This is a genomic window from Lacrimispora sinapis, assembly GCF_043633585.1.
Taxonomy (GTDB): domain Bacteria; phylum Bacillota; class Clostridia; order Lachnospirales; family Lachnospiraceae; genus Lacrimispora; species Lacrimispora sinapis.
Genome location: NZ_CP141832.1, coordinates 2,533,744 through 2,649,086 on the forward strand (window position 1 = coordinate 2,533,744; position 115,343 = coordinate 2,649,086).

The 115,343-nt window shown below is 41.5% G+C and carries 114 protein-coding genes, 1 tRNA gene and 7 pseudogenes (2 of these 122 only partly in view); 28 read left to right on the forward strand and 94 right to left on the reverse strand.

What is annotated here, in order from left to right; all coding sequences use genetic code 11:
- Together VIG27_RS11820 and VIG27_RS11825 are read left to right on the forward strand one after the other, a co-directional pair.
- A protein-coding gene (locus tag VIG27_RS11820) for a hypothetical protein (RefSeq protein WP_394522722.1) crosses the window boundary here: on the forward strand, positions 1 to 334 show its 3' portion. 332 nt of this gene lie to the left of the window's left edge; 334 of the gene's 666 nt are visible here — the last part of the coding sequence; its start codon lies beyond the left edge, outside the window; the stop codon is at positions 332 to 334.
- Positions 335 to 840: 506 nt separating this feature from the next.
- Positions 841 to 1,038, forward strand: a pseudogene (locus tag VIG27_RS11825) (transposase); the annotation flags it as partial.
- Positions 1,039 to 1,083: 45 nt separating this feature from the next.
- Here VIG27_RS11825 and VIG27_RS11830 read toward each other — a convergent pair.
- A complete protein-coding gene (locus VIG27_RS11830; RefSeq protein ID WP_394527551.1) occupies positions 1,084 to 1,638 on the reverse strand; it encodes an IS3 family transposase in 555 nt (184 codons plus the stop codon).
- A 71-nt stretch (positions 1,639 to 1,709) separates the two neighbouring features.
- On the opposite strand from VIG27_RS11830, the pseudogene VIG27_RS11835 reads away from it, so the two are divergent.
- The 4 genes and pseudogenes from VIG27_RS11835 (at position 1,710) to VIG27_RS11850 (ending at position 4,803) form a co-directional block, all read left to right on the forward strand.
- Positions 1,710 to 2,869, forward strand: a pseudogene (locus VIG27_RS11835) (IS3 family transposase).
- 157 nt (positions 2,870 to 3,026) lie between these two features.
- Positions 3,027 to 3,485, forward strand: coding sequence for a cupin domain-containing protein (locus VIG27_RS11840; protein WP_394522723.1), 459 nt, complete (start codon positions 3,027 to 3,029; stop codon positions 3,483 to 3,485).
- Between the two features lie 357 nt (positions 3,486 to 3,842).
- Positions 3,843 to 4,097: a hypothetical protein gene (locus VIG27_RS11845; protein ID WP_394522724.1), complete on the forward strand. Its 255-nt coding sequence runs from the start codon at positions 3,843 to 3,845 to the stop codon at positions 4,095 to 4,097.
- A 559-nt stretch (positions 4,098 to 4,656) separates the two neighbouring features.
- Positions 4,657 to 4,803, forward strand: coding sequence for a hypothetical protein (locus VIG27_RS11850; RefSeq protein WP_394522725.1), 147 nt, complete (start codon positions 4,657 to 4,659; stop codon positions 4,801 to 4,803).
- Between the two features lie 156 nt (positions 4,804 to 4,959).
- On the opposite strand, the gene VIG27_RS11855 is transcribed toward VIG27_RS11850, so the two are convergent.
- From VIG27_RS11855 to VIG27_RS11915, 13 genes and pseudogenes are all read right to left on the reverse strand, one after another.
- Complete coding sequence (locus VIG27_RS11855; RefSeq protein WP_394522726.1) at positions 4,960 to 5,844, reverse strand: ROK family protein; 885 nt, start codon at positions 5,842 to 5,844, stop codon at positions 4,960 to 4,962.
- Between the two features lie 15 nt (positions 5,845 to 5,859).
- On the reverse strand, positions 5,860 to 6,792 hold the full coding sequence (locus VIG27_RS11860) for a type I phosphomannose isomerase catalytic subunit (RefSeq protein ID WP_394522727.1): 933 nt from the start codon (positions 6,790 to 6,792) through the stop codon (positions 5,860 to 5,862).
- A gap of 73 nt (positions 6,793 to 6,865) precedes the next feature.
- Positions 6,866 to 7,660, reverse strand: coding sequence for a carbohydrate-binding protein (locus VIG27_RS11865; RefSeq protein ID WP_394522728.1), 795 nt, complete (start codon positions 7,658 to 7,660; stop codon positions 6,866 to 6,868).
- Entirely contained in the window at positions 7,642 to 8,364 is a 723-nt protein-coding gene (locus VIG27_RS11870; protein WP_394522729.1) for a GntR family transcriptional regulator, read from the reverse strand. Before VIG27_RS11870 ends, VIG27_RS11865 begins: the two co-directional genes overlap by 19 nt.
- Before the next feature lie 135 nt (positions 8,365 to 8,499).
- A complete protein-coding gene (locus tag VIG27_RS11875; protein ID WP_394522730.1) occupies positions 8,500 to 9,312 on the reverse strand; it encodes a gluconate 5-dehydrogenase in 813 nt (270 codons plus the stop codon).
- A gap of 290 nt (positions 9,313 to 9,602) precedes the next feature.
- Entirely contained in the window at positions 9,603 to 9,806 is a 204-nt protein-coding gene (locus tag VIG27_RS11880) for a hypothetical protein (protein ID WP_394522731.1), read from the reverse strand.
- A 215-nt stretch (positions 9,807 to 10,021) separates the two neighbouring features.
- Entirely contained in the window at positions 10,022 to 12,031 is a 2,010-nt protein-coding gene (pilM, locus tag VIG27_RS11885) for a pilus assembly protein PilM (RefSeq protein ID WP_394522732.1), read from the reverse strand.
- 153 nt (positions 12,032 to 12,184) lie between these two features.
- Positions 12,185 to 12,601, reverse strand: a pseudogene (locus VIG27_RS11890) (manganese catalase family protein); the annotation flags it as partial.
- A 590-nt stretch (positions 12,602 to 13,191) separates the two neighbouring features.
- Entirely contained in the window at positions 13,192 to 13,653 is a 462-nt protein-coding gene (locus VIG27_RS11895) for a GNAT family N-acetyltransferase (RefSeq protein ID WP_394522733.1), read from the reverse strand.
- A gap of 794 nt (positions 13,654 to 14,447) precedes the next feature.
- The gene (locus VIG27_RS11900) at positions 14,448 to 14,663 is read right to left on the reverse strand and encodes a hypothetical protein (protein WP_394522734.1); all 216 of its coding nucleotides are present in this window, start codon (positions 14,661 to 14,663) and stop codon (positions 14,448 to 14,450) included.
- 370 nt (positions 14,664 to 15,033) lie between these two features.
- The gene (locus VIG27_RS11905; RefSeq protein ID WP_394522735.1) at positions 15,034 to 16,806 is read right to left on the reverse strand and encodes a GGDEF domain-containing protein; all 1,773 of its coding nucleotides are present in this window, start codon (positions 16,804 to 16,806) and stop codon (positions 15,034 to 15,036) included.
- Positions 16,807 to 17,101: 295 nt separating this feature from the next.
- Positions 17,102 to 17,461, reverse strand: coding sequence for a cupin domain-containing protein (locus VIG27_RS11910; protein ID WP_394522736.1), 360 nt, complete (start codon positions 17,459 to 17,461; stop codon positions 17,102 to 17,104).
- Positions 17,462 to 17,506: 45 nt separating this feature from the next.
- A complete protein-coding gene (locus VIG27_RS11915; protein WP_394522737.1) occupies positions 17,507 to 18,439 on the reverse strand; it encodes a DMT family transporter in 933 nt (310 codons plus the stop codon).
- Between the two features lie 169 nt (positions 18,440 to 18,608).
- Between VIG27_RS11915 and VIG27_RS11920 the strand changes: the two genes are divergently transcribed.
- The 3 genes from VIG27_RS11920 (at position 18,609) to VIG27_RS11930 (ending at position 21,592) form a co-directional block, all read left to right on the forward strand.
- Entirely contained in the window at positions 18,609 to 19,169 is a 561-nt protein-coding gene (locus VIG27_RS11920) for a helix-turn-helix domain-containing protein (protein WP_394522738.1), read from the forward strand.
- Positions 19,170 to 19,425: 256 nt separating this feature from the next.
- The gene (locus VIG27_RS11925) at positions 19,426 to 19,764 is read left to right on the forward strand and encodes a four-helix bundle copper-binding protein (RefSeq protein ID WP_394522739.1); all 339 of its coding nucleotides are present in this window, start codon (positions 19,426 to 19,428) and stop codon (positions 19,762 to 19,764) included.
- Between the two features lie 235 nt (positions 19,765 to 19,999).
- Positions 20,000 to 21,592 carry a recombinase family protein gene (locus VIG27_RS11930; RefSeq protein ID WP_394522740.1) on the forward strand — a complete coding sequence of 531 codons (1,593 nt, stop codon included), beginning with the start codon at positions 20,000 to 20,002 and terminating at the stop codon, positions 21,590 to 21,592.
- A gap of 30 nt (positions 21,593 to 21,622) precedes the next feature.
- Here the strand turns inward: VIG27_RS11930 and VIG27_RS11935 are convergent.
- Both VIG27_RS11935 and VIG27_RS11940 read right to left on the reverse strand, forming a co-directional pair.
- Positions 21,623 to 21,745: pseudogene (locus VIG27_RS11935) on the reverse strand (manganese catalase family protein); the annotation flags it as partial.
- A 42-nt stretch (positions 21,746 to 21,787) separates the two neighbouring features.
- Positions 21,788 to 21,964: a hypothetical protein gene (locus VIG27_RS11940; RefSeq protein ID WP_394522741.1), complete on the reverse strand. Its 177-nt coding sequence runs from the start codon at positions 21,962 to 21,964 to the stop codon at positions 21,788 to 21,790.
- A 138-nt stretch (positions 21,965 to 22,102) separates the two neighbouring features.
- Here VIG27_RS11940 and VIG27_RS11945 point away from each other — a divergent pair, with 138 nt between their 5' ends.
- On the forward strand, positions 22,103 to 22,762 hold the full coding sequence (locus VIG27_RS11945; RefSeq protein WP_394522744.1) for a DUF3298 and DUF4163 domain-containing protein: 660 nt from the start codon (positions 22,103 to 22,105) through the stop codon (positions 22,760 to 22,762).
- 39 nt (positions 22,763 to 22,801) lie between these two features.
- Here VIG27_RS11945 and VIG27_RS11950 read toward each other — a convergent pair whose 3' ends face one another.
- A complete protein-coding gene (locus tag VIG27_RS11950; RefSeq protein WP_394522745.1) occupies positions 22,802 to 23,209 on the reverse strand; it encodes a hypothetical protein in 408 nt (135 codons plus the stop codon).
- Between the two features lie 172 nt (positions 23,210 to 23,381).
- Positions 23,382 to 23,570, reverse strand: a complete 189-nt coding sequence (locus VIG27_RS11955; RefSeq protein WP_394522747.1) for a hypothetical protein — start codon at positions 23,568 to 23,570, stop codon at positions 23,382 to 23,384.
- 92 nt (positions 23,571 to 23,662) lie between these two features.
- On the opposite strand from VIG27_RS11955, the gene VIG27_RS11960 reads away from it, so the two are divergent.
- On the forward strand, positions 23,663 to 25,120 hold the full coding sequence (locus tag VIG27_RS11960; RefSeq protein WP_394522748.1) for a recombinase family protein: 1,458 nt from the start codon (positions 23,663 to 23,665) through the stop codon (positions 25,118 to 25,120).
- Between the two features lie 92 nt (positions 25,121 to 25,212).
- Here VIG27_RS11960 and VIG27_RS11965 read toward each other — a convergent pair.
- The 9 genes and pseudogenes from VIG27_RS11965 to ileS form a co-directional block, all read right to left on the reverse strand.
- Positions 25,213 to 25,308 (reverse strand): annotated as a pseudogene (locus VIG27_RS11965) (manganese catalase family protein); the annotation flags it as partial.
- A complete protein-coding gene (locus VIG27_RS11970; RefSeq protein ID WP_394522749.1) occupies positions 25,308 to 25,577 on the reverse strand; it encodes a spore coat protein CotJB in 270 nt (89 codons plus the stop codon). The pseudogene VIG27_RS11965 and the gene VIG27_RS11970, both read right to left, overlap by 1 nt.
- Positions 25,574 to 26,569 carry a spore coat associated protein CotJA gene (locus VIG27_RS17755; RefSeq protein WP_415926615.1) on the reverse strand — a complete coding sequence of 332 codons (996 nt, stop codon included), beginning with the start codon at positions 26,567 to 26,569 and terminating at the stop codon, positions 25,574 to 25,576. The genes VIG27_RS11970 and VIG27_RS17755 overlap by 4 nt, the downstream gene beginning before the upstream one ends.
- 40 nt (positions 26,570 to 26,609) lie before the next feature.
- On the reverse strand, positions 26,610 to 27,944 hold the full coding sequence (locus VIG27_RS11990) for an FAD-dependent oxidoreductase (protein WP_394522753.1): 1,335 nt from the start codon (positions 27,942 to 27,944) through the stop codon (positions 26,610 to 26,612).
- A gap of 152 nt (positions 27,945 to 28,096) precedes the next feature.
- On the reverse strand, positions 28,097 to 28,546 hold the full coding sequence (locus tag VIG27_RS11995; RefSeq protein WP_394522754.1) for a CBS domain-containing protein: 450 nt from the start codon (positions 28,544 to 28,546) through the stop codon (positions 28,097 to 28,099).
- A 108-nt stretch (positions 28,547 to 28,654) separates the two neighbouring features.
- Positions 28,655 to 29,416, reverse strand: coding sequence for a peptidoglycan DD-metalloendopeptidase family protein (locus VIG27_RS12000; protein WP_394522755.1), 762 nt, complete (start codon positions 29,414 to 29,416; stop codon positions 28,655 to 28,657).
- 40 nt (positions 29,417 to 29,456) lie between these two features.
- Complete coding sequence (locus VIG27_RS12005; protein ID WP_394522756.1) at positions 29,457 to 30,377, reverse strand: SpoIID/LytB domain-containing protein; 921 nt, start codon at positions 30,375 to 30,377, stop codon at positions 29,457 to 29,459.
- Positions 30,378 to 30,504: 127 nt separating this feature from the next.
- Complete coding sequence (locus VIG27_RS12010; protein WP_394522757.1) at positions 30,505 to 32,967, reverse strand: glycogen/starch/alpha-glucan phosphorylase; 2,463 nt, start codon at positions 32,965 to 32,967, stop codon at positions 30,505 to 30,507.
- Positions 32,968 to 32,988: 21 nt separating this feature from the next.
- Complete coding sequence (gene ileS, locus VIG27_RS12015) at positions 32,989 to 36,102, reverse strand: isoleucine--tRNA ligase (protein ID WP_394522758.1); 3,114 nt, start codon at positions 36,100 to 36,102, stop codon at positions 32,989 to 32,991.
- A 1,539-nt stretch (positions 36,103 to 37,641) separates the two neighbouring features.
- Here ileS and VIG27_RS12020 point away from each other — a divergent pair.
- Positions 37,642 to 39,105 (forward strand): nicotinate phosphoribosyltransferase, encoded by a 1,464-nt coding sequence (locus VIG27_RS12020; protein ID WP_394522759.1) that lies wholly within the window; start codon positions 37,642 to 37,644, stop codon positions 39,103 to 39,105.
- Between the two features lie 68 nt (positions 39,106 to 39,173).
- On the opposite strand, the gene VIG27_RS12025 is transcribed toward VIG27_RS12020, so the two are convergent.
- The 4 genes from VIG27_RS12025 to VIG27_RS12040 all read right to left on the reverse strand — a co-directional run bounded on the left by VIG27_RS12025 (position 39,174) and on the right by VIG27_RS12040 (position 42,537).
- Positions 39,174 to 40,088, reverse strand: coding sequence for an ROK family protein (locus tag VIG27_RS12025; RefSeq protein WP_394522760.1), 915 nt, complete (start codon positions 40,086 to 40,088; stop codon positions 39,174 to 39,176).
- A 61-nt stretch (positions 40,089 to 40,149) separates the two neighbouring features.
- Positions 40,150 to 40,950, reverse strand: a complete 801-nt coding sequence (locus VIG27_RS12030; protein ID WP_394522761.1) for a sirohydrochlorin cobaltochelatase — start codon at positions 40,948 to 40,950, stop codon at positions 40,150 to 40,152.
- Between the two features lie 332 nt (positions 40,951 to 41,282).
- Positions 41,283 to 41,465 carry a DUF6472 family protein gene (locus VIG27_RS12035; RefSeq protein ID WP_394522762.1) on the reverse strand — a complete coding sequence of 61 codons (183 nt, stop codon included), beginning with the start codon at positions 41,463 to 41,465 and terminating at the stop codon, positions 41,283 to 41,285.
- Positions 41,443 to 42,537, reverse strand: coding sequence for an acyltransferase (locus VIG27_RS12040; RefSeq protein WP_394522763.1), 1,095 nt, complete (start codon positions 42,535 to 42,537; stop codon positions 41,443 to 41,445). The genes VIG27_RS12035 and VIG27_RS12040 overlap by 23 nt, the downstream gene beginning before the upstream one ends.
- A gap of 145 nt (positions 42,538 to 42,682) precedes the next feature.
- Here VIG27_RS12040 and VIG27_RS12045 point away from each other — a divergent pair.
- Positions 42,683 to 42,754: transfer RNA gene (locus VIG27_RS12045), tRNA-Glu, on the forward strand.
- Between the two features lie 746 nt (positions 42,755 to 43,500).
- Here VIG27_RS12045 and VIG27_RS12050 read toward each other — a convergent pair.
- From VIG27_RS12050 to VIG27_RS12125, 16 genes are all read right to left on the reverse strand, one after another.
- Positions 43,501 to 43,923: a flavodoxin gene (locus tag VIG27_RS12050; protein WP_394522764.1), complete on the reverse strand. Its 423-nt coding sequence runs from the start codon at positions 43,921 to 43,923 to the stop codon at positions 43,501 to 43,503.
- Between the two features lie 32 nt (positions 43,924 to 43,955).
- Positions 43,956 to 44,510, reverse strand: a complete 555-nt coding sequence (locus tag VIG27_RS12055) for a DUF3793 family protein (protein WP_394522765.1) — start codon at positions 44,508 to 44,510, stop codon at positions 43,956 to 43,958.
- Between the two features lie 601 nt (positions 44,511 to 45,111).
- A complete protein-coding gene (locus tag VIG27_RS12060; protein WP_394522766.1) occupies positions 45,112 to 46,266 on the reverse strand; it encodes a M20/M25/M40 family metallo-hydrolase in 1,155 nt (384 codons plus the stop codon).
- Between the two features lie 17 nt (positions 46,267 to 46,283).
- Positions 46,284 to 47,309: a glutathione S-transferase C-terminal domain-containing protein gene (locus VIG27_RS12065; RefSeq protein ID WP_394522767.1), complete on the reverse strand. Its 1,026-nt coding sequence runs from the start codon at positions 47,307 to 47,309 to the stop codon at positions 46,284 to 46,286.
- A 183-nt stretch (positions 47,310 to 47,492) separates the two neighbouring features.
- Positions 47,493 to 48,449 (reverse strand): glutathione S-transferase family protein, encoded by a 957-nt coding sequence (locus VIG27_RS12070; protein WP_394522768.1) that lies wholly within the window; start codon positions 48,447 to 48,449, stop codon positions 47,493 to 47,495.
- 31 nt (positions 48,450 to 48,480) lie between these two features.
- The gene (locus tag VIG27_RS12075; RefSeq protein WP_394522769.1) at positions 48,481 to 48,969 is read right to left on the reverse strand and encodes a GNAT family N-acetyltransferase; all 489 of its coding nucleotides are present in this window, start codon (positions 48,967 to 48,969) and stop codon (positions 48,481 to 48,483) included.
- Positions 48,970 to 49,125: 156 nt separating this feature from the next.
- Entirely contained in the window at positions 49,126 to 49,497 is a 372-nt protein-coding gene (locus VIG27_RS12080; protein ID WP_394522770.1) for a hypothetical protein, read from the reverse strand.
- A gap of 8 nt (positions 49,498 to 49,505) precedes the next feature.
- Entirely contained in the window at positions 49,506 to 50,270 is a 765-nt protein-coding gene (locus VIG27_RS12085; protein ID WP_394522771.1) for an amino acid ABC transporter ATP-binding protein, read from the reverse strand.
- Positions 50,257 to 51,000, reverse strand: a complete 744-nt coding sequence (locus VIG27_RS12090) for an amino acid ABC transporter permease (RefSeq protein WP_394522772.1) — start codon at positions 50,998 to 51,000, stop codon at positions 50,257 to 50,259. Before VIG27_RS12090 ends, VIG27_RS12085 begins: the two co-directional genes overlap by 14 nt.
- A gap of 20 nt (positions 51,001 to 51,020) precedes the next feature.
- The gene (locus VIG27_RS12095; protein ID WP_394522773.1) at positions 51,021 to 51,896 is read right to left on the reverse strand and encodes a transporter substrate-binding domain-containing protein; all 876 of its coding nucleotides are present in this window, start codon (positions 51,894 to 51,896) and stop codon (positions 51,021 to 51,023) included.
- 24 nt (positions 51,897 to 51,920) lie between these two features.
- Entirely contained in the window at positions 51,921 to 52,910 is a 990-nt protein-coding gene (locus tag VIG27_RS12100; RefSeq protein WP_394522774.1) for a glutathione S-transferase family protein, read from the reverse strand.
- 230 nt (positions 52,911 to 53,140) lie between these two features.
- On the reverse strand, positions 53,141 to 54,073 hold the full coding sequence (gene cysK / locus VIG27_RS12105; protein WP_394527554.1) for a cysteine synthase A: 933 nt from the start codon (positions 54,071 to 54,073) through the stop codon (positions 53,141 to 53,143).
- Between the two features lie 315 nt (positions 54,074 to 54,388).
- The gene (locus VIG27_RS12110; protein ID WP_394522775.1) at positions 54,389 to 55,582 is read right to left on the reverse strand and encodes a MalY/PatB family protein; all 1,194 of its coding nucleotides are present in this window, start codon (positions 55,580 to 55,582) and stop codon (positions 54,389 to 54,391) included.
- The gene (locus tag VIG27_RS12115) at positions 55,575 to 56,729 is read right to left on the reverse strand and encodes a trans-sulfuration enzyme family protein (RefSeq protein WP_394527556.1); all 1,155 of its coding nucleotides are present in this window, start codon (positions 56,727 to 56,729) and stop codon (positions 55,575 to 55,577) included. Before VIG27_RS12115 ends, VIG27_RS12110 begins: the two co-directional genes overlap by 8 nt.
- Positions 56,730 to 56,851: 122 nt before the next feature.
- Positions 56,852 to 57,760 carry a LysR family transcriptional regulator gene (locus VIG27_RS12120; RefSeq protein ID WP_394522776.1) on the reverse strand — a complete coding sequence of 303 codons (909 nt, stop codon included), beginning with the start codon at positions 57,758 to 57,760 and terminating at the stop codon, positions 56,852 to 56,854.
- A 72-nt stretch (positions 57,761 to 57,832) separates the two neighbouring features.
- Positions 57,833 to 59,140, reverse strand: a complete 1,308-nt coding sequence (locus VIG27_RS12125) for an O-acetylhomoserine aminocarboxypropyltransferase/cysteine synthase family protein (protein ID WP_394522777.1) — start codon at positions 59,138 to 59,140, stop codon at positions 57,833 to 57,835.
- A gap of 281 nt (positions 59,141 to 59,421) precedes the next feature.
- On the opposite strand from VIG27_RS12125, the gene VIG27_RS12130 reads away from it, so the two are divergent.
- The 4 genes from VIG27_RS12130 to VIG27_RS12145 all read left to right on the forward strand — a co-directional run bounded on the left by VIG27_RS12130 (position 59,422) and on the right by VIG27_RS12145 (position 62,209).
- The gene (locus tag VIG27_RS12130; protein ID WP_394522779.1) at positions 59,422 to 60,363 is read left to right on the forward strand and encodes a superoxide dismutase; all 942 of its coding nucleotides are present in this window, start codon (positions 59,422 to 59,424) and stop codon (positions 60,361 to 60,363) included.
- 378 nt (positions 60,364 to 60,741) lie between these two features.
- Entirely contained in the window at positions 60,742 to 60,903 is a 162-nt protein-coding gene (locus VIG27_RS12135) for a hypothetical protein (protein WP_394522780.1), read from the forward strand.
- Between the two features lie 255 nt (positions 60,904 to 61,158).
- A complete protein-coding gene (locus VIG27_RS12140; protein ID WP_394522781.1) occupies positions 61,159 to 61,359 on the forward strand; it encodes a cold-shock protein in 201 nt (66 codons plus the stop codon).
- A 349-nt stretch (positions 61,360 to 61,708) separates the two neighbouring features.
- Positions 61,709 to 62,209: a CarD family transcriptional regulator gene (locus VIG27_RS12145; RefSeq protein ID WP_394522782.1), complete on the forward strand. Its 501-nt coding sequence runs from the start codon at positions 61,709 to 61,711 to the stop codon at positions 62,207 to 62,209.
- 452 nt (positions 62,210 to 62,661) lie between these two features.
- Here VIG27_RS12145 and VIG27_RS12150 read toward each other — a convergent pair whose 3' ends face one another.
- The 27 genes from VIG27_RS12150 to VIG27_RS12280 all read right to left on the reverse strand — a co-directional run bounded on the left by VIG27_RS12150 (position 62,662) and on the right by VIG27_RS12280 (position 85,163).
- Complete coding sequence (locus VIG27_RS12150) at positions 62,662 to 63,672, reverse strand: GGGtGRT protein (protein ID WP_394522783.1); 1,011 nt, start codon at positions 63,670 to 63,672, stop codon at positions 62,662 to 62,664.
- Positions 63,673 to 63,746: 74 nt separating this feature from the next.
- The gene (locus VIG27_RS12155; protein ID WP_394522784.1) at positions 63,747 to 64,439 is read right to left on the reverse strand and encodes an iron-sulfur cluster assembly scaffold protein; all 693 of its coding nucleotides are present in this window, start codon (positions 64,437 to 64,439) and stop codon (positions 63,747 to 63,749) included.
- Between the two features lie 180 nt (positions 64,440 to 64,619).
- Positions 64,620 to 65,795, reverse strand: coding sequence for an NlpC/P60 family protein (locus tag VIG27_RS12160; RefSeq protein ID WP_394522785.1), 1,176 nt, complete (start codon positions 65,793 to 65,795; stop codon positions 64,620 to 64,622).
- Positions 65,796 to 66,139: 344 nt separating this feature from the next.
- Positions 66,140 to 66,634 carry a DUF4368 domain-containing protein gene (locus VIG27_RS12165; protein WP_394522786.1) on the reverse strand — a complete coding sequence of 165 codons (495 nt, stop codon included), beginning with the start codon at positions 66,632 to 66,634 and terminating at the stop codon, positions 66,140 to 66,142.
- Between the two features lie 117 nt (positions 66,635 to 66,751).
- Positions 66,752 to 67,189 carry a recombinase family protein gene (locus VIG27_RS12170; protein ID WP_394527559.1) on the reverse strand — a complete coding sequence of 146 codons (438 nt, stop codon included), beginning with the start codon at positions 67,187 to 67,189 and terminating at the stop codon, positions 66,752 to 66,754.
- Positions 67,150 to 67,446 (reverse strand): hypothetical protein, encoded by a 297-nt coding sequence (locus VIG27_RS12175; protein WP_394522788.1) that lies wholly within the window; start codon positions 67,444 to 67,446, stop codon positions 67,150 to 67,152. The genes VIG27_RS12170 and VIG27_RS12175 overlap by 40 nt, the downstream gene beginning before the upstream one ends.
- A gap of 156 nt (positions 67,447 to 67,602) precedes the next feature.
- Positions 67,603 to 67,836 (reverse strand): transposon-encoded TnpW family protein, encoded by a 234-nt coding sequence (locus VIG27_RS12180; RefSeq protein WP_394522789.1) that lies wholly within the window; start codon positions 67,834 to 67,836, stop codon positions 67,603 to 67,605.
- Positions 67,837 to 67,941: 105 nt separating this feature from the next.
- Positions 67,942 to 68,679: a relaxase/mobilization nuclease domain-containing protein gene (locus VIG27_RS12185; RefSeq protein ID WP_394522790.1), complete on the reverse strand. Its 738-nt coding sequence runs from the start codon at positions 68,677 to 68,679 to the stop codon at positions 67,942 to 67,944.
- Positions 68,657 to 68,986, reverse strand: coding sequence for a plasmid mobilization protein (locus VIG27_RS12190; protein WP_394522791.1), 330 nt, complete (start codon positions 68,984 to 68,986; stop codon positions 68,657 to 68,659). The genes VIG27_RS12185 and VIG27_RS12190 overlap by 23 nt, the downstream gene beginning before the upstream one ends.
- A 349-nt stretch (positions 68,987 to 69,335) precedes the next feature.
- A complete protein-coding gene (locus VIG27_RS12195; protein WP_394522793.1) occupies positions 69,336 to 69,509 on the reverse strand; it encodes a hypothetical protein in 174 nt (57 codons plus the stop codon).
- A gap of 429 nt (positions 69,510 to 69,938) precedes the next feature.
- Positions 69,939 to 70,196 carry a hypothetical protein gene (locus tag VIG27_RS12200; protein WP_394522794.1) on the reverse strand — a complete coding sequence of 86 codons (258 nt, stop codon included), beginning with the start codon at positions 70,194 to 70,196 and terminating at the stop codon, positions 69,939 to 69,941.
- 54 nt (positions 70,197 to 70,250) lie between these two features.
- The gene (locus tag VIG27_RS12205) at positions 70,251 to 70,550 is read right to left on the reverse strand and encodes a DUF6442 family protein (protein WP_394522795.1); all 300 of its coding nucleotides are present in this window, start codon (positions 70,548 to 70,550) and stop codon (positions 70,251 to 70,253) included.
- Positions 70,543 to 70,968, reverse strand: coding sequence for a hypothetical protein (locus VIG27_RS12210; RefSeq protein WP_394522796.1), 426 nt, complete (start codon positions 70,966 to 70,968; stop codon positions 70,543 to 70,545). Before VIG27_RS12210 ends, VIG27_RS12205 begins: the two co-directional genes overlap by 8 nt.
- Before the next feature lie 13 nt (positions 70,969 to 70,981).
- Entirely contained in the window at positions 70,982 to 71,398 is a 417-nt protein-coding gene (locus VIG27_RS12215) for a DUF2178 domain-containing protein (protein ID WP_394522797.1), read from the reverse strand.
- On the reverse strand, positions 71,385 to 71,615 hold the full coding sequence (locus tag VIG27_RS12220; protein WP_394522798.1) for a helix-turn-helix transcriptional regulator: 231 nt from the start codon (positions 71,613 to 71,615) through the stop codon (positions 71,385 to 71,387). The genes VIG27_RS12215 and VIG27_RS12220 overlap by 14 nt, the downstream gene beginning before the upstream one ends.
- A gap of 338 nt (positions 71,616 to 71,953) precedes the next feature.
- Complete coding sequence (locus tag VIG27_RS12225; RefSeq protein WP_394522799.1) at positions 71,954 to 72,259, reverse strand: hypothetical protein; 306 nt, start codon at positions 72,257 to 72,259, stop codon at positions 71,954 to 71,956.
- 4 nt (positions 72,260 to 72,263) lie between these two features.
- Positions 72,264 to 72,614: a TnpV protein gene (locus tag VIG27_RS12230; protein WP_394522800.1), complete on the reverse strand. Its 351-nt coding sequence runs from the start codon at positions 72,612 to 72,614 to the stop codon at positions 72,264 to 72,266.
- Positions 72,615 to 72,747: 133 nt separating this feature from the next.
- Positions 72,748 to 74,136 carry an NADPH-dependent glutamate synthase gene (gene gltA, locus VIG27_RS12235; protein ID WP_394522801.1) on the reverse strand — a complete coding sequence of 463 codons (1,389 nt, stop codon included), beginning with the start codon at positions 74,134 to 74,136 and terminating at the stop codon, positions 72,748 to 72,750.
- Entirely contained in the window at positions 74,136 to 75,026 is an 891-nt protein-coding gene (locus VIG27_RS12240; RefSeq protein WP_394522802.1) for a sulfide/dihydroorotate dehydrogenase-like FAD/NAD-binding protein, read from the reverse strand. The genes gltA and VIG27_RS12240 overlap by 1 nt, the downstream gene beginning before the upstream one ends.
- Positions 75,027 to 75,187: 161 nt before the next feature.
- Positions 75,188 to 75,685: a dihydrofolate reductase gene (locus tag VIG27_RS12245; RefSeq protein ID WP_394527563.1), complete on the reverse strand. Its 498-nt coding sequence runs from the start codon at positions 75,683 to 75,685 to the stop codon at positions 75,188 to 75,190.
- Positions 75,686 to 75,707: 22 nt separating this feature from the next.
- The gene (locus tag VIG27_RS12250) at positions 75,708 to 76,328 is read right to left on the reverse strand and encodes a hypothetical protein (RefSeq protein WP_394522803.1); all 621 of its coding nucleotides are present in this window, start codon (positions 76,326 to 76,328) and stop codon (positions 75,708 to 75,710) included.
- Positions 76,329 to 76,423: 95 nt separating this feature from the next.
- Positions 76,424 to 79,582: an AAA family ATPase gene (locus tag VIG27_RS12255; RefSeq protein WP_394522804.1), complete on the reverse strand. Its 3,159-nt coding sequence runs from the start codon at positions 79,580 to 79,582 to the stop codon at positions 76,424 to 76,426.
- The gene (locus tag VIG27_RS12260; protein ID WP_394522805.1) at positions 79,579 to 80,748 is read right to left on the reverse strand and encodes an exonuclease SbcCD subunit D; all 1,170 of its coding nucleotides are present in this window, start codon (positions 80,746 to 80,748) and stop codon (positions 79,579 to 79,581) included. Before VIG27_RS12260 ends, VIG27_RS12255 begins: the two co-directional genes overlap by 4 nt.
- 116 nt (positions 80,749 to 80,864) lie before the next feature.
- On the reverse strand, positions 80,865 to 81,971 hold the full coding sequence (locus VIG27_RS12265) for a TRAP transporter substrate-binding protein (protein ID WP_394522806.1): 1,107 nt from the start codon (positions 81,969 to 81,971) through the stop codon (positions 80,865 to 80,867).
- A gap of 73 nt (positions 81,972 to 82,044) precedes the next feature.
- On the reverse strand, positions 82,045 to 83,880 hold the full coding sequence (gene recQ / locus VIG27_RS12270) for a DNA helicase RecQ (protein ID WP_394527566.1): 1,836 nt from the start codon (positions 83,878 to 83,880) through the stop codon (positions 82,045 to 82,047).
- 286 nt (positions 83,881 to 84,166) lie between these two features.
- A complete protein-coding gene (locus VIG27_RS12275; protein WP_394522807.1) occupies positions 84,167 to 84,955 on the reverse strand; it encodes a DUF3169 family protein in 789 nt (262 codons plus the stop codon).
- Positions 84,948 to 85,163: a helix-turn-helix transcriptional regulator gene (locus VIG27_RS12280; protein WP_394522808.1), complete on the reverse strand. Its 216-nt coding sequence runs from the start codon at positions 85,161 to 85,163 to the stop codon at positions 84,948 to 84,950. Before VIG27_RS12280 ends, VIG27_RS12275 begins: the two co-directional genes overlap by 8 nt.
- A 118-nt stretch (positions 85,164 to 85,281) precedes the next feature.
- Between VIG27_RS12280 and VIG27_RS12285 the strand changes: the two genes are divergently transcribed.
- Entirely contained in the window at positions 85,282 to 85,671 is a 390-nt protein-coding gene (locus VIG27_RS12285; protein ID WP_394522809.1) for a hypothetical protein, read from the forward strand.
- 132 nt (positions 85,672 to 85,803) lie between these two features.
- Here the strand turns inward: VIG27_RS12285 and VIG27_RS12290 are convergent, their stop codons facing one another.
- Positions 85,804 to 86,091, reverse strand: a complete 288-nt coding sequence (locus VIG27_RS12290) for a hypothetical protein (protein WP_394522810.1) — start codon at positions 86,089 to 86,091, stop codon at positions 85,804 to 85,806.
- Between the two features lie 386 nt (positions 86,092 to 86,477).
- On the opposite strand from VIG27_RS12290, the gene VIG27_RS12295 reads away from it, so the two are divergent.
- Together VIG27_RS12295 and VIG27_RS12300 are read left to right on the forward strand one after the other, a co-directional pair.
- A complete protein-coding gene (locus tag VIG27_RS12295) occupies positions 86,478 to 86,711 on the forward strand; it encodes an IS110 family transposase (protein ID WP_394522811.1) in 234 nt (77 codons plus the stop codon).
- A 56-nt stretch (positions 86,712 to 86,767) separates the two neighbouring features.
- Positions 86,768 to 87,911: pseudogene (locus tag VIG27_RS12300) on the forward strand (IS3 family transposase).
- Positions 87,912 to 88,068: 157 nt separating this feature from the next.
- On the opposite strand, the gene VIG27_RS12305 reads toward VIG27_RS12300, so the two are convergent.
- The 4 genes from VIG27_RS12305 to VIG27_RS12330 form a co-directional block, all read right to left on the reverse strand.
- The gene (locus VIG27_RS12305; protein ID WP_394522812.1) at positions 88,069 to 88,485 is read right to left on the reverse strand and encodes an SMI1/KNR4 family protein; all 417 of its coding nucleotides are present in this window, start codon (positions 88,483 to 88,485) and stop codon (positions 88,069 to 88,071) included.
- A 2-nt stretch (positions 88,486 to 88,487) separates the two neighbouring features.
- On the reverse strand, positions 88,488 to 88,733 hold the full coding sequence (locus VIG27_RS12310; protein ID WP_394522813.1) for a hypothetical protein: 246 nt from the start codon (positions 88,731 to 88,733) through the stop codon (positions 88,488 to 88,490).
- An 80-nt stretch (positions 88,734 to 88,813) separates the two neighbouring features.
- A complete protein-coding gene (locus tag VIG27_RS12315) occupies positions 88,814 to 89,494 on the reverse strand; it encodes an RHS repeat-associated core domain-containing protein (RefSeq protein WP_415926616.1) in 681 nt (226 codons plus the stop codon).
- A gap of 271 nt (positions 89,495 to 89,765) precedes the next feature.
- A complete protein-coding gene (locus VIG27_RS12330; RefSeq protein WP_394522815.1) occupies positions 89,766 to 89,924 on the reverse strand; it encodes a hypothetical protein in 159 nt (52 codons plus the stop codon).
- A 173-nt stretch (positions 89,925 to 90,097) separates the two neighbouring features.
- Between VIG27_RS12330 and VIG27_RS12335 the strand changes: the two genes are divergently transcribed.
- From VIG27_RS12335 to tnpC, 5 genes are all read left to right on the forward strand, one after another.
- Positions 90,098 to 90,469: a helix-turn-helix domain-containing protein gene (locus tag VIG27_RS12335; protein ID WP_394522816.1), complete on the forward strand. Its 372-nt coding sequence runs from the start codon at positions 90,098 to 90,100 to the stop codon at positions 90,467 to 90,469.
- Positions 90,470 to 90,584: 115 nt separating this feature from the next.
- Positions 90,585 to 90,836 (forward strand): hypothetical protein, encoded by a 252-nt coding sequence (locus tag VIG27_RS12340; protein ID WP_394522817.1) that lies wholly within the window; start codon positions 90,585 to 90,587, stop codon positions 90,834 to 90,836.
- A gap of 242 nt (positions 90,837 to 91,078) precedes the next feature.
- Entirely contained in the window at positions 91,079 to 91,444 is a 366-nt protein-coding gene (gene tnpA / locus VIG27_RS12345) for an IS66 family insertion sequence element accessory protein TnpA (protein ID WP_394522819.1), read from the forward strand.
- Positions 91,445 to 91,458: 14 nt separating this feature from the next.
- Positions 91,459 to 91,917: an IS66 family insertion sequence element accessory protein TnpB gene (gene tnpB, locus VIG27_RS12350; RefSeq protein WP_394522820.1), complete on the forward strand. Its 459-nt coding sequence runs from the start codon at positions 91,459 to 91,461 to the stop codon at positions 91,915 to 91,917.
- Entirely contained in the window at positions 91,886 to 93,478 is a 1,593-nt protein-coding gene (tnpC, locus tag VIG27_RS12355) for an IS66 family transposase (RefSeq protein WP_394522821.1), read from the forward strand. The genes tnpB and tnpC overlap by 32 nt, the downstream gene beginning before the upstream one ends.
- Before the next feature lie 819 nt (positions 93,479 to 94,297).
- Here tnpC and VIG27_RS12360 read toward each other — a convergent pair.
- The 4 genes from VIG27_RS12360 to VIG27_RS12380 form a co-directional block, all read right to left on the reverse strand.
- Positions 94,298 to 94,768 (reverse strand): SUKH-3 domain-containing protein, encoded by a 471-nt coding sequence (locus tag VIG27_RS12360; protein ID WP_394522822.1) that lies wholly within the window; start codon positions 94,766 to 94,768, stop codon positions 94,298 to 94,300.
- A gap of 3 nt (positions 94,769 to 94,771) precedes the next feature.
- Positions 94,772 to 97,681, reverse strand: coding sequence for an RHS repeat domain-containing protein (locus VIG27_RS12365; RefSeq protein WP_394527572.1), 2,910 nt, complete (start codon positions 97,679 to 97,681; stop codon positions 94,772 to 94,774).
- A 393-nt stretch (positions 97,682 to 98,074) separates the two neighbouring features.
- Positions 98,075 to 98,269, reverse strand: coding sequence for a hypothetical protein (locus VIG27_RS12375; RefSeq protein WP_394522824.1), 195 nt, complete (start codon positions 98,267 to 98,269; stop codon positions 98,075 to 98,077).
- Between the two features lie 243 nt (positions 98,270 to 98,512).
- Complete coding sequence (locus tag VIG27_RS12380) at positions 98,513 to 98,716, reverse strand: hypothetical protein (protein ID WP_394522825.1); 204 nt, start codon at positions 98,714 to 98,716, stop codon at positions 98,513 to 98,515.
- 734 nt (positions 98,717 to 99,450) lie between these two features.
- Between VIG27_RS12380 and VIG27_RS12385 the strand changes: the two genes are divergently transcribed.
- Positions 99,451 to 99,726 carry a hypothetical protein gene (locus tag VIG27_RS12385; RefSeq protein ID WP_394522826.1) on the forward strand — a complete coding sequence of 92 codons (276 nt, stop codon included), beginning with the start codon at positions 99,451 to 99,453 and terminating at the stop codon, positions 99,724 to 99,726.
- Between the two features lie 81 nt (positions 99,727 to 99,807).
- Here VIG27_RS12385 and VIG27_RS12390 read toward each other — a convergent pair whose 3' ends face one another.
- The gene (locus tag VIG27_RS12390) at positions 99,808 to 100,311 is read right to left on the reverse strand and encodes a DUF2247 family protein (protein ID WP_394522827.1); all 504 of its coding nucleotides are present in this window, start codon (positions 100,309 to 100,311) and stop codon (positions 99,808 to 99,810) included.
- 177 nt (positions 100,312 to 100,488) lie between these two features.
- On the opposite strand from VIG27_RS12390, the gene VIG27_RS12395 reads away from it, so the two are divergent.
- The gene (locus tag VIG27_RS12395) at positions 100,489 to 101,949 is read left to right on the forward strand and encodes an IS66 family transposase (RefSeq protein ID WP_394522828.1); all 1,461 of its coding nucleotides are present in this window, start codon (positions 100,489 to 100,491) and stop codon (positions 101,947 to 101,949) included.
- A 252-nt stretch (positions 101,950 to 102,201) separates the two neighbouring features.
- Here the strand turns inward: VIG27_RS12395 and VIG27_RS12400 are convergent, their stop codons facing one another.
- From VIG27_RS12400 to VIG27_RS12415, 4 genes are all read right to left on the reverse strand, one after another.
- The gene (locus VIG27_RS12400) at positions 102,202 to 103,356 is read right to left on the reverse strand and encodes an RHS repeat-associated core domain-containing protein (RefSeq protein WP_394522829.1); all 1,155 of its coding nucleotides are present in this window, start codon (positions 103,354 to 103,356) and stop codon (positions 102,202 to 102,204) included.
- A gap of 607 nt (positions 103,357 to 103,963) precedes the next feature.
- A complete protein-coding gene (locus VIG27_RS12405) occupies positions 103,964 to 104,380 on the reverse strand; it encodes a hypothetical protein (RefSeq protein ID WP_394522830.1) in 417 nt (138 codons plus the stop codon).
- A gap of 4 nt (positions 104,381 to 104,384) precedes the next feature.
- Entirely contained in the window at positions 104,385 to 104,585 is a 201-nt protein-coding gene (locus tag VIG27_RS12410; protein ID WP_394522831.1) for a hypothetical protein, read from the reverse strand.
- A 193-nt stretch (positions 104,586 to 104,778) separates the two neighbouring features.
- Positions 104,779 to 106,605, reverse strand: a complete 1,827-nt coding sequence (locus VIG27_RS12415) for an RHS repeat domain-containing protein (protein WP_394522832.1) — start codon at positions 106,603 to 106,605, stop codon at positions 104,779 to 104,781.
- Between the two features lie 326 nt (positions 106,606 to 106,931).
- Here VIG27_RS12415 and VIG27_RS12420 point away from each other — a divergent pair.
- Positions 106,932 to 108,084: pseudogene (locus VIG27_RS12420) on the forward strand (IS3 family transposase).
- Positions 108,085 to 108,313: 229 nt separating this feature from the next.
- Here the strand turns inward: VIG27_RS12420 and VIG27_RS12425 are convergent.
- From VIG27_RS12425 to VIG27_RS12450, 6 genes are all read right to left on the reverse strand, one after another.
- Entirely contained in the window at positions 108,314 to 108,781 is a 468-nt protein-coding gene (locus VIG27_RS12425) for a hypothetical protein (protein ID WP_394522833.1), read from the reverse strand.
- 18 nt (positions 108,782 to 108,799) lie between these two features.
- Positions 108,800 to 109,072 (reverse strand): hypothetical protein, encoded by a 273-nt coding sequence (locus VIG27_RS12430; RefSeq protein WP_394522834.1) that lies wholly within the window; start codon positions 109,070 to 109,072, stop codon positions 108,800 to 108,802.
- A 43-nt stretch (positions 109,073 to 109,115) separates the two neighbouring features.
- The gene (locus tag VIG27_RS12435; protein ID WP_394522835.1) at positions 109,116 to 109,427 is read right to left on the reverse strand and encodes a hypothetical protein; all 312 of its coding nucleotides are present in this window, start codon (positions 109,425 to 109,427) and stop codon (positions 109,116 to 109,118) included.
- Between the two features lie 8 nt (positions 109,428 to 109,435).
- Positions 109,436 to 110,590 carry an RHS repeat-associated core domain-containing protein gene (locus tag VIG27_RS12440; protein WP_394527575.1) on the reverse strand — a complete coding sequence of 385 codons (1,155 nt, stop codon included), beginning with the start codon at positions 110,588 to 110,590 and terminating at the stop codon, positions 109,436 to 109,438.
- A gap of 936 nt (positions 110,591 to 111,526) precedes the next feature.
- The gene (locus VIG27_RS12445) at positions 111,527 to 111,976 is read right to left on the reverse strand and encodes a hypothetical protein (protein WP_394522836.1); all 450 of its coding nucleotides are present in this window, start codon (positions 111,974 to 111,976) and stop codon (positions 111,527 to 111,529) included.
- Between the two features lie 8 nt (positions 111,977 to 111,984).
- Positions 111,985 to 115,343, reverse strand: partial view of a polymorphic toxin type 47 domain-containing protein gene (locus VIG27_RS12450; protein ID WP_394522837.1) — the 3' end only. It continues 3,835 nt past the right edge of the window; the window shows 3,359 of its 7,194 coding nt (coding positions 3,836-7,194); the start codon falls outside the window, past its right edge; the stop codon is at positions 111,985 to 111,987.

Genomic DNA, 115,343 nt, shown 5'->3' on the forward strand with positions numbered 1-115,343 from the left:
TCAAGGCAACAAAGGCGGCATTACTTTAAAATCAGAAACATCTTATAGTACTGAATATATCTCTTATGCAGATATTAGAGATACCATAGGTACAACGGCCACTGTAGCGGGAGTTGTTGGGTTAATACTGACAAAAGTTCCTGGAGCACAAATTGCTGGTGGCGTAACTGGCACAATCAGCACAATTGTAGGAGGCGGTACTTTACTAATCCCTAATGATTCTAGTCATGGATTAAAATTATCCATAAAAACCGTAAAATACTACAGAACCAGAACTGGCAGACGACAAGTGTATAAAATTACACATCAGGTAACATCTGTTAAAACATATTAGTATGAATAAAATTATTAAAACAATCTCCATGATTGTATTTACGGTTTTTACAATTATTATGTGGAGTGCAAATCATTATAAATTGTATAACAGTCTTTTGCAAATGCTGGCTGTATACATTGTTATCATATCGAGTCTGATTTGTTTCTTATGGATGCTTAGTATAAAAAAGAATTATAAATATGTATTTTCTATATTACTCATTATTTCAGCTTTTATAGTTGTATTCTTTGGCAAATTGCCATAGGCGTAATGAAAAAATAAACCTAACTAGCCGGTAACAGTCCCATTGTTATCGGCTGGTTTTTATTTTTTGGCTCTATGTCAATAGTTGGGGTGGGATTCGTATGAATCCCGCTCCATTCGTTGCTTAGAGCCATTTTTATGGTTTGTTGATGACGTATAATTAATTTCGCAAATTTAGTTACATAAAAATAGACATGCTTTATAGCCGTTTGGTAAAATAAAGTCACCACAACCAAATCTCACAAAGGAGGCTATAGAACATGTCTGATAACATTATACAGTTAAATCAGGAACTCATCCATAACGAATTGAAAGATTTAGTACGTAGCAGCGTTGAGGAAACCCTTAATGCCTTGCTGGATCATGAAGCAGAAGAACTCGTTAATGCTGAAAAATACGAACGTTCCGATGATCGCAAAGGATATTGGACCTATGTCAACACTTTGGACACAAAAAGTTGAATTTCCCCCTCTACGCTTAGAATAATACGGGAAGATAGATTATTATGCTACAAGAGCCTCATCTTCAACCTGCTGTGGAGTTTTATAATCTAGTGCACTGTGTCTCCTTCTGCGGTTATACCAAGACTCAATATATTCAAAGAGAGCTAATTGAGCTTCTTCAAATGTTCGATAGGTATTTCGATATACTTCTTCCTTCTTTAATACAGAATGGAAAGACTCTATACAAGCGTTATCATACGGATTTCCCTTTCTGCTGAAGGAATGCTTCATATTTTTTTCGGTGAGCATTTCTTCAAATTTAGCACTTGTATACTGACTGCCTAAATCGCTGTGAAGAATAATATCCGTGGTGTCTTTTACATTGATACATGCATTTTCTACTGCCTTCTTCGCTAATTCGGTGGTCATATTTTTACCATAGGAATAGCCAATGATTTTTCTATCATATAGATCCATAACGGATGCCAGATAAGTCCAGCCTTCTTCGAGAACATATATATACGTTATGTCAGTGACCCACTTTTGATTTATGGTTGACGCATTAAAATTACGATTGAGTATGTTTTCCTTATCGGCAGGAATCTTACCTTGGATCGGCTACAATTAACTAGACAGAAATTTTAAGGGCATATATGATAGTATTAATAAGGAAAGGATGATGCCCTATGTCTCAAAACAAAAAACCAAGACCACGCCGTACATTTACTCCTGAATTAAAACAACAAATCGTTGATCTCTATCGAGGTGGAAAAAGAAAATGCGATATTATCAGAGAATACGATATTGCGAACTCACTCCTTGATAAATGGATCGCCCAGGCTAATAACAGTGGTTCCTTTAAAGAAAAAGATAACCGTTCTACAGAAGATGCCGAGTTGCTTAGACTTCGCAAGGAAAATCAGCAGCTTAAGATGGAGAACGATATTTTACACCAAGGGTGGGCAGCGCCAAGCAAGCAGCGCTGATCTTAGGACGAAAGTAAATGTGATCAAGGCAAATGCCCACAAATACTCTGTGTCAGCAATGTGTAGAGTCCTACAAATTCCAAGAAGCACCTATTACTACGAAGCAAAAGCAAAGAAAGATGAATCTGAATTGACAGCAAATATAATTGATATCTTTAAGGCGAGCCGTAACAATTACGGAACGTGGAAAATAAAATCCGATTTAAAGGATAGAAATCTGATTGCCTCCCGTCGCCGCATCGGAAGGATTATGAAGCAGGAAGGGCTTGTTTCAAATTATACGACTGCCCAGTTCCGTCCGCAGAAAGATACCTGCAACGAGTCAAAAATTGAAAACGTGGTTGACCGCCAATTCAATCAACAACCATATAGAAATATTGTTGTAAGTGACCTAACATATGTCCGGGTCGGCATGAGCTGGAACTACATATGTGTCCTTGTTGACCTCTTTAATAGAGAAATAATCGGTTACAGTGCCGGACGCAACAAAACAGCAGACCTTGTAAAACAGGCATTTCAGTCCGTAAAGGGAAATCTGAAAGATATCCAGATATTTCATACTTCATACGGATCGTGGAAACGAATTCAAGAATCAGACGATTGATGAAACTCTGAAAGCATTTGAAATTCAACGCTCTCTCAGCCATAAAGGCTGTCCTTATGATAATGCAGTTGCAGAAGCAACATTTAAAATAATCAAAACAGAGTTCGTCAGAAACCAGATCTTTAGCAGCTTATACCATCTTCAAATTGAATTGGCTGATTATGTAAACTGGTTCAACAACCACAGAATTCATTCTTCACTGGGATATCTATCACCGGTGAAGTATAGAATGATTACCCTTAAAAAAGTTGTCTAGAAAACTGTTGACAATCCAGTCCTTCAAAACTCTCCATTGTGGATCGGTGCCCGCCTAAATTTTATGGTCTAAACTCTACAATATCGCTTAACTCTAACAACAGCCTTTGTCACAGCACATATATTATTATAAAATAATATAAAAGGCGGTTAATCCCATGCCCAGTACCGACGACTTTGATATTCCAGAAAATACGATGTCCTTTCCATCCGATTATGGACCAAATCCTTTTATGATTGATCTCCAAAAAGCAGCACAGCAAAATGATAATTTCCGTTCTACCCTATGGACTGGAACCCAGCTGCAGGTCACACTAATGAGCATTCCCGTTCATGAACTTGTAGGTATGGAGGTGCATTCTGATCTGGACCAACTCATACGTATCGAGGAGGGAGTTGGATTGATCCAGCTGGGTGAGGACAAATTTTCGTTTTATGATCAATTTCTTGCTTTCCCCAATTACACCATGTTTGTACCGGCCGGCACATGGCATAACATTGTAAATATCGGCAGCCAGCCACTAAAGCTTTCCTCCATCTATGCTCCTCCCAATTATCCATGGGGCACGACTCAGGAAACAAAAACGTCTGAACCAATCATAGGGGAGGATTTTTAAGCTTCTTCATACCCAGCACTATAAAAAACGCAAATTACAGGAATTTGCGTTTTTTTGTTTGTATTGCACTTTCCCTAAGCAAGGCAGATTTTCAAAAAAATAATCCGGTGAACCGCTGTTACAATTTTGAAAAACAGTAGACTTCCAGCATTGTTTTTGGTATATTATGGGAAGAAAGATATGTATTTTAAAAGAGGAATGGTTTTTACCACAAGAACGGTCATCTCTATCCCTTTTTGCATGTTATCAGAGGAAGAGACGGATTATCCAGCCCTTTTCCTGTTATCATTATAAAACTATTAATTATGCATTTCACCTGCCTTTTAGGGCTGGTTTTTAGAAAAGGAGTGGATCTGTATGCCGAAACTTAACGACTTAACCAAGGATATAACCACAAAGGTTATCAATCAGAACATGGATTATGTGATAGAAAAAGTGAGTTCTGTGGTATCCAAAAGTTCTTATAAACATATGGAAATCAACCCGGATACTGCGGCATTGATCGGTTGTGTTACAGCCGCCTCCGTCAGTGTTTCCGTTGAACTGGCTGCCAAGGCAACCATCTCTCTCCTTTCCGAACTGGGTCTTTTGGAGGTTGACGAAACAGAATAGGTGGCTTGCCGGCTTTTCAAAGCATTTTCTCTGTCATAACAGACAAGAACCAGCTTGTTCACACATAACAGTATTTTACATATACTATTATTACAAAACAACTTATCAAACAAAGAAGAATGATATGATAACCGCGCAATACCGCTGCATCACTGCCATACCAGAGATAAACAACTCATTCTATGCGCGTTTCCATGTACCACTCCTTCTGATAAGAAGTTTTGTATACTGCCCGATCATAATTATGAATGATTAGTGGGTGGAGGCCAACGCATCCTGGCTTCCACCCATGTTGATTAGTCGGACCTTCTCTTGGTGTTGGGTCCCATACCTTCCCTGCGGGAATTGTGGGTTTGATTCTGATTCTCTGTGTCACCTTTTTCTTTTATGCTTCTGTGCGTTTCATGTTCGTTTTTCTCATATTGATTTTCCAATCGGTTTTTTTCCATTTTTATCACCTCAGCCATAGTATACCTGTCATAGAAAGTTTTTATGTGAAAATGGTTTTATAACGTATAATCCATTTCCGGATGTGCACTATAAAAATGAGGTGATAACCATGTCCTATATAGCTCCTGCCGTTCAGGCAAAATTTGAAACTCTCTCCATTGATTTAAAAAATCAGATCCTGGAGAGAAATGTTCAGATCAATTCCATTTACGATTTGATCCAGGTCCTTGAACAGATCGTAAACGAAGGAAAATGATTTTTCCAGAAAACAGGCCGAACGATCACCGTTCGGCCTGTTAAATTTCGTGATACGATTTATCTCCAGAGTCTGGAAAAAGAATTGCACTGGCTGAAATTAATGCCCTGCAACGGTGAGTGCAGTTGCTGCCGCTCCTTAGGAGAAAAATGGAAATTACCCTATCTTTTCCAGTTGGTATTCGTCAAGTCCAAGCTTTAAAGCTCCCATGATTCCCTGATTGTCATTCAGGCTTGGAAGAACGATGTATTGTTCTATGTGATCAAGCTCTGTGGTCTCAATGTATCCGGCCAGCTGACGTTTTACTTCCTCTCTTACAAGAGGCAGCAAATGCTCCTGATGCATGACACCGCCGCCCAGAACGATCCTCTGGGGGGACAAGACCATAATATAATCCACCAGGGCCTGAGCAATGTAGTAAGCTTCTAATTCCCACACCTCGCTCCGGTCTGCTAGTTCAAACCCCTTCTTTCCCCAGCGGGCTTCTATGGCAGGTCCTGCTGCAAGCCCTTCCAGACAGTTCTTATGATATGGGCACGTCCCCTCAAACGTATCTTTCGGATGTTTTGCCAGCAGCAGATGGCCCCCTTCCGGATGAAGCATTCCGTGAAGAACCTTTCCGTTTGCTATAATTCCCGCTCCCACACCCGTTCCAACGGTAATATACATACTGTTTTCAAGCCCTTTGGTAATCCCCCAGGTGGCCTCTCCAAGTGCGGAGCCATTGACATCTGTATCAAATCCCACCGGAATATGTAATGCCTCTTTAAATGTGCCTGCCATGTTATAATTTTTCCATGCAAGCTTTGGAGTAGTGGTAATGCAGCCGTAAGTTTTTGAATTCCTGTTTAAATCAATGGGCCCAAAACAACCGATTCCAAGCGCTTCGATCTCTTTCTCTGCAAAATAAGAAATCAGCTTTGGTACGGTGATTTCCGGTGTCTCTGTTGGTATGGAGATTCGGTCAACGATCTCTCCATGCTCATTGCCGACGGCACAAACCATTTTGGTTCCGCCCGCTTCTAATGCCCCAAGTCTCATATCTTTCCTCCTGCCTTATTCCGGATTGGAACAGATGATCGTCATGGTTCCTTCAAATCTGCACTCTCCGCTCTCTGCCGGAACGATGAAATGCTGCCCTGCCTTCAGGGGGATTCCATTGACGGAACCCGTTCCGTTTATGACGCTTACATTGGTAAAATACTTCTTAAACCCGATAGAAAAAACACCTTCAATATCATATTTGTCCACTGTGTAAAACTTACAGGTTATAAAATGAGTATGCACCGCACCCGGAATGCTCACCGTAACCGGCCGGCTCTCATTGGGTTCAAAAGGTGCCTTAATGGTGTCAATGCTCTGTTCTACATGAAGCTGCCTCGGCTTTCCATCGGATAATCGGTCATAATCATATACACGGTAAGTAATATCACTGCTCTGCTGGGTCTCCAGAATCATGGTTCCTCCCTTAATGGCGTGGACACAACCCGGATCAATCTGAAAAAAATCACCCTTTTTAATGGGGACGGTGCGGATAAATTCATCCCATCTGCATTCCCGTATCATGGATTCCATCTCTTCCTTATCCTTTGCGTGATGACCAATCACGATTTCTGTATCCGGTTCACAATCCAGGATATACCAGCATTCCGTCTTTCCAAGGGAACCATTTTCATGGATTCCGGCATAGGTGTCATCCGGATGCACCTGGATGCTTAAATCCTTTTTTGCATCAATGATCTTTATCAGAAGGGGAAACTGATCCCCCGGATAATGACCAAACAGCTCCGGCTTCTCCTTCCACAGACTGCCAAGCAGTTTTCCGTCATATTTTCCCCCTAAAATGCGGCATTCTCCGTTCTTATGCGCGCTGATTGCCCAGCACTCTCCCGTTGTATCCCCTGGGATTTCATAACCAAATACCTCCCGAAGTCTGGTGCCGCCCCAGATGGCCTCTTTAAACACAGGCTCTAAAAACAACAATTCCATCTGCTCCTCCTTATGTGGTAATATATTTGGAATATTTTACCACCTGGCTATTTTTAACGGTTTCCCCCGTACATTATTCAGAATCTTTTCCATATACCTCAATCTGAGTCAAGGCAGGAAACGGAGAGGGATCGTCTGCTTTTATCAAATTACTTAATTTAATCCAGGTAATATTCCTGCGTTTTATAGCAAATACATGAGGTTTTACGCTTTTTGTCATCTCAACCTCCTCAGAGGTGTGATCTGAAAATGTAAAGGTTGCCTTTACCCACCAGTTGTCATGGGGAAAATCAGAACGGGTATAAAGAACCACCTGGTCAAAATCCACAGGACGACCAAATTCCAGCGTCAGTTCTGCATCATCCTGACGGTTGATTCCCCAGGATTCATAAGGCCAGCTCCCATGTGACCGGCTTGCCAGAATACCGTCAATGGCATTGCGTGCCGCAAACACAGCTTCTCCTCTTGTTTCAACGTTGGCATACGCATGGGGGAAGCAGCCGGTATCTCCATGCTGGTCCATGACATTTTTCGCAAGATTCCGATATACAGCCGGTTCGTGTTGAGAAGCAATGCGAATCGTCAGGTAATGCTTCTCGCCGGTAAATGCTTTTGGATTATAAGATACCTTCTTCTCTCCAAATGGAATGCGATACGTCACCTCCTGTCTGGTCAAATACACCAGGGATTCGTCCATGCAGTCATCAATCCGTACCACATAATGGGTGTGCGTCCGGTCAGTTCCGACAACGATCACATCTCCCTCTTCATACTCGCCTTCAAATACAAGGATCGCCTGATCCTCTCCCAATGCAATGGCTTTCTCCCTTCCATCTTTTCCTTTTACAGCTATTGATACCTCAGCCATTCGATATCCTCCTGCTCTTCCTGTTCAAAATAGTCTTTGTATTCCACTTCAATCTGATATTTCATCCTCTTCATGCTATAATACAGATGCTCTCTGAGAGAACGTTCCAATCCTGCGATGTCCTTTTTCTCCAGAAGCTCAAACAGCTCTGTGTGTTCTCTTATGATTCTCGTGAAATCCGTTTCAGTTACAAAGTCAAGCATCCGGAACCTCGTGTAATGCAGCTGTTGGGCCTGTAACATATCCCAAAGCTTCTTTTTGCCGGTAGCTCGAAACCAAATGGCATGGAGATCCGCATCAATATGGTAAAACTGTTCCGGTTCAAATCCTTTTTCCTGAATCAGAGCCTGCTGCTTGCGTATCATATAACGCACTTCCTCGATCCACATTGGGGTTGCGATATCCATGAAGTCTCTCATAACCATGGTCTCAACAGCAACCCGCATATAGATCATCTGCTTGATATTATCCAGATTGAGAAGAGTCACCTGGGTACCGGAATATGGCACAGATATGACAAACCCCTGTTCCTGCAGACTTCTTAGTGCATCCCTGACCGGAGTTCGGGATACACCGAAACGTTCACATATCTCATTTTCGCTTATCATCTGTCCAGGCTTTAATTCCAGGTCCAAAATCTCCTGTTTCAGAGTCTCAAACACCAGCTCGCCACGATTCTTGTAGGTTTTGGTTTTTCCTTCCATGGAACACTCTCCGTCTTCTATATTATAAACATTAAAAAATATGCCATGAAGTCTGCAAGGCGGCAGACATCATGGCCATATTTATCTCATGAAACCACACGATGAACGTCTGATCTCACGTTAAAATCTGACTAATTACTGGGGCTGTTTGCCAATGTAAGCTAAGATGCCGCCATCAACATACAGAATGTGTCCGTTTACAAAATTTGATGCATCGGAAGAAAGGAATACTGCCGGGCCTCCCAGATCTTCCGCCTCTCCCCAGCGTCCTGCAGGAGTTTTAGCGATGATGAACTGATCAAATGGATGTTTGGAACCGTCTGCCTGAATCTCACGAAGCGGTGCGGTCTGAGGAGTCGCAATGTAGCCAGGTCCGATGCCGTTACACTGAATGTTATACTCGCCGTACTCAGAAGCAATATTCTTGGTCAGCATCTTAAGTCCGCCCTTTGCTGCTGCATAAGCAGCTACTGTCTCACGGCCAAGTTCAGACATCATGGAACAGATGTTGATGATCTTTCCGTGACCCTTTTTAATCATTGACGGAATAACTGCCTTTGCTACGATAAATGGTGCATTTAAATCAACATCAATTACTTGCCTGAAATCTGCAGCTGACATCTCGCACATGGGAACACGTTTGATGATACCGGCGTTATTTACCAGAATGTCAATCACACCAACTTCTTTTTCAATCTGAGCTACCATAGCATTTACGCCGTCTTCATTGGTAACGTCACATACATATCCATAAGCGGTAATTCCTTCTTCTTTATAAGAAGCGATCCCCTTATCTACTAATTCCTGTTTGATATCATTAAAAACGATGGTAGCACCAACTGCTGCAAGAGATTTCGCAATGGCAAATCCAATACCATAGGAAGCGCCTGTCACTAAGGCAACCTTTCCTTCAAGGGAAAACTGGCTTGTTAGGTAATCCTTATTCATGATTCAATTCTCCTTTACTCGTGTTTTTTTGGTCAGTTATCTCGTCATCACTATGTTTTTTGAATTGTATTCAAACGTAAATATTTGTATACAAACTTAATGACTTGTATATATGCTAACACACCATATATACTTTTTCAATATACATTTTTACCAAACAATGGTGTTTTTATTTAGCTATAATTTTTTTCTTAAACGAATGATGGTTCTCCCTCTACTTTGTCCCCATTCAGGACAAAAAAATTCTGGTCTCCATAAAAGAAACCAGAATTTCATATTTGTATGGAACATTACCTGCAGCCACAGTCAGATTCAGAATCCCCCATGACTGAACCGTTATAGCTTCTTCCGCATCCGGTAGCAGACCAGAATCCATCACGGAACCCCGTCTCATAGCCATCCTTGAAACCAGCGGCATAACCCTGACGATAACACATACTCATGTTTCCGTTTCCTGTGGTTGCATCGCTGACTTCACTCTTGCATTTATTCATATTGCTGCTTCTTGTACAGCTGACGTTACAGTTATTATTGTCATTATTATTATTGCAGCATCCGCAATTATTCCAACTATTACAACTCATTTATATATGCTCCTCAATTATCAAGCTTGTAGTATATCTTATGCTTCTATACCTGATATGTGAGCTTTAGAACTACTTTTTATCTCTTTTATCCATCAATCTTCGATTGTTTCAATGCTTTTCATCTAAACCTGATAAATCCTTATATTGTCTCTGTTATGTAATTCCTGCTGAAAATATCCGTTTTCCCCGTTGACCTCAAGCATGACCTGTCTTGTGAGATTTTTGAAATCCAGACCGGAATATTCCAGCATATCCATTAGATAATATGGCTGGTTGTTTGGCTTTGGCGGAAGAACCAGGGGGGTGTCATTGAGAATAACCGTAATCTCTCCTCTGACTTTCTGCTCCTTTTTTATTTCCTCTTTAAGTGCTCCGGAGATTATATTCATGGAGCTCATTTCTGCGGGTGCCAAACGGATTCCTGAAACAGGAGGATGCCCATGCTCCTGACGGACAGCCACACCGCTCTCTTCTTCCCGTTCTGCTGCAAAAAGTACCTCCTGCTCCTCAACAGGATCTGATTCTTTAACAAGCTCTTCTATTTCTATTTTATCACCGGATTTTAAGACAACATCTTCTTTTACAAGCTGCCCGTTTACCACCACCCTCTTGTCCGGGCCAAGCGGTGTCACATCGGACAGTTTAGCTGCGGCACTCTTCCCGTGTTTGGCAGGAATGAATACGATCCAGTCTTCGGCATTTACCGGGTCCGACAGCTGGGCTTCTTCTCCATTGAGTTTTAAAACCGAAGGCTCTGCTTTTTCCCCGTAGAAAATGGTTCTCTTGCCATTGACGCTTACCACCAGATTCTGTCCGGAACGTCCGATCATATCCTGATAATTATAGCCGTTCATCATCAGCACATCCATTACCGTAAAGCTTCCATTGCGGAAGATCTTAGCCGGCCGGTCATTTAAGGTAATCCGGTAGCTGTCATTGACGATGTTAAAGCCTGCGGAAATGACGATTCCCAAGGGAGTTGCGTATTCCGGATTCTCAAGGTCGTATTCCTCTGAATAGGCATTGATCTTAAAATTATTGCCTGCAATGGCCACTCGTTTGGGATCAATCTTTAAATGCTCCACGATCCCCTCTTTTAAACCGGCCAGTCTGCTTCCGCCTCCTGCTAAAAATACCGCAGACGGCATTCCTCCGTTGATCTCTATGATCTTTGCAGATATTTCTTCACAAAGCCGAAAAGAGGCTTCCTTAATGCTTTCAAAGATAGATTCTCTGGTTATGGTCTGTTCAAATCCCAGAATATCAGTAAAATGCAGTTCTTCCATTTCATCTATCTCTGACTTAATCTTCTCCGCCGTATCAAAGTCCACCAGGTACTCTTTCATAATCGACTCGGTAATCTCATCTCCTGCCAGGATAGCCATGGTGTATCCAGTTACACTTCCATCCCGGCATACAGCAATATCTGAGGTTCCGGCACCGATATCCACCATAGCCAGGTTCAGTAACCGGATGTTTTGAGGGATTGCAGCATTGATCGCAGCAATAGGCTCCAGAGTCAGGCTTGCCACCTCAAGATTGATCTTGTGCATGGCGGAATAAAGACTTTCTACTACTTCTGTGGGAAGGAAGGTCGCTATAATGTCCGCTTTTAATACTCGTCCATGATGATCCACCAGATTGGATATCATATAATTATCCAGGTAATACCGGCTGACCGTATAGCCTACCAGATAAAACTGCCGGTCAGAATCCTTGCCTTCCCTGCTCATAAATATCTTTTCGGCTTCACTGATTGCACCGGCTTCCAGTCTGCTGACAGCTTCTGCATCAATCTTCTGTGCCCTGGAAAGTTCCATCTCAAAGGTAACGCTTTCCGTCCGCAGTGCTCTTCCTGCTGCTGCCACGCACACCTTATGAAGCCTGCATCCCAGTTTCTTTTCAAGCCTTTCCTTAACCTGACCGGCAATCTTGGCCACCTGGTCAATATCCTCGATCTGGCCGTCAATCATCGCTCGTTTTGTATGCTCGGCCTTCTCTATGGCAACGATATGAATTCTCTCCCCATCCGGCATTCCCACCATACCGATAATGCTGCGGGTTCCGATATCCAGTGCGAAAATAGCCTGATCCGGAAGTGTGTCTGTCAAAATGCTATTTCTGTTATCCATAAATAATGCCCCATTCTCTTATCTATTTGCCTTTTATTTTACTAGTATAAACAGCCTCCGTCAATCGAATAAAGGAAACTTTTGCTGAAAAAGCGGGGAATTTAGCTAATAAAAACAGGCTGCAGCATAAAATTGCACTGCAGCCTGTTTTTATTAACATGGTTTTCTGATATCAAAACTGGGATTGAAGGCATAGAAATTCTTGCTGTCCAGATTATCCTGGGTGATCCGTAATGCTTCTCCGAATCTCTGGAAATGAACAATTTCGCGTTCTCTCAAATAACGGATCGGATCACAAATCTCCGGGTCGGTTATCACACGCAAAATGTTGTCATAAGTACTCCGCGCTTTCTGTTCGGCTGCCATATCTTCGACTAAATCAGTAATTGGATCTCCTTTTGACTGGAACTCACAGGCATTGAACGGTACCCCTCCGGCTGACTGGGGCCAGATTCCAGTCGTATGGTCAATGTAATATGGACCAAAGCCTGATTCTACTACCTGTTCCGGGGTCAGGTTTCTGGTTAATTGGTGAACGATAGCGGCCACAATTTCCAGATGGGCTAATTCGTTGGGACTTCGCCGGTATCGGTAATCTGTGAAAAGAGCCTAAGTACCGGATATCCGCCATATTATCCATTCAATGCGTCACAATCAAATGCTGTGTTGCTATGCACTTTTCATTCGCAGTAAAGAAGCTAACCGTGATCGAAACCAGCTTATAATTTCATGGCTTCGGTTTCTTTCCCGGTGATTTTCTTAGCCCTCCAGGCTATTTTCTCCCTTTTATTTCCTATTGCAGCGCAGAACATATGTTTGTTATCCTGATTATTGAGGTGATATTTATGGCATACATTAATCTATCTGCTAGAATAAACGTTCCGGTGATTGCAAGTTTTAATACGAAAGGGGATTGTATACCTCTTTATTTTCGATATATTTTCCCCGATGATTCTTACACGGACTTCTCTATTGACCGTATTATTGAAACGAAAAGGGGATCCCGTAAAACTATTTATATCTGTGAGGTTACTGTGTATGATATACGGCACACGATAAAACTCGTGCACTTTTTGGACCAGGAACTTTGGGCTATTAACGCCTATTAAAATATTAGTTTTATTAACTTGGTATTATACTTATACACAGAAAATTAAGGTTTATTTTCCAATTGCATTTTGCTGTATACTTTCATCAAACAGTTGTTTTGAAAATTTATAATGAAAATTCTGCATACCTTCTCTCATATAAAAGCGATGCGTATTTTTACGTAATTGGTTGCAAGCTACCTCTATTTGTGAACAGCCGTTGTTTTTTGCGATCTGACAGCTTTGAAAAAACATTTCTTTTCCAATGCCTTTGTTTCTGCATGTATTGGCAACTGCAAATTCAAGAATTTCTGCGATTTGCTCCGCATGATGTAATTGTGCTTCAAAACGCATGTTTAAAACGCCAAACACTGTACCGTCCTCTTCACAGACCAAGCAATAATAATGGCAATCACTTACCTGATCCCGATAGATTGCGAAAAATCTGTCGTAGGAAAGTTCCTTGTTTTCCATATCACAAACCAAAGAATAAATTGCTTTACAGTCATCTAAATTACCTTTTCTATATTTCATTCAAATAACCTCCCCATATTTTTATTTTATCTGGAATGCTGCATTATGTAAATATTCTTTATTAATACACAACACTAATTACGAACGATCAATATTAAGTTTATTGTACATTGATACGGGAAATCCTAATTATCTACCAATTATTTTACTTTTATTGGCATAATATTTTCATAGCTTATGCTCATAATAATACTGTGTTCAAGAAACACAACAAAACCAGAGGGGAAAAGCATGGATGACAATGCGGAAATAACAATAGGTTGTTAATGAAGTATTTGTTGACTGCTAAAACCTCAGTCAGAAAAATGTCCTCAAATTAATCTTGAGGGCATTTTTCCTTTTCCTATCATCTTTATATTCCTGTTATTCCATTTTTTTATTCTTATAGTTTCTCAAGTTCATTAAAATTGATGTGGTTATAAATTTTTATGACTTCTTCACACAATATTTTGCTAAACAATAATTGATAACATTGATACCCGGGGAAAGAATTACAAACAGCGTTGCATAAAAGATTTTGTATGCAATACAAACAGATCTGCTCTTATGAAGTACTTGATGGATTTCAAAAGAAGGATTAACTCCATAAATGGGAGGAGCCGGCAAGATGGGGGAATCCTGCCGGCTATATGAAAAAAAGTATATTAAAAAGGTTATTGGCCTCTTTGTGATTATTAATATACCTGCAAATTGTGACGGGAGTTTGATGGATCTGTGAAGAGTTTGTGAAAGAACGTGGTACACTTAGAATTTCATACCGCTAATAACCCTCCGCTTGTCCAACAGCTCCGGTATCAACCGGATTTCTCTTTTCGTTCTTTCTCCTGATAAATCCCACTGGCGATACGGCTGATATTATCAAGAATCTGCTGACGCTCTTCTTCTGTTTTTACAAAGCAATCATCATGAGCACGTATAATTGTATTGCCGATCTTTTTCTCAAGAACAACCATATGCAGCACCTTCCTTTCTCTTAACCTTATGCGGTACCGGTTGTACTTGTTGCTCACTTAGAATCATCCTCTTGTGACTTTTCCTTTATTATTTTGTTGTTATAAATAACTTTTTAAGTTTTACATTGATTTAAGTTATTAAATATGACAACATATTCATCAAGAGAGGGGATAATATGTTTGGAAGTCGGCTTAGAGAAGCAAGACGTAACAAAGGATACACTCTTGAAAAACTGTATTGGAGATATCCAGCGGAAATGAAAAGGCTCATGTTTCATTAAGATACGTGTTAATAAGAAAAAAAGCCCGGTGCAGATAACACCCGACGGCTTCAGACAGAATTCCGGTTCTGGTTTTATATCCAGATATCCCTCTTGTTTGTAAATTTCGTTTTGCGGCACCCTTTTAAGCGTTTATATACTCATGGCTAAATAATCTCAATATAATTTCCCAGCATCATTTTGCACCTCTTTTTTAATTGGGAGATGTCGTCTGAAAAATCACTGAGCCTGCGGTAGGCATTGGTCCGGTTGGAGATTCCTGCGATGGAAAGACTTGCAATGGGGAAATTTTCCGTAACGCCGTGTCTGTTTTTGGAAACAATATAGCCTCTTTTAGCATCCTGTTCCCGATAGAGGGAGAGAACGGCCGCAGCGAACTTGTCCACCACCTTATTGCAGTATTTTTCCCCTTCGTGGTAATCACAGATCACAATGAAATCGTCACCGCCGATATGCCCGATAAATTCATTATGGCTGGCACAGTCCCGCAGGATATCAGCTAACAGCACCAACATTTTATCACCGTTATTAAACCCATAGGCGTCATTGTAAGCTTTAAAATTATCAATATCATAGTAGGTGATGCAATAGGGGTCATCTCCCACAATGCGGCTTAAAATTTCTTTTTCAATCAGCAAATTACCCGGCAAGCCTGTCAGGGGATTGGAATGCATGGCACGGTCAATTTCTACCTGTGTACATGCATTCAACAGATCTTTGATGGTTACGACACCTAAATATTTGTTGTCTTTTTCCACTACGATGGGATTATAGAGTTGATCCAGAGTCCTCTGCATGGCAAGTCTTGAAACCTGATCCGTCGTCATTTTATAATTTACTTTCATAAAGTCCGTTTTAATCAATTCTTTAATGGCTTTTTTGGAATAGAGACTATGCCCGTACCTGCCGCCGAACATTTCGTAAATATCCGCCCGCACCATAAAGCCTTCGGTGATATCATTGTGTATAACAGCAAATTCTGTTATGGACGGATTTTGTCTCAGTGTCTCATAAATGTTTCCCGCTTTTTCTTCGGGAGAGAAGGTATAACCAGGCTTTGCCAGGTGTCCAATGATGGGGTAAAATGAGCTTTTGGCATTTTCAGCGTATTGCTTGTTATGATATTTTTTAATGAGCTCCACGTTATCAGGCGTGATATTTTTCAACATCTCCTGAGGAATCCCTAAAAAATAGCCCTGTCCATAATCGACCTTCAGCTTTATCAGTGTTTTTAATTCCTCGTCGGTTTCGATTCCCTCAGCAATCAATTGGATGCCTGCGCTTCTTCCGAAATTTACCATTGTTTTACACAGCAGCTGTTTGATTTCATCTTTGTCGATGTCCCTTACAAGGTTCATATCCAGTTTGATAAGATTGGGTCTGACGCTGGCAACGATATTGAGCCCGGAATATCCGGCTCCAAAGTCGTCGATGGCTATGCCGTAATTTTGATTTTTGTAATGGCTGATAGAGCCTGAAAACGCATTGCTGTCCGATATGGCAACCCGCTCAGTGATTTCAAATATGATTTTGCCGGCATCAAGCCTGTATTTTTCCAGACGTTTTTTGGTAAACCCTTTTTTGAATGCTTCATCATGGATAATATTGGAGTTCACATTGAGAAACAGATTTTTATCTAATCCTTGGGCAGATGCACTTTCCAGAGCTTTTGTCCTGCAAAGAGCTTCTAATTCCCACGACTTGTTCTCCCGGTCCGCAAGCCGGAACATTTGCTCTATATTCATTTGAAGCTCTTCGTTGGATATGCGGCTGAGGGCCTCATATCCGTAAACCGTACCGTCTGTTAAGGAAACGATAGGCTGATAGACAGGTTTAATATATTCTCCCTTTAAGATCTGATTAAGAATATATGTTTTGGTTTGATCTGAATTATCTTTCGTCTCAGTTGGGGCGCACATGATTTCACCTCTATCAATTTATTTTATCAGAAATAGTTTATCAATACTAAATAACGAATACAAGCAATCTGTTGTAAGGCTGATGTAAAAGTTTGCGGCGGCCTCCATCAGCGAATACATTGCTTTTAGCAAAAAAAAGGCCCTCCAACCGCATACTGCCATTGGAAGGCCCCTAAAAGTGCATTTATTAACCTGCCAATAGTTATAATCTGGCGGTTAAATTGAATTGTATCGGCCGATACAATCCCTGATTATAATACATAATTTTTTCGCTGTGAACAGCTTTATTGTTTGATCATATTCTTTCAAGTTTTTCAACGGTCTTATCGTTTACGACATTTCCGGTATTCAGTGTGCTTTTGGGTTCAATTAAAAGCACATGAACCTCTTCGGGAGCGACAGGCATATGCTCCGTTCCTTTCGGAACAATGAGCATTTCCCCCTCCTGCAAACATACGTCTTTATCTCTGAATTTCACTGTTAGTACCCCTTTTACGACAAGAAACATTTCATCTTCATTTTCATGAACATGCCAAGTGAATTCATCCTTAAACTTAGCAATTTTCACATAAGCGTTATTCAGTTCTCCAATAATTTTAGGACTCCAGTAATCATTGAAAAGCTGAAATTTTTCCTCAAAGTTAATCTTATCCATTTTCTTTTCCTCCTGGTATATAATAAATTTAGATATTGTTGCTGCTTACGGGTACTTCTGCGTTTGAAATTTTACAGTATTAAGTGCCTGCTTGTTCTTTCCCATTGATTTTGTAGGTAAAAAAAATATTAATAGACCAACCAGAATGATAAAAATTCCTACACCTTGTTGGAAATTAATTCCTTCATTTAAAATAAAGTACGCTAAAATGCAGGTTCCAATAGGCTCCCCCAGGATGCTCATTGATATAGTGGAAGCTGATACCCACTTTAATAAAAGATTAAAGATGAATTGGCCACAAATTGTTGAAATTAGAGCTAATCCCAAGAAAGCTTTCCACGTTGATACCGGGTAATGAGTAAAAGAATTATGCTCAATGAAAGCATATAGTCCCAAATATACAACACTACTCATATAGCCAGTAATGGAATAAGGAATTAAAGGAGTATTTCTTCGGCTAATCTGCCCGATAAAAAAATAAAGACTAATAATTGCCGCAGCCAAAAAAGCTAACAAGTCCCCTAATAACGCCCGATAACTCGTTTGAAAATCTCCCCAACCTATGATGAAACAACCCGCTATAGAAATAAGACAACCAAGCAAGGTTAGTTTCCCTAAACGCTCTTTAAGAAATAAATAACCCAACACTATGGAAAAAAGCGGCTGTAATGTTACTATGGCAGTCGAACTGGCAACAGATGTGTAGTTCAATGATTCAAACCATAACATATAATGAACGGCTAAAAGCAGGCCTGAAGAAAAGCCCAACCCCAATTGCTTTTTTGATAAGCCAAGAAATGCAGTTCTATTTTTTTTGCTAAGCAGCAAAAAAGGTAAAAGTATTAACACAGTAAAAAGTAAACGATAAAAAGCTGTAATAGCAGAAGAAGCGTTTGCTGCTCTCACAAAAATAGCAGAAGTAGACAATGAAAATACGCCAATGAATAATGAAAAGAAAATACCAGCTTTAGCTATCAAATTATTTATCTCCTTATTCTTCTTTGTACTATATAAAACATGTGATACAATATAATTTACAAGATAATTATAATACGGATTCTAATGAAAGAACAGCTTTAATATGTGTTTCCGTTATGTTAGCACAAATCGTTAAAAAACCGTATTATACCGGAAAGGGGAAGTGTTCATGAACCATTACCGTTTAGGTCAAACGGTATTAAGCTACAGAAAGAAAAAGGAAATGACGATAAGAGAGTTTTCCAGGTATTCTGGAATTAGTACATCGTTAATCAGCCAAATTGAACGGGGAGAGGCCAATCCATCGCTAAATGTGTTAGAGTTGCTGGCGGCTGCATTAAACGTTCCTCTTTATACTCTATTTATAAACGATATAGATACTAAATCGCTTATTTCAAGAAAAAAGGATCGTAAACAGATCTATAGGGAAAATAGCGACCACACTGTATATGACGTACTAACACCTGATTTTATGAAAGCACACATTGAACTTCTGATAATGGATTTAAATGCACACTCCAGTACCACAGAAAGCTATTACTCACATTCCAATAAAGAAGAGATTGCTGTTGTTATGAAAGGGCAGGTATTTGTGGAATTAGAGAAGGTTGAGTATTTTTTAGAGGAAGGAGATGTCGTTCGCATTCCTCCAAATGTGAGGCATCGTTTTATGAATAAAACTGACCAATCGACCCATGTTTTATTCGTACTCACGCCGTCACTTATATAAGATTTTCTCGCGTGGCACCTTCCGTTTTCGTAAGTTCCCTGTCGGCAAGGTTTTTCAGATGTTTCAGAATTGAGAGGCGGCAGCTCTTGCCATGTTCAGCCCCAGCTTTGCGTATTTGCCAAAACAGGTGCCAATTGCGTCGCCTGCCCGTCTTTCAATATCTTACTGCATGAATTTCCTCATGTATTTTTAAAATGAATATTTTCGGCTGGTTAAGCAGACAATACTAAAAATAGTGAAAAGGAGTTTTGAATCAATGAGTATTGTAGGAAAACCATTAAACAACTACCAGTCGTGCATTGATGCGTGTCTGCGCTGTTTTCAGGCATGCCATGAATGTGCTGTATTATGTTTACAAGAGCCAGATGTTGCCCAGAGAACCACTCATATTTCTATGATGATGGAGTGTGCAAGTGTTTGTAAAGAAGCGGCTTGCCTGATGACCATGAATGGAAAGCACGCCAGGGAATTTTGTAAGCTATGTGCTTCCATCTGTGAAGAATGTGCTGCCGGGTGCACACAATTTAAAGATGAACATTGTCAGCAATGTGCGGATGAATGCAAAAAATGTGCCTCCGAATGCAAAGCAATGTAAGATACCCGTGGGGGCCGTTGCAAAATAAGTGAGCTATCACTTATGGAGCAATGGCTCCTTTTTCGTGTAAAAAAGGAAAAAATACACCACTAATAATTATAGCAAACCAAGCCAATCTTTTTAGAAATAAAACTCATTAAGGTATGCTAAAAATCAGGGTAGGAATCCGCACAAAAGGGTTTTTACCCTCATTTTTGTACCCTAAATCAAGTAAACTATACAAGGAGATGATATCATGCTTGACCCAACAGGAATTTATTACATGTACCTTCGTAAATCCAGAGAAGACCGGGAGGCAGAATCCCATGGTGAGGGAGAAACCCTGGCAAGGCATGAAAACCGGCTGAAAGAACTGGCAGAACAACTAAAAATAACGATTTCTAAAGTATACCGGGAAGTGGTATCCGGTGAAACCATTGCCGCCCGGCCAGAGATGATGCGTATGCTCTCAGATATCGAAAGGGAACAGCCGGAGGGTGTTCTTGTGGTAGAACTGGAACGTCTAGCCCGTGGGGATACCAGGGACCAGGGGCTAATCATGGAAACCTTTAAATACGGAAACACAAAAATCATCACCCCAATAAAAACCTACGACCCCAACGATGAGTTTGACGAAGAATATGCGGAATTCGGTCTCTTCATGAGCCGCAGGGAATACAAGATCATCAACCGCCGGTTGCAAAACGGCCGCCGTGCCTCCTCCAAAGAAGGAAAATGGATCGGCAATGTAGCTCCCTATGGATATGAGCGGATAAAACTTCCAAGGGAAAAAGGCTATACCTTAAAACCGCTTCCAGATGAAGCAACGATTGTCCAGTTTATTTTCCAGCTTTTCACAGAAGGAACTCCCGAATCAGACAACCTGCCTATGGGAGCAGCCCAGATCGCCCACCTGCTTGATGATATGAATGTCCTCCCCCGTAAATCGGATCATTGGGAAACAGGTGTAATAAAGGGGATTTTAAAAAATTATGCATACATAGGCAAATTGGAAGTGGGCAAGCGCAAGCAGATAAAAACCATAGAAAACGGCGTAGTGAAGCTCTCCCGTCCCGTCAATGCAAATCCGGAAATCTTTGACGCGATACATCCGCCTATTATTAAAGAAAACCTATTTTATGCTGCCAAACGAAAAATGGAAGCCAGCTTCCGTCCCACCAATTGTTCCACCATCAAATCCCCTTTGGCAGGGCTGATCTATTGCAGCGAATGTCAAAGGATCCTATACCGCCGTCCTGCAGGGAAAAAAAACGCCACGGATACGTTTCTTTGCAAAACCCACGGCTGCCCTACCGTAGGCTCTTTTTACTACCTGGTGGAAGAACGTCTGATTCAATTTTTAAAAGATACCTTAAAACAATACAAAATAAAAATTCAAGGGGAGAATTTCAACAATTGGAACGAAGTTCTGGAGCGAAAAATGACAATGCGATCCAACCTCACCAATGAGGAGAACAAACTCCAACACCAATTGGATACTGTTTATGATTACTTTGAACAGAAGTTATACTCTTTGGAGCTATTCCGGAAACGGTCTGGAGATCTGACAAAAAAGATTGAGGAAAACAAAAAATCCCTAGAACAAATAGATAGAGAAATTTCAGATATACAGCAGCGCATTGTCCGCAAAGAACAGTGTATCCCCCACTTTGAGAACATTTTAAAATCCTATACACAAACAGAAGATCCGCTCCAAAAGAATGCGTTATTAAAACAGGTTGTGGATCATGTATTTTATGCCAAAACAAAAAAAGGCACACGCCTTGGGTATGGAGTGGATTGCTTCACTCTTGACGTGTACTTGAAATTACCATTTCAGGACATTTGACGCCCTTGACCGATATCCATGAAGGACCGATTCTTCTGTTCCGATATCTGTCAAAAGTCCTTTGCACTCCTTATAAGGCATCGCATACCTTTGGGAAAGATAACGCATGGAGGCACCCATTTCTCCATCCGGCCCACCTGATTGTAAAAACAGATATTCACAGGAGGAAGCCCTTGACCAGCTTCCTCCTGCCTTTTAGAAATCGTTTTTCTTGGAATCCTCTTCTTCGTACACTCTTCTGTTCTCTTCATATCTCAAAGTATTAGGTCCCAAAAACGTTCCGGTTTGCCAGTGATCCTGAAAGGTTTCCGGTTTCTTATCTGACTCCTGTTGTTTTTTTGGAGTTTGCTCATTCTTCTTGTCTTTTTCCATTGTTATCACCTCAAATTTAGTCTGTCCCAATGCGGGGGAAATATGTAAAAGCCATGGGTTCCGTTTGCTCTTTATAAACTTACATAAATGCAAAAGCTGATCCATATATTATAAAAACGATCCTTTTATGAGGCTCTTATGCAGAATATCATTGATAGAATACTTACGGATACCATGCTTCATCAGGGTGTGCCCGTTCTGACCTATACCATTCATTATCCCAACTTTACCACCACCTGCAGCCAGGCATCCGCAACGTATGTAAATAACTACTACAACTATCAGGCCAAACAAAAAGAAGACTATTGCCGGAACGTATTGTATCAGCAAGCCGTAGAACAGGCAATGTATGCATCGGATCACCAGTTCCCCTTTAACAGCTATGAATTCCTATCCGTTTATACAATTACATACAACGAGAATTGTGTAACCAGTCTCTTTACAGACCAATACACTTATCTGGGCGGAGCTCATGGAGATACGGTGAGGGATTCTCAGACATGGGATTTTGAGACCGGCAATCAATTAAAACTTTCAGATTATTTTCCCAACTCAAAAACATTTACAGAATTTATTATTTCGGAAATCAATAAGCAGATAACGGGAAGGGAAAATGCAAATCCCTCTACTTATTTTGAAGACTTTCCTTCCCTTGTTCGGGGCAATTTTAGCATAGAAAGTTTTTACGTTACCCCTGACGGCATTGTTATTTATTACCAGCAGTATGACATTGCTCCGTTTTCGACCGGAATTCCAGAGTTTTTCTTTCCATTTAAAAACTGTTCTCCCATAGAATAAACACCAAATGCCCTGGCTTTTCTCGACCGGGGCATTGCTTTACCTCTTATTCCAGGGTCGAAAGGATCGGATCTGGCTCAATAAAGAAGACGTGTCTCCGCGAAAGCAGATGGCGCGGTCATCAATATAACAGATTGCGGGAAGCTTTTTCCAGGTGATGTCGTCCACACGAATTCCGTATCTGTCCAAATACTTCCGGATTGCAGCTTTTCCTTCTTCACTTGCCGCTCTGGAGGATACTACTGCCACTTCATATCCTGCCTTTCGGATTTCATCAATTGCCTCTTTGATTCCGTCAACCGGTTCGTCCGGAATGATTTCAGCACTTGTAAAACGGCTCACATAACTATGAATCACTCCGTCAAAATCAAAAACTACTGTTCTTTTCAATGCTTTCTCCTTTTGTTCCGTAATGTTTTTGTTTCTCTCCATTACATTTTGACCCATTCCTCCTTCTCCTATTCTCAAAATCACAGTGTCTTGACTTGCAGGTTTTCCTTTCACAATTTTTTCACACTTTCAACAAAATATAGACACATCCCTCTGGTATATTAAAACTCATAAAAGGTGATAACCTTTTTCATAAAAACTTTTTCATACTCAGCCGGCAGGATGTTCCTCATCCCGCCGGCTTCCTCCCTTTTATAGGCTTTCTGTATGCATAAATCCGTTTTAATCCTGCGGATTCCATGATTTTTTCTTCAAGCATCCCTGCAAGCTCTTTTCGTCTCTCTTCTGGCAGAGAATCTATGGGAATTTCTTCACCGTTTAATTCTATGTAATTTTCAATTTCCGGGTTTTTTAACATATTTTTCTCCCCTTCCTGGTAAAATGTATGTGACACGGATTGTACTTGTTTCCTTGTTTTCATAAGCCATAACCGGAAAGAAGTGATAATGTTTGAAAGAAAAAGAAATGCCTGGAATCGGTGCCGCCTATGTTCGGGTAAGTACAAACGATCAGACGGAACTATCTCCCGCAGCCCAGCTGAGGGAGATAAAAAAAGCAGCAAAAGCCGACGGAATCCTCATACCGGAAAAATATATATTTATAGAAGAAAAAGGAGTCAGCGGCCGGCGCGCCGACAACCGGAAACAATTCCAGAAAATGATTTCCATCGCCAAGTCCCAGCCCTCCCCCTTTCAGTATCTTTACCTCTGGAAGTTCTCCCGTTTTGCAAGAAACCAGGAGGAAAGCACCTTTTATAAAAGTGTACTTAGGAAAAAATGCGGAGTAACAATAAAAAGCGTTTCGGAACCCATTATGGATGGTATGTTTGGCCGGTTAATCGAAAGCATCATTGAATGGTTTGACGAATACTATTCCTTTAATCTCTCCGGCGAGGTTACCAGAGGAATGACGGAAAAAGCATTGCGAGAAGGATATCAGACCTCGCCCTGCCTTGGTTATCAGGCGGCCGGAGGCGGAAAACCATTTCTCATTAATGAAGAGGAGTATCAAATCGTGGAATTCATCCATCAGGCCTATCATGACGGAATGGATTTATCAGCCATTGCGAGAGCTGCAAACCAAAGGGGCTATCTGACCAAGAGAGGCAATCCGTTTGACCGGCGTTCCGTTGAGCGAATCTTAAAAAATAATTTTTACAATGGCATCGTTACATGGAAAGACATCTCTTTTCAGGGTTCCCACGAAGTAAGAAGCTCCATAACCTCAGTTTTTAAGGAAAACCAAATACGTCTGAAACAGGAATACCGTCCCAAAAGCAGGCGGGAAGCATCAGACTGCAAGCACTGGGCATCCGGCCTTTTAAGGTGCGGCTATTGCGGTGCAAGTCTGGGATTTAATAAAGCCTCCAAAAACGGCTCTGGCGGCGGCTGTTTCCAGTGCTGGCGGTATTCCAAAGGCCTTCATAAGGAATCCTGCAGCATCACCGCACAAAAAGCGGAGGCCCTGATTCTGGAATCACTGAGAAAAGCTCTGATAACTACTGGAAACCGGTACGAATATGTACGGTCTTCCGGCTCCTATAAAACCAGTGAAATGGAACTGATAAAAGCAGCACTATCAAAAATTCCATTAAAAATGCTCCGAATCAGAGATGCATATGAAAAAGGGGTTGATTCTCTGGACGAATATAAAAATCACAAAGAACGCCTGGAAAAGGAAAAATATGATTTGAAAATAAGGCTTGAAGAGTTAAAAAGCATACAGGCCATGGAAAAAACAGCCAAAGAATTACAGCTTGCCTCCAGGCTGCAGAATGCCTATGATCTTCTTTCCGATCCAGCTGCAGATAATGCAACAAAAGGAAAGGCATTGCGAAGTGTAATTAAAAAAATTGTTTACGACAAAGAAGAAAATAAACTTAAATTCTTCTACTATATCGCTTCTTAAAATGAATTCATAACAATTTGATTATAATCAGGGGGATACATAGAAACGAAAGAGCATATCCCCCCTTCGTATGTTTATCTGTTATTGCAAAACGGTCCACCGTACTGACTCATAATAAATGTAGCAATCTTAGGGTTCGGAGTGGTAATATTTACGGGGTACTGTAATCTTTTTTCATATCTCCACATCAGCCGCACACTCCTTCCCAGGGCCAAGGATCCTGAATCCAGGTCCAATAGTTGTCATCCTTGACGCCTTCCGCTAACAGAGGACCGCATTGTTCCTCATACGCCTGCAGTGCCTGCTCTCTTAAATCTGTTACATAATGATAATAATTTAAAGCATCTTTGTCATCCGGATGGGTATCAAGATATAAAACCACATCATCCATTGCAAAGCTGGCATTATAAACCTGCGTTAGCAACATATTACAATCAACATTACAATTACAACTCATGACCGGCACCCTCCCATCGTAAATGGCTTAAATAAATCCGGGAAAATGGTTCCCATGCTTAATGCCACATCAACGGAGTAAACCTCCTGCCAGCACTGCCATGGCACATAAGCCATTGCAATGGGATACTTGTCGATGCATTCACCTGCTGTTTTTGCCGGAACCGGAGATACGCCGGGAGCTTTAGTGCAAGGCATTTCCGGACATTTCACAGGCTTTGTACAGGACGGCTTTTCATATGCCGGCTTCTCACATGCCGGTTTTTCCCATGCCGGTTTCTCACACGCCGGTTTTTCCCATTCTGGTTTTTTACATGACCGCTTTTCCCACGCTGGTTTCTCACACGCTGGTTTTTCCCATGCCGGTTTCTCGCAAGCTGGTTTTTCCCATGCCGGTTTCTCGCAAGCTGGTTTTTCCCATGCTGGTTTCTCGCAAGCTGGTTTTTCCCATGCCGGTTTCTCGCAAGCTGGTTTTTCCCACGCCGGTTTCTCACACGATGGTTTTTCATACGCTGGTTTTTCCGGACATTTCATCGGCATTACATAAGACGGCATCTTCGGGCTTTTCATTGGTCTTTCACAGGACGGTTTTTCCGGACATTTCACCGGCTTTACACAGGACGGTTTTTCCGGGCATTTCACCGGCTTTACACAGGACGGTTTTTCCGGGCATTTCACCGGCTTTACACAGGACGGTTTTTCCGGACATTTCATCGGCATTGGTGGAACATCCGAGGCACTGTCGGTCTCCGGACACACAGGTCTTTTGACCGGATACCAGGGACATGGGCCTGCTGGCATTTCCTGGCGGCTCATTGGGATAGAAGAAGGTACTGGCTCGGCAGATTTAGCCGGACCCGAACCAAGCGGCATGTCAGGACGAATGACCGTTCCCGGGCTCATTGACATATCAAGCCCCATGACAGGCTCCCATGGGGATGTACCGGTGCGGTGATACCCACCGGGATACCCTTGTTTCGCATAACGATCCATAGGATGTATGACTCCTTTCACTACTGAAAAGTTTCTAATATCAATCTATGAAGGGAATACTCTGTTGTGCAGGGCCAGCACATATTTTTCCATTAATTTCAAAGCCGGAACCATGACAGGGGCACTCCCACCGCTTGTCATACCGGTTCCAAACCATACGGCAGCCCAAATGAGGGCAATTGATTGCCCCAGGCATGGTTCCCGCAGACAATCCTTTGACTGATTCCAGTCCATGAACTGCAAATTTCAATGCCGATGCTTTCAGATGATGCCTCTGTGGAGAAAATACAGCATCATAAGGCGTCCTCTTCCCTGTGATCTGCATGCTTAAAATCTTTGCTGCTGCCATGGAAGAACTCATTCCCCACTTGCCAAATCCGGTAGCAACATACCAGTCAGGGCGAAAAAAGGAGTAGGTCCCGATATAGGGAATCCCATCCAGAGTTATGCAGTCCTGGGCCGTCCATCTTCCCCGTTCTTCCGCCTGGGGAAATAAATGCTCTGCCACCTGTTTCATTGTAGAAAAAGGATTTTCAGCAGGTGCTTTTCCCGTTCTGTGGCTGCCATAGCCCAATAGAAGCCTGTCGCCGTAATTGCGGAAGGAATATGCCTTTTTATCCACTCCCAGATACATTCCATCCAGAGCCTCCACCGGTTCCAGCTCCAGTACATAGCTTTTTTCCTGATACATTTTTGCGAAATAGAAGCCAGGTACATTGACAAACGGATAGTGAGAAGCAAAGACCACTTTATCCGCCTTAATCACGCCTTTGTCGGTTACCACTTCATGCCCCTGAACCTTTACGACTCTGGTCCGTTCGTAAACAGTGAGTCCGGCAGATATGTCCCGCAGAAATTCCAGAGGATTAAACTGGGCCTGTCCGGTAAACCGTACCGCACCATGCACCTGAAACGGAAGCTTTGTTTCCCGGACAAAGGAAGCCGGAAGCCCAAGCCTTTTTGCAGACTCCGCCTCTTTTAACAGCTTTTCCGATTCCTGAACAGAATAAAGGTATGCATCCTTTTGTTCATAATGGCACTGAATGGAATATCTTTTGATCAGCTTTCCGTACTCCTCTACTGCCAGCTGATTGGCCTTTCCATAAAGCCTGGCTGTTTCTTTTCCGACCGTTTTTTCCAATTTGCTGTAAATCAGATTGTGCTGGGATGTAATTTTTGCAGTTGTATATCCGGTCTGACCGCTTCCGATCCGGTTTGCTTCCAAAACTACCACATGGATTCCATGCCTTTGCAAATAAAATGCGGTCAGGATGCCTGCCATTCCGCCGCCTATCACGACCACTTCCGTCCGCTTGTTCCCGGTAAGTGGATTTCTTCTGGGTATCTGTGCCGTTTCCGTCCAAATTGATCTCATTGTTCTCACCTCGTGCTTTCTTTCCATACCCTTATTATTCTCCCAAATTTTAGAATAATGCCTGTGATTTTTCTGCCAATTATTTCTTGCTGTTTCCAGACATAAAAAAAGCGCTTCCTGCTGTCATTCAAAGGAAAACGCTTTTTTAATCATTATTCAGTTCTTAAAACCATCTGGCTTTTGACAGCCGGTTTTTGTACTTCCTGAGACTTCTCGTAGAAATACCGAATGATATCCTTGCGGGTAATAATCCCAATAAAGTTCTTCTGGTCATCCACTACAGGAACAAAATTTTGATTCAGGGCTTTATCGATCAATCCTTCCATATCGGAATCCGCATACACCGGACGGTTATCTGATCTCCTGTCAATCTCTGCCACCGTCACAGATTCCGATTCTTTAAGGCTTAAATTAAATTTATTCTTGATCCCCCAAAGCATGTCCCCTTCGGTTATGGTTCCAACGTATTTCCCCGTCTTGTTAATCACGGGTATGGCTGAGTACTTATGATACTCCATCTTCTCCAACGCCTGACGCAGAGAATCATCCTCGTAAATATAAGCCACTTCGTTCTTTGGTGTTAAAAAAAATAATATGTTCATAGCCACACTCCCCGTTTATTTGTCCGTTTCAGTATAGCAGACGACTCTTAATCGCGTATGAACAATTTATTATTTTTTTATAACTTTTTTCCATTGATCTTTTTGTACTTATTTCATCTGATTTAAAGGATCAACCGCTTTGTCCTTATGGGTGAGTTCAAAGAATACGTTGGCTCCTTCTACGGAATAATACTTGGTAGGTTCGGCTACATAGCCTAAAACCTGTCCCTCTTTCACATATTCATTTTTCGTGATCTGCAGCTCTTTTAACTGGCCGCAGACTGCGGTATATTCGTTGCCCATATCCAAGACAACGTAGTTGCCAATTTCTTCATTAGTTCCGATTTCCTTCACTCTTGCATTGGCAGGTGCTACAACGGGTGTGCTTACATCCCCTTGAATCACTACTCCTGGATTGCACTTATACTGATCCAGAGTTGGGAAATAGATGGTTGAATCCATGCTGTAGTCCAAAAGGACATTTCCCTTTACCGGCCATGTCATTCTGGTCGCATCATTAAAATTAAGTACCAGAGAACTGGCAGCATCTTTGTCTGTTCCGGCTTTTACTGCCGGAGCCTGTGTTTCCTGTTTGGCAGTGGCATTTCCTGAATCAACTGCCTGCATATCCTCTTCTTTGCTTTTTGTTGCGTTTGAGTCTCCTGCAACTGCTACTTGTGTCTCCTGGGGAATCGACTCCTGAACAATCATGTTGCTCTGGTCCGGCACTTTAAGATAAGGACTTTCTCCTCCACCATTTCCTCTTTGAACAGTAATAACTCCTGCTGCAGCTACTATAGTCAGCAGGCCTAGAACTAACAGGACAAGGAATACTTTATCCTTGAACATTTGACCGATTCTCTCTTTCACGTTTATCACCTCGGTAATATTCTTACCAAGAGTGAAAGAGTTATACAGAACTTATAACAATATTTTTATAAAAATAAGGGAGAATTTTTTCTGCCGTCCATCCATCCTCTGCTTTGCATTTGGCCCCGAACTGACTGAACCCATACCCGTGTCCGATTCCCTGACAGACAATGCGTACGCCCCCATCATAATCTTCAAAAGAATAGGCACAGGAAGGAAGGCCCAGTGCATACTGAATCTCTTCTCCTGAGTAGGTTTTGGTGCCGATTTGAATCTGGTTCACATATCCTCCCTCGTCACGGCTGATGATCTGTATGCTTCCTGGTATCTGATCTGCCTTTACCGGTGTATCTCCTGCTATCTGATTGATTTTACCCGCAAAATCCTCTTTGCTCAATTCCACTGCCGAAAGGAACCCTTCTGCTTCCATATCCCGTTTGCACTCCGCCGGCTGCAGGTAGGGATGGTTTTCATCTCCGGCTCTGGTCTTTCCGGTACTGGCCCGGTGAAAGAGAGGGTCAATCAGTGCGTCATCATAGGTTATGACCATTTTAGCCGTCGAACGCACCGCTTCCTCGATTGCCTGGTAGCTTGCCACAAAGGATTCACTTCCCCATAGCTTTTCCATCTGCTTTTGTTCCAGATATTCCATATGAAGCTCTGATTCCTTAATTTCGTTCTGGCCGTTCATTTTACCATAAATATATGTCCGGGCTATGATCGCCTGGGCCCTTAACGCTTCCTTTCCATAATCGGCAGGAATCTGTTTTGCCACCACACCCGGTAAATATTCTTCCACATCCATGGAAGACTGTGTGCCTTTCCGGTCAAGAATAATGGTTTTTCCGCTGGATTGGATTGGGAGATCTTTTTTTTCCTCGATTTTCCCGGTCCAGGCCAGAGTAATAATATATGGAAACAACAGCGCAAGAATACATGCCATGATCATTTTTTTCATCATCAACTTTCACCACCTTTGCTAGGAAGGAATCACACTTCTGTCAGTAATGGAATACGGCAAACCAAACCTTGTTCAATATATGCAAAAAAACACCCCGGAATCACTTCCGAAGCGTTTTTTAAAAATGTTATGGTTCTTCCAGTTCCACCTTGACCTTTTCCAGGTGCCAGATGTCTCTCACATATTCTTCTATGGTACGGTCTGATGTAAATTTACCGCTGCATGCCACATTTAACATGGCGGCCTTTGCCCACCAGGCTTCATCCCGGTACGCTTGATCGGTCCGGCTTCTGGCATCTGCATACGACCGGAAATCTTTTAAGATAAAGTAGGTATCCGCCCGGTCACTGCTTTGGGTATTTAATAAAGAATTATAAATATCCCGGAACAGTTCCGGGTCCTCCGGAGAATAATATCCGTTGATCAGCTGCATCAATACCCGCCGGATCTCAGAATCGCTGTTGAAGATCTCCATAGGATCGTATCCGCCTTCTTTCTCATAGCGGATGACTTCATCGGAGGACATGCCAAAGATAAATGCATTTTCGGCCCCTGCTTCTTCTACGATCTCCACATTTGCCCCATCCATGGTCCCAAGTGTCAGGGCACCATTGAGCATAAACTTCATATTTCCCGTACCGGAAGCCTCTTTGCTGGCTGTAGATATCTGCTCGCTGACATCGGCTGCAGCAAAAATAATCTCCGCATTTGAAACCTTGTAATCTTCAATAAAGACTACCTTGATCTTTCCGCCGATGCTGCGGTCACGATTGACCACTTCTGCCACTGCGTTGATCAGCTTGATCGTCAGTTTGGCTCTCTTATAGCCTGCTGCAGCCTTGGCGCCGAAGATAAATGTCCTGGGGAGCATATCCATATAAGGATTATCCTTCAGCTGATTGTATAAATACATGACATGAAGAATGTTCATCAGCTGACGCTTGTATTCATGAAGACGCTTGACCTGCACATCAAAGATGGACCTTGGGTCCACGTCAATGCCGTTATGTTCTTTGATATAGGCGGCCAGCCGGACTTTATTCCGGTATTTGATATCCATAAATTCCTGCCGGCTTTTGGGATCCTCCGCATAAGGGGCCAACCGCCGGATGTGCGGCAGATCAACGATCCAGTCGCCGCCGATCTTTTTTGTGATCCACTCCGCCAGCAGCGGATTGCCGTGGAGCAGAAAACGTCTCTGGGTGATGCCGTTGGTTTTGTTGTTAAATTTCCCCGGCATCATCTCATAAAAATCTTTTAACTCCTGGTTCTTTAAAATCTCCGTGTGAAGCCTGGCAACTCCATTCACGGAAAAACTTCCTGCAATGGCTAAATGAGCCATACGGACCTGACCGTCATAGAGGATGGCCATACTGCGGACCTTATCCTGGTTTCCGGGATACCTTTCCTCAATCTTCTCCTGGAACCGGCGGTTTATCTCCTCCACGATCTGGTAGATTCTCGGAAGCAGCCTGGAAAAAAGATCAATAGGCCATTTTTCCAGTGCTTCCGACATAATGGTGTGGTTGGTATATGCACACGTTTTGGTGGTGATTTCCCATGCCTCATCCCAGCCTAACCTATAATCATCCAGCAAAATTCTCATGAGTTCAGGAACTGCCACGGTTGGATGGGTATCATTGAGCTGGAATACGTTTTTTTCATGGAACCGGTGAATGTCTTCGTGGTTTTCCATGTATTTCATTACCGCTCTCTGCACGCTGGCAGAAATAAAGAAATACTGTTGTTTTAAACGGAGTTCTTTTCCTGCGTAGTGGTTGTCGTTGGGATACAGGACTTCTACGATGGTCTTTGCAAGGTTTTCCTGCTCGACCGCCTTTTGATAGTCGCCTCTGTCAAAGGAATCCAGGCTGAAGGTATTGATGGCTTCCGCGTCCCAGATCCGAAGGGTGTTTACCACATTGTTTCCATAACCCACAATGGGCATATCATAAGGAACGGCGCGGACAGACTGGTAACCTTCCTGAACAAAACGTTCTTTTCCATCCTCCCACACCGTATTCACATGCCCTCCGAACTTTACCTCGGTGGCATATTCAGCCCGGCGGATCTCAAAGGGGCAGCCATTCATCAGCCAGTTATCGGGTACTTCCACCTGATAACCATTTTCTATTTTCTGTTTAAACATGCCATACCGGTAGCGGATGCCGCAGCCGTAAGCCGGATATCCCAAAGTCGCCAGGGAATCCAGAAAGCAGGCAGCAAGGCGGCCCAGGCCACCGTTTCCAAGAGCCGGGTCCGGCTCCTGGTCTTCGATGGCATTCAAGTCAAAGCCCAGCTCCTCTAAAACTTCCTTCACTTCCTTCTGGGACATAATATTTATGATGTTGTTGCCAAGAGCACGGCCCATTAAAAATTCCATGGACAGATAATACAGGGTTTTTACATCCTGTTTTTCATACTCTTTATGGGTTGCGATCCACTCATCAATGATCACATCCTTTACTGCATAGGCAACTGCCTGGTACATCTGCTCCGGTGTCGCCTCTTCCACTGTCTTGCGAAACACATTCTTCATATTAAACAGAACGCTTTTTTTAAAGGTTTCCTTATCAAATCCCATACTCATTCCACAAAACCTCCTGACTGTTTACTGGATCTTCTCCACACCTAAGGTTACGCTTTCCCCGTTAATGTTCCATTCCTTCACATATCCGGAGGTTTTATCAAGTATTACGTCTTCTGCAAGGACTTCACTCTTTACTTCTTCTTTGTGAGCCTTTAATATTTCTGCAATTTTTTCATTATCCTTACTAGAAACCAGTATGTGATCCATAACTTCAAAGCCGGCTTCCTTACGCATGGTCTGAAGCTTGCTGATCAGCTCCCGCACAAACCCTTCTTCCAAAAGCTCCGGTGTTAAATTGGTATCCAGCACTACGGTTATGGTGTTGTCTCCCTCAGAAACATATCCTTCCGTCTGTGCGGTATCAATCAGCAAGTCTTCTTTGGTAAGAACCACTTCGATTCCGTCAAACGTAAAGGTAAGAGCGCCTGTATCATTTAAGGTATCCATGGCTTCATTGCCGTTGATTGCGGAAAGAGCGTTCTTAATGTTTCCAAGCTGCTTGCCATACTTCGGTCCTACGGTCTTTAACTGAGGTTTGAAGCTGTAAGAGGTGAAATCACGTACATCGTCGGTAAATACTACCTTTTTCACGTTCAATTCTTCCTCAATGATCTCCTGATAAAAGACAGGCAGGCTGTGAGGTGCCTTTACAAACATCCGGCCGATCGGCTGACGGTTCTTGATATTGGCTGTATTTCTGGCTGCACGGCCCATGACCACGATTTTTAAAACCTCATCCATATCTTCTTCCAGCTGCTTATCAATTTTATCTTCCTCTGCTGCCGGATAATCACATAAATGAATGCTTTCCGGAGCGGACTTATCCACGCTGCAGACCAGATTCTGGTAGATTTGTTCCGTCATAAACGGAATCATCGGAGCTGCCGCTTTGCTTACCGTTACAAGAGCAGTGTAAAGCGTCATATAAGCATTGATCTTATCCTGCTCCATCCCCTTGGCCCAGAAACGCTCTCTGCTTCTGCGGACATACCAGTTGCTCATATCATCTACAAACTCCTGAAGGGCTCTTGCAGACTCAGGAATCTGATAGTTCTCCAGACAGGAATCCACGGTTTTTACCAGAGTATTCAGCTTGGATAACAGCCATTTGTCCATGACCGGGAGCTTCTCATAATCCAGAGTATAGTTTGTCGGGTCAAATCCATCAATATTCGCGTATAGTACAAAGAATGCATAAGTATTCCACAAGGTACCCATGAATTTCCGCTGTCCTTCCATTACGGCTTTTCCGTGGAACCGGTTTGGCAGCCATGGCGCACTGTTTATATAGAAATACCACCGGATGGCATCTGCTCCGTAGGTTTCCAGTGCTTCAAACGGATCTACCGCATTTCCTTTGGATTTACTCATCTTCTGGCCGTTCTCATCCTGAACATGTCCCAAAACAATAACATTCTTATAAGGTGCCTGATTGAAGATCAGCGTAGAGATGGCAAGGAGGGAATAAAACCAGCCTCTCGTCTGGTCCACGGCTTCTGAAATAAAGTTTGCCGGGAACTGCTGCTCAAATAATTCTTTATTTTCAAACGGATAGTGATGCTGGGCAAACGGCATGGAACCGGAATCAAACCAGCAGTCGATCACTTCCGGAACTCTCTTCATCTCCTTGTGACACTTGGGACAGGAAATGGTCACCGCATCAATGTATGGACGGTGAAGCTCGATATCATCAGGACAGTTGGAGGACATGCTCTTTAACTCTTCAATGCTGCCGATGGAATGCTGATGGCCGCATTCGCACTCCCATACATTCAAAGGAGTGCCCCAGTAACGGTTTCTGCTGATGCCCCAGTCCTGTACATTCTCAAGCCAGTCGCCGAAACGTCCTTTTCCGATGCTTTCCGGGATCCAATGAATGGTATTGTTGTTGCGGATCAAATCTTCTTTTACCGCGGTCATCTTAATGAACCAGGATTCTCTTGCATAGTAGATCAAAGGAGTGTCGCATCTCCAGCAGTGCGGATAGCTGTGCTCAAATACCGGTGCGGAAAACAAAAGTCCTCGTTCTTCCAGATCCTTTAAGATCATTGGGTCTGCTTTCTTGCAGAAGACACCAGCCCATTTGGTCTCTTTGGTCATCTCACCCGCTGCATCCACTAACTGTACAAAGGGAAGATCATATTTTTTCCCTACTTTGGAGTCATCTTCACCGAAAGCCGGAGCAATATGAACCACACCGGTACCATCCGTCAATGTAACATAGGAATCACAGGTCACAAAATACGCTTTTTTATCCGGTTTTACAAAATCAAACAGCGGCTCGTATTCCTTATATTCCAGATCCTTGCCAGTATAGCTTTCTAAAATGGTATAACCCTCTTCCAAAACCTTTTCGCAGAGTGCTTCCGCCATATAATAGGTATAATCTCCGCTTTTTACCTTTACATAGGTCTCAACCGGATTGACGCAAAGAGCCACATTGGAAGGAAGGGTCCACGGGGTCGTGGTCCATGCCAGGATATAAGCATCTTCTCCCTTTACCTTAAACCTTACAATGGCAGAACGTTCTTTTACGTCTTTATACCCCTGGGCAACCTCATGGCTGGACAAGGGAGTTCCGCAGCGCGGGCAGTAAGGAACGATTTTAAACCCTTTATAAAGAAGTCCTTTTTCCCATATCTGCTTTAATGCCCACCATTCGGATTCAATAAAATTATTTTCATAGGTGACATAAGGATCATCCATATCCGCCCAGAAACCGACGGTCTTTGAAAAATCCTCCCACATGCCTTTGTATTTCCACACACTGTCCTTGCAATATTTGATAAACGGCTCCAGACCATATTCCTCAATCTGCTCCTTGCCGTCAAGTCCCAGCATCTTTTCCACTTCCAGCTCCACCGGAAGTCCGTGGGTATCCCAGCCGGCTTTACGGGGAACATCATAACCCTTCATGGTACGGTATCTGGGGATCATATCTTTAATGACACGAGTCAATACGTGTCCGATATGGGGTTTGCCATTGGCGGTTGGCGGACCATCATAGAATGTGTAGCTTTCTGCTTCCTTCCGGTTCTCCATGCTCTTTTTAAAAATTTCACGGTCTTCCCAGAATTTTTCAACCTCTTTTTCTCTCGCAACAAAATTCAAGTCTGTAGGGACTTTTCTGTACATCTTCTGCGACCTCCATTTCTTTTTTTCAAAAAAAAAGCCTCATCCCGTAATCAGGACGAAGGCTGCACTTACTCTTCGTTATACCACCTATTACCGCATACCAACATATGCTTTTCTTTAACGCAGAAACTACGTCCTGACTTACTGCAAAGCGTTCAGCCGGAAACTCCGGAGTGATATTCGTATCCCGCTACTGTCACCAGGTTTCCACCCTCCCCGGCTCTCTGTGGATTTCGCTCAAGACCTACTGTCTCCATCAAAGTTTTTCTTCTTACTATATAAGGAAAACAAAAGCTTATATAGCTTCAATTATAGGGAGTAAAAAATAAAATGTCAAGGCTAATTTTAGTTGCATGATTCCCAAAAAAACGAAGAACGGGTACCGACTCATTTTCATGAAATTCGATACCCGCCCTACATGCTTTCATCCATTGGTTCTTATATACCTTTCTCTTGTTATTATAATACGGCATGCCTTGGATGCTCTATATGAATTTGTACCCGTTCCCTTTCGCTTAAAGTATGCCATCCAATCCATTTCTTTGCTTCTTTCTTTTCATTCTTCTATCCTGTTATCACCTGCTCCGGATCACTTATTCCATGAATCAAACTTTTTTTAATCCTTGAAATAATCCTTTGCAGTGTAACCAGCGACAGGCTTTTATGAGATTGGATAATAACGTCCCGGCTTCATCTGCTTTCGCATTGATCCATCACCGGAAAATCTTCTTGCAAAAGCGTAACGGTCGATCCTATTGCCTGTAGTTCTATATTGAAAACAGGCATCGCTTACATAATTGGTGGAATCACCCTCCTTTTATCGTACCATTTTTCCTATCCGGAATGGAAAAATGGGTGGTTGTGTTTATCTTTTGTGATGGTTTTATTATATACTATGCATGTGGATTTTGCAAGACTTTTTTTAATTATATCTTAAATAAATTATTAATTTTCATTTTGTATATAATTATTCAGATATTTTAATTTATTTAAAATGTTTATTTGCTAGCCATCTTCGGCAATGTAAAAAGCAATAACAAACTTTGAGAAAAACTTAACAAATATCTTTACACGGTTTTTACTGGAGACAGTTACTTGTTTCGTTAAACCCTTTATCATCTTTTCAAAAATTACTTGCAGAACGAATTTTATAGATAATTCTGGATACAATATCCATAATTTTCTTTTTTAAGCCAGGAGGTTTGCAAAGATTTTTTCTTTTTTTCGTATGAATATTGATATTTTTTTATCAATGCCATTGTGTTTTTATAATCTTATGGTATAATCCTTAAAAGACATTTTTAGACATGAAGTAAGAAAGCAGTCAGGATACCTGATACTGTCCTAAATATCATTCTTTCCCATACTACTAATTTGCAGTGAGGCAGCTGAAAATGCAGCTACAGAATAAGGTTTTGCCGAATGAAAAAACGGTGATGATCTTTATGAGAAATTCTGCAAACGACAACCCCCTTGTCTGACCGCTGCTTCAGCGATTTCATCTTATATGGGAAATGAATCTGCAAAAGGAGAATAATTATGAGCCAGCGCAATTTGACTTTATTAACAGACCTCTACGAATTGACTATGATGCAGGGGTATTTCAAAGAAAAAGACGCCAACGAAACAGTCATATTTGACGCCTTCTACCGCAGCAATCCCAGCGGAAACGGATATGCCATCAGCGCCGGCTTAGAGCAGGTCATTGAATACATTAAGGATCTCAGCTTTAGTGAGGACGACGTGGATTATCTCAGAACTACTGGTTTATTTGAAGAAGACTTTCTTGAATATCTTCGCAAATTTAAATTTTCCGGAGATATTTACGCCATTCCGGAAGGCACTGTCATATTCCCCCGGGAACCGATCATCAAAGTCATTGCACCGATTATGGAAGCACAGCTGGTGGAGACGGCTCTTCTTACCATCATCAATCATCAAAGCCTGATTGCCACGAAAACAGCGCGGGTGGTTTATGCCGCTGCCGGGGATGGAGTTATGGAATTTGGTCTGCGCCGCGCCCAGGGACCGGATGCCGGAATCTATGGGGCCAGAGCGGCCATGATCGCAGGCTGTGTGGGAACTTCCAATGTGCTGGCAGGTAAGATGTTTGGAGTTCCCATCAAAGGAACTCACGCCCACAGCTGGATCATGAGCTTTCCTGATGAGCTGACTGCTTTCCGTCATTATGCAAAGCTGTATCCTACTTCCTGTATTCTACTGGTAGATACTTATGATACTTTAAAATCAGGCGTTCCCAATGCCATAAAGGTCTTTCAGGAGATGCGGGAGAAAGGGATTGCCTTAACCAATTACGGAATCCGTTTAGACAGCGGGGATTTAGCTTACCTATCCAAAAAGGCGAAACGGATGCTTGACGAGGCTGGATTTACAGATGCTGTCATTTCCGCTTCCAATGACCTTGATGAAACCCTCATTAACAGCTTGAAAATACAGGGAGCAACCATTAATTCCTGGGGAGTCGGTACCAATTTGATTACTTCCAAAGACTGCCCTTCCTTTGGAGGAGTCTATAAGCTGGCAGCTGTACTGGATAAAAAGACCGGTCAGTTCACGCCGAAAATCAAACTTTCGGAGAATGCGGAGAAGATCACCAATCCGGGCAACAAGGAAATTAAACGAATCTACAACCGGGAAACCGGAAAAATCATTGCAGACCTGATCTGTCTGACAGGAGAAACATTGAAGGAAAGCGATTCCCTGCTCCTTTTCGATCCGATCGAGACATGGAAGAAAACCTATCTGGCACCTAACACTTATACCATTCGAGACCTTTTGGTCCAGGTATTCAAAGGCGGGGAATGCGTTTACGATTCTCCGGCTGTTATGGACATTCGGGAATATTGCAAAAAAGAGCTGAGTACTCTTTGGGAAGAATCCAGACGTCTTGTGAATCCCCACCAGGTCCATGTGGATCTATCCAAGGCGCTTTGGGAAATGAAGAATCAATTACTGGACAGCTATCATTATAACAATCCGTAAATACAGATCATAGAAAGGAAGCGGAAGCTTCCTTTCTTATTTTTACCTTCAGGTGAGAATAAAAACGCTTATACTTGATTGTTGAGATAATGGTAAAGTGCCCCTCTTAAATTGGAATCATTGTAGTACCGGCAGGCTGTAATTTGGGGCTTTTTCACCGCCATTCCAAACTTTTTGCTTGGATGAACCTCGAAAATCAGATCCATCTCTTTCCGGATCGCTTCTATTAATAAAGGCTGTTGGCTAATTCCTCCGCCTATGGCGATCACTTCCAAGTCCAGAAGCGTCTGAAAATTATAAATGCAGCCCGTCAGTTTTTTGATATACTGATCAAAAATACGGCATGCAGTCTCATCCTTTTGACGGATCAGTTCAAACATTTTGATCCCGTCTATCTCTTTGGGATCTTTTCCGGTCACTTTTGCATAATCACGTCCCAGCACCAGGGAAGAACAGGATACCGCCATATAATTAGCCGGCTGCTCCGGCTTTTCGATATCCAGCATGATAAAACTGACCTCTCCTGCAGTAAAGTTAGACCCACGGTACAGCTTTCCATCTAAAATAAGTCCCATCCCAACGCCGGTACCCAGCACGATCGCTGCCCCGTTTTTAACGCCTTTCAAACTTCCGCCCCATTGCTCTGCCATGGCCGCACATTTTCCATCATTGTCAACGGAAGATGGTAATCCATAACGCTTCTTTACCTCGCCGCATAGATTGAGTCCCATTAAATAAACCAGTCCTCCTGCCGTATGCAAAAAACCGGTCGTTACATCTACCTGCCCTGGTGTGCTGAATGCAATTCCTTCCACTTCCTGCTTTCTCGGCAAAACGATCCCGTCCAGCACTTTAAAATAATCTTCTGCTGTCTTTGTGTCGTCCGGTGTCATTTCTTTGCCTTTTTCCAGAATATCTCCATTTTCATTCATCACAGCATATTTAATAAACGTTCCCCCATTGTCGATTACCAGATACTTCATCCTTATCCTCCTGTTCTGCTGGTTTTACACAATCCCCTTCTGTCAGACCGGCGATTAATTCTTATGCCTGATTTTTCATTGCAGCATTTACATGCTCCAGAAACATTTCCTGGACGCCTTTATATTCTCCCATGCCCTTGAGCACACAGTCCACATCGTAGCCTTCAGATAAAAACGCGGTTTTCCAGGAATCCTCATCGTCTCCCGCCATATCATTGTTGGCGTGGTCTCCTGCAACAATCATAAGGGGCAGTAAAACAACTTTCTGATATTCTCCTTTTTTCACCTCAGCCACCACATCTTCCAGTGTGGGAGTTGCCTCTACGGTTCCGATATAATAATTGGCATATCCGGATTTTTTCAGTTGACCGTTCAGCTTTTCATAGACCACATTGGCATCATGCTCTGTTCCGTGGCCCATGAAAACCAGTGCAGTATTTTCTTTATTAAATTCGGCTGTCTCTTCTGCTAATACCTGGATCAATTGGTCATAATCCTGTTCCTGGTTAAGGAGTGGCTCTCCATATTTTATGTAAGTGAAGTTTTTTTCAAAAGGCGCTGCCGCTGCCATCATCTTATTATACTCACTGCCGCTCATAACATGGGTCGGCTGAATGACGAGAGCATCAATCCCGTCATTTACGAGGCGTTTCATCGCCTGATCCATATTATCAATCTGATCTCCATCTCTGCTCTTTATTTTATCCATGATCATCTGACTGGTGAACGCTCTCCGAACTTCATAATCCGGATATGAGGCTGCTATGGCCCGTTCCACCGCACCAATATTCTTTTCTAAAGCATCTCTGTAACTGGTACCAAAACTGACCACTAAAATGGCTTTTTTCTTTGTTTTTTGCATCGTATTCTCCTATTTCATTTCTTATTTCTATATAAAGGCAGGCGGCAAAATGCAATCTGCAATCACACTGGAGGATATAAATTAAATTTACAGCAAACGATTGGACTCCAAAAATAAAAATACAGATTTTAACAGAGTTTCCAGTGTTCACAATCTGGTCACAATCTTTTTACAACCTGGCCAAATTCTCTTCATATTTAGCCGGTATACTTATAACATCAGATAAAGATGTTGCCAACATGCTTTAAGAGAAGATTTTTTTCATAATTGCCGGTATTCTTCGGAAGAATACCGGCTCCTCCCTTTTTATGGGAGTTTTTTTATTTCTTTTGTTATATCTGCTTTCTTACAATGGAATATTCGTCTCCAAATTTAAAATGAGTGCATCTTTGAGAGGAATTGCTTAAAAACTGCATCATCTCATCTTCATCTAAATTGATTGTGCATTCATAACATTCATATTCTTCGTTATATCCGTAATAGAGACAGCTCTCACAGTTGGTTTTCTGAGCCATTCTCATACCTCCTTTTTCTTTTTGTTCTCCTATTCCACACAGCTTCTGCTAACTTTTTTAGCACCTTTATTACGGTCTCATCAAAAAGAACGGCCGCTGCCAGGGAAATAATAAAAGTGAGTCCTGTTTTAAAAAGAATCCCCGGTACGTAATAGTGCCGGAAAACCGTCTTCTCTGTCACTTCGTTTACAATCTGTCCCAGCACCAGATAATGGATCAAGTAGACAGAGTAGCTGTATCGGCTGATCAAGCCGGCTATGTTCATAAAAACAGGGATTTTCACATCTCCTAGTAATTCAAAAAACAGAAAGATGGAAACAGACATGGCAATCATTGTGAGAGCCATATCGTGTATACCAGGGGTAAAAGAGGGAGTCACACATTTTTGAAACATGGTCACCCCAAATCCTGCCGCTCCCAATATTGCAAATGGAAGGTAGGAAATACTGCGGTACAAACGCTTGCAGATATATCCCAGCACGAAATAGATCAGCCAGCCTTTGAAGATCATATCATCCAGACCAGGTCCCACTTCAAAGCCAAAGGCCGGTAAATAGGTGCGTACTCCCTGGATCAAAAGAATTAATCCCAGAAAAACCTTAAGCTCCCGGTCCGTCATGGCATGAAACATCCGAGCCAGAAACGGCGCACATAAATAAAGGGCCATGATCACGTACATAAACCAAAGATGGGGTGCCATGGGTATAGTCTCCGTAAAAAGCGCATGAAAAAAATTTGCCACTTGCTCATACCATGGGACTGGTTCCAAAGAAAGATAACTGTTATAATACCAGTAATAAATACCGCTATAGCATGCAAATGGAATAAAAATAGTACAAAACCGCTTCCAGTAAAATTCCTTAATATTTTCCGTACCAGATTGTAAAAGGAAAAGACCGCTGAGCATAAAATAAATCCCAACAAAAGCCAGGAGCACAGGAGTCAGCGCTGCTGAAAACAGCCATTGTTTTGAATTTACAGTCTCTGCCGGGATTGCATGTACCATAATAATGGCGAAAACCGCCAGGGTTCTCAAGTAGTCGTATTTCACTTCACGTTTTTTAAGTCCCATGGGCTGATCCTCCTGCTTTTTCTATGGAAAAGTATAGCATATAATATCTGATTTTGACAATTTTTTTATTTCTTTTAAAAAAACTGTAGACAAATGAATATTCCTATGGTATTATAATGAAGCTGTCAGCAACGGCAGAGAAAACGGCCTATTGGTCAAGCGGTCAAGACGCCGCCCTCTCACGGCGGAAACCCGGGTTCGATTCCCGGATAGGTCACTTTTAATACACTGTATAATTCTTGTATTTACTGGAATTGTGCAGTGTTTTTTATTTTTGCAATTACATAGGACTATTGATTCCGTTATTTAGTTTCTGCTGCTGCATGGTTCATGAATTTTATTCTGCATTCATGAACTTTGGAACAATGGTCAGAATACCGGCTGTTATCGCTGTGTCAACGAGCAAAGAGCAAACCATTTTTTCAAATAACGTGATCTGCTCTTATTTCATGATCTTATTATATGTGAATTAGTTTATACTTGTCAGCCTATAGCCTTTTTTCTCAAGAATATCATGGATTCGATGAATTCCCTTATTTCGTGTATGTGTTAAACCTCTTGTTGATTTTATTCCTTTCGTACTATACAATTATATTAACAAAGGAGGGAACCGATATGGCACTTTTACTAGCTATTTTAACAATACTTTCAAAAATATTAGAAGTTGCAGCTTTGATTTGCATAATAATCTGTTCGATCAAATATTTAAAGAATCATAGAAATCAATAGGTACGAAAAATTTATTTGGTGATAATACGGAGGATTTACGAAGAGAAACCGTATCAGAATTTTCCTTTCTAGTTTCTTCTAAGAATGAATCATAAGACGCTTTGCCAACGATGGTTTCATAAAACCAGGCAAAGCAATTGAACTTATATTAATATAAAAATAATCGCTGATACAAAAAAACCATGGGGGACCTGCCGTCTGACGGCAATCCTCCATGGTTTTCTATTTTAAAATTTAAGCGAGTGATTTTCCAAGCTCAATGCACTGTGCTTCTCCCTCTGCATCAGGCTCATTGTTGCAGATTACAAAATCGTGAGCAAACACTGCACCATCTCCCTTGCAGGTTTCTTCCCAATTGCGCATCCATTCTCCGTCACCCCAGCCGTAGGAGCCAAATAAAGCGATCTTCTTTCCTGACAGCTTGGATTCGCAGCTCTGGAACATAGGTTCAAACTCACTGTCTTCTAATTCTTCACTTCCCATGGAAGGACAGCCGAATGCGACTGCATCGAACTCATCCATCTGGTCTGCCTGGAATTCAGAAGCGTTAAACAAGGAAACTTCTGCACCTGCTTCCTTTGCGCCTTCCGCTACTTTATTCGCCATCGCTTCTGTGTTTCCCGTACCGCTCCAAAAAACAACTGCTACTTTACTCATCTTATCCTACCTCTTCTTTCCTATTTATTTGTTCAGGCAGCCACTGTTAACTGCCAGACCGTTCGTCCGTTCTGCCACAGGCGTGCGTAGATGGTTCTGCACTTCTGATAGCGTGCAAATTTTTTCACCGCCTCACACTCATTGCAGTATACTTTCCAGCAGCCGATGCATTTGCAGTTTTTTCCAGCATTTTGGATAAAGCCTATGACATCCCCAAGAGGATATCCAAGAAAAAGACCTATTTCATGAGGAAAAGACCCATCAGCCTTCAGCCGCTCTTTCAGTCTGTCAAGGGCATATTCCACTTCCATATGCTCATAACCGTACTTTTTAAGAAATCTGTTCACACCCGGACGGTCTAAATCTGCTTTTAAATGAGACTTTCTGTAGACATAAATCAGCGCTTTGTTATTGCGCCGGTATAATTCAATCAGAGAAATCCCTTTTTCACCCAGCTGACTGTTTAAATGGGTCAGCTGCTTGTTCAGCTCTTCATCCGATGTAAAGGAATGATTAAACAGGCTTGCCGTCTTAATGGAAGCCAGTGTTGGGGCACAATATTGAATTAGATGTCTTTCAAGTAACATTTCCATACCTCCACAGTCTTAATTTGCTTCCCATCATTCCTCAAAAACAGGTTTCTTAGGTTAGTTTTAGCTAACTACTATATAAATACCATATTTTATCTCTGTAATCAATACCGATTTGGCTTAATGGGAAATTTTCTACTATATCATATTATCTGCAGAACAGGCACGTATACTTTTCCAATTTCTTACAGAAATTCTTCATTAATTTTATTCTTTCTTTAGGAGACGGACAAAATTTCTTCACAATTTTGCGGTATGATATAAATACAAACATAGAAAAAAACAACAAAGCAGCCAGAGTGCTTACATACATATGTTTTTACTAAGTCGGTGGAGTTGCCCTGAATGGCTTCTTTACCGGCTCAACCTAACGACAAGTCCGGGGAGCTTTTATCAAAACTCAGTAATCGCCTGGATTTTATATAAAAAAAGAAGGAGCCAGGCTCCAATGTTGTCTTGTTAAAAATGATATTGCAAGCAAAAACCGGGCAATGTTCAGCCTTATAACAACCGCTTTTCTCTTGGCGGAAGCTTATAAGGCTGAACATTGCCCGGTATTTTATTTCTGGATTTATTTCTGAATATATTTATCAATATTCTACCGGATTGCCTTACTGTCTGCTGTTATGAGTCCCAATGCAAGGGCTGCACTTTTCTCCAACTGATCTACCGTAGTGAATTCCTCTGGAGTATGGACTTCATTCATTCCGCAGGCAACCACAATTCCCCGGATCCCGTTTTTCACAAAATGATTGTTATCACTGCCTCCCAGAGTATATTGGGTCTCTGGTTTCAGACCCAGTTCCTCACAGACGCTTTTGAACCGTGTCAGGACTTCCTCCTCCCCTCCGATCTCATAGGCTTCGATCTGCTTTTCATACCAGAATTCTACACTGCCCTTAAAACGGGAGGCGGTCTGTTCAAAAACGTCTCTTACTTTTTCCAGTTCCTCCATTGCACGGTGATCCTTTAAGCTTCGGATCTCGCCCAAAGCAATGCACTCGTCGGAGACGATATTGGTCTGTTTTCCTCCGCTTATCTTTCCGATGTTGACCGTGGTCTCCTCATCCACCCACCCCTGCTTTAACCGGGCAATGGCATGGGCGCCGATTTCAATGGCGTTAATTCCAAGCTGTGGGCAAAAGCCGGCATGGGCATTTCTGCCATTTACCTTTACTCCAAAAGATATGAGGGTAGGAGCTGCAATCGCTGCAAGGCCGATCTCTCCGCTTAAATCAAATACGTATGCGTGTTTGGAACGAATTTTAGAGTAGTCAAACAGCTGGCTTCCCTTTCCGTAATTTTCTTCTGCCACAGGAAACAATACTTCAATGTCGCAATACGGAAGATCCTGTTCTTTTGCCACCCTGACCGCCTCTAATATGGCTGCAATCCCGGAAAGGTCATCGGCTCCTAAAACCGTATCTCCTTCCGAGGTAATCACTCCGTTTTCATCTTCCACCGCACGTTTTCCGATTCCTGGTCTGACGGTGTCCATATGGGCCGATAAAAGGATGGGGCCGGCATTTAAAGTCCCCTTTAAAAAGCCGTAGAGGTTCCCGGTAGGGGACTGGCTGCCATACCCGGTAATACGCTCTTTGAGCTTTATCCCGGCATCGTCTTCCCACACCTCAAATCCCAGCTCTTTTAATTCTTTCGTCAGATAGTCTGCGATTTCTCTCTCATGATAGGTTTCTGAATCAAACTCCACCATTTTCTTAAATTGGCTTACCAGCCTGTTTTTATTAATCATGCTATCACCTGCCTGGGTTATTCATTTCCCTTTTCGTGCCGTTTAAACTTCTCTTCCGGGGTTTTGCTCAACTCTTTCCGTTCTTGGGGAGCTGACCAGATGCCTTCATAGTCAATCTGGCTCACAAAACGGGAATTAAAGTCCTGGAAAAAGGATTTATTTTCTGACTGCGGCGCCGCAATATCACGAAAATATGTATTGTTGCGGAATGCCGGTATCACATACAAGTCTCTCAAGTATGCCCAGATGTTCTTATAATCGACCACCCGGTGCTTAATCGGACCGAGATTGCGGTAATAATGGGTATCGAACCTGGCCAGTGTTACAAAAAGCCTTACATCGCTGTCCGTTACATAATCTCCGAACAGAAAACGGTTCTCAGACAGTCTCTCCTCGATCTGGTCCATGGCCCGGTAGAAGTCTTCAAAAGCTTCCTCATAAGCGGTTATGGACTGGGCAAACATCATACGATAGGTGGCGTTGTTTATATTGGGAAAGAGCCAGTCATTGTAATCATCGATTTCCTTTCTAAGCTCCACCGGATAAAGGTCCGGAGCATCCGGAGCCTGAAATGGACGAAAGGCCACTTCAAAGTAATTGGTCAATCTGTGATAATCATTATTTACCACCTTTTTGGTCGTAACATCCACAAGAGCCGGTACCGTGCAGCGTCCTTCGTAATCCGGATCGGCGTTATAATAAAATTCACTTAAATACTGTGCACCGAGAACCGGGTCCTTGTTATCTTCATTATATACGAATTCCCAGCCAAATGCACGGTTTTCTTTGCTGTGTCCCTCTAAATTAATGCCAATGGCATCCGTTAAGCCTAAAAGTTCCCGTACAATGGAGGCGCGGTTGGACCAGTGACAGCCTTTTGCCCAGAATAAGCGGTATTTTCCGCTGTCCGCTTTTAATTCATTCTCCCCGTCTCCAAACGGAGTAGTAAAGTGATTGGGCTGTCTGATGAATGCACCTCTCTCATCAATTTCTTTTTCGATTTCTTTTGGGCGAATCTTTTGCCCGATGCTGCTGCTAGACATATGTTATCCTCCTATTTGCTTAAAAATTTCTCAGAGCTTCATAAAAACCTACGGCTTCAGCCCGGCTGGTAATTACGTTTTTTTTAACTCCTGATTCTCTGATCCACCGCTCTGCCTCGCCAATCAGCAGTCTCCCTACCCTTTTTTCCGTCACTCTTACTGCTTTCGCTGCTGCCGCCTCCCTTATTGAAACAGAATCTTATCTCTTCCATGAGGTGTGTTCCAGCCGGAAAGATCCGGTCCTTTTGGCAGCAGGCCAAAGGGATTATTGGACACAGCACACAAGTGATAATGTTTTTTAATGGCATCAAAATCTGTGGTATCACCAAATCCTGGCTGGGAATATAAATCTCTTACATAGCCCCAGAGATTTGGGAATTCAGAAATACGGCTGCGGTTTAAAAGAAATCCGTTATAATAAGCAATATCAAAACGTACCAGTGTCACATAGAGGCGGACATCGGATTCCGTGATTTTATCTCCAAAAAGGTAACGGCTGTGGCTCAAACGCTCTTCCAGCCAGTCCAGACGGTTAAATACCAGCGCATAAGCCTCTTCATACGCTTCCTGGCTTCTGGCAAATCCTGCTTTGTATACGCCGTTATTGATCTCATGAAAAAGGATGTCGTTTAACTCGTCAATCTCATTTCTTAACTCCACCGGATACAGATCAGGGGCGCCGGGCTTATGATATTTGCGCCACTCCACTTCCCAGTATCTGGTCAAGTTGAAATAATCGTTATTCACCACTTTTCCAGTGGTTAAATCCACAACTGAAGGAACCGTAAATCTTCCGCTATACTCCGGATCCGCTTTTAGGTATGCCTCGCTTAAATACCGGATTTTTAATACGGGATCTTCCTCATTCTCATCCAATGTAAACGCCCAGTCCGTACGACCCACATCCGGTCTTATGGGATCCAGTGTTCCCAGACTTATGGCATCGGAAAGTCCCAAAAGACTTATGACGATTACTGACCGGTGTGCCCATGGACAGGCCGGAGACCAGATTAAGCGGTATCTTCCTGCTTCGACTGGAAGCTGCCCTTCCTCTATTCCAAAGGGAGTTGTAAACCGATTGCTCTGGCGATTAAACTTCCCGTCTTTTTCTACTTCATTGGTTATAAATTTTTCTGACATGGCAATTCCCTCTTTTCTTTTTGACGGCTGGTTAATGCTTCATATCTTCTCTTCCGTATTCATCCACGAACCGGTATTTTTCGGGAAGCAAAAACCCCTCCTGCTCCATCCACGCTCTGGTGTCTTCCGGTCCGCAAAAGATGCACATGGCAGTCTTGCTTCTGCGAAATCCCATTTTTTCATAAAGTGCCACAGTCCTGGGATGGGTATAAAGAATTACGTTCTGTCCCTTTACCTGGTCAAGAAGCAGTGAGATCAGTTTTCTTCCAATCCCGGATCCCTGGTACTCTTCCTCAAGGGCTATGTTATAGACTGCCGCCTGACAGACTCCGTCAGATAAAGCTCTCCCAACCCCTACGATCTGGTCCTTGTCATAGACAAATACCACCGCATAGCTGTTGGTGAAAATGGTTTCCTGTTCCTCCGGAGTATGATCTGACAGGCCGGACCGGCGTAAAACATCGGAAACCTCCTGCCAGTTGATGTTATCTTTTGTTGTCTTATAGGTTATTTCACTCATAGGATTCCCCCTGGTACTTAAATTTTTCTTTTGGATCCAGGCTTAAATACTCCCGTCCTGCCGGAACTTCCCAGCCGCTTTTTATTTACGCGGAATACCTGATGGTAATCCACATCAAACCTGGCCAGTGTCGGATAAAGCCGGCTATCGAATCCGTTATATAATCGCCCAATAAAAATCTCCTTGAAGCAAGTCTTTGGTCAAGGAGATCCATGGCTTCAAAAAATGCCTCATATGCCTTTTTGTTGCTGTATCTGCAATTACAGGGACAGTGGGCCGTTCTTTATAATCCCCATCCGGGGCATCCTTATCGTAGAGTTCCTTTAAAAAGTGTATCCCTAACACCGGATCTTTTTCCCCTTCAACTTCGGTAAAAACCCATCCCTTAGGATCCCTGTAAATGCCCGTAGTCCCAAGGCTGATGACTTTACGAAGACCTAACAGCTTCCAGGCAATCACCACTTTGTGTGCGTGAGGGCAGGCCGGCATCCATAAAAGCCGGTACCGGTGTCTGCCTGGACCGGCCATTTTCCTCCCTAAATCGTATAATCCGGGCTATCCAGCATATGAATCTTTACCAGGAACTCTTTTAAACGCTCATTTGTCGGGTTCTCAAAAATCTCTTTTGGTGTTCCGTCAGCGACAATCTTTCCATTTTCCAGGAAAAGAATCCGATTTGCTACGTTTTTCACAAAGTTCATTTCATGGGTGACCAGTAAGATGGTGTTGCCTTCCTTTGCCGCATTTCTGATGGTGGTCAGTACTTCACTGACTAACTCCGGATCAAGAGCGGAGGTTGGTTCATCCATAAGAAGCAGACTTGGGTCCATGGCCAGCGCTCTTGCAATGGCTACCCTCTGCTGCTGGCCGCCGGATAAATGTCTCGGATAATGGGAAAGGCGGTCTCCCATTCCTACCTTTTGCAAATGTTTTAATGCAATCTCTCTGGCCTCGCTTTTCTTTAACTTCTTTACGATCATCAGCCCTTCCATTACATTTTCCAGTGCGGTGCGGTTTTTAAAGAGGTTAAACTGCTGAAATACCATTTCTGTATATTGACGCAGTTCCAGCTTTTCTTTGGACGATTTCGTTGTAAGACTGATCTCCCGTCCATTGATGATGACAGTTCCTTCTTCCGGTTTTTCAAGGAGATTGAGGGAGCGCAAAAGTGTTGACTTTCCGGTACCGGAAGGTCCGATAATGGCTACTACATCTCCCTTATTAATGGTTAAGTCCACTTTATCCAGAACCACATTTTCACCGTATTTTTTGCTTAATCCGCGAATTTCAATTGCGCTCATTTTTCAATCCTCCTTTTACGGCTGCTACCTGCTCCGGGATACTCATTCTTTTCTCGATGTATGTAAACAGTCTTTCAATGAAAATGGTAAGTACCCAATAGATAATGGCCAGAGAGCAGTAAATTTCAAAATAACGGTAACTGCTTCCTGCTAAAATCTTACCCTGAGCTGTTATTTCAACGACGGAACAGGTAAATGCAAGAGACGTTCCTTTTACCAGGCCGATGAGGGAGTTTCCAAGGGAGGGAATTGCAACGGTGACAGCCTGTGGAAACAGAACTCTCCGAAATATCTGAAAGCCGTTCATCCCTAAGGATTTAGCAGCCTCCACCTGACCTTTTTCCACGGACTGTATGGCAGCCCGTATGGTCTCTGAGTCAAAAGCAGATTGATTGAGTCCCAATGCCACGATAGCAAAAATAATTGGCGGTATCCCATTTACGTTATAATTGGTTCCGTTGTAGAAATTGTAGTATTTTAAGGCAATGGGGATTCCAAAGTACGTAAGGTACAGCTGAACGATAATCGGAGTTCCTCTTACCACGGAAACAAACAGGGAACATAACTGCCGTAAAACCGGAATGTTGTGGATTTTTACAAATGCGATCAAAAGTCCTACCACCCACCCGATCACAAGGGCGATTAACGTCAGTTGCAGGGTTACCGGCAAGTATTTTAATAATGCGGGAATTTCCGTAAATACCAGCTGCCAATCAAATATTTTGCTCATCTTGCTCCTCCAGATTTTCCTTATTTATAGGAAGGGGAATAATCGGAACCAAACCATTTTAAGTTGATTTCCTTTGATGTTCCGTCCTCAATTACTTCTTTTAACGCTTTGTTCAAATCTTCTACCAGCTTCTCATTTCCTTTGCTTACAATCAGGTAGCTGAATGGTTCGCCCATTAAATCCTTGGAAACATCATTGTTGATCGGAACTCCGGTAACGTTAAAGTTAAATTCCTTCTGATAGTACTCAAACATTGGTTTATCCATTAAAACAAAATCATATTTTCCTGCCTCTACATCCTGAATTTGAAGAACAAGATCTTCTTCGCTGTATTCAATGTTAATAGGGTTCTGTGGGTTTGCTGCATTATAATTTTCCAAAGCTGTGGTAATATTGATGCCTGCCTGGGAGATAGTCTTTAAGCCTGCAAGGTCATCCCAGGAACCAATGGTTTCTGCCTTATTATTGTCTTTTGCAAAAACCGCAACATACTCATTTGCAAAAATGGGATCTGTGAATAAGTACTTTTCCTGACGTTTCTCATTCTTTGCAAAGTTGTTTACGCCGATCTGATAACGGTCGGAATCAAGCCCTGCAAAAATAGATGGGAAATCAGTTACTTCGAGTTCAAGCTTATACTGAGGAAGCTTATCAAAAACAGCTTTGATAAGGTCAATGTTGTGTCCTGTCAGCTGATTGTCTGTGTCTACAAAAGTAAATGGCTTTGGAGATCCTCCGGTTGCCGCATAAATGGTGACTGGTTCCGTATTGCTTCCTGCTGCCACAGTGGTTTCTTCCTGTTTTGTTTCCTGCTTGCTGCATCCAGCCAGTGCACCTAATACCGTCACTGCTGCCAGCAATCCTAATACTGTCTTTTTTGCAAAATTTCTCTTCATAATTTTTTCCTCTTCTTCTAAATCCTAATACTCAAATTTTCTCTTTCCAAATTTCTCATCTCTGTTATGGGGTTCATCCCATATGGAAAGATCCGGTCCCAGCGGGAGGATATTATATGGGTTGTGTGCATGGTTGCCCAGGTGATAGCCCTTTTTAATGGAATCAAAATCGGTGGCTTCCCTAAATGCAGGAATGGTATAGAGGTCCTTTGCATAGTTCCAGAGATTTTCAAAATCTGTCAGCCGGTTTCTGTTTGTTTTAAAGCAGAAATAATAGCCCACATCAAATCTTGCCAGGGTCACATACAGGCGGATATCCGAATCCGTGATTTGGTCTCCAAATAAGTATCTGCTTTTGGATAAGCGTTCTTCCAGCCAGTCAAGTCTCTGAAAGAGCACGTCATAGGCTTTTTCGTATTCCTCCTGGGACTGGGCAAATCCGGATTTATAGACTCCGTTGTTCACTTCATGGAAGATGACGGCGTTTAATTCATCAATATCCTCTCGTAATTCCTCCGGGTATAAATCAGGTGCTCCTTCTTTATGAAGCGGCTTCCAGGCTGTCTCCCAATAGTTGGTCAGGTGATGATAATCGTTATTTACCACTTTCCTTGTCTTTACATCTACAACAACCGGTACCGTCGCCCTTCCCTCATATTCCGGTGCTGTCTCTGCATAAATCTCCGGAAGAAAGCGAATCTTTAACACCGGATCCACACCGCCCTCATCAAGAGAGAATTCCCAGCCATTTTCAGTTCTTACGGGGCCTACGGTTCCAACGCTGACTGCATCCTCTAAGCCCAGCAGCTTTAATGCGATGATCTGTCTGGTTGCCCATGGGCAAAGAGGGGTCCAGATCAAGCGGTAACGTCCGGCTTCCACCGGCAGCTCTCCTTCCCCGTCACCAAATGGGGTGACAAAGTAATTATCCTGCCTTACAAAAGCACCTGTCTGTGATACTTCATGAGTATCTTCTGAGGTGGATACCTTTCCGAATTTTTCTTCTATTGCCATATTTTTTCCTTCTTTCCGTTTTTTGGGTACAAAAAAAGCAGATGCCGCCCGACGCCTGCTTCTCAAAGCATACAGGTGATTTTTAAGCTCCTTTTTTCCTGCTTTTTCTTACTTTTCTAAATCATATCATTCCTATAGGTTTTTGTATAATATATAAAAAATACAGCCGGCAATAAGATTTTCTTATAACCAGCTGTAAATCCCAGCAGTCACCTTGTATATCGGTCTCTTTAGCTAAATAACGGGGTGGACAGATAGCGGTCACCAGAATCAGGTAATATGACAACAATGGTCTTCCCTTTATTCTCTGGCTTTTCTGCTAATAATTTTGCTGCTTTCAATGCGGCTCCTGAGGAAATACCCACAAGGATTCCTTCGGTAACTGCAAATGTCTTTCCTTCTGCAAATGAATCCTCATTCTCAACGGCAATCACCTCATCATAGATTTTGGTGTCCAATACTTCCGGAACAAAACCTGCACCGATTCCCTGGATCTTATGAGGACCTGGATTGCCTCCGGAAAGGACCGGACTGTTTGCCGGCTCCACGGCTACGATCTTGATCTCAGGATTCTTTTCCTTTAAATAAGAACCGGCGCCTGTAATGGTGCCGCCAGTGCCTACACCGGCAACAAAGATATCAACTGCTCCGCCGGTCTGCTCCCAGATCTCAGGTCCCGTGGTCTCTCTATGCACCTTTGGATTTGCAGGATTCACGAACTGTCCAAGAATCACGGAACCAGGAATGGATTCCTTTAATTCCTCCGCTTTTGCTATGGCACCCTTCATGCCTTTGGCTCCCTCGGTAAGTACTAACTCCGCACCATAAGCCTTTAATAAGTTTCTTCTTTCCACGCTCATGGTATCAGGAAGTGTAAGTATGGTTTTATAGCCTTTTGCCGCCGCAACGGCTGCAAGGCCGATACCGGTATTCCCAGAGGTTGGCTCAATGATGGTAGCACCCTCTTTTAACGCTCCGCTCGCTTCTGCATCTTCAATCATCGCAAGAGCGATACGGTCCTTCACAGAACCAGCCGGGTTTAAATATTCCAGCTTTGCAAGTATGGTAACATCCTTGATTCCTTCTTTTTTAGTGTAGCGGTTTAATTTAAGTAACGGTGTTCCTCCAATTAATTCTAATGCGCTTTCTTTAATTGCTCCCATCATAAAATCCTCCATTCATATTTGATTATAAAAAAGAACAGATACCGGCATGGTACCTGTTCTTTTATGTTCATGAAATACACTTCATTTCATTCCTAAAGCTGTCAGGTATCGAAAACGGTATTACAATAAAACGATAGCTCGCACCATACATATCGTCTGACAGCAACATTTATTACTTAAAATGATTTGTTTATTTGAATTATAGGATCTGCTCTTCATATGACACCGCCTTTTTCTATTTACATACATATTTAATATGTTTATATGTTATCCTTATATTAATACAAGAAAAGGTGGGTGTCAATATCTATTTTAAATTTTTTTCAAATCTGCTATGGCTACTCTCAGCTTATCAAAAGCCAGCTGCAGCGTGGACCTTGGACAAGCAATATTGACCCGTTCAAAGCCCTCCCCTGCCTCACCGAAAATGGCTCCGCTGTCCAGCCAAAGACCAGCCTTATTTACGATTAAGTCCTCCCGTTCTTCTTCTGTAAGAGACAGCTTTCTGAAATCCAGCCACACAAGATACGTTCCTTCCGGTTCGATCAGCCTTATTTCCGGCAGGTTCTCCTCCAGGTATTTCCGCACAAAGGTAAGATTTTCTTTTAAATACTCGATCAGCTCCTGATGCCACGCTTCTCCATACCGGTAAGCCGCTTCACAGGCAGTAAGCCCCAGGGTGTTAAGCTGGCTGTAGCCGGCTGCCGCCATCTGCTTTTTGAATTTTCTCCGCAATTCCGTATTGGGAATAAAAATATTGGAAACCTGAAGACCGGCCACATTAAAGGTTTTGCTTGGAGCCGTGCAGGTTATGGTCCTGTTCTTCAGTTCTTCCGTGAGATTGGCAAAGACCTGGTGTTTTCCATTGTATACAAAATCCTGATGAATTTCATCGCTGACCACAATGATGTTATGGCGGTTGCAGATTTCACCCACCTTTTCCAGTTCCTCTCTATGAAATACTCTTCCTACCGGATTATGAGGATTGCATAATAAGAATAATTTCACCTGGCCGCCCGCCGCTTTTTTTTCAAAGTCCTCCAAGTCCATGCGGTACACGCCATCGGCACCAAGCACCAGAGTGTTGTCCACAATTTTACGGTCATTGTCTTTAATGACTTCGCTGAATGGATAATAAACCGGCTGCTGAATCATCACTCCGTCACCTGGTTCTGTAAAAGCCTTTACTGCCATGGCTAACGCGAACACCACACCGGGAGTCTTTACCAGCCATTTTCTTTCCACGGTCCAGTCATGTTTTTTTTCCATCCAGTTCTTTACGGCTTCAAAATAATCTTCCTGCACTTCGCTGTAACCGAAGATCCCATGCTGTGTCCGTTTTATAATGGCATCCAGGATGGGACCGGCCACTTTAAAATCCATATCTGCCACCCACAAAGGAAGAATATCTGCCGGCTTTCCTCTATGGACTGCAAAGTCATACTTTAAGCTGTTTGTATTTTTCCTATCAATCTGTTCATCGAAATCAAATGTTCCTTTACTCATGAAATACCTTCTCCAATTCTTCTATTAAATCTTCCACCTCTTCGATTCCAACGGATAATCTTAAAATACGGTCCGTAATACCATTGGCTGCCAGCACATCCTTTGGCACATCCGCATGGGTCTGGGTAATGGGATACGTAATCAATGTCTCCACACCGCCCAGACTTTCAGCAAACCGGATCAGACGGACATTCTTTAGTACCTTATGTGCCAGTTCCTTTGACTCTACCTCAAAAGTGACCATACAGCCAAATCCTCTTGCCTGTTCTTTACAGACTTCATGGCCCGGATGCCCGGAAAGACCAGGGTAACAGACTCTTGTTACTTTCTCCTCCTGACAAAGCCAGGAAACCAGCTTTTCTGCATTTTTCTCAGAACGTTCCATGCGGAGGGCCAGAGTTTTGATTCCTCTCAGTATCAGCCAGCTGTCAAAAGGAGCCAGACCGGAGCCGACCGTCTTAATGATAAAACGCAGCTTCTCCGATAGTTCTTGCGTGGAAGTAACTAAAAATCCTGCAATGGTGTCATTGTGTCCTCCCAGATACTTGGTTCCGCTGTGAACCACGATATCGGCTCCCAATTTCAGGGGATTCTGAAAATAAGGAGACATAAAGGTATTGTCCACAATCAGGAGAAGCCCATGCTTTTTAGCGATCTGAGCCAGTTTTTTAATATCAATGACATTCATCATGGGGTTGGTGGGAGTCTCAATAAAAATCGCTTTGGTATTCTCTCCTACCAGCTTTTCAAATTCCTCAGGAGAACAGCGGGTACAGTCTACAGAACTGATGAATATTCCGTTCTTTTTGCTGATATTGTCAAAAAGGCGGATGCTTCCGCCATATAAATCGCAGTCTGTGATGATATGATCTCCCGGACAGAATAACTCCATTAAAGCTGTGATTGCCGCCATTCCGCTGGAGAATGCCAGAGCATCTGCTCCATATTCCAGTGCAGCCACTATTTTTTCCAAATGCTCTCTGGTGGGATTCTGAAGACGGCTGTAATCGTAGCCGGTACTTTCTCCTACTCCTTTATGAGCAAAGGTTGCTGTCTGGTAAATAGGGAAACTGATTGCCCCTGAGCGATCCACAGACTCTTCTAATCCATTCCCGTATAAACATTTTGTTGAAATTCCATATTCCATACTCATTCACCGCTTTCTTTTATTTAATCTCTTGTTTCAGTATACCAATATGGTCTTATGGACCGCAAATACTTAAAAACAATAGCCGGCTATCATTTATTTCTATGGCACCCTTGGGACTGCTAAAGCAGCTGTGCCTCATATTTCTTTAATTCATCAATATATTTTTTTCCAAGAATGCTTAAAGGCATCTTCTTCTTTTTAATATAACCGATTCTCATCTTGTCATCGGTATCTAGAGGAATGGCCTTGTATTCCCCTCCGTTTAAATCTTCACAGATGATCCCGGAGCACAGCGTATAACCGTTTAAGCCTACCATGAGATTCAAGAGAGTGGCACGGTCATCTGCTTTGATGATCTGTTTGTATTCATACGTGCTGAATACTTCTTCCGCCAGATAAAATGCATTGTTATTTCCCTGTTCAAAGGACAGACAGGGATAATTCTTTAAGTCATCAAACCCGATCCGTTCCATATGGGCAAGGGGATTGCCTTTCCATAAGTAGACATAGATCCCGCATTGGAATAAGTCTATGAATTCCAGATCATTGTCCGAGAGAAGTTTTTGAATGGCTTTCTCATTAAAATCATTCAAATATAAAATCCCAAGCTCACTTTTCTGATTCTTCACATTTAATATAACCTCATAGGTTTTTGTCTCATGAACAGCAAATTCATAATCATCCATTCCAAATTCTTTTGCCATATGAATAAATGCCTGAACCGCAAAGGTATAATGCTGCATGGAAACGCTGAATTTCTTTTTAAATTTTTCTTTTTTTACAAACCGTTCTTCCATCTGCCGGTATTGTTCCATCATCTGCCTGGCATATCCTAAAAACTCTTCTCCTTCCGGAGTGATCACAATTCCCCGGTTGGAACGGATAAAAATCTGCAGACCAATCTCCTCTTCCAGATCACGGATGGTGCTCGATAAACTTGGCTGTGTGATAAACAGTTCCGCCGCAGCCTTGTTCATGGACTTCTGGTTTGCAATGCATATGGCATAACGCAGCTGCTGTAATGTCATAGTTCCTCCTCTCCATAAGCGCATTCAACAGGCTGCCATGATCTATGGCAGCCTGCACTTGGTTATGTAATACTATTGTACTGCTTTGAATGCTTCCTCTAAATCTTCAATAATATCTTCTGCATGCTCCGTTCCTATGGAAAGGCGAATGGTATTCGGTAAGATTCCTGAACCCAACAGTTCCTCTTCTGTCATCTGTGAATGAGTGGTGGAAGCCGGGTGAATCACCAGGGACTTTACATCCGCCACATTTGCTAAAAGTGAGAATAATTCCAGCTGGTCAATAAAATCCTTTGCTTTCTTTGCATCTCCCCGGATCTCAAAGGTAAAGATGGAACCGCCTCCGTTGGGGAAGTATTTCTTGTAAAGTGCCTGCTGTTCCGGGTCCTCTGAAACAGACGGATGATGCACTCTTTCTACCTGGGGATGATTCTTTAAATAATTCACTACCTTTATTGCATTCTCCACATGGCGCTCTACACGCAGAGATAAGGTTTCCAACCCCTGTAAGAAGATAAAGGAATGAATCGGGGAAATGGCAGCGCCTGTATCCCGGAGTAAAATAGCACGGATTTTTGTAATATATGCGGCTGCTCCTGCCGCTTTTGTAAAGCAGATTCCATGATAGCTTGGGTTGGGTTCTGTTAAAGCGGCAAATTTTCCGGAAGCTTCCCAGTCAAAGGTTCCGCTGTCAATAATCACACCGCCGATGGTAGTTCCGTGACCTCCGATAAATTTCGTTGCGGAGTGAACCACCACATCTGCACCGTATTCAATAGGTCTTACCAGATAAGGGGTTGCAAACGTATTATCCACAATTAACGGAATTTTATGTGAATGGGCGATTGATGCAATCTTCTCAACATCGACCACATCAGAATTGGGATTGCCCAGTGTCTCAATGAAAACCAGTTTCGTGTTTTCCTTTATGGCTTTATCAAAAGCATCGTAATCAAAAGGATCCACAAAGGTTGTCTCAATTCCATATTCCGGAAGCGTATGCTCCAATAAGTTATAAGTGCCGCCATAGATATTTTTGGCTGCCACAATATGATCACCGTTTTTTGCAATATTTTCAATGGAATAGGTAACGGCTGCCGCTCCTGAGGCAACTGCAAGTGCTGCAATCCCTCCTTCCAGTGCTGCAATTCTGCGTTCAAAAACGTCCTGCGTCGGATTGGTCAGTCTTCCGTATATATTACCGGCATCCGTCAAGCCAAATCTTGCGGCTGCATGTTCACTGTTATGAAATACATAAGAAGACGTCTGGTAAATCGGTACTGCTCTTGCGTCGGTAACCGAATCTGGTTCTTCCTGACCTACGTGTAACTGCAATGTTTCAAATCTAAATTCCCGTTCTGCTCTTTTCTTCTTTGCCATAAGAAACTCCTCCTGATTGTATTGGATCAACTCTCTCTAATTGCTTTCTGATTCAGATTATACCTTGATTTCAGAATAAGTGTTAATACATATAAGTATGATCTGGTTATAGGAAAATAATATAACCAGATATACCAGTAACTTTACCGGTAAGTACCATTTCGTATTTATTATACAACACAGATCGGTTGATTACACTATTTTTTTCTTCCCTTGCTTATCCATCATATATCAAATGCTATTGAATATACATATACAAAAATGCAAAAGGATAACGATCCATGAACGAACATTACCCATTTGTGAATCCTCCGCTTCCGTACGCCTATGACGCTCTGGAGCCTTATATTGATACACAAACCATGTACCTTCATCATGACAGACACTTACAGAGGTATGTGGCTGAACTCAATGCGATTTTAAGGGATTATCCTGAACTGCAGAACTTATCTTTGCCAGAACTGATATCTCATCCGGAAAACCTTCCTGAAGAAGTCCGGCAGTCCATTATCAATTATGGCGGGGGAGTTTACAATCATATTTTATATTTTAACGGCATGACCAATTCTATGAACCGTTCCATAGCCGAGTCCCTGTATCCTGCCCTCATAGAGAGATTCGGAACACTGGAGGAGTTTTTTAATGAATTTAAAAGAAGAGCTTTGTCCGTGTTTGGATCAGGCTTCGCCTGGCTGGTAGTCGCTCCGAATGGAAATCTTGAAATAATCACAACCCCGAATCAGAATACTCCCTTGACAGAGGGTTACTGCATTGTCGCAGGGATTGATGTGTGGGAGCATGCTTATTATTTAAAGAGATTCAATGACCGTGCTGCATACATAGAGGATTGGTTTCACGTTGTTAATTGGGAAAGAGCAGACGAGCTTTACACTCAGTGCATTAATACCATTAAAAACAGAGAGACACCGGTTCCTGTAACACCTCCGGAACAAGCTCCGGTCGCAGGACCAGGTGCGGTCCCTGCCCCGGAAACAGAATCAACCGTTCCTGCTCCTGTAACACAACCGCCTGCTTCCCTTCCGCTTGTGACAGGACCAACCATGCCGCTTACTGGTCCTGGACCGGGTATTGAGCCTGCAACTGGGCCTGATGGAGTTACCCCTCCTGCAACCGGACCTGCCGGACCCGTCACTTCTCAAACGGGGCCAATAACAGGTCAACAACGGCAGCAAAACCAGACACGAATTCAAATGCTTAAGTAGAATTGTACCTATTACTATAAGAAAACAACAAGATGGAACCCATTAATATTTCTTTTCTATTATAAATATACGACTAAAAATGGAGCCGGATTAACGGCTCCTGTTCTCGTTTTAGGTGCAGCCCGCTGCGCAGCTTATGTCCGGGTGATTTAATTCTCTCGTCACATTGATCTTCCTATCAAAATATTGGAAACAGACGGAATAAGTTGATGTCAACAGGTGTATGTCGCTGGTATATCCAGTCTGTGCTTTATTTATAAAAAAGGGGCAACTATATATTACATTACTTTTCAAACATTCTTGCATACTTTATTACTCTTTTCACATACTACATCCTATCATAGAATAAATTATAAAGAATTTGAGAGGATATATATTATGAAATATTTTTTTAATCATGAATGGAACCTACTTGAAAAGAATCTTATTATGGCAACCTGTTTTATGTCAGGAATCATCATTGGCTTTATGTTTGCTCCCATTAAAAGAGGGATTTATTGCGGAAATCATAACGGCAATACGGACATAACCAGGGAATAATCACAGAGTTTTTTATCTCCAGGCACTCATAATTCTGCACTAAGATAAAAAAAGCCAGTTTGTAATGAAGTAACCGGTTTTTTATTAATAATTTAGGTTGACATTATTAATACAGCATGTTATAGTAGAATAGTATTTTAAATAAAGTCTTGATTTCGCATGTATTTGTAAGTCATTATTCTATTGATGATTTACACATATATGCGATTTTTTATTTTAGGCAAAATACACTATAAATTTAAGGAGGTATCTTTCATGAAAAAAGGTACAGTAAAATGGTTTAATGCACAAAAGGGGTTTGGATTCATCTGTGATGAAGAGGGTAACGATATTTTCGTTCATTTCTCTGGTCTTGCTATGGAAGGTTTTAAATCTTTAGATGACGGTCAGTCAGTTATTTTTGAAACAACCAATGGTAATCGTGGCCTTCAGGCTGTTAATGTTCAAATCGCATAATCTTACGCTGTTTTAATTAACACATCTAATTTAATCATGTTTAAATACCAATTTGATAAAGTAAACATAAGCCCACATTCTGTATATTAAAAAGTCAGAGCAATGTTTAATCTTTACAGCTAAGTCAGCAAGGTTTATCCTATATTCCTTGCTGGCTCAACCTAAAGAAGCAGATATTTTTATAATTTTCCCTATGATATCGTTGATGTTTCTGGAAAATTTTACTATATTTTTTTATCTATAAATATGTTATAATAGAAATATTAAACGTGTAGTTTGCTTTACAAGGATGCAAGTCCGGTTTTAGTGAACCGCACTTTTTTCATTTAATAGAAAGAGGTGAGATATTATGAACATAGGTGATGTCATCATGTACGGAAATCATGGTATTTGTAAGGTTACCGGATTACAGGATATGTGCATGGATGAAATAATCCGCCCATATTTTGTACTCAAGCCTGTTTACCACTCTGCTTCGACAGTATACGTCTCTGCGATAAGCAGCAGAAGAAAGACCGAAGTTCGGCGCATACTCTCTGCCGACGACATTTTCTCTCTGGTTAAGAAAATATCGGGTAAAGATTTTGTTTGGATTAAGGATAATCGAAAGCGCAAAGAATTGTACAGCCAGATTCTTGCTGACGGTAACCGTTATGAACTTGTTAAAATGATAAAAACGTTACGTTGGCACAAGCACGAGCTAAAAATCACAAATAAAGATAAGAAACTTCAGATCATAGATGAATACTTTCTAAAAAATGCGGAAAAAACCCTCTGTGAGGAGTTCGCTTACGTCTTGAACATCAAGCGCGAAGAGGTGATACCGTTTCTCTATGAGCAAAGTTTTTAATCTGTTTTACATTTTTCCAATTGATTAGATTTATATTATATGCTTTTTATTTTATTTCCTTACACACATGTCAAGATCACTTCCACTCATCGTTACTTCAGCCACTATTTTATTTAGTTTCCCACAGATGCTCAATTCGTATTCTATAAAAATTGCACTGGTTTTCATATTGATTAACAAACTTTGAGCTGTGATGCCTTCCCAATCCCTTTCAATAACCTAATTTAATTCCATGAAAACAACCATTTATTATAATATTTATATTTTTTTGATATACGGAATTCAACGCTTGCCGCATTACAACCCTTTCGGATATTCAAAAAGGAGCCGCCAATGCGACTCCTTTTCTTATGGTTACTTATACATGCTTTTGTCTATTTTTATTTTTTCTGTTTTTTGTCTATTCTGTCTAAAATGTCTATTTATTAGAATCTATAATAAAATCAATTTTCTTAAAATTTCCCGGCGGTTGCTGCTTCTTCAATCCCTACTGCTACAGCAACGGTAGCGCCGACCATTGGGTTGTTACCCATACCGATCAGACCCATCATCTCAACGTGAGCTGGAACGGAAGAAGAACCTGCGAACTGGGCATCGGAGTGCATACGTCCCATGGTGTCTGTCATACCATAGGAAGCTGGACCTGCACCCATGTTATCTGGGTGAAGAGTACGTCCTGTACCGCCGCCGGAAGCTACGGAGAAATACTTTTTACCTTTTTCAGTGCATTCCTTTTTATAAGTACCTGCAACCGGATGCTGGAATCTGGTCGGGTTGGTGGAGTTACCGGTAATGGAAACGTCAACGCCTTCTTTCCACATGATGGCAACACCTTCTGTTACATCATTTGCACCGTAGCAGTTTACTTTTGCTCTTAATCCTTCTGAATAGGATTTTCTAAAGAGTTCTTTTACCTCTCCTGTATAATAATCCATCTCTGTTTCAACATATGTAAATCCATTGATTCTGGAGATAATCTGAGCCGCATCTTTTCCTAAACCATTTAAAATAACTCTTAAAGGTTTCTGGCGCACTTTGTTTGCCTTCTCAGCGATTCCGATGGCACCTTCTGCTGCTGCAAAGGATTCATGACCTGCAAGGAAACAAAAACACTCGGTATCCTCTTCTAAAAGCATCTTTCCTAAGTTTCCGTGACCAAGACCTACCTTACGCTGATCTGCTACAGAACCTGGGATACAGAATGCCTGAAGTCCTTCGCCGATTGCTGCTGCTGCCTCAGATGCTTTTCTGCAGCCTTTTTTGATTGCGATCGCTGCACCGACGGTGTACGCCCAACAAGCGTTCTCAAAACAGATTGGCTGGATTTTCTTTACCTGTTCGTATACATCAAGACCTGCATCTTTTGTAATCTTTTCAGCTTCTTCAATAGAAGCAATCCCATAGCTGTTTAATACAGAATTGATTTTGTCAATTCTTCTCTCATATGATTCAAATAATGCCATTCCCTTGTCCTCCTTATTATTGGCCAAAATCTTCCCTTAGATAACCGGAAACCAGCGGTTTCCCGCCCGACTGATTATTCGTGTCTTGGGTCAATGATCTTTACAGCATCCGCAACGCGGCCGTACTGTCCTTTTGCCTTTTCCCAAGCAGTATTCGGGTCATCACCCTTCTTGATAAAGTCAGTCATCTTTCCAAGGCTTACAAACTGGTATCCTATGATCTGATCTTCCGCATCAAGCGCGATACCGGTAACATAACCTTCTGCCATCTCTAAGTAACGAGGACCTTTCTTTAATGTACCATACATGGTACCGACCTGTGAACGGAGGCCTTTTCCCAAGTCTTCCAGGCCCGCACCTACCGGAAGACCATCTTCTGAAAATGCGCTCTGCGTTCTGCCGTAAGCGATCTGTAAAAACAACTCTCTCATGGCAGTATTGATTGCATCACAAACAAGGTCTGTATTTAATGCTTCTAAAACAGTTAAACCTGGCATGATTTCTGCTGCCATGGCTGCAGAATGTGTCATACCGGAGCAACCGATTGTCTCTATTAATGCTTCCTGGATAATACCCTCTTTTACATTAAGAGTCAGCTTGCATGCACCCTGCTGAGGAGCACACCAGCCAACGCCATGTGTCAAACCGGAGATATCTTTAACTTCTTTAGATTTTACCCATTTCGCTTCTTCTGGGATTGGAGCTGCGCCGTGATGAACGCCCTGTGCTACTATGCACATCTCTTCTACTTCCTGTGAATAAATCATGTTAAAACTCCTTTCAAATAAGTAATAATTGTGAAAAGTACTTTGTTAAATATATCACATCATACTTGATTACATTTTCTCATATAATGTCGAATTCCGCAAGTGTTTTTTATTTTAAACAAAAAGCCGGAAAACAGATTCTCTTTCAATCCGCTTTCCGGCTCTTACTATTTATGTAATTTAAACAATCCTTCTGACGGATAAAATGGTACGGTAAGTTGCTGTTCCTACCTTAATTCCTGTCTTCGGAGTGCTGGCATGGACGATCTGTCCATTGCCGATATAAATGGCGATATGTCCTGCGTAACAAATCAAATCTCCCGGCTGTGCTTCCGAATAAGGCACCTCCCGGCCTGCTGACCGCTGTGCGGTGGAGCTTCTTGGCAGACTGTATCCAAAATGACGGTAAACACTTTGTGTGAAACCGGAACAGTCTGTTCCATTGGTCAGGCTGGTGCCGCCAAAGACGTATGGATTTCCCAAAAATTGAAGTCCATAATCTGCAATCGCCCGTCCCTGGGCGGTTCCGCCGCTGCTCTTGGAAGCGGAGGGACCAGAATATTTGTTGCTGGCACCGGTGGATCTTCTTGTAGTTGAAGTGGATTGCTTTCTCGCAGCCGCTTCAGCTTTTTTCCTGGCTTCCTCAGCAGCCTTCTTTCTGGCTTCTTCTGCCTTCGACTTTTTGATTTCTTCGTTCTTCTTGGCTATGGTCTGGGCATATACAGCCGCGTCCTGTTTTGCCTGGGCTAGCTGGCTGTCAAAATTGGACACTTCCTTTTTCTTCTTGCTAATCAAAGTCTCAAGCTGATCCTGCTGTTCTTTGTATTCCAGCTTCATGCCCTCCATCTCGGCCTTGTCATCTTCAAGATCCGACTTGTAATCCGCAACTTTCTGCTTGGTTTCCTGAAAGTTCACCAACATCTTACGGTCATAATTATAAATGCCTTCCACATACTCCGCTTTATTCAGAAGATCAGACATGTTCTTAACATGAAGGAAAATATCCAGATATTCCGTATCTCCCTTTTCATACATGTACTGAATTCTCTTTTTCATGGCAGCGTACTGTTTTTCTTCTTCCTTTTTTGCTTTTTCATAGTCAGATTCCGCCTGTTTGATCTCAGCTTCTTTAGTTTCCATATCATTTTCCAGTACTTTAATATCCGACAAAAGAGCCGTCAGATCAGAAGTCAGTTTGGTTACCTGGCTCTGAGCTGCGTTTTTCTTACTTTCCGCGTCCTTGGCTTTTTGGTTGGCCTCTTCCATCTTTTTTTGTGCTTCCAGCTTTTCTTTTTCTGCTTTGGAAACCGCATAAACCGGAACCGTCTGGCTGCAAACCATTATACCTATCATCATACTAAAAATAAGCTTCCGAAGTACTTTGACATTCCTTTTACCGCTATGAATGAGTATTTTTCGTTTCATCGTAAGTTCCTTTTCACCGTTTTTCACCGTATTTTCTATTCTATATGTTAACGTAAAACAGGGGTATAATTCAAGTCCTATTTTACAAATTTTAGACTTTTTTTATTTTGTTGTAACATTTTATCATTTATTTGGGAAATCTGTTTAAACAGGCTCAAAAACCTGATTCCCGGATTTTACTTAAAAAAGGCCGCCAAAAGCCCCATGTCAATAAGGATGTTTTCAGTTGTTGAGAGTTGCCGTAGGATATCAAGTCCTACGGCAACTCTCTTGCCCTAAACCTTGCCTACAAAGTTGAAATAAACATCAACCTCTTGAGTATAGTTTTTCTTCTTGTGCGGTTCGGAACGCTCATGTATCACAATCTTCTCGACAAACTCCCGCACAATTTCAGGTGTCAGCTTCTGAATATCAGTGTACCTGTCCACAACTGCTAGAAAGCGGTCAGCACTCAGCATGGTGTCCTTTCCAGAGCGGATTTCCTGCTCCAGCTTGCCGAACCGCCGTGTAAGTTCCTGCTGATCCGTTTCATAGTTCCCAGTCAATGCCTTAAACTGTGTTTCAGATAGGTTTTCCAGTGTCAGTTGTTCAAATGCCTTTTGCAAGAGCTTATCCAAGTCACTAAGACGTTTCTGCACCTTTTCCAGCTCCCTTGTTTTAGCGGAAAGCTCCTGCTTTAGCTGGCTTTGGTGCTTATCCATTGCCCGCCTAAGAAATTGTTCGGTATGTTTCTTGGCTTCGGCTGTTACCCGCTGGATTTCTGCCAGCACAATCTGGTGCAGTGTCATAACTTTGATGGTATGGGGAGTACACTCGTCCTTGTGCGTGTGGTATTTTCCGCAGGTATAAGTATACTGTTCCTCATTCCAGCTTCCACAACGGCATAACTAGTGCTTTGTTCCACAAGTCTCACATTCCACCAAACCTGAAAGCATATCCTGTTCACCCGTCTTATTGGGTCTGCGTTTGCCTTGCCGTACCTTTTGGACAATATCCCATGTTTCCCGGTCAATCAATGGTTCATGTGTATTTTCAAATCGAAGCCAGTTTTCAGGTGAATTTTTTCGTTGCTTCTTGCTCTTGAAGGATGGAATGTACCCTCTGCAATTCACCGTAGTGCCGATGTATTCCTCGTGCTCCAAAATACCGCTGATCGTTCTGTTTGACCATGCACAGGGTTTATCCATGTTCAAATAGGTATGAATTATTCCGGATTGCTGATATACATACATGGCGGGTGTAATAATCTTTTCCTCCTGCAAAATGCGGGCAATCTTGCAGGGGCCTAAGCCACTGGCACATAGAGCGAAGATGCGTCGAACAATAGGGGGTCCTCATTAGGAACAATCCGTTTCGGGTCATTGGGGTCTTTTTGGTAGCCGTAGGGCGGTTTGGAGCCGATACGCTCCCCACGTTTTGCAGCCGCCATCTTCACCGCCTTGATTTTCTTGCTGGTGTCACGGGCGTGCCACTCGTTGAATAAGTCACGGATTGCAAGGCTTTCGTCTACGCCCTTGTCGGTATCCACACCGTCATTGATTGCGATGTAGCGGATGCTGGATACTGCCCGATTCGCCCGCAAGCTCGTCCTCTTGACTTAAACGGCAGTAGAGTGCCGTGATTTTCTCGTTTTGCTGTAACAATGCTTTTTGCTCCTTTCCTCTGTACAGCCAAAACGATTCCGAATAAAATTGTATGAATCTATTTTACTCAGAATCACTTTGCGCGTCCAGACATTTTATTCTTTATTTTCACTATGCTCGATATCACGCTCAATCAGACGGGTAATTTTATCCTCTGCGGACAGCGTGGCATTCTCTTTGAAATAAGCGTTTACAAGATATTTAACACCGCCGATGACATAACAAAGAGTCGGACGCTTGCCCGGCTCTTCCTGTTCCCATGTACCTTTTTTACTTTCAAACAAACGGCGCAGTCTTTGAAAAAACAGTTTAATTCGGTTACAGTTCATATTCATTTTTCTCCTCATATTCGGTGTAATAATCGCGATAGGGTGCATTTTGCCATTGCTCCTCCTGCCAGTGCAGCACCTCCGCAAGTGTATCCGCTATGGTGGCTAAAAGATATTCCGAAAATACATATCCTGATAGCGGTTTGGGGTATCCGGGCAATTGAGCTGACCCAGTTCCAATAGAACCTCCTGCAACAGCTGCATATCACTGCGCCCAATTCTTGCAAGCCCAGCAAGGCTTGCCATACGGTGCATGAAGTCCGCACGGCTATTACTAAAAACAATGCTACTTGCAATGTCCTGTGCCAGCTGCCATTTCCAGCTTGCTGTTTGGGTATATTCTCCATAGGAACGGTGTCCCTTTCTTACATGCTCAATGACGGACAAGCCATGCTCCAAACAGAGTTCATCAGAAAGGGAGCGCATCCGTTTCAAATCCTCTGGACTGGACTGCCATTTACAGCCGTTTTCATGACTGACGGAATTGACGATATCGTGTATGTGCATATGCTGTTCATTGGTATGTACCGCCATCACTACCTGAAAGCCTTGAAAACGCTCATACCGCTTGATAAACTTCTGACCGATTTTGTATACCAGTTCAGGGCTTACATTGTCTCTCGGGTCAAAGCTCTGGACAAAGTGGGAATACTGCCGTCCTGTGTCCTTGTGAAAGGCACGTTTGATAATGACCATTTGCTGGTACTCCTTGCCTTTTAGCAAGTCCTTACAGTAGACCAACGCCCCGTTTTGGGTCTTGCGGTCGTCCTTGATATAGTCCAGCACCCCCCGAAGTCCTGCAAGGTTTCCTATACGCACCTTAATCGGCTTGACTATTGCCATCGTTATCCCCTCCCAAAGCTATATAAATACGTTCCAGAACATCGGAAAGCTGTATCTGTATTGCTTCAAGGTTTGGATTCTGCACCGCTCTCTGGTGGCAAAGCACTGTGAGCTGGTTGAGGTTATTGCCGATTTTATTTAGCTCATAGCTACATTTGTCCAGTCCTTTGACGGTGCGGACTTCCTTTCCCAGCACGGCATGACGGCAGAAATCGGACATTCGGGTACCTGACTTTTTAACCTTAGACTGAATGAGCTTATGTTCATAGTCTGATACCCGGAAGGTGATTTTGTGGATTCTGTTCATGGGAGTACTCCTTTCTGAATGGAGTTCCAAGGGTGTAAAAGCATGTGCGCTTTTCACCTCTGAGGAGCAGGAAAACTATCTGCGCATCGCAAGGGGCGAGGACGGATGTCCGACAGATAGGACGCTTGCCACACCCTTCGGGTGTGAATCCGCCCCCGTTGTCTGGCGCTCTCCGCAAGAAGAAAAGAGGATAAGAGCGCAAAATACCCTATATAGGCATTTTTGCACTCTTCCTCAAATGGACGCAAAAATAGCTCTGTGCGAAAACCGCACAGAGCTATTTTGTCAAAATTTCTATTTTGCAAATGAACATAACAGCCCCTTGGAACCGGCTGTTTCTTTTTTTAAATCAGACATTCATAAAAATAATAAAGGCGTAATAAAAAGGTTTCCAGTCCACAATGCCGATTTGCAGGTTACGCAAATCCCATAACAGCCGCCCCCGATTCTTTCTCAAATCAGGGTGATGCGTGTTGCCGTCTTTCAGGCCTGCCACCACGGCAGAAGTATCATAATAGTGCATTGAGGTCGTTGCAATCCTGCTGTACCACACAGCAGTAACAACCGCAAGGTTTATCGCCGGATATTAAAATCCGTCAGCGCCCTTCGGTTCGTCGATCGCCCAATGCTCACGTTGCATTGCGGGATACTATGTTCATTTGTCAAGGTTCACAATTATGGATTTATAGTAGCATAGTTATACTATGCTGTAAAGAAAAAATGAAAAATTATTTGATGCAATCCAAGCAGATTAGGTATATAAATCAAAAAACATGCTGAATCCACTGTCAGTAGTCTCAATTTTACATCTGTTTTAGTTCTTCTAAAGTTTTTCTAAGATGTATAAGCACTTCCGTATCTTCATTATTATTAAACCGATTTGCAAACTCTTCAAAATATTCAATAAAATTACATAAAATTAAAAGCATACTTTCTTTTGATAAAACAAAATCTACACACTTATTGCATTGATTCCACAACTCTCTGGTAGAAGTACTGGCTGACTTGGCTGTTTCATTTCTTCTTTTTCTTCTTCATCAAATTCATTCATAAAATCAGCAATTGCCTTATCAATTTCTTTATCCCAAATTGAAGATTTAAATATAGTGGATTTTATCCTTTCAAATTGCAACTCACTAAGGTCAAGCGTTCCTTTGAGATTATTTAATTTTATTTTGCTTGCTTCAAACGCTTCTTCTTTTTCAGACATTTTGATTTCTCTCTTTTACTATTTTCTTTATCTATAAGAAGATTCGATAAGATGTCATTCACTTATTCCAAACCATACCAACAGTGCAACACCTAATAAGCCAAGAACAGTGCCGACCTGAATATACGGCTTTTCGCTATATTTTTCATATTTATAGAATAAGCTTGCCGCACCGCCGATAAACAATAACGCCAGACTGCCCTTCCATGCGGGATTTCCTTTAATCAAGCACATTACAGTCAGTATCTGTGTTGCGGCTATCACAAACTCCAGTGCATGACTTTTGGAGCGTGTGTTTATTTGCTCGTCACGTTCATCTTTAAATGGACGTTTTATTGATGTTTTGTTATTCATCTGCTCCTAATTCTCCTTCTTCATAAAAAATAGTAAGCTTAGGGAAGAAAATGTTCATTTCAACTGTTTTCCACCCTGTTCCTTGAATTAAAATTCCTTCAAAATGGGCAACGGATTCATTATACATTTCATAAATTATATCAATATATCCGCTTTCCAAATCTTTTTTCAATACATCAGTATCAACACATTCTCTGTGATTGTTACGAAGATACCGGATTTCACATTTCTGATTGGAAAACTTGGTAAAAACCAATTTTGCAGGACCTGTATGGATATAATCTTCATTCTTTAAAATATACATTCCGTGCTCTAATTCAAAGGTCAGCGATTGTTCAGATAGTGACACATTGGTTACATAACAATCGTGCATATGAAATTCTGGTTTTTGAAATGAAAAAGTGTGTATCTGAGTCATTCTTATTTCTCTCTCACATGTGTTTTTCATAATAAAAGCTAGAAAAAATATCTGTAAACATCATCACAGAAAACGAAAACGCAAAACCCATTCCGACACCCACAATGAGCTGGGCCTCCTGTTTTGCTCCTACGATCAGAAAGAAAAGCATTAAAACAAAGTTGATATTTTTTGCTATGTGAAAAGCTCTGCTGGCAGATGTAAGTGAAATAAGCCGATTCCGTTCATCTGATTCCTCAATGTGTTCCTTTTTTGCGGCTTCTTTATTGATACTGATATATAACTCACCGACACCAATCAGCAACATTAAAACGCATAGAATAATTCTTTTCACATCAAATCCTTTTAAAAATCCTAACGCCAGTAGAGTTAAACCTAAGAGTAGGGACATAATTCCGTATACAAGTTTCTTTTTGTCATAAATCTTCACGTTGTTTATCCTCCAATTCTTTATTTTCTTTCAAGCAACATAAATCCTCCACTGTTATTCCAAACACCTCCGCTATTCGATAAGCCAGCATAAGGGAAGGACTATACTGTTCCTTTTCAATAGAAATGATGGTTCTTGATGAAACATAAACTAAGTCTGCTAGTTGCTGTTGTGTCAGATTAGCTTTGTTTCTCAATTCTTTCACTTTTGTTTTCATGATTCCCTCCTATCAGTGAAGTTCGCTTCACCAGAAGCTTACTTCATGTTACCATGAGGATAAAGAACTGTCAAGTGTAAACACGAAACAAGCTCCAGAAGAAGGGTATATGCAACTCTTTTTGTATATACCCTTAAAAATAATTATCTATTTTTACTTTTTCCCGCGTCTTTTGCCGTGCCCCTTTAAATGCTTGGACTTTTGAAGTACCCTAATCATCACTTCAAACTCAACCTCGGTTAGCTTGGTATAATCAATCCCTAGCCGCCGACAGTACAGGGCAACCTGTTTCTTTTGTGCGCTCCCCTCAATGCTGGAAACAAACTCTAAATCCTGCTTTAGCTCCTGTACAAAATCGGTTTTCGGGCGCTGGTGCTGTCCTGTCTGTGGGAGTCCTTAATGCTCTTGATGATACCGTCTATATCGTTATGTACCACATGACGGAAATACTCGTCCTCGTTGATATGGGCAACGCTCAGTACACGGATATGGCGGTCATGTTCACCGGGGCGGTACTTCTTTTCTATGGTGTCCCTCGCCAGATTGACATAGGCGTTCAGGTTCTGTACCTGCATACTGGCAATCCCGTCCACATAAATCTCAATGTCAGCCAGCAGCTTTACAAAATCCTTATGCGCTGTCATCTCTTTATCTATAAATCAATTGATAACAAACAATTTCATACTCAATTTCTTGAGCCAGTTCGCATAAGCGAACACGTTCCATCGTATCTTCCTGAGGTATAGGGTGCAATTTCAGGTAATCAGCTCGAATACTTTCTGCCATATCAAAAGCAGTCCTCTCAATCACCATACAATGCTCTGCCAGTTTACCTGTCAGAAGCAGCTCACGATACATCCCCAGCTTTTGTTCGTGCAGATAATTTAGACGTAATCGTCCATACTTTCCCAGATTATCAAGTTTGTCTTTTCCGTCAATTTCGATGTTGGGGTACAGTAACCCATCTATCTCAGTATACTCAAACTCAAACTTTGCCATAAAGCAAATCCTCCAATAAAGATTATTTACAATTCATCGGTAATCGTCTGGCTGTATGCTAAACAATTATGATTTTCGTAAACATCCTTATTGGAGGATTGCTAACGGCGGCCCTCTTTTTTAAATATATGGATTATTCTTTTGCAGAAAGATATTCGTGGATTCCTCTTGCGCCTGCACGTCCGGCTTCCATTGCCAAAATAACGGTTGCAGCACCGGTTACTGCATCTCCGCCTGCGTAGACACCTTCCTTGCTGGTCTTTCCATTGGATTCTTCTGCAATGATACATCTGCGCTTGTTGATTTCCAACCCCTTGGTGGTATTGGAAATCAGCGGATTCGGTGAGGTTCCTAAAGACATGATCACAGTATCTACATCAATCACAAACTCAGATCCTTTGACTGCTACCGGTTTTCTTCTACCGGAGGCGTCAGGTTCTCCAAGTTCCATTTTTACACATTTCATACCATTCACCCAGCCCTTATCATCGGTAAGGATCTCAACCGGGTTGGTCAGAAGATCAAAAATCACACCTTCCTCTTTGGCATGGTGTACTTCTTCCGCTCTGGCAGGAAGCTCTGCCTCACTTCTTCTATATACAACATGAACCTCTGCGCCAAGACGAAGTGCGGTTCTGGCCGCATCCATGGCTACGTTACCGCCGCCTACGACTGCTACCTTTTTGCCTGCTGCAAGCGGTGTATCATAATCGTCACGGAACGCCTTCATCAAATTGCTTCTGGTTAAGTATTCATTGGCTGAGAAAACACCGTTTGCATTTTCTCCCGGAATCCCCATGAACATGGGAAGACCTGCTCCAGAACCAATGAATACCGCCTGATAGCCTTCTTTTTCAAAGAGTTCGTCAATGGTGACAGACTTTCCTACGATCACATTGGTTTCAATGGTCACGCCAAGTTTTCTCACGTTATCTATTTCCGGCTGTACGACTCTCTCTTTTGGAAGACGGAATTCCGGAATACCATAAGTCAAAACACCGCCCGGCTCATGGAGTGCTTCAAAGATGGTAACTTCATACCCCAGCTTTGCAAGATCGCCTGCACAGGTAAGCCCGGAAGGGCCGGAGCCAATGACAGCAACCTTCTTGCCGTTTTTCTCCTTCGGAGCTTCCGGTACAATCCCATGCTCTCTGGACCAGTCTGCGACGAAACGCTCCAGCTTTCCGATGGAAATCGGTTCTCCTTTGATTCCACGGATGCAGACGCCCTCACACTGGCTCTCCTGGGGACATACACGTCCGCATACTGCCGGAAGTGCGGAAGACTTGGCGATAACTTTGGCAGCTTCTTCTATATTACCATCTTCCACTTCTTTGATAAATCCTGGGATATTGATAGATACCGGACAGCCCCCTACGCATCTCGGATTCTTACACTTGATGCAGCGGGCAGCTTCTTTCCTGGCTTCTTCTTCATTATAACCCAGACAAACTTCTTCAAAATTCGTTGCTCTTACTTTTGGATCCTGTTCTCTTACCGGTACTTTCTTTAAAACATCCATTACTCTTCACCTCCACATTGACCGCAGCCGCCATGATGGGTATCCCCTTCAACAGCTTTTAAAACAGAACGGCCTTCTTCCGACTTATACATCATCTGACGCTTCATGGCTTCATCAAAGTTCACCAAATGTCCGTCAAATTCAGGTCCATCTACACAGGCAAATTTCACTTCGCCCCCAACAGTTACACGGCAGGCACCGCACATGCCAGTACCATCTACCATTATGGGGTTTAAGCTTACAATCGTTGGAATCTCTAATTCTTTTGTTAAAAGGCAGACAAACTTCATCATGATCATGGGTCCGATGGCTACGCATACATCGTACTTTTTCCCCTGGTTTTGCACCAGGTCCTTGATCACTTCCGTCACCATTCCTTTTCTTTCGTAGGAACCATCGTCCGTGGTAACGTATAAATTTCCTGCCTGTTTTCTCATTTCATTTTCCAGGATAAGCAGATTCTTGGTTTTGGAACCAATGATGACATCAACATCAATGCCGTGTTCTCTCATCCATTTCACCTGGGGATAAACGGGAGCCGTTCCAACGCCGCCGGCTACAAATAAGTATTTTTTATTCTTTAATTCTTCTATATCTTCGTGAACGAATTCAGAAGCGTTGCCCAAAGGCCCTACCACATCTTCAAAGCTGTCACCGGCTTTTAAAGCGGCCATCTTTTCCGTACTGGCACCCACTGTCTGAAATACGATTGAAATCGACCCTTTTTCACGATCAAAGTCACAAATGGTCAAAGGGATTCTCTCCCCTCTGTCATCCATTCGAACGATGACAAATTCTCCAGGCTGGCAGGCTTTGGCAATCCGAGGTGCTTCCACATCCATCAGATAGATCTTGTCAGCTAACATCTCTGCTTTTAAAATCCTATACATCTTTATCCTCCTAAAGTCTTCGTGAATATACCCGTGCACTTACCAGAGCGGCTTTTGAACGTTCCTATAAGTGCTACTCCTACCATCTTACCATTTTTAAAGAGCTATGACAATATGTTTAAAAAATAACATTAAATTTTTAACAAACTTTTTTCTGGAATTTATACAAGATTTTTTCTTTGATACATACGAAACGTATAGCATAGATCGAAATACGTCTGTTCATCACTCTCAGCAGTCATTTCCCAGTTGGCATCCTTATCCAGATCAGGAAAATGGGTGTCCGCGCTATATAGATAATCAATATACGTTACGTGAGCTGTATTGCAATAGGGCAGAAACTGTTCGTAGATGCTCTGACCGCCAATGATAAAGCAGTCCTCTTTCCGGTACTTTTTCAGTTCCTCCATTACCTGGGACAAGCTATGGCAGATCACGGCACCTTTTACTTTATAGTCCGGATTTCTGGTAAGCACAATATTGGTTCTTCCATATAAAGGCTGTTTCCCCGGAAGGCTTTCCAACGTTTTTCTTCCCATTACAATTACTTTTCCAATAGTTTCCTCCCGGAAAAGTTTTTTATCTTCCGGAATGGAAACGAGAAGCTGGCCCTGATTGCCGATGGACCAGTTTTTATCCACTGCAACAATGAGATTCATCCGTCCATTATCCTTTCCCTTTTTATTCGTCTGCAAGAATCAATTCCTTTGCATATGGAAGACTCTCGATCCAGCTGCAGAATGTATGCCATTCCACAAGCTTGTGATTCTTCCTTGCAAAATATATATTGATCAGCGTTTCATAATTCATCGTACATGTACGCATCTGGTTGTAGCTGGAGGGAAGAAGCTGGATCATATCATACCAGTCCTCTTTGCTCTTTGTCTCCAGATAGCGGAGACGGATCTTCTCAAGCTCAGCCACTACCGTATCCATAAATAAAAGGGTCTGCTCCGTCATATGATCATGACTGAAATCATTCCGTTCAAAAGGCTTGCTATGAATCTTATGCATGGTGCTGGTGGAGTTTGCCACCGTACCCACTTTATAGGTATCATATTCCTTCCACCAGTAAAGTGGGGCCGTTATATCCACGGATACAAAAATCTGGCGGATGTATTTCCGGTGGTCGGTCCCCGCTTTTCTAAGCCTTTTGGCAAGTCCCAGATCATTGGGTCCTAATATGTATTCCCCCTCTTCATCGTAGCTGCTGTCCATACGATTCCAGCTGTTCATTGGATTTCTGGCTCCCCGGATCGCATTCTCTATATTCATCACGCTTGTTCTCTCACATTTTAACATCGTTTCGTTCCTTTCTATCGGTGAACTCTTGTTTGTGCCGCTCTATATTATAGAACAAATTCGTAGTTTCGTCCATTCCTTTGTAACCGCGGAAATTATGGAATTCTGTCCAAATCCCACAGAATCCTGCTTCCTTTTTCATTTTTCTTTACAATGAGCTTTTTCCCAATCTGTTCTTTCAATTCTGTCACATGAGAAATAATACCGATGAGCCGGCGTTCTCCGGCAAGCGCTCTAAGTATTCGCACTGCTTTCATTCTGGATTCTTCATCCAAGGAACCAAACCCCTCATCAATAAAAAGGGCATCCATGGACACATGACCGGCAGTCCTCTGTATGATATCCGACATGCCAAGGGCCATGGCTAAAGCTGCCATAAAGGATTCGCCGCCGGAAAGGGTCTTTACATCCCGAACCTTATCCGTTGCCATGCTGTACACGTCAAGATCCAGACCGACCTCCCCCTGCTTTCCAAGTGATTCAAACTCTCTGCATTTAAGCAGAAATTGTCCATCCGTCATCTCTTTTAACCGCCTGTTAGCTGCCTGTATCATCTGATTGAAATACTGCCGCTGGACATAGGTCTGAAAATCCAGGCTGACCGTTAATTTTCCATTGGCCGTCCGGTAAAGGTTATGATACAGCACATATTCTTCTTCCAGCTGCTCTCTTTCCTTCCACAAACGATTCAGGGTTTCGTAAGCCTGTTTCATTTTGCTGTGGATTCCGGCTATCTTGGTTTCCTCTTTTTGCAGCTGCTTCTGCTTCTCCTGAAGACGGTCCGCTTTTTCCTTCCAGGGAAGAAGGTCGATCCGCTCCCGCCCTTTGGTCTGTTTTAAGTATTCTTCCAGAATGGCCCGGCTTCTTAACAGATCCTTTTCGTACTTCTCAATTTCTGTTTTCCATTGGTCCATGGTTTGCGCCGGCTGCTTTGCTTTTAGATACGCTTCTTCGGTTTCAAAGCCCATGGCTTTTAATGCTTCTTTGTATTCCTCTGCCGCCTGCTTTGCGAGCAGTTTTCTTGATTCCAGGTTCTCCATTTCAGAAGAAAGGCGGCCATTTTTTTCTTTCACCGCTTCTGCCATATGGCGGTATTGTTCCACCGCAGAATCCACTGATTTTTGAAGCTCATTAATTGTGTTTTCCAGCCATTTTATCTGGCTGCTTGCCTCCTTTTCTTCCGGATAGGGCAGCCGTTCTTTCCATTGGTTTATTTGTACCAGAGACGCCGCTGCTTTTAAATTCTTTTCCTGCCAGGTATTCCTGGCTCCTTCTATTTGGGGCTCCAGTTCAGCCATTTTTTTCCGGTCGGCCTTTATATATTCCACAAGTTCTTTGAGACACCGGCCAGCTTCTTTTGAAGCTGTCTCCTTTTCTTTTACCTCAGCCAGCAAAAGCTCCCCCTGTTTTATTTCCTCTTTCAAACAGTTCTCCAACTGAGAGAAGGACACGTCGTCTTTCAGCCATTTTTTCGATTCTTTCTTTATGTATTCTTCCTGGTGGCGGCAGCTTTCTAATGCTTTTATGCTGGCTTCCACCGCAATGGAGCGAAGTTCCTCTGCCCTGTTTCGCGCTTTTTTTGCCTGTTCCACCATTTCCTGGGTGACTGGTTCATGAGACAAACCGGCTTTTTCCGGATGATGGGTGGAACCGCAGACCGGACAAGGTTTTCCTTCGATCAAAGTCTCTGCCATAATTCCTGCCTGATGGGCTAAAAATACGTTATATCTGTGATTGTAAGTATCTTCAGCCTGCATATAATCCTTTTGGGCTGTCTCTGCCGCTGCCTGACACTGTTCCGTTTTTACCCGGGCCGTCAAAAAATCCTTCCATGCGGCCAGAAGATTTTTTAGAGCCTGCTGCCGTTCTGTAAGTTCATGGTTTCTCTGAATGACGGCTGCCAGTTCATTTGCCGTTTTCTCCACCGCTTCCTTTGAGGACTCATGAAGGTGGATCCGGTTTTTACATTCTGTAAGCTCCGTTTCAAATCCCTTTAATAAGGTGTCTGCTTCTCTTTCTTCCTTTTTCAGCTGCTCGTATTCCTTCCGTGCCTCTTTCCATCTGGCATAAAGGGGCATGGCTTCCTGGAGACGGTTTAAATTGGCCTGTAGACCTGGAATTTCCCTGTCGGCTGCTTTTTTACGTTCCTCTGCTTCTATTTTCACCGTCTCAAGTGTTTGAACCAGGGATTCCAGTTCTGTTTTTAACCGCTCTGTCCTTTGCGCGGAGTTTTCATAATCTCTGTTTTTTTCCGACAGCTGTCCGGCGGCTCCGCTTATCTTCTCAGCCATCTGGGCTCTTATTAGGCGCTCCCTCTTTTGCTGCCAGGCTTCCTTCTGGTCCTCCAAAAGCATGACACTGTTTTGGGCATTTTTCAGCGCATCAAATAATTGATTAATCTCTTCTGCAAGACTGAGATGACTTTTGGTTTCCAATAGCTGTTTTCCCGTCTGTTCCTGCTCCTCATGAAGTATCTGTTCTTTTTCCCGAATCTCTTCCAGGACTTTATTTAAGAAATCTCTGATTTCCTCAGTCTTTGTTTCTTTAAACTCCAAAAGTTCCTGCCAGTCCGAATGATACTTACTGTCCTCTAAAAACTCCATATGCCTCAGCTCATGGATACAAAGCTTTCTGTTGTCTTCCAGTTTTCCGTAATACAAATGATTTTTATCCTTTAATTTCATCTGAATCCGGCTGAAGATACCGGTATTGAAAATTCTGGAAAAAATCTCTTTGCGTTCCTTTGATGATGCGTGAAGCAGCTTCAAATAATCTCCCTGAGCGATCATGGCGATCTGGGAAAACTGATTCTGATCCACACCAATGATCTCCTGCAGCTTTACGTTGATGTCCCGTAAATTACCTGGATATTCCGATCCATCGGGAAGAAACAGAGATGCTTTTGCCGGTACCAGCACGCTGGTATACTCTCCGTTTTTATTTTTCCTTTTGCTGACCCGGGTATAGGAGGGACTTCTGTTGATCTCATAAACTTCTCCCCGCTCAGAAAATGTAAGAGAAACATAAGTCTCCTGATCCTCCGGAGCATACTGGCTGCGCATCATGGATGGCTCCCGCTTCTGTCCGCTGGTTTCTCCAAAAAGAGCAAAGGAAACGGCATCAAATATGGTGGTCTTTCCAGCCCCAGTATCTCCCGTAATGAGAAAGATTCCATGACTGATCTTTTCAAAATCCACGATCTCTGTTCCTCCATAGGAACCAAACGCGGACATGATCAATTTCAGCGGCTTCATAATCCCTCCTCCTCCTTTGCTTCCTGGACAATTTGTTCCATAATCTTTTCTGCTTCTTGCGTCAACTCTTCATTCCTCACAGCTTTGTAAAACTGCCGGAATGCTTCCAAAGGATTTAAAACAGGGACCATATCTTCTTGTTCCGTAAGGATTCTTCTGGTCCGTTCATTGTCCACCCGAAGTTCCAGCAAATGGTCGTATACTTCCTCCAGACGTTCTCTGACGCGGTATGGCTCATCGTCATCTGTTAAGGTGATGCTTACAAAATCGTGTCTCCGTTCCTCTGTGCCCCGTTCCAGAATCTCTGCAAGACTTCCCCGTTCCCGCCTTACATCCTGGATACCGGAAAGAGGAAGAAACTCTAATTGAGGAGCATCTTCTTTTCTGTTTAAGGTTACCACGGTGACCGATTTTTTATGGTGCTCCTCGCTGACAGAATATTTATAAGGAGTTCCGCAATAGCGGATGGTATCCTTCAGCACCTTTTGGGAACCGTGGATATGGCCCAGGGCCGCATAATCAAACCCAGATAAAACAGAAGCATCCACCCGGTCCAGACCGCCTGACATAATCACCGCCTGTTCGGATTCACAGGTCTCCGGATCTTTTCCTCTGCCCGTATAAAACTGATGGGACAAAATCACATTTCTTTGTTTTTCGTCGATAGTCTCCCTGTCCAGCACAGCCCTTACTGCATTTTCATATCCATCGGGAGGATTTTCTGCAAATAATTGCCGTACATATCCGGGCTTTAAAAACGGGAGAAGATAAAAATTAACAGGGCCGTATTCGTCCTGCAAAACCACTTTTTTTAAATATTCTTCCGGGCTTTTCGGAGGGAACACGGATAGGTGAATCCGGTGCTTTTCCAAAAATGAACCGGCATAGGAAAGCCGTTCCGGAGAATCATGATTTCCTGCTATAATAAGAACCGTGATCTCAGGTCTTATCTCAGAAAGAGCATCCAGAAAATTGCCGAACATGGTATATGCTTCTCCCGAAGGTACCGTTTTATCATAAATATCTCCGCAGATTAAAACTGCGTCCGGATGATATTCTTTTGCATAATCCACAATCTGCTTTAAAACCGCATCCTGATTTTCCTTCAAGCTCCGTCCAATCAATTGTTTTCCTATATGTAAATCGGATAAATGAAAAAATTTCATGCTTCCTCCTTCTCACTTAGTTTTTTTCATAATACCATAGTTACCGGATATTGGGTAGAAAGAGAAATGTGTTTTAAGGGGCGCAACAATAAATTCTGCTATTACGCCCCTTAATTTTATTCGTTTTGAATTTCAATGATTCTATTTAAAAGCTCCTCCAAACCCGGTGTAAAACTCACCCGGACAATTTCTTCAAGATCCCTGGCCTGCTGGATCTCTTCCGGCGTTAATTCTGTTACGGTAACACCTTTTTCATCCATCTCATTTATTAGCCTTTCTTCCTCTTCTACAATGGCTGTCTTATTCCATTCAGAAGCTCTTCGCCCTGCCTCTAAAAGAATATTTTGATCTTCTTCGCTTAACGCGTTCCATTTTTCTTCTGCCATCAAAACGATTCCGGGGCTGTAAATATGACCGCTTAATAAGTAATAAGGAGCAGCCTCATATAATTTGTTGGATATATAGGCAGTTAAGGGATTTTCCCCTCCCTCTACATTCCCATGGCTCAAAGCATCTTTTAACTCACTGTATGGCATGGGAACGGGGCGTGCTCCCAATGCGGAAAGAGTATCCATAACAAGCACCGATTCCGGAACACGGATCGTCATACCTTTTAAGTCCTCTAATCCATTGATCTTTCTTGTGGTAAATAAGTTTCGTGCTCCCTCATCTGTATAGAACAAGCCTACCATATTCGCCCCAACCTCTGTGCCTTCTGACAGGAATGCCTGTCCCAGTTCTTCATCCTCCAAAACCTTCCACATTCCTTCCCGGCTGTTAAAAATGTATGGAAGACCAAACAGATTGAGTTTTTTAAAACCATATCCGGTCAGAGCATTGGTATTTCCACGGTACATATCAATGTTTCTGCCGCCTCTGCGAAGATCTCTCAGTGATGTTCTTTCATCCCCAAGCGCATGATTGGGATATATTTCAATTTTGATGCGGCCATTGGACAATTCATCCACATATTCTGCAAATTTATATCCGGTCTGGGTAATAATATTATCTTCCCCATTTACTTCCCCATAGCGAAACGTCAGTTCCGGAGTCTGGTATCTTGTGGCCGCGGCGGCTTCTGCCGTGGCCTGGGCCGCTTTAGCTGCCTCGGTCTCAGCCGATGACTGGGCTGCCTTTCTATTGTCTGTGCCGGAATAATTCCTGCAGCCTGTAAGGCTCACCGCCAGGGCTGCCGCAAGCAGCAAACTCAAATATTTCTTCATGTTCCTTCCTCCTGTATCTTCATACAGGTAGTCTGTCCATGAACGGTCTCATTTATTTGCTTTTTGACTTATTTTATAGTTTAAAAATCTCCAGGAATGTATTCCCATACTTCTCCACCTTAAACTCTCCAACTCCTGAAACCGTGAGCATTTCTTCCTTTGTCTTTGGTTTTATAACTGCCATATGCAGCAAGGTTTTGTCTGAAAATACGATATAAGGCGGAACTTTTTCTTCTTTGGCAATTTTAAGACGCAGGTTTCTCAGCTTTTCAAATATAATTTCATCTTCTTTTGTTAATTCTGCTGCTGCACCGTTTGGTTTTTTCATCTTTTTGCTGTTTTTTTCTTTTGGTACAGGTTCCTGTTCCTTTGCCATCTTCATGACTACGGTTTCTTGATCTTCCAGTATGGCTTTGGATTTTTCGGTTAGTTTTACAATGGCATATTCATCGTTTGTTACTTCGAGAAAATCATTTAAAAACAAATGATTCATAACCTGACGGAGTTTATAGGAAGGAACCTTTGCCAGAGAACTGTAATAAGGATTTTCATTCATCCGATAATTTCTGATCTTTGCCGTATTGGCTCCATGCACCGTATCAATGATGACTGTGGTGCCGTACCGCTGTCTGCTGGACTCCACACAGCCAATCAGTGCTTTGGAAATTGCCGTTACATCCACAGATTCAAACTGGCTGATACAATTGGAACAATTGCCGCAGTAATTCTCTCCATATTCCCCAAAGTACCTTAAAATATAATCTCTTAAACATTCGTTGGTAAAGGAATAAAATGTCATCTTTTTAAGCCTTTCCCGGTCACGTTCTATGACGATCCGCCGGGTGAGAGGATCAAGTTCCTGGTTGTCCTGATTATTATCAACAAACATCTGATTGGTGACTACATCCTGACCGCTGTATAGCAAAATGCATTCTCCCGGCTCTCCGTCCCGGGAGCACCGGCCGACTTCCTGATAATAGGATTCCAGATTTTTCGGCATATTATAATGGATGACAAATCGCACATTGGATTTATCAATTCCCATACCAAATGCATTGGTGGCTACCATAATGGTATTCCTGTCAAATATAAAATCATCCTGATTTTTTCTTCGTTCCGCATCACTTAGTCCAGCATGATACCTGGTTGCGGAAAATCCATCTGCATTCAGCTTATCGCAGACTTCTTCCACCAGTTTTCTGGTCAGACAGTATATGATCCCACACTGGTTTGGATGACATTCCACATAATTTTTCAATGTGGCATACTTATCCTTTGGAGTCTGCACGCCCAGATACAGATTGGGCCTGTCATAGCCGGTTGATACAATAACCGGTTCACGAAGCATCAGAATATCAATCACATCCTCCCGGACCTCTTTTGTTGCAGTGGCTGTAAATGCGCTGATTACCGGCCGTTCCGGAAGTTTTTCAATAAAATCCAGAATTTTTAAATAACTGGGTCTGAAATCCTGTCCCCACTGAGAAACACAATGGGCCTCATCGACCGCGACCATGGAAATCTTCGTGTGAAGTGCAAAATCTAAAAATTGTTCCGTCATTAGACGTTCCGGTGCTACATAAATAATGGGGTATCGCCCTTCCCGTGCGTAGGCCAGGGCCTTATAATACTGATTTGCAGTCAGAGAACTGTTAAGATAAGCGGCGTGAATGCCTGCCTGATTGAGAGTTGTTACCTGATCTTTCATAAGGGATATCAAAGGGGATATGACCAGTGTGATTCCTTCCATCATAAGAGCTGGAATTTGAAAACACAGAGATTTTCCTGAGCCGGTGGGCATAATTCCAAGGGCGTCTTTTCCTTTCAGAATCCCGTCAATGAGCGTCTCCTGACCTTCCCGGAAACGATCGTAACCGAAATAATGCTTTAGTGCCTGAAATTTATCCATAGAACTTTTATTAATGCTCCTTATCATTTGCTTTTCCCATATTATACCACGGTATGGTTAAGTATGCTATATTGGATTTTATAAAATTGCGGGGGGATGGGGGGGGATGGAGGTGTTATAGATTTCCCAAAGTGCCACCACCTGGTCGTTTGCGGCACTTTGGGGTTAGAGAATTGGATTGATGTTTGTATTTATATCTGTATTATTCTTTGTTCTTCTGTGTTTTTCCGTATTATTCTTTATTCTTCTTTATTTTTCTGTATTCTTCTGTATTTATTGATATTGATTACTTTATTAATTGTTTTGACTGGGAAATGGATTTTATACAATAACTTGACACCTGGACAAGCCAGATAATGGAAATAACAGTGACCGGCATCAGGCCAAAATCCCAGATATTTGCTCCAATAACACAAAACAGCCACAAGAATAAACAGGTTGACTTCACTGACTTAAAAGAGGTATATGCAGATTTATAAATACGTAACTGCTCTGCTTCATCACAGCTATTTTCCCATTCCTTTGCAAACTTCCGATCAAAGACACTTCCTTGTTTTTCAGGGTTTATCTCCTTTTCAAAATTAACGATTTTCTGCTGGGCAATTATGTTGCAGACCACTGCAAAAATAAATCCTCCGAACCAATAAATCATGTCTGTTGTATCTTTATGTTCAAACGAATGAATAAGCAAATAAGACCCTGCTGCAAAGAAGAAAAAGCACAAGATTAATAAAATAGACGTAAACCATAAAGCATAGCTTAAACTGGTTTCAACTTTGTTCATGTCCTCTTCACTTTCGCCATCCCACAACTGATAAAGTTTGCGGCATTTTTTATAGAGATAAATAATAGGAAGCATCAATAAGACTGTTAATACAATATTAGCAATTGGGAAAAACTCCTTTAGTAAATTCAATAGACGATCGGCAATATCAGCGGCAGTGCTTTCTGTTATCATGTTGGATAATATGCCAATTAACAAACCTACCAACAGTGAAAGCAGTATAATTACAGTAAATTTATGCAACGCTTTCTTATCCTCTTTTTTAATTTCATAGATCTTTTCTTTATTCATTTGAATCTTCCTCCTCATAAATGAATATATCTTCTACTGCTACATGGAACACTTTTGCTATTTTTAATGCTAAAGTGACAGAAGGCGAATAATCTCCCCGCTCAATCTGGCTGATTGTCTGTCTTGATACTCCCACTAGCTTTCCCATTTCATACTGGTTTATCTTGATATCTGAACGATATTCTTTTAAGCGGTTGTATAGTGGCACTTGGTCTCCTCCTTTATTTTTACTTCTTGGAATTGACAACTATTCTTGTCATCACAGGGTATTATATCATTGACAACTTTAATTGTCAATGATAGTGTTCCTGAGATTTTATAAATGGATGGAAAAAGACTCAATCCTCTGTGTAAAACATACCAGAAAGACAGATGCAGCCGGTACGTTTTCCTTTAAGAACCGATGTTTCCAGATTTTAGACCGTGGATTTCCAATCGTAAGTGCACGCCGTGAAATTACAGTTCTTTTAAATCCACGCTTTGGGATACGTGTAGAATACCAGGGGCGAGTTTATGATACAATACGCTATCTAAAACCGCAGAATAAGAATGGAAGCACAAAAATATCTAAGAAGGTTATAAAAACGGTGGAGCCTCATTTACAGCTTCGACACAGCAACGAAGAATGGAAAAAGATCTGGTGGATGGAAGATTATAATCTATCACTGAAATTTTTATATGAAATCTTTTTTGAAAAAAAACAGTCGTCTTCGTAAAAGGGCATTGGCCCTTTTACGAAAGTGACATTTTTAAAAATTAATCTTTAAAATAAAAATTGACATTTTCATAAGTTATTGACATTTTTAGGTTTCAGACACGCTTTAGGTTAAGTAAACATCTACATTTTTTTAATTATTTATATACTCATCTTCTAAATCTTGCAAAAATGACTCTAAATCTGGCCAAACAGCTCCATCGATTTCATTACCAGATTCATGATCCCAATACGTAAAACTTAATCCCTCTTTATCAGGAAAGTAAGAACATAACCAAAATGAAAAATAATTATCTCGTCCAAAAACAAACCAATCAGGACTAAATGGTTTGTTTTTAGATTGTTCTAAAGCTATATCTACTGCAAAAATACGGCCAAAAGGCAGTTCTACCTCTAATACAGTTTCGTATAATCCATGCAATATATCGGGTATTCCTTTTAAATTTTTCTTTTTGAATTACACTCAACTATTTTAACACTATCATATTTATTTTTTAAACTTTTTATATAATCTTCTATTCTTTGCTTCATATTAAAACTTGTATGATGTTTATAGAAGCAAAACACCATAACTTCCTTTCTTTTTAATATCGTGGTTATAATACATTCAGATACTGTGGACTTTTGATTTTTTCCTGTAGCTTGACTACTTGACTGGAGTGTATTGCCGCTACCTTTATCTGAATTGTTTATCAGCTGGATGTTGCCCGGAGTTTTTCTCCTGAGTACTTATTTCATTCAAGTCTACGATGATAATCGTTGGTGGATATCACGGTATCAGACTTTATGAAAGGGAGGTACAACCTCATGATTTATGTTGGCATTGACATTGCTAAACTCAACCATTTTGCCTCAGCCATATCTTCTGATGGCGACATACTCATTGAGCCGTTCAAATTTACAAATGACGGTGATGGATTTCAACTGTTTGTTTCCAAGCTCGAATCTCTCGAGGCTGACGACATCATCATCGGTCTTGAATCGACGGCACACTATGGCGACAACCTTGTTCGATACCTTGTTGTGGATAGGCTACAATAAATTGGACAGATATTTTAAGGTCATGTAAAATAGAAAGTAGAAAAGGAGTTACGATTATGACCGAAAGAAGAAAGCCTCGTTCCTATACAGATGAATTTAAGCAACAGTTAGTTCAGCTGTATCAAAATGGAAAAAGAAAATGTGATATCTGCCGTGAATATGATATCGCCACCTCACTATTGGATAAGTGGCTCAAGCAGTCTGCCATCTCTGGTTCTTTCCACGAGAAAGATAACCGTTCCACAGAACAACAAGAATTAATTGAACTGCGTAAACGAAATAAACAATTGGAGATGGAGAACGACATTTTACACCAAGGGTGGGCAGCGCCAAGCAAGCAGCGCTGATCTTAGGACGATAGTATATGTGATCAATACAAATACCCACAAATACTCTGTGTCAGCAATGTGTAGAGTCCTACAAATTCCAAGAAGCACCTATTACTACGAAGCAAAAGCAAAGCAAGATGAATCTGAATTGACAGCAAATATAATTGATATCTTTAAGACGAGCCGTAACAATTACGGAACGCGGAAAATAAAATCCGATTTAAAGGATAGAAATCTGATTGCCTCCCGTCGCCGAATCGGGAGGATTATGAAGCAGGAAGGACTTGTTTCAAATTATACGACTGCCCAGTTCCGTCCGCAGAAAGATACCTGCAACGAGTCAAAAATTGAAAACGTGGTTGACCGCCAGTTCAATCAACAACCATATAGAAATATTGTTGTAAGCGACCTAACATATGTCCGGGCCGAAACGAGCTGGAACTACATATGTGTCCTTATTGACCTCTTTAATAGAGAAATAACCGGATACAGTGCCGGGCGCAACAAAACCGCAGACCTTGTAAAACAGGCATTTCAGTCCGTAAAGGAAAATCTGAAAGATATCCAGATATTTCATACGGATTGTGGAAACGAATTCAAGAATCAGACCATTGATGAAACTCTGAAAGCATTTGAAATTCAACGCTCTCTCAGCCATAAAGGCTGTCCTTATGATAATGCAGTTGCAGAAGCAACATTTAAAATAATAAAAACAGAGTTCGTCAGGAACCAGACCTTCAACAGCTTATATCATCTTCAGATTGAATTGGCTGATTATGTAAACTGGTTTAACAACCACAGAATTCATTCTTCACTGGGATATCTATCACCGGTGAAGTATAGAATGATTACCCTTAAAAAAGTTGTCTAGAAAACTGTTGACAATCCAGTTCTTTACTGAAATCTAAAGAGTATGTCAGTAAACCTCTTCTAAAATATTTTGTTAACTCTTACTCAAAAAACTGGAACACAACAGCAAAAATGGCTATGTTCCAGTTTTTCATATTTTTTTATAACTCTATTATACCCTAGTATTTAAATATATTACCAGAATACATATCATGAATAAACTTATCAAAGTTATTACTGCATTCTTTAGAATATTTATCTTCTAGAGAATCCATAGGAACAACTCTAATTTCTGAAGAATCTTTCTTCAAAGCAAACGCCATACCACAACCATCTGAAGCAAATGGAACCAAATTATTCGCTTCAGCTTCCATATTTTCTTGATAAAAATCCACAATATCTTCCAAACTCCATAAATCTAAATAACTTTCTCCAATTTCTCCACTTCCGCCATTATATAACAACAAAATCCTTCTTAATTCTTCTGGGAATTTGATTCCCAGATCTAACTCAGCCTTGCATATTTGACTTTCTGTATTTTGCTCTTCTTTTTGGAAGTTAAAATCTTTAAAAATATCTCTATCAAAAAAGTCCATAACTATTTATTCAATCCTTTCTTAGCTTCATCTCGTATTTTATTCCACCATGGTGTAACATATTTCCTATGAACCTGTCCTTGTATTGCTGATTTATTGGTTAAATCTATTGGACTACCTCCAAATTTAACAGGCTCGACCTCATAAATTTCTAATTTATTATCACTATAATAACTATCTCCCTTTCTTATATTTCTATTAACCTCATTTGCTTGTTTTCTCGCAACATCATATTCATCACCCTCCAATAGTACCCACTCTTTATTTTTATCTGGCAAGGGAACATAATCATCTGGATATTCACTCCAATCCTTTATTTTGAAAGTGCCTACATCTGGATCAATAATCTCAATACGGCTAGCCCCAGAACCATCAACTTCAGAATTCCCCCCCCCTTTATTTTACATTTTTCTCCCTCATACCCACTAGGATCATAATAAACCACCGGATTATTCCCACAGTACGCATACAGGTTCAGTCCATCCCCTCGATACACATCTTCCTGCATGAACCTGCCAACCACTGGATTATAAAACCTTGCTCTTAAATAATACTGGCCGGTTTCCTGATCGTATTGCTGACCGGTATACAGGATTCGGTTCTTGACTTCTTCCGAGTGCTGACGTATACCGCCAAAAGCATCGTACTCATAGAAGTTTTCAATCGTCCTCTGATTCCCCGTTATGTACGCAGTACTGTTCTGCTCGTCCAGATGATAAGCATGGAATCCATCTCTTCCCTCTGTCTCACTTCCGGCTATTCCATATCCAAGAAGATATCTGGTTTTGACAGTATCATTGTCATAGGTTTCTGCCTGAAGCTCACCATTATAATAGAGGAAACGGGAGATTTCTCCATTGACGGAGGTTTTGGCTCTTAAAAATTCTCCGTCATAGAAATTTTCTAACTTGAAATTGTCTTCTTTTACTTCCGTTTGCTGGCCAAACGGATTGTATCCATACCTCCTTTTCTTTCCATTTGCGTTTTCTTCCAGGAGATTCCCCTGCATATCATACTCATATGCACAGCTTTCTTCCTGCAAACTTTTTTCAATTAATTGATTTCTTCTATTATAACCGTACGCCTCTTTTCCTGCAACAGACTCCTTATCCTTCCGGTTTCCGCAAAGGTCATATTGATAGGAAACGGTATCTCCATCTTAGGTTTCTTTTAATAAACGGTTCATGGGATTTCTCCATCTGCATTGTGTACGCTGCGAATCCTTTCCCAACTGTCAGAGTCCATGACTGTATGGTTCTGGTTTCCGTTCACAATTCCTGTCAACCGGCCGTTGGCATTATAACAGTACGACTTTGCTGCTTATCCTTCTTTCCTGCTTCTGGAAGTGTAAACCTCCGTTTCCAGTCCATGGATGCCATAACGGTAAGTAAATTCATTTCCTCCTGCAGTTCGTTTGATGTAAATATTTCCGTCTGCAAAATACTGGTTCTCCTCCAGTACCGCTCCCGCTTCATTGGTTTTTGATTATTCTCGTTTTTTAGTAATTATTTTTTTTTTCTTTATTTATAAGAATCTATTTATCATGATAAGAGAATTATATATAATATTAGTTTAGAATTAAGGAATATTATGGAAAGATGAAGGTACCAAGATGCTCACTACTGGAGAACGCCTGCGTATGGCTCGTGAACGCAAGGGCCTTTCGCAACTGGAGGTATACAAGCTTACAAATATAAGTAATAAATCGTTATCACGATATGAAAACGATATAGCCCCCCCCTCATCAGAAGTTATTAAAACATTAGTTAAACTCTATGATGTGTCCACTGATTTTATTTTAGGCTTTTCTGACGAAATGTGCCAAATATATCCTCTTTCAGCGGATGACATAGAAATACTCAAAAAACTTGAAAGTCTATCACCAGAATTAAAAGAAAAAGCTACTGATTATTTGGAAATGTTAAAAATGCTTCAGAAATTTAAATCCAGCAACAGTACTATAGATTTCAAAGAGAAAGCCTAAAAATAGAACTGCGCCGTTATTTTATATTCTGGGATTAGTGGATTATCGGTTTGATAGGGGCAAATGTGTGCATAAAGCTTCAGAAAATAAGACGTTATTAATAACAAAGGAGAAAATGTTGAATATAATATTAGGTTGTTTAGGCATTCTATTAACTGGAATAGGATATTTCCTAAAGGAATTAGAAAAGAAACGACACTTTGATCGCACAAATACTGCCGGCATAGAAGGATTTAAATCATATTTTGATTTAAAAATTCAAAAATTTATTGACTCTTTAATAAGAGATTTTGGTATTTTATTAATGCTCTTAGGAATTACATTTCTTTTCTATGGGGTAATATTTACTTTTTATGTGAATGAATGAAATTACAAAAAAGCGTTTTTATACTGAATGTTGGGGTGTGCTTGAAAAACATTCTAGGCTCAACGTAAGCGCTACATAAACCACCGTAGTGCTTTTTGATCTTCCTTCCCGTAAGATTAGGATAGTTGGAGTAAATCACTCTGAGTTCTAATCTTGAACGGCAAAAGTTGTAGCATTTCACTGCTATTAATTTCAAACTTTTGAATCATTTTACTCCAACTATTTTTTGGAGGATTTAATCAATGACAAAAGCTCAAAAAGATCAATACTGGATGAACTGCATCCAGAAGTGCCGCGTTAGCGGCTTATCTGATTATGCATGGTGTCATCAGAATGGCATTTCTACCAGCTCTTTTTATTACAACATCAAAAGACTGCGTAGGAAGGCATCTGCTGTACCAGCATCCGTTCCAAAGGTTTTAAAAAAACAGGAAGTTGTACCAGTCCACTACAATGAATTGTCTGAAACAAAAGTACTTAATCCTAATAATCTACCGGATTCTATCCCAATCCGTCTTGAATTTCATGGTATCGTTGTAGCGATTAGCAATGATGCAGATGCCGCCATTATCAGAGCAACGCTTTCTGCGTTGCAGCAGCTGTGTTAGGTGATCTCTCCGGTGTGGCCAGGATTTATCTGGTCTGTGGCTACACGGACATGAGGCGCAGCATTGATGGTCTCATGGCGATTGTCCGGGATTCCTTCGAGTTGGATCCTTACAGTAATTCACTTTTTCTCTTCTGCGAAAAAAGATGTGACAGGCTGAAGGCATTGCACTTTGATAAAGATGGTTTTGTGCTTCTTTACAAACGATTAGATGCTGGCCGTTTCCAGTGGCCACGTAATTCTTGTGAGGTCCAGAACCTTACAAGGCAGGAGTTCCGATGGCTTATGGAAGGTCTGTCCATCAGCCAGCCAAAGGCAATCAAATCAACTGCAAAAAAGCCCTTCCAGGTATCTGATGAAATGAATGCAAGCTGGCTTATTTACTGGCGTTATCATTCGTTTTGTAGTATAATTATTCCATCATTTAAGGAGGTGCATGGTCATGGAAACGTCTGGGAAAGCGGAAGATCTTAATACCAATGAACTCATCAATCATCTGCTCAAGCAGCTTGAGTCGAAAGATCGTCAGATGGAACAACTGAATCAGACCATTGCAAACCTCACGGAAACGATCCATGAATTAAAGCGAAAGATTTTCGGTATTTCCAGTGAGAAATCAGCGAATGTTCCAGGTATTGATGGACAGCTTAGTCTGTTTGATCCGCTTGGAATAGACGAACCAGTCCAGGTGCCTGAAACAATCCGCGTAACTTCTCACAAGAAGAAATCCCGTGCCACCCATGAAGAGCTAGCCAGGTATGTTCCAATCACAACGATCGATCTTGAACTGGAAGGTGATGCACTTAACTGTCCTTACTGTAATACAAAAATGGAGGATATCGGTTCCAAGGTGGTTCGTGAAGAAATCCGAATTACGCCAGCCAAGGTCGAGCGTGTCCAGTATGTACAACACAGCTATGCCTGTCCGGTATGTCGTGATGATGGGGAAGCAACGATCGAGAAAGCTCCGGTTCCAGCGTCACTAATCAGTCATAGCAGGGCCTCCGCTTCTGCGGTTGCTTTTATCATGTACCAGAAATGCATCAACTGTCAGCCATTCTATCGTCAGGAAAAAGACTGGGAACAGCTTGGTGTCAAGCTGAACCGGGGTACTATGGCCAGCTGGTTCAATACCTGTGCGGCGGAATATCTTGAGCCTGTTTATAACAAGCTTCATGAGTATCTTCTTAAGCAGTCCGTCATTCATGCAGATGAAACTACCTGTCAGGTACTTCATGAAGGTGATAAGACTCCGGAATCAAAGTCTTATATATGGCTGTATACCAGCGGCGCTTTTGAGGAACACCGGATTGTGATCTATGAATATCAGCCATCAAGAGGCGGTTATCATGCAGCAAAGTTCCTCGCGGACTTCCATGGCTTCGTTCATACGGATGGATTCAGCGGATACAATCGGTTGACTGATATCATAAGGTGCGGATGCTGGGCACATCTTCGAAGATATATGTTCGAAGCAATCCCTAAGACAAAGGGAGCAAGTGCAAAAGCCTCACCAGCATATATTGGGTATACTTACTGCGAACAACTCTTTCAGATTGAAAAGACTCTGAAAGAGTTACAACCAGAAGAACGCCAGAAACAGCGTCTTGAGCGGGAACGACCAGTACTGGATGCATTTTGGAAATGGATCAATGGGATGAATGCCCTTGGTGGGTCAAAGCTTGCCAAGGCTATTACCTATGCAAAAAACCAAAGCCCTTACATGGAGAACTATCTTCAGGATGGAAGATGCTCCATAAGTAATAACGCAGCGGAACGAGCTGTAAAATCATATGTCATGGGAAGAAAGAACTTCCTATTTCATGACACGGTAAAAGGTGCCAGAGCAAGTGCGGTAGTCTATACACTTACAGAAACAGCAAAAGCAAATGGGTTGAACATCCGTCTCTACCTGGAAACAGTAATGGCCAAGATGCTGGACTACAAAAATGAGCCCGATAGTATCTTAGAAGAACTGATGCCTTGGTCGGAAGCAATGAAGGGATCCTGTAGCTTGGAAAATGGTAATGTCTGATTTTTTCATTGAAATGAAAAATCTGAAAAAGCAATACGCTATTTTATATAGCGCTTACGTTATTTCTGGATTTATTTTCAGGAGAAAAAACGGCAGAAAAAAGAAAAGAAAAGGGAGCTACAGAAATGGTATTTTTACCCCCTGTAACCCCGGCAGCCCCATTTTACCATAGAACCTGATTCCTGTATATTCTATGGTTCACCATGAACCATGGGGGAGGCAGTTATCTTTAAAACAATGAAAAGGCACACTGAAGGTCCCATTCCCTGTTAGCCCTGTATCTCAAAATATCACCCCTGTATGACCTTTGAAGCCGCTACTGGAACATGTATGCCATTTAGGTAATATAAAAGCCTTGTTGGGCAAATATGAAAAAGAAAGAGTTTTTCCTTTTTCATGATAAATGTTTGAATTGCTGTTGCCACCTGTTCTTCTTTCTGCTACTTTAAGAAAAAGTCGAATCTATAGCTGTTTTTTTATATCGCTTCAAGTCGCATACATGAAGTCATTAAAAAATCTGATTGAAGAATATTTGCGCTCATTTCCTGTACTAAAACAGGGGGTAACCATGGGATCGAAAATGATGCAGGTTAAAGGCAGGTGCACCTTACGTTGCTCTTGCCAGTTTACAGCAGCCGGCAATGCCAGCTGCATAAGGAATTCAGACAAAGCCTTTCTCTTTTAATAGATAGCTGTCAATAAATTAATAGTCACCTGTTAGGTGGTCGTGGTCCCGATGAAAACAGCTAAATTCAAGGCATTCTAAGGTGTCTGTATGGGGACACCGCATAAAAAATCATCAACTTATCCTGACCAATATTAATCATAAATATAAGGGAGGTATATTTCTCCTACCACACAGTCTAGCATTTCACTAATATTTTCTCCATTCTTTACTAGACATCCATCAGTATAACTAAAAAACTTTTCTTCATTAGTCATCAATAAAATCATATTACTTCTAGCAATCTCACCGATTGGATTAAACTCATTTTCTTTTATTTCTTCTACTTCAGGAAATTCTTCTAATATTTTATTAAAAAACTCTTTTCTAATATTATTACCTAGTGCAGAAATAGGATTAAAACTTACCGTTTCTATTGTATTAAAAGGAGAACCTTTTTTAGGAAATTTGAACTCCAACATCCCATAATTTTCCAGAAACCTCTGCACTACATCAATCATTACAAATCCCCTTTGTTCATATATTTCTTTAATTTCTTTAATATTAATTTTTCTATCTAAAAACCACCCAGACTCTTCTAACCTCTTTAATGTTATATCATTCATATATTATTCTCCATTTGGCATAAGAAAACCATTAAATGTTATTTTACAGTTATCACAAGGAGGAGCATATTCTCCCGTTTTGACCGTTTTAGTATTTAAGAAAATATTGTCTATATCCGCACTATTTTGTAATGCTTTATTTGTAGCATATACTTCCGCACAATTATCAACTGCCCATGGCTCGTAGCTAGATTTCTCTCTATATGGATTGTTTAAATCACTTGCAGCAACATTTTTAGTATTATTAATCCGAGCCTGTAGACTTGGTTCAATAATTTCCCCATTCATATAATCTGGTTTTGATGGATTATATCCTTTCTTTCCAGAATATCCAAGATATATATCACCCGTATTCATATCAACAGCAGCACTAATTTTAGTAGAACTATATGCGTCACCATTTGGTTTTTTTATATTTCCACTATTCATTTTGCCTATCTCCATATTAAGCGCTTCATTTGAGTTTTTTTCAGCCACTCCTCTCCAGTATTTTTCGTAGCCCTCCAAATCTTTAGAAGACATTCCATTCCTAAAAGAACCATCGGTTCCACTTCTAACACCCGAACCCCCAGCTTCAGAATTCTCCCCCTTTATTTTACATTTTTCTCCCTCATACCCACTAGGATCATAATAAACCACCGGATTATTCCCACAGTACGCATACAGGTTCAGTCCATCCCCTCGATACACATCTTCCTGCATGAACCTGCCTACCACTGGATTATAAAACCTTGCTCTTAAATAATACTGGCCGGTTTCCTGATCGTATTGCTGACCGGTATACAGGATTCGGTTTTTAACTTCTTCTGAGTGCTGCCGTAAACTTCCAAAAGCATCGTACTCATAGAAGTTTTCAATCGTTCTCTGATTTCCCGTTATGTACGCAGTACTGTTCTGCTCGTCCAGATGATAAGCATGGGATCCATCTCTTCCCTCTGTCTCACTTCCGGCTATACCATATCCAAGAATATATCTGGTTTTAACAGTATCATTGTCATAGGTTTCTGCCTGAAGCTCACCATTATAATAGAGGTAACGGGAGATTTCTCCATTGACGGAGGTTTTGGCTCTTAAAAATTCTCCGTCATAGAAATTTTCTAACTTGAAATTGTCTTCTTTTACTTCCGTCTGCTGGCCAAACGGATTGTATCCATACCTCCTTTTCTTTCCATTTGCATTTTCTTCCAGGATATTTCCCTGCATATCATACTCATATGCACAGCTTTCTCCCTGCAAACTTTTTTCAATTAATTGATTTCTTCTATTATAACCGTACGTCTCTTTTCCTGCAACAGACACCTTTTCCTTGCGGTTTCCGCAAAGGTCATATTGATAGGAAACGGCATCTCCATCGTAGGTTTCTTTTACTAAACGGTTCATGGAATCATACTGATATTGAATCCCGGTTACGATTGCATTTTTATTTATATCCTCACCATTTATTGCTTTGCCCTTATCAAACTCCCCTAAAACTACCCGGCTGCCTGTTTTGGCTGTCCGGTTTCCATTCAAATCATAGTCATACCGGAAGTCAAACAACGGCTGTTTTTCGGAGACAAACGTGGCCAGGCGGCTGATGTTTCCGTCCGTGTCGTATTCATAAATAGTCCTCACTCCATTGAAATGACGTATGGTCTCAAGCCTTCCATCCGGGTAATGGCTGTATTGTACGATCTCATTTCCAGTCTGGTCTTTGATGTTCTTTAAATTCCCTCTCCAGTCATATCCATAAAATAGCGTTTTCCCTGTGACATCCGTCAGGGTTTTTAATGATCCGTCTTTATTATAAGTACAGGAAACAAGCGTCTGACCCGAAGATGATTTCTTTATCAGCTTTCCATCCGGACGATACTCATAGGTATAGCAGAAACCTCCGGAAACCGCCTTTTTCTTTCTGCCAAAGGAATCATACTCCCAGCTTCTGGTTACCTGATTCTCCCCTTTGGCATCACAGCCTGATTCATACACCGGATTGCCATCCACATTGTAAATGGTTTTTACCTGATTTCCATTCCGGTCAATGGACAGTACTCTCCTGCCTTCCCTATCATACCGGAACGTCTCACTATTTCCTTCCTGATCAACGATTTCACAAACCTTTCCCTGGCTGTTATACCGGTAGGTGATCACGCCTCCATTGGCATCTGTGGTGCTGGTCACAAGGCCCATGCTGTTATAGGTATAGGTTTCCATTCCTCCATCTGCATTGTGAACGCTGCGAATCCTTCCCCAACTGTCTGTGTCCATGCCTGTATGGTTCTGGTTTCCGTCCACAATTCCTGTCATTCGGCCATTGGCATCATAACGGTAAGACTGTGCGGCTTTTCCTTCTTTCCTGCTTCTGGTGGTGTAAACCTCCGTTTCCAGTCCATGAATCCCATAACGGTAAGTAAGTTCATTTCCGTCGGCCGTTCGTTTTTGGGAAATATTTCCGTCTGCAAAATACTGGTTCTCCTCCAGTACCGTTCCCGCTCCATTGGTTTTTGACAGTAGGTTTCCGTATAAATCATAGGAATACCGGAAGCTGTTTTCTGTTTCTGCCCTTTGCTCTCCCTGCGGCAGGATCTCTTTTTCCAAACGGTCATTTAAATCATACTCATAACGGAAAACAGGACCCAGGCAGTCTTTTACATGGGTGATCCGGTTCTTTAAATCGTACTGGTAACCCAGTTCCCAGACTTCGCTTCCCTTTCCCTGGCGGGCAATCCTTGTAATATTTCCTGCATGGTCATAAGAAACCTTCACGGTCCTGTCAATGCCGTTTTGCCTGTCCAAAGTCCGTTCTGAACTCAAACGGTCACAGCAATCATACTCCCGGAAAATCTCATATCCCTCCGGTGTCTGTATCCGGATACGGTTGCCATTTTCATCATAATCATATCTGGTAATGGCCGCTTTGGCTTCTCCTGGCACAGCAGGCAAACCGCTGTCAAGCTCCTCTTTTGTCTCTATCAGTCTTCCGGCTCTGTCATAATGGTAATGGATTATCTGGCGGATTCCATCGGAAATTGTTTTCTCTTCGTAAGTGCGCTTTCCCTGAACATCATAGCGGAACCGGATCGCTGCTCCCTGGCCATCTTCTACCCGAATCAGGCGGTCGCGTTTGTCATAGGAAAACTTTAGATGAAGCCCGTTTCCTTTTAGAGGACTGCTAAGGCTAAATATAACTTACGCCGTTCCAAGAAGAACATCATAGTCACTTCTTTCTTGCATACCAGAAATTTATTCCATTACTTACTGCAAAAAAACGGAGATGGTTTAAACCAGTCTCCGTATTTGCTTTCCTATTAATATGTATCTCTTCTCTTATATTTTTCCCAGCCACATTAAAATTTGTAATACGATAATACCTATGCCAAGTATTGCGGCAAATCCTCCAATGACTTTTGCTGCCGTCACTGATGGCATTTTAGGAAACTGCTCTGCTAATTGATTCGCTGGTGTTATTACCAGCTTTGTACCAAATAATATCATTACTATAGCCATTATAAAATTTAACATTTCTTTTCCTCTCTTTGTTCTTTTCTTTTAGATTTTCATAGGTAATCTTACAGACAATTTTAGCCACTACAAGGCTCACTGGCGATTACCTTGACCGGACTTTCACCGGCAAGCTGATGAAAGCTTTCAGAACACACGACTTTCACCCATTAGAAACGTGCGCCCCAAGGCGCACTATCAACAGTGGACTTGTGTCAATAACGTAGACACAAGTCCATATTCAAGTATAAATACACTATCTTATTAATCTTCTGGATATGCACCTAAAAACTTAAAATAACCAAATTGATCATTTTTTATTTCTTTTACTTCTCCTTCGTATTTTAACTTGCCAATAACAATAGCAACATTATACTCCCCTTCTAAACCATTTATATAATCTTGTTTAAGTAATTCAATATCAAAAACCATTGCATCCGAAAAAATATCATTTATATTATTTGACATTCTATTATTTACTATTGTAACTAAATAATCTTCATCATAAGTATTTATACCAAAGTCAATTCCAAATTCTGAGCCAATACAATCAGCCTCTAATAGTTCATAATCCTTTTTTTAATATTTATAAAGTAATTCTTGAGAACTACATGTTCCTATAAAAACAGAAACATATTCATCATTGCTAAAAGTATAATCCTTTTGTTCAACTTCTCTCATTTTTAATCTCCTTAAATTTACATGAACTAATCTTCAAATAATTATATTTTTAATAAAACTTGATTAACATTTTTCTTTGTTTTCGTTATTATCATTTTTTATATGTTCTGGTAATTCCTCACCGCGTTTAAAATATCCCGGCAATGCATCTCCCCCTCCTTCAATATGTACATCAGCCCACTCTCTAACTTTTTCAACATATTCTCCATAGCTAGTACTTGTACGAAATAATTCATCTATCTCTTTATGTGCATATGAACCAGCTGAAGAACCAGTATGTGAGCCACTTATTAACTCTCCAGTTTTAGGATTTAATATATTATTGAAATACCATTTACACCAAAAAGTTACGTGGTCATGAACGACTCCTTTAAACCCATAACAAGTGAATCAAGACAATAAACATTCCTTAAATTTGTTTGATCTATTTACCCAATTCAAAGCATCTATTTTTAGTGGCTTCTGGTATCGACTTTCTGAAACTATTTCGGTATTGTATGTTTTCAAAGGAGGAAAATATAATGACCGAACAAGAATTACTGGATATGTTTATTAATGAGCGTATCAACATGTTAATTGATACCTTTCATCAAAACCAGTCTGTCAAATCTGAACAGGAGGAAGAACGAATTCTGCAAGCTGAGTTTATTATTGAAAATTTGCCAGACAAAGAGAATAAACTGGTTAAAAATTACATTAGCACTCTTATAAGCCAACTTGCTTTAGAAGAAGCTTTTTTGTATCAGCGTGGGTTTATTGATGGAATAAAGGTTCTTAGATATATTAGCAAATTGTAAATTCTTACTCAAAAAACCTGGAACATAACAATTAAAATAATTTGTTCCAGGTTTTTATATACATCTATTTGGAATACTCCCTTATTTAAATGATTTCTGTAAATCTTCTAAATACTGATAGAAATTTGAAAGCAAATTATTTTCAGCATCCTCCTGATTGTTAAAAGTTGCTGCTTTATCATTTGGCATATAGTATATAAAATCATTCATTTCTATCGGATAATTGAAATCCGCATATACTTCTGCTATTTTTTTTAATAAATATTCCTTTGAGTTTTTATATTCTTCTTTTAAATAGAATAATATAGCATATCTAATCTTTTTTAATTCAATTTCCTCAAATAACTCTAAATCAGGAATTAATTTCTCAGTTATTATTGATGAAATTATTTCTTCTTTTTTCAAGCCTCCCCATGCTAAATTATTAATAAAATCATTCTCTTTATAATCATCGGATTCCATTAATTCGATAGCATAAATTTCAACTTCAGTGTTCTCCATCAAATTATTTATTAAAGCTGTGTAAATTGTTGCCCATGAATATTGAACACCAGATAAACTCATCATATTTAGTGTTACTTTCATTTAATTTCCTCCATTTGCAATTTGGTAGTGTCAAATTTGACACACCATGTTTTATTAAAAAACTTATATTTTCAAGGTTTACACTACTTTTTCCAATAAAAAAGCAATGACCTCCCTTTTTTGGTGAATACTGTGAGTAACTGGCTCCAATAAACACACGAAAGGATCTCATTGCTTATGGACATTATTGCCTATTTACTCACTATCATTCAAGATCAATATAAAACTATTTGCTGGCTCCTGAATCTTCTATGCAGATATGTTCCTCTCAAACAGTGGGCTTTTGATGACTCCCACTCGCCAAAGTATCAGAAATTCACGACTGACCGCCTGCCTGTCATCAAACCTTTCATTAAACAGGACTGGCAATTCCTTCTTGAGTACTATCTCTGGAAATATGGCAAACCCACAAACCCCGTACAGCGCCACTCCACTTCCAACATTCCCACGGATACTGTCTGCCCTCGTTGTGGGGCTCCCCATCATTTTCTTTATGACAACAACGGCGGTAATGGACAATACCAGTGTAAAGTCTGCGGGCAAACCTTTGTTACCGGCGAAGTCGTTACCTCTCTGGTTCGTTTTATCTGCCCTTACTGCGGACACTCTCTGGTTCCTAAAAAAGACCGTAAATTTTTCCGCATTCACAAATGCATCAACCCGAAATGTTCCTTTTATTTGCGCAATCTCTCCAAGGTTGATCCGGAGCCTCTCCATGAGGACTTCGGGAAAAACAAATACAAGCTTCACTATCTCTACCGCGAATTTACGGTGGATTTCTTTCGCATGGATTTAGATTCCCTCCCTAAAAACGCCTCTTCCTTAAAGTTCTCCAAACACAATGCACACATCATGTCTCTGTGCCTCACCATGCATGTCAACTTAGGACTTTCCCTGCGTAAGACTGCTCAGGCTCTTGCTGATCTTTACGGCATTAAAATCTCACACCAGCAGGTTGCTAATTATGCAAGAACCGCTTCGGCTGTTATCAAGCCTTTTGTGGATCATTACAACTATAAAAAATCCAATACCTTTACTGCCGATGAAACCTATATAAAAGTCCGTGGCATCAAAGGATACATCTGGTTTATTATGGATGCTGCCTCACGCTCCATCCTTGGCTATCAGGTATCTGATAACCGCTCCGTTGGCCTCTGTATTCTGGCTATGCGCATGGCTTTTCGTGGACTTTTGAAACTCCCCGAAAAGTTCCGTTTCATTGCAGATGGCTATAGTGCCTATCCGCTTGCAGCTCTCCAGTTCGCACAGGAACTGGGGGAGGATTTTAAATTTGATATCACACAGGTCATCGGACTTACCAACGAGGATGCAGTCTCAAAAGAATTCCGGCCTTTCAAACAGATGGTGGAGCGGCTCAATCGAACCTTTAAGGCTTCTTACCGGGTAAGCTGTGGGTATGACAACTATGACGGGGCCAATTACAACGTAGCCCTTTGGGTTGCCTACTACAACTTCCTTCGCCCCCATAAACACAACCGCGGCCAGGTGCTCAACAGGGTGGAAATGCTGGAGCATGCTGACAACATGCCGGGAAAATGGCAGCTTCTGATTCTTCTCGGCCAGCAGACCATCTTAAATCTGCAAAACCAACAGACTAACGGCACAATCTGTTCTTAGATTCTGAGTCAGAGGTATATCACCAGCCACCCCGAAAGGGGCGTGCCCTTGATGGCGCGCAAAGGCAATGCTACAATGCTGTGAATCAGACGGGGAAAACAAATCTGTTCTTGAGTTCTTCGCCGTCGGTGACACGTTCAGAGCATTGCTTTTGTGTGCCGTCAAGGGTGGCGGATACTGCCAACAACTTACATATCTGCAATTTTCAAAGTTCTAATTGAGCCGTCTCGGCTCGTTGAAGGTTTTCATAAATCACTTGACACTACCTGCAATTTGGTTTGGATAACCTGTGATTTTACCTCCCGGAATAAATCGTCTGTGCGATATATTTCCATTAGGCTCTTTTATCCACTCAAAAATGCCTGTAGAATCAGTTACTTTTGTATTCATTACATCCATTTTGTAAGCTGTACCATTAACTTCAATCCTTTGATTTGCAAGTATCTTATCATCATAATATTTATAACCACCCTCAATTTGATATAGATCTCTAGTTATTCTATCTCCTCCAACAATCTGAGTATGTACTGCATCTTTTGCATAATTATCAATGATATCAGGAAAGCCATGCTGTCCATCAGAAGGTTTTGTTGCACTTCCAACTCTAGTACTATCAGTTATAGGATTATTAGTAATACTCTGCCCCGAACCCCCAGCTTCAGAATTTTCCCCCTTTATTTTACATTTTTCTCCCTCATACCCACTAGGATCATAATAAACCACCGGATTATTCCCACAGTACGCATACAGGTTCAGTCCATCCCCTCGATACACATCTTCCTGCATGAACCTGCCAACCACTGGATTATAAAACCTTGCTCTTAAATAATACTGGCCGGTTTCCTGATCGTATTGCTGACCGGTATACAGGATTCGGTTCTTAACTTCTTCCGAGTGCTGCCGTAAACTTCCAAAAGCATCGTACTCATAGAAGTTTTCAATCGTTCTCTGATTCCCCGTTATGTACGCAGTACTGTTCTGCTCGTCCAGATGATAAGCATGGGATCCATCTCTTCCCTCTGTCTCACTTCCAGCTATTCCATATCCAAGAATATATCTGGTTTTGACAGTATCATTGTCATAGGTTTCTGCCTGAAGCTCACCATTATAATAGAGGAAACGGGAGATTTTCCCATTGACGGATGTTTTGGCTCTTAAAAATTCTCCGTCATAGAAATTTTCTAACTTGAAATTGTCTTCCTTCACCTCCGTTTGCTGGCCAAACGGATTGTATCCATACCTCCTTTTCTTTCCATTTGCATTTTCTTCCAGGAGATTCCCCTGCATATCATACTCATATGCACAGCTTTCTCCCTGCAAACTTTTTTCAATTAATTGATTTCTTCTATTATAACCGTACGTCTCTTTTCCTGCAACAGACTCCTTTTCCTTCCTATAGTTCACCATAAACCATGGGGTTCACAGAAATATCATAAACCAATGGCAGCGCAGATTTGATGTACCATTCCCAGTTAGCCCTGCGTCGCAAAATTTCGCCCCTGTAGGACCTTTAAAACCGATGGTGGAACATGTGCCCAACAAGCCTTACCAAGCCTTGTTGGGCATATTTGAAAAGAATTGCGTTTTCCTTTTTTATCTGATAATTGTTCGGATTACTGCTACCTACTGTTCACCTTCCTGTTGCTTTATCAGGAAAATGTCGCACATCTGCACCATTTTAAAATCTCATAACAGGAGATCTACTCTCATTACTTGCCATAAAACAAAGGTAAACCACGGGGTCGAAAATGATGCAGGTTAGAGGCAGGTGCTACTTACGGCGCACTTGCCAGCTTTCAGCAGCCGGCAATACCAGCTGTACAAGGATTTTGGTCAAAGCTTTTTTTGTTTATTAGGTGACTATCAATAAAGATAAAGTCACCCGTTAGGTGGCTGTAACCACTCTGACATCAGCTGAATTCTGGACTTAATAAGATATCTATGCAGATACACCTCTTAAAATTTCACCGATTTTTTTTGCCAATTTACATAGATCAACTTACTTAATTTAACTTTATTGATCACCCATGAAAAAGTTTATCCTATCTTTTATATCTTTATCAACGTTATTTCTATTTCTTATCTCATTTAACAAATCAAGATATGATTCTTTATTAACTAACTTGGGATCATTAATTATCCTATTCATCATCCAAATTGTATGCAAAGTAGGCTTTCTCTTAACGGATTGATACAATAGTTCCTCGTAACCATTGTTATAAAACGTCTCAACAAAATGAGTTAATGGACCTGGTTGTCCAAAATCAGCCTCCGGGAAATCTTCCATTAACTGAAGTATTGGTTCAACAAAATTATATGGAGTCTCGGATTCCTTTATACTATCCACTACATCATACGCAATATTAATAAAATCATCTTCGCTAACTGCTTTTCTTAAAGTTTCTATAAATTCCTGTTCATTATTATTCATAACCTTATTTACCTCTCTTCATAGTATTGGTGATATGCTGCAATGCTTTGGTCTGTGCTTCTAAAACAGAACTTTCTGGTATCTTACTATTGCTAGCTAATATTGTTACATTAGCATTAACATTCTCAATTGGAGTTTGTGTTCTTGCATTATGTTGTCTTTGAGCCCTATTTACATCTGCATGTACTTCGTGAGGCAATGCCATAACAATATTCTGCTTTGAAGCATCAGTTGACAATCTAGTAGTTGCTAATCCTTGTTCATTAAGATTTGCATGTTGCCAAATTTCATGTCCTTCTAGTCCATCTCCTACAACTGAGCGTTTTGCAAAGTCTTCATATGTTGTAACCTCGTAAGCTTCTATAGGCGTCTGCCCCGACCCCTTAGCGACATTATCTTTAGGTTTTTCCCCCTTTTATTTTACATTTTTCTCCCTCATACCCACTAGGATCATAATAAACCACCGGATTATTCCCACAGTACGCATACAGGTTCAGTCCATCCCCTCGATACACATCTTCCTGCATGAACCTGCCAACCACTGGATTATAAAACCTTGCTCTTAAATAATACTGGCCGGTTTCCTGATCATATTGCTGACCGGTATACAGGATTCGGTTCTTGACTTCTTCTGAGTGCTGCCGTAAACTTTTAAAAGCATCGTACTCATAGAAGTTTTCAATCGTTCTCTGATTCCCCGTTATGTACGCAGTACTGTTCTGCTCGTCCAGATGATAAGCATGGGATCCATCTCTTCCCTCTGTCTCACTTCCGGCTATACCATATCCAAGAATATATCTGGTTTTGACAGTATCATTGTCATAGATTTCTGCCTGAAGCTCACCATTATAATAGAGGTAACGGGAGATTTCCCCATTGACGGATGTTTTGGCTCTTAAAAATTCTCCATCATAGAAATTTTCTAACTTGAAATTGTCTTCCTTCACCTCCGTTTGCTGGCCAAACGGATTGTATCCATACCTCCTTTTCTTTCCATTTGCGCTTTCTTCCAGGATATTTCCCTGCATATCATACTCATATGCACAGCTTTCTCCCTGCAAACTTTTTTCAATTAATTGATTTCTTCTATTATAACCGTACGTCTCTTTTCCTGCAACAGACTCCTTTTCCTTCCGGTTTCCGCAAAGGTCATATTGATAGGAAACGGCATCTCCATCGTAGGTTTCTTTCAATAAACGGTTCATGGAATCATACTGATATTGAATTCCAGTTACGATAGGATTTTTATTTATATCTTCACCATCTATTGCTTTGCCCTTGTTAAACTCCCCTAAGACTACCCGGCTGCCTGTTTTGGCTGTCCGGTTTCCATTTAAATCATAATCATACCGGAAGTCAAACAACGGCTGTTTTTCGGAGACAAACGTAGCCAGGCGGTTGATGTTTCCGTCCGTGTCGTATTCATAAATAGTCTTCACTCCATTGAAATGACGTATGGTCTCAAGCCTTCCATCTGGGTAATGGCTGTATTGTACGATCTCATTTCCAGTCTGGTCTTTGATGTTCTTTAAACTCCCTCTCCAGTCATATCCATAAAATAGCATTTTCCCTGTGACATCCGTCAGGGTTTTTAATGATCCGTCTTTATTATAAGTACAGGAAACAAGCGTCTGGCCCGAAGATGATTTCTTTATCAGCTTTCCATCCGGACGATACTCATAGGTATAGCAGAAACCTCCGGACACCGCCTTTTTCTTTCTGCCAAAGGAATCATACTCCCAGCTTCTGGTTACCTGATTCCCATTCCGGTCAATGGACAGTACTTTCCTGCCTTCCCTATCATACCGGAACGTCTCACTATTTCCTTCCTGATCAACGATTTCACAAACCTTTCCCTGGCTGTTATACTGGTAGGTGATCACGCCTCCATTGGCATCTGTGGTGCTGGTCACAAGGCCCATGCTGTTATAGGTATAGGTTTCCATTCCTCCATCTGCATTGTGTACGCTGCGAATCCTTCCCCAACTGTCTGTGTCCATGCCTGTATGATTCTGCTTTCCGTCCACAATTCCTGTCATTCGGCCGTTGGCATCATAACGGTACGACTGCGCAGCTTTTCCTTTTTTCCTGCTTCTGGAGGTGTAAACCTCCGTTTCCAGTCCATGAATTCCGTACTGGTAAGTAAGTTCATTCCCTTCGGCCGTTCGTTTTTTGGAAATTCTTCCTGTTGCTTTATCAGAAAAATGTCGCACATCTGCAACCATTTTAAAATCTCATAACAGGAAATCTACTCTCATTACTTGCCATAAAACAAAGGTGAATCATGGGGTCCAAAATGATGCAGGTTAAAGGCAGGTGCTCCTTACCGCGCTCCTGCCAGTTTACAGCAGCCGGCAATGCCGACTGCATAAAGATTTTAATCAATGCCCTCCTTTTTTATTAGGTGACCGTCAATAAATCAATAGTCACCTGTCAGATGGTCGTAACAGCACTGGAGCTAGCCAAATTCAAAGCTGGATCGGCTACAATTAACTAGACAGAAATTTTAAGGGCATATATGATAGTATTAATAAGGAAAGGATGATGCCCTATGTCTCAAAACAAAAAACCAAGACCACGCCGTACATTTACTCCTGAATTAAAACAACAAATCGTTGATCTCTATCGAGGTGGAAAAAGAAAATGCGATATTATCAGAGAATACGATATTGCAAGTTCTCTCCTTGATAAGTGGATTGCACAGGCTAATAACAGTGGTTCCTTTAAAGAAAAAGATAACCGTTCTACAGAAGATGCCGAACTGCTTAGACTTCGCAAGGAAATTCAGCAGCTTAAGATGGAGAACGATATTTTACACCAAGGGTGGGCAGCGCCAAGCAAGCAGCGCTGATCTTAGGACGAAAGTAAATGTGATCAAGGCAAATACCCACAAATACTCTGTGTCAGCAATGTGTAGAGTCCTACAAATTCCAAGAAGCACCTATTACTACGAAGCAAAAGCAAAGAAAGATGAATCTGAATTGACAGCAAATATAATTGATATCTTTAAGGCGAGTCGTAACAATTACGGGACACGGAAAATAAAATCCGATTTAAAGGATAGAAATCTGATTGCCTCCCGTCGCCGCATCGGAAGGATTATGACGCAGGAAGGACTTGTTTCAAATTATACGACTGCCCAATTCCGTCCGCAGAAAGACACCTGTAACGAGTCAAAAATTGAAAACGTGGTTGACCGCCAATTCAATCAACAACCATATAGAAATATTGTTGTAAGTGACCTAACATATGTCCGGGTCGGTACGAGCTGGAACTACATATGTGTCCTTGTTGACCTATTTAATAGAGAAATAATCGGTTACAGTGCCGGACGCAACAAAACAGCAAACCTTGTAAAACAGGCATTTCAGTCCGTAAAGGGAAATCTGAAAGATATCCAGATATTTCATACGGATCGTGGAAACGAATTCAAGAATCAGACGATTGATGAAACTCTGAAAGCATTTGAAATTCAACGCTCTCTCAGCCATAAAGGGTGTCCTTATGATAATGCGGTTGCAGAAGCAACATTTAAAATAATAAAAACAGAGTTCGTCAGAAACCAGACCTTTAGCAGCTTATATCATCTTCAGATTGAATTGGCTGATTATGTAAACTGGTTCAATAACCACAGAATTCATTCTTCACTGGGATATCTATCACCGGTAAAGTATAGAATGATTACCCTTAAAAAAGTTGTCTAGAAAACTGTTGACAATCCAAGCTTTTTAAGGTATCTGCGTAGGTACAGCGTATAAAATTTTACCAATCACATTGTAAATGGTTTTTACCTGAATTCTGGTAACGGAAAATCCACTCTCATTTCTTGCTCTAAAACAGAGGTGAACCATGGGGTCGAAAATGATGCTGGTTAAAGAGCCGGGGGGCAAAAACTCCCCCGGCTCAGCTCACATCAGACCGCAGTGTGGACCGTCAAAAAACTATTTGTCCACATGTAATTCTACCTTCGTGATGAAATTCTATTATTTCGTTATAATCTGTTGAAAATAACCAAGTATCAGCTTCAACCGCTTTAATATCATCTAAATGATTGATTATAGAATTTAATCCGCACCTTATTATCGGCAAACCTTTTCCCCAAATAATATAATAGATGTCTTTTGAACAAATTTCTTTTAATTCTGACTCAAATTGGATATGTTTTATATTTTTTATTTTCTTTCCTTCCTCCCAATCAATACCCCAAGGAGTAAAAATCAATATTTTTTTAAAGTCATTATACACTAATACCTCTTCTTCATTATCCAATATAATGCCATCATTATGTAGTGCTTCTATGCACTCTTTCAATAGTATATTATTTTCCCTTTCCTCATTCTTATTTTTCGCTTTATTAATATTTTTTAACTTTTCAAGCTTTTTTTTAAGCTCATCATTCATTTTGCAAATTCTCCTCTTTTAACGATTATACAAATCTATTATGGATTTATATTGCTCATAATTAATATCAATAGGTATAGCTATTTTTACAGCCTTGCTACCCTTACCTTTTGAAAAGTCTTCAAAATTGTAATGTACTCCCTTATCTGGGTCATAATCAAGCCTCCACCTCGTTTTTCCGTCCAATGATTGTCTACCTATCTTTTGTTCATATCCATAACTTGACTCCAACCTGCCTGTATATGGTTGTGAACCATTAGTAAAAGCACGTGATTTGTCAACCTCATTCATTAGAGTATTTCTGGCACTTTCATTAATAGATCTTAGTTTAAATTTATTTTATTAACCTTTCTACTAATTGAATAGCTTCAAACAAGGCAGCACAAATTAATTCTTTGTTACAAACCACTACTTTTTTTAAAACTGGTTTTTCCCAATTATAATTATAGATTACATTTAAAACAAAATTTCCTTTAGAATTACATTCAGGATACCAACCTAGATCAATTAAATAATTATTTGGATATTTTACTTGCAATAGATCTTCTGTAAGAGAATCCTCTTGCTCATCTAATTTTTTATCAAAATCAATATGAAACTCATTATAAACAATACTTCCTACACCAAAATCAATATTATTTAGCATAATTTCTCCTAATTTTTGTTTAATTTATTATATTCACTCTTACTTATAGGATGACCATGTATTGTATTGGCACTATTTTCTATTCTAATGTATGTGGTTTCCTTTCCTTCGCTAGCACCAATAACTCTCTCATACACTTTCGTCTTCCAATTCTTTCCGTTTGTAGTTGGTGTTCCTGTTTTCCATGCATCCCTTTCAAAACTTTCAATATCTATAATATCTGGTGAATATTTTGCAGGTCCGCTTTTTGTTGATTTTACTATGTCCTTCCAAGATTTGTTTTTTTCAGGAGTATGTTTATGACCGTGATTTGTCCATTGAACATTATCACCCGAACCCTCAGCGCCATTATCTTCAGGCTTTTCCCCCTCTTTTGAACAAACAACTTTTTTCCCATACCCACTAGGATCATAATAAACCACCGGATTATTCCCACAGTACGCATACAGGTTCAGTCCATCCCCTCGATACACATCTTCCTGCATGAACCTGCCAACCACTGGATTATAAAACCTTGCTCTTAAATAATACTGGCCGGTTTCCTGATCGTACTGCTGACCAGTATACAGGATTCGGTTCTTAACTTCTTCCGAGTACTGCCGTAAACCACCAAAAGCATCGTACTCATAGAAGTTTTCAATCGTCCTCTGATTCCCCGTTATGTACGCAGTACTGTTCTGCTCGTCCAGATGATAAGCATGGGATCCATCTCTTCCCTCTGTCTCACTTCCAGCTATACCATATCCAAGAATATATCTCGTTTTAACAGTATCATTGTCATAGGTTTCTGCCTGAAGATCACCATTATAATAGAGGTAACGGGAGATTTTCCCATTGACGGAGGTTTTGGCTCTTAAAAATTCTCCGTCATAGAAATTTTCTAACTTGAAATTGTCTTCTTTTACTTCCGTTTGCTGGCCAAACGGATTGTATCCATACCTCCTTTTCTTTCCATTTGCATTTTCTTCCAGGAGATTCCCCTGCATATCATACTCATATGCACAGCTTTCTCCCTGCAAACTTTTTTCAATTAATTGATTTCTTCTATTATAACCGTACGTCTCTTTTCCTGCAACAGACACCTTTTCCTTCCGGTTTCCGCAAAGGTCATATTGATAGGAAACGGCATCTCCATCGTAGGTTTCTTTCAATAAACGGTTCATGGAATCATACTGATATTGAATCCCGGTTACGATAGGATTTTTATTTATATCTTCACCATCTATTGCTTTGCCCTTGTTAAACTCCCCTAAGACTACCCGGCTGCCTGTTTTGGCTGTCCGGTTTCCATTTAAATCATAGTCATACCGGAAGTCAAACAACGGCTGTTTTTCGGAGACAAACGTGGCCAGGCGGCTGATGTTTCCGTCCGTGTCGTATTCATAAATAGTCCTCACTCCATTGAAATGACGTATGGTCTCAAGCCTTCCATCCGGGTAATGGCTGTATTGTACGATCTCATTTCCAGTCTGGTCTTTGATGGTCTTTAAATTCCCTCTCCAGTCATATCCATAAAATAGCGTTTTCCCAGTGACATCCGTCAGGGTTTTTAATGTTCCGTCTTTATTATAAGTACAGGAAACAAGCGTCTGGCCCGAAGATGATTTCTTTATCAGCTTTCCATCCGGCCGATATTCATAGGTATAGCAGAAACCTCCGGACACCGCCTTTTTCTTTCTGCCAAAGGAATCATACTCCCAGCTTCTGGTTACCTGAATGTGCCAGACTGCGACACGTAGCTGGAACCCAGTGGGGTACAAAGCGCTACATGAATATGGAGCATCTGAAAGAATTGGATCTCCAGAATCAGTCTGATATCATAGCCGGCTGACTACCGGCTACCTAACGGCTTAAATACAATTTGCGAAAAAATCTTGACACTATCATTTTACACTAAACAGACTGGGCAATTAGCATTTGAGGAAACATTTCTCTACCAACAAGGTTTTATGGCTGGGGTCAGGGTATCGAATTCTTTAAGAACATTATAGCAATCAAAAACACAGCCAGTAAATTAAGGCTGCGTTTTTGATTGAAATTAAATAAGTTAATATTTGTTTAAAATTTATAACCTTATAAAAATTTATTTGATTTTAAACTTAATTTATTTCTTTTTCTCTATATATTAAGGGTAATAGATATTGGCTAGCAAGACCTGCAATCTCAATTGTATACCAATTAACAGCAATTAAGTAATCCATTGTTTCATTAGATACAAAGTACTCCATACCATATGAATTTTCGAACAATTCTCCTAATCTTTTAGCATTATTGACTTTTACTACAGTTTTTCTTGCAATATTACTATCCTGGCCCCAAAAAACATATGCTGGTTCTTCTTTAAGGTAATGAGAATAAGTAAATTCATACTTTTCTGTAGGTATTGAAACTGTATTTTTACCGATACCCAAATGTCCATCTGTCTTAAAGGGATTATAAAATGCTAAAACAGCCCTAATATACCCTTGAGCCTCATTCTCATTCAGCAGACAAATCTCAATATTTAGCTTATTACTTGTTTCAATTAATTCTTTTACATAATCCAACATATTCACACCTACTTTCTCGTTGCTGGAACCCTATCTACAAATATATGTCCCCTAATTCTATTGCTTCCCTTACCTGCAGTTTGATATCCGATATGAGGCACATGTGGTCCTTCTCCAAGTTGTCCATTAGGTTTAACATTATTCCACTGCGGAATGTCCATATTTACATTCGCCCCATTAGGCCCTTGCCATTCTACAGGTATACTTTTCCCGTACTCATTAGTGCCCCACTTAGTCACTTCGAACTCTTCTTTGGAAACTCCCGTTCGCCTGAATGCTTCATCAAGTCCATCTTGATATGTTTTTCCGGTACTTCTAAGATCGACATCTTTTTGAGAATTGAATTCCCAATTGCTACCTGTAAGACCATCCCCCGAACCCCCAGCTTCAGAATTCTCCCCCTTTATTTTACATTTTTCTCCCTCATACCCACTAGGATCATAATAAACCACCGGATTATTCCCACAGTATGCATACAGGTTCAGTCCATCCCCTCGATACACATCTTCCTGCATGAACCTTCCAACCACTGGATTATAAAACCTTGCTCTTAAATAATACTGGCCGGTTTCCTGATCGTATTGCTGACCGGTATACAAGATTCGGTTCTTAACTTCTTCCGAGTGCTGCCGTAAACTTCCAAAAGCATCGTACTCATAGAAGTTTTCAATCGTCCTCTGATTCCCCGTTATGTACGCAGTACTGTTCTGCTCGTCCAGATGATAAGCATGGGATCCATCTCTTCCCTCTGTCTCACTTCCAGCTATACCATATCCAAGAATATATCTCGTTTTAACAGTATCATTGTCATAGGTTTCTGCCTGAAGATCACCATTATAATAGAGGTAACGGGAGATTTTCCCATTGACGGAGGTTTTGGCTCTTAAAAATTCTCCGTCATAGAAATTTTCTAACTTGAAATTGTCTTCTTTTACTTCCGTTTGCTGGCCAAACGGATTGTATCCATACCTCCTTTTCTTTCCATTTGCATTTTCTTCCAGGAGATTCCCCTGCATATCATACTCATATGCACAGCTTTCTCCCTGCAAACTTTTTTCAATTAATTGATTTCTTCTATTATAACCGTACGTCTCTTTTCCTGCAACAGACTCCTTTTCCTTGCGGTTTCCGCAAAGGTCATATTGATAGGAAACGGCATCTCCATCGTAGGTTTCTTTCAATAAACGGTTCATGGAATCGTACTGATATTGAATCCCGGTTACGATTGGATTTTTATTTATATCCTCACCATTTATTGCTTTGCCCTTATCAAACTCCCCTAAGACTACCCGGATACCTGTTTTGACTGTCCGGTTTCCATTCAAATCATAGTCATACCGGAAGTCAAACAACGGCTGTTTTTCCGAGACAAACGTAGCCAGGCGGCTGATGTTTCCGTCCGTGTCGTATTCATAAATAGTCTTCACTCCATTGAAATGACGTATGGTCTCAAGCCTTCCATCCGGGTAATGGCTGTATTGTACGATCTCATTTCTAGCCTGGTCTTTGATGTTCTTTAAATTGCCTCTCCAGTCATATCCATAAAATAGCGTTTTCCCTGTGACATCCGTCAGGGTTTTTAATGATCCGTCCTTATTATAAGTACAAGAAACAAGCGTCTGGCCCGAAGATGATTTCTTTATCAGCTTTCCATCCGGCCGATACTCATAGGTATAGCAGAAACCTCCAGACACCGCCTTTTTCTTTCTGCCTAATGAATCATACTCCCAGCTTCTGGTTACCTGATTCTCCCCTTTTTCATCACAGCCGGATTCATACACCGGATTGCCATCCACATTGTAAATGGTTTTTACCTGATTTCCATTCCGGTCAATGGACAGTACTCTCCTGCCTTCCCTATCATACCGGAAGGTCTCACTGTTTCCTTCCTGATCAACGATTTCACAAACCTTTCCCTGGCTGTTATACCGGTAGGTGATCACGCCTCCATTGGCATCTGTGGTGCTGGTCACAAGGCCCATGCTGTTATAGGTATAGGTTTCCAGTCCTCCATCTGCATTGTGTACGCTGCGAATCCTTCCCCAACTGTCTGTGTCCATGCCTGTATGGTTCTGGTTTCCGTCCACAATTCCTGTCATCCGGCCGTTGGCATCATAACGGTACGACTGCGCAGCTTTTCCTTCTTTCCTGCTTCTGGTGGTGTAAACCTCTGTTTCCAGTCCATGAATCCCATAACGGTAAGTAAGTTCATTTCCGTCGGCTGTTCGTTTGAGGGAAATATTTCCGTCTGCAAAATACTGGTTCTCCTCCAGTACCGTTCCCGCTCCATTGGTTTTTGAAAGAAGGTTTCCGTATAAATCATAGGAATACCGGAAGCTGTTTTCTGTTTCTGCCCTTTGCTCTCCCTGCGGAAGAATCTCTTTTTCCAAACGGTCATTTAAATCATACTCATAACGGAAAACAGGACCCAGACAGTCTTTTACATGGATGATCCGGTTCTTTAAATCGTACTGGTAATCCAGTTCCCAGACTTCGCTTCCCTTTCCCTGGCGGGCAATCCTTGTAATATTCCCTGCATGGTCATAAGAAACCTTCACGGTTCTGTCAATGCCGTTTTGCTTGTCCAAAGTCCGTTCTGAACTCAAACGGTCACAGCAATCATACTCCCGGAAAATCTCATATCCCTCCGGTGTCTGTATCCGGATGCGGTTTCCATTTTCATCATAATCATATCTGGTAATGGCCGCTTTGGCTTCTCCTGGCACAGCAGGCAAACCGCTGTCAAGCTCCTCTTTTGTCTCTATCAGTCTTCCGGCTCTGTCATAATGGTAATGGATTACCTGGCGGATTCCATCGGAAATTGTTTTTTCTTCGTAAGTGCGCTTTCCCTGAACATCATAGCGGAACCGGATCGCTGCTCCCTGGCCATCTTCTACCCGAATCAGACGGTCCCGTTTGTCATAGGAAAACTTCAGATGAAGCCCGTTTCCTTCTTCTTCCTTCAACTGCCCGTCCAGACTCCAATAGCCGCCCAAACGCTGTTCGCTTGTTTTATTTCCTTTGGCATCATAGGTATAGGTGGTTCTTTGGTACAGTACTTCCTGATCATCTTCCTTAACAGGGCGGTAAATTTCACAAAGCTGGCCTTTCAAGTCATAGGTATACCAGGTGGTACGTCCTAAGGCATCGGTTTTTCTGGTGGGATTGCCCAACAAGTCATAGGCATATTCTGCCTGCAGACTTCCGTCCGGACCGGTGACCCGTTCCAGATGGCCTAAGCTATCATATGTATACAGCCAGCCTTCTCCATCATCCTTTTTGGCATCATAGGATTCCGGCAAAACATGTTTGATCCGGTTTCCATTGGCATCATAAAAGATTCGCTCGCAGCCTCCGTCTGGATAGT

Excerpts from the sequence above, each read along its gene's own strand:
- VIG27_RS11840 (WP_394522723.1), top strand. The coding sequence starts at position 3,027 with ATGCCCAGTACCGACGACTTTGATATTCCAGAAAATACGATGTCCTTT.
- VIG27_RS11845 (WP_394522724.1), top strand. The coding sequence starts at position 3,843 with ATGCCGAAACTTAACGACTTAACCAAGGATATAACCACAAAGGTTATC.
- VIG27_RS11850 (WP_394522725.1), top strand. The coding sequence starts at position 4,657 with ATGTCCTATATAGCTCCTGCCGTTCAGGCAAAATTTGAAACTCTCTCC.
- VIG27_RS11855 (WP_394522726.1), bottom strand. The coding sequence starts at position 5,844 with ATGAGACTTGGGGCATTAGAAGCGGGCGGAACCAAAATGGTTTGTGCC.
- VIG27_RS11860 (WP_394522727.1), bottom strand. The coding sequence starts at position 6,792 with ATGGAATTGTTGTTTTTAGAGCCTGTGTTTAAAGAGGCCATCTGGGGC.
- VIG27_RS11865 (WP_394522728.1), bottom strand. The coding sequence starts at position 7,660 with ATGGCTGAGGTATCAATAGCTGTAAAAGGAAAAGATGGAAGGGAGAAA.
- VIG27_RS11870 (WP_394522729.1), bottom strand. The coding sequence starts at position 8,364 with ATGGAAGGAAAAACCAAAACCTACAAGAATCGTGGCGAGCTGGTGTTT.
- VIG27_RS11875 (WP_394522730.1), bottom strand. The coding sequence starts at position 9,312 with ATGAATAAGGATTACCTAACAAGCCAGTTTTCCCTTGAAGGAAAGGTT.
- VIG27_RS11880 (WP_394522731.1), bottom strand. The coding sequence starts at position 9,806 with ATGAATAAATGCAAGAGTGAAGTCAGCGATGCAACCACAGGAAACGGA.
- pilM (WP_394522732.1), bottom strand. The coding sequence starts at position 12,031 with ATGGATAACAGAAATAGCATTTTGACAGACACACTTCCGGATCAGGCT.
- VIG27_RS11895 (WP_394522733.1), bottom strand. The coding sequence starts at position 13,653 with ATGAAATATAGAAAAGGTAATTTAGATGACTGTAAAGCAATTTATTCT.
- VIG27_RS11905 (WP_394522735.1), bottom strand. The coding sequence starts at position 16,806 with ATGTGCGCCCCAACTGAGACGAAAGATAATTCAGATCAAACCAAAACA.
- VIG27_RS11910 (WP_394522736.1), bottom strand. The coding sequence starts at position 17,461 with ATGGATAAGATTAACTTTGAGGAAAAATTTCAGCTTTTCAATGATTAC.
- VIG27_RS11920 (WP_394522738.1), top strand. The coding sequence starts at position 18,609 with ATGAACCATTACCGTTTAGGTCAAACGGTATTAAGCTACAGAAAGAAA.
- VIG27_RS11925 (WP_394522739.1), top strand. The coding sequence starts at position 19,426 with ATGAGTATTGTAGGAAAACCATTAAACAACTACCAGTCGTGCATTGAT.
- VIG27_RS11930 (WP_394522740.1), top strand. The coding sequence starts at position 20,000 with ATGCTTGACCCAACAGGAATTTATTACATGTACCTTCGTAAATCCAGA.
- VIG27_RS11940 (WP_394522741.1), bottom strand. The coding sequence starts at position 21,964 with ATGGAAAAAGACAAGAAGAATGAGCAAACTCCAAAAAAACAACAGGAG.
- VIG27_RS11945 (WP_394522744.1), top strand. The coding sequence starts at position 22,103 with ATGCAGAATATCATTGATAGAATACTTACGGATACCATGCTTCATCAG.
- VIG27_RS11950 (WP_394522745.1), bottom strand. The coding sequence starts at position 23,209 with ATGGGTCAAAATGTAATGGAGAGAAACAAAAACATTACGGAACAAAAG.
- VIG27_RS11955 (WP_394522747.1), bottom strand. The coding sequence starts at position 23,570 with ATGTTAAAAAACCCGGAAATTGAAAATTACATAGAATTAAACGGTGAA.
- VIG27_RS11970 (WP_394522749.1), bottom strand. The coding sequence starts at position 25,577 with ATGAGTTGTAATTGTAATGTTGATTGTAATATGTTGCTAACGCAGGTT.
- VIG27_RS17755 (WP_415926615.1), bottom strand. The coding sequence starts at position 26,569 with ATGGATCGTTATGCGAAACAAGGGTATCCCGGTGGGTATCACCGCACC.
- VIG27_RS11990 (WP_394522753.1), bottom strand. The coding sequence starts at position 27,944 with ATGAGATCAATTTGGACGGAAACGGCACAGATACCCAGAAGAAATCCA.
- VIG27_RS11995 (WP_394522754.1), bottom strand. The coding sequence starts at position 28,546 with ATGAACATATTATTTTTTTTAACACCAAAGAACGAAGTGGCTTATATT.
- VIG27_RS12005 (WP_394522756.1), bottom strand. The coding sequence starts at position 30,377 with ATGATGAAAAAAATGATCATGGCATGTATTCTTGCGCTGTTGTTTCCA.
- VIG27_RS12010 (WP_394522757.1), bottom strand. The coding sequence starts at position 32,967 with ATGAGTATGGGATTTGATAAGGAAACCTTTAAAAAAAGCGTTCTGTTT.
- ileS (WP_394522758.1), bottom strand. The coding sequence starts at position 36,102 with ATGTACAGAAAAGTCCCTACAGACTTGAATTTTGTTGCGAGAGAAAAA.
- VIG27_RS12020 (WP_394522759.1), top strand. The coding sequence starts at position 37,642 with ATGAGCCAGCGCAATTTGACTTTATTAACAGACCTCTACGAATTGACT.
- VIG27_RS12025 (WP_394522760.1), bottom strand. The coding sequence starts at position 40,088 with ATGAAGTATCTGGTAATCGACAATGGGGGAACGTTTATTAAATATGCT.
- VIG27_RS12030 (WP_394522761.1), bottom strand. The coding sequence starts at position 40,950 with ATGCAAAAAACAAAGAAAAAAGCCATTTTAGTGGTCAGTTTTGGTACC.
- VIG27_RS12035 (WP_394522762.1), bottom strand. The coding sequence starts at position 41,465 with ATGGCTCAGAAAACCAACTGTGAGAGCTGTCTCTATTACGGATATAAC.
- VIG27_RS12040 (WP_394522763.1), bottom strand. The coding sequence starts at position 42,537 with ATGGGACTTAAAAAACGTGAAGTGAAATACGACTACTTGAGAACCCTG.
- VIG27_RS12050 (WP_394522764.1), bottom strand. The coding sequence starts at position 43,923 with ATGAGTAAAGTAGCAGTTGTTTTTTGGAGCGGTACGGGAAACACAGAA.
- VIG27_RS12055 (WP_394522765.1), bottom strand. The coding sequence starts at position 44,510 with ATGTTACTTGAAAGACATCTAATTCAATATTGTGCCCCAACACTGGCT.
- VIG27_RS12060 (WP_394522766.1), bottom strand. The coding sequence starts at position 46,266 with ATGATTAATAAAAACAGGCTGGTAAGCCAATTTAAGAAAATGGTGGAG.
- VIG27_RS12065 (WP_394522767.1), bottom strand. The coding sequence starts at position 47,309 with ATGTCTAGCAGCAGCATCGGGCAAAAGATTCGCCCAAAAGAAATCGAA.
- VIG27_RS12070 (WP_394522768.1), bottom strand. The coding sequence starts at position 48,449 with ATGTCAGAAAAATTTATAACCAATGAAGTAGAAAAAGACGGGAAGTTT.
- VIG27_RS12075 (WP_394522769.1), bottom strand. The coding sequence starts at position 48,969 with ATGAGTGAAATAACCTATAAGACAACAAAAGATAACATCAACTGGCAG.
- VIG27_RS12080 (WP_394522770.1), bottom strand. The coding sequence starts at position 49,497 with ATGGCCGGTCCAGGCAGACACCGGTACCGGCTTTTATGGATGCCGGCC.
- VIG27_RS12085 (WP_394522771.1), bottom strand. The coding sequence starts at position 50,270 with ATGAGCGCAATTGAAATTCGCGGATTAAGCAAAAAATACGGTGAAAAT.
- VIG27_RS12090 (WP_394522772.1), bottom strand. The coding sequence starts at position 51,000 with ATGAGCAAAATATTTGATTGGCAGCTGGTATTTACGGAAATTCCCGCA.
- VIG27_RS12095 (WP_394522773.1), bottom strand. The coding sequence starts at position 51,896 with ATGAAGAGAAATTTTGCAAAAAAGACAGTATTAGGATTGCTGGCAGCA.
- VIG27_RS12100 (WP_394522774.1), bottom strand. The coding sequence starts at position 52,910 with ATGGCAATAGAAGAAAAATTCGGAAAGGTATCCACCTCAGAAGATACT.
- cysK (WP_394527554.1), bottom strand. The coding sequence starts at position 54,073 with ATGGGAGCAATTAAAGAAAGCGCATTAGAATTAATTGGAGGAACACCG.
- VIG27_RS12110 (WP_394522775.1), bottom strand. The coding sequence starts at position 55,582 with ATGAGTAAAGGAACATTTGATTTCGATGAACAGATTGATAGGAAAAAT.
- VIG27_RS12115 (WP_394527556.1), bottom strand. The coding sequence starts at position 56,729 with ATGGAATATGGAATTTCAACAAAATGTTTATACGGGAATGGATTAGAA.
- VIG27_RS12120 (WP_394522776.1), bottom strand. The coding sequence starts at position 57,760 with ATGACATTACAGCAGCTGCGTTATGCCATATGCATTGCAAACCAGAAG.
- VIG27_RS12125 (WP_394522777.1), bottom strand. The coding sequence starts at position 59,140 with ATGGCAAAGAAGAAAAGAGCAGAACGGGAATTTAGATTTGAAACATTG.
- VIG27_RS12130 (WP_394522779.1), top strand. The coding sequence starts at position 59,422 with ATGAACGAACATTACCCATTTGTGAATCCTCCGCTTCCGTACGCCTAT.
- VIG27_RS12135 (WP_394522780.1), top strand. The coding sequence starts at position 60,742 with ATGAAATATTTTTTTAATCATGAATGGAACCTACTTGAAAAGAATCTT.
- VIG27_RS12140 (WP_394522781.1), top strand. The coding sequence starts at position 61,159 with ATGAAAAAAGGTACAGTAAAATGGTTTAATGCACAAAAGGGGTTTGGA.
- VIG27_RS12145 (WP_394522782.1), top strand. The coding sequence starts at position 61,709 with ATGAACATAGGTGATGTCATCATGTACGGAAATCATGGTATTTGTAAG.
- VIG27_RS12150 (WP_394522783.1), bottom strand. The coding sequence starts at position 63,672 with ATGGCATTATTTGAATCATATGAGAGAAGAATTGACAAAATCAATTCT.
- VIG27_RS12155 (WP_394522784.1), bottom strand. The coding sequence starts at position 64,439 with ATGATTTATTCACAGGAAGTAGAAGAGATGTGCATAGTAGCACAGGGC.
- VIG27_RS12160 (WP_394522785.1), bottom strand. The coding sequence starts at position 65,795 with ATGATGATAGGTATAATGGTTTGCAGCCAGACGGTTCCGGTTTATGCG.
- VIG27_RS12180 (WP_394522789.1), bottom strand. The coding sequence starts at position 67,836 with ATGAACTGTAACCGAATTAAACTGTTTTTTCAAAGACTGCGCCGTTTG.
- VIG27_RS12185 (WP_394522790.1), bottom strand. The coding sequence starts at position 68,679 with ATGGCAATAGTCAAGCCGATTAAGGTGCGTATAGGAAACCTTGCAGGA.
- VIG27_RS12190 (WP_394522791.1), bottom strand. The coding sequence starts at position 68,986 with ATGAACAGAATCCACAAAATCACCTTCCGGGTATCAGACTATGAACAT.
- VIG27_RS12195 (WP_394522793.1), bottom strand. The coding sequence starts at position 69,509 with ATGCACTATTATGATACTTCTGCCGTGGTGGCAGGCCTGAAAGACGGC.
- VIG27_RS12200 (WP_394522794.1), bottom strand. The coding sequence starts at position 70,196 with ATGTCTGAAAAAGAAGAAGCGTTTGAAGCAAGCAAAATAAAATTAAAT.
- VIG27_RS12205 (WP_394522795.1), bottom strand. The coding sequence starts at position 70,550 with ATGAATAACAAAACATCAATAAAACGTCCATTTAAAGATGAACGTGAC.
- VIG27_RS12210 (WP_394522796.1), bottom strand. The coding sequence starts at position 70,968 with ATGACTCAGATACACACTTTTTCATTTCAAAAACCAGAATTTCATATG.
- VIG27_RS12220 (WP_394522798.1), bottom strand. The coding sequence starts at position 71,615 with ATGAAAACAAAAGTGAAAGAATTGAGAAACAAAGCTAATCTGACACAA.
- VIG27_RS12225 (WP_394522799.1), bottom strand. The coding sequence starts at position 72,259 with ATGACAGCGCATAAGGATTTTGTAAAGCTGCTGGCTGACATTGAGATT.
- VIG27_RS12230 (WP_394522800.1), bottom strand. The coding sequence starts at position 72,614 with ATGGCAAAGTTTGAGTTTGAGTATACTGAGATAGATGGGTTACTGTAC.
- gltA (WP_394522801.1), bottom strand. The coding sequence starts at position 74,136 with ATGGATGTTTTAAAGAAAGTACCGGTAAGAGAACAGGATCCAAAAGTA.
- VIG27_RS12240 (WP_394522802.1), bottom strand. The coding sequence starts at position 75,026 with ATGTATAGGATTTTAAAAGCAGAGATGTTAGCTGACAAGATCTATCTG.
- VIG27_RS12245 (WP_394527563.1), bottom strand. The coding sequence starts at position 75,685 with ATGAATCTCATTGTTGCAGTGGATAAAAACTGGTCCATCGGCAATCAG.
- VIG27_RS12250 (WP_394522803.1), bottom strand. The coding sequence starts at position 76,328 with ATGTTAAAATGTGAGAGAACAAGCGTGATGAATATAGAGAATGCGATC.
- VIG27_RS12255 (WP_394522804.1), bottom strand. The coding sequence starts at position 79,582 with ATGAAGCCGCTGAAATTGATCATGTCCGCGTTTGGTTCCTATGGAGGA.
- VIG27_RS12260 (WP_394522805.1), bottom strand. The coding sequence starts at position 80,748 with ATGAAATTTTTTCATTTATCCGATTTACATATAGGAAAACAATTGATT.
- VIG27_RS12265 (WP_394522806.1), bottom strand. The coding sequence starts at position 81,971 with ATGAAGAAATATTTGAGTTTGCTGCTTGCGGCAGCCCTGGCGGTGAGC.
- recQ (WP_394527566.1), bottom strand. The coding sequence starts at position 83,880 with ATGGATAAATTTCAGGCACTAAAGCATTATTTCGGTTACGATCGTTTC.
- VIG27_RS12275 (WP_394522807.1), bottom strand. The coding sequence starts at position 84,955 with ATGAATAAAGAAAAGATCTATGAAATTAAAAAAGAGGATAAGAAAGCG.
- VIG27_RS12285 (WP_394522809.1), top strand. The coding sequence starts at position 85,282 with ATGGAAAAAGACTCAATCCTCTGTGTAAAACATACCAGAAAGACAGAT.
- VIG27_RS12295 (WP_394522811.1), top strand. The coding sequence starts at position 86,478 with ATGATTTATGTTGGCATTGACATTGCTAAACTCAACCATTTTGCCTCA.
- VIG27_RS12305 (WP_394522812.1), bottom strand. The coding sequence starts at position 88,485 with ATGGACTTTTTTGATAGAGATATTTTTAAAGATTTTAACTTCCAAAAA.
- VIG27_RS12315 (WP_415926616.1), bottom strand. The coding sequence starts at position 89,494 with ATGCAGGGGAATCTCCTGGAAGAAAACGCAAATGGAAAGAAAAGGAGG.
- VIG27_RS12335 (WP_394522816.1), top strand. The coding sequence starts at position 90,098 with ATGCTCACTACTGGAGAACGCCTGCGTATGGCTCGTGAACGCAAGGGC.
- VIG27_RS12340 (WP_394522817.1), top strand. The coding sequence starts at position 90,585 with ATGTTGAATATAATATTAGGTTGTTTAGGCATTCTATTAACTGGAATA.
- tnpA (WP_394522819.1), top strand. The coding sequence starts at position 91,079 with ATGACAAAAGCTCAAAAAGATCAATACTGGATGAACTGCATCCAGAAG.
- tnpC (WP_394522821.1), top strand. The coding sequence starts at position 91,886 with ATGGAAACGTCTGGGAAAGCGGAAGATCTTAATACCAATGAACTCATC.
- VIG27_RS12360 (WP_394522822.1), bottom strand. The coding sequence starts at position 94,768 with ATGAATGATATAACATTAAAGAGGTTAGAAGAGTCTGGGTGGTTTTTA.
- VIG27_RS12375 (WP_394522824.1), bottom strand. The coding sequence starts at position 98,269 with ATGTTAAATTTTATAATGGCTATAGTAATGATATTATTTGGTACAAAG.
- VIG27_RS12380 (WP_394522825.1), bottom strand. The coding sequence starts at position 98,716 with ATGTCAAATAATATAAATGATATTTTTTCGGATGCAATGGTTTTTGAT.
- VIG27_RS12385 (WP_394522826.1), top strand. The coding sequence starts at position 99,451 with ATGACCGAACAAGAATTACTGGATATGTTTATTAATGAGCGTATCAAC.
- VIG27_RS12390 (WP_394522827.1), bottom strand. The coding sequence starts at position 100,311 with ATGAAAGTAACACTAAATATGATGAGTTTATCTGGTGTTCAATATTCA.
- VIG27_RS12395 (WP_394522828.1), top strand. The coding sequence starts at position 100,489 with ATGGACATTATTGCCTATTTACTCACTATCATTCAAGATCAATATAAA.
- VIG27_RS12400 (WP_394522829.1), bottom strand. The coding sequence starts at position 103,356 with ATGGTGAACTATAGGAAGGAAAAGGAGTCTGTTGCAGGAAAAGAGACG.
- VIG27_RS12405 (WP_394522830.1), bottom strand. The coding sequence starts at position 104,380 with ATGAATAATAATGAACAGGAATTTATAGAAACTTTAAGAAAAGCAGTT.
- VIG27_RS12410 (WP_394522831.1), bottom strand. The coding sequence starts at position 104,585 with ATGGCATTGCCTCACGAAGTACATGCAGATGTAAATAGGGCTCAAAGA.
- VIG27_RS12415 (WP_394522832.1), bottom strand. The coding sequence starts at position 106,605 with ATGGTTGCAGATGTGCGACATTTTTCTGATAAAGCAACAGGAAGAATT.
- VIG27_RS12425 (WP_394522833.1), bottom strand. The coding sequence starts at position 108,781 with ATGAATGATGAGCTTAAAAAAAAGCTTGAAAAGTTAAAAAATATTAAT.
- VIG27_RS12430 (WP_394522834.1), bottom strand. The coding sequence starts at position 109,072 with ATGAATGAGGTTGACAAATCACGTGCTTTTACTAATGGTTCACAACCA.
- VIG27_RS12435 (WP_394522835.1), bottom strand. The coding sequence starts at position 109,427 with ATGCTAAATAATATTGATTTTGGTGTAGGAAGTATTGTTTATAATGAG.
- VIG27_RS12440 (WP_394527575.1), bottom strand. The coding sequence starts at position 110,590 with ATGAACCGTTTATTGAAAGAAACCTACGATGGAGATGCCGTTTCCTAT.
- VIG27_RS12445 (WP_394522836.1), bottom strand. The coding sequence starts at position 111,976 with ATGTTGGATTATGTAAAAGAATTAATTGAAACAAGTAATAAGCTAAAT.